The organism is Desulfococcus sp., from assembly GCF_041737845.1.
Lineage (GTDB): Bacteria > Desulfobacterota > Desulfobacteria > Desulfobacterales > Desulfococcaceae > Desulfococcus.
Window position 1 is genome coordinate 1 of the sequence record NZ_JBGSQX010000152.1, and the last position, 111,883, is coordinate 111,883.

94 protein-coding genes and 2 tRNA genes are annotated in these 111,883 nt (G+C 60.5%); 46 read left to right on the forward strand and 50 right to left on the reverse strand.

What is annotated here, in order from left to right; genetic code table 11:
- Window positions 1-697: GntG family PLP-dependent aldolase (locus ACEW8N_RS18745; RefSeq protein ID WP_373501390.1), on the reverse strand; the 697-nt coding region annotated here is incomplete at its 3' end.
- 253 nt (window positions 698-950) lie between these two features.
- Here ACEW8N_RS18745 and ACEW8N_RS18750 point away from each other — a divergent pair.
- The 8 genes from ACEW8N_RS18750 to ACEW8N_RS18785 all read left to right on the forward strand — a co-directional run bounded on the left by ACEW8N_RS18750 (window position 951) and on the right by ACEW8N_RS18785 (window position 9,140).
- Window positions 951-1,838 (forward strand): TRAP transporter TatT component family protein, encoded by an 888-nt coding sequence (locus tag ACEW8N_RS18750; protein ID WP_373501391.1) that lies wholly within the window; start codon window positions 951-953, stop codon window positions 1,836-1,838.
- Window positions 1,839-1,879: 41 nt separating this feature from the next.
- A complete protein-coding gene (gene dctP, locus ACEW8N_RS18755) occupies window positions 1,880-2,881 on the forward strand; it encodes a TRAP transporter substrate-binding protein DctP (RefSeq protein WP_373501392.1) in 1,002 nt (333 codons plus the stop codon).
- 9 nt (window positions 2,882-2,890) lie between these two features.
- On the forward strand, window positions 2,891-3,403 hold the full coding sequence (locus ACEW8N_RS18760; protein WP_373501393.1) for a TRAP transporter small permease: 513 nt from the start codon (window positions 2,891-2,893) through the stop codon (window positions 3,401-3,403).
- Window positions 3,404-3,416: 13 nt separating this feature from the next.
- Complete coding sequence (locus tag ACEW8N_RS18765; protein ID WP_373501394.1) at window positions 3,417-4,703, forward strand: TRAP transporter large permease; 1,287 nt, start codon at window positions 3,417-3,419, stop codon at window positions 4,701-4,703.
- Between the two features lie 175 nt (window positions 4,704-4,878).
- A complete protein-coding gene (mqnE, locus tag ACEW8N_RS18770) occupies window positions 4,879-5,997 on the forward strand; it encodes an aminofutalosine synthase MqnE (RefSeq protein ID WP_373501395.1) in 1,119 nt (372 codons plus the stop codon).
- Window positions 5,994-7,064 (forward strand): cyclic dehypoxanthinyl futalosine synthase, encoded by a 1,071-nt coding sequence (mqnC, locus tag ACEW8N_RS18775; protein WP_373501396.1) that lies wholly within the window; start codon window positions 5,994-5,996, stop codon window positions 7,062-7,064. Before mqnE ends, mqnC begins: the two co-directional genes overlap by 4 nt.
- Window positions 7,061-8,248 (forward strand): amidohydrolase family protein, encoded by a 1,188-nt coding sequence (locus ACEW8N_RS18780; protein ID WP_373501397.1) that lies wholly within the window; start codon window positions 7,061-7,063, stop codon window positions 8,246-8,248. The genes mqnC and ACEW8N_RS18780 overlap by 4 nt, the downstream gene beginning before the upstream one ends.
- Window positions 8,232-9,140, forward strand: coding sequence for a menaquinone biosynthetic enzyme MqnA/MqnD family protein (locus ACEW8N_RS18785; RefSeq protein ID WP_373501398.1), 909 nt, complete (start codon window positions 8,232-8,234; stop codon window positions 9,138-9,140). Before ACEW8N_RS18780 ends, ACEW8N_RS18785 begins: the two co-directional genes overlap by 17 nt.
- Before the next feature lie 4 nt (window positions 9,141-9,144).
- Here the strand turns inward: ACEW8N_RS18785 and ACEW8N_RS18790 are convergent, their stop codons facing one another.
- Both ACEW8N_RS18790 and ACEW8N_RS18795 read right to left on the reverse strand, forming a co-directional pair.
- Window positions 9,145-11,919 carry a nitric oxide reductase activation protein NorD gene (locus tag ACEW8N_RS18790; RefSeq protein ID WP_373501399.1) on the reverse strand — a complete coding sequence of 925 codons (2,775 nt, stop codon included), beginning with the start codon at window positions 11,917-11,919 and terminating at the stop codon, window positions 9,145-9,147.
- Window positions 11,906-12,724: a CbbQ/NirQ/NorQ/GpvN family protein gene (locus ACEW8N_RS18795; RefSeq protein ID WP_373501400.1), complete on the reverse strand. Its 819-nt coding sequence runs from the start codon at window positions 12,722-12,724 to the stop codon at window positions 11,906-11,908. The genes ACEW8N_RS18790 and ACEW8N_RS18795 overlap by 14 nt, the downstream gene beginning before the upstream one ends.
- A gap of 157 nt (window positions 12,725-12,881) precedes the next feature.
- Between ACEW8N_RS18795 and ACEW8N_RS18800 the strand changes: the two genes are divergently transcribed.
- A complete protein-coding gene (locus ACEW8N_RS18800; protein WP_373501401.1) occupies window positions 12,882-14,051 on the forward strand; it encodes a TraB/GumN family protein in 1,170 nt (389 codons plus the stop codon).
- Window positions 14,052-14,079: 28 nt separating this feature from the next.
- Here the strand turns inward: ACEW8N_RS18800 and ACEW8N_RS18805 are convergent, their stop codons facing one another.
- The 7 genes from ACEW8N_RS18805 to ACEW8N_RS18835 all read right to left on the reverse strand — a co-directional run bounded on the left by ACEW8N_RS18805 (window position 14,080) and on the right by ACEW8N_RS18835 (window position 20,747).
- On the reverse strand, window positions 14,080-15,651 hold the full coding sequence (locus tag ACEW8N_RS18805; protein WP_373501402.1) for an ASKHA domain-containing protein: 1,572 nt from the start codon (window positions 15,649-15,651) through the stop codon (window positions 14,080-14,082).
- Window positions 15,648-16,394 carry an NAD-dependent deacetylase gene (locus ACEW8N_RS18810; RefSeq protein ID WP_373501403.1) on the reverse strand — a complete coding sequence of 249 codons (747 nt, stop codon included), beginning with the start codon at window positions 16,392-16,394 and terminating at the stop codon, window positions 15,648-15,650. The genes ACEW8N_RS18805 and ACEW8N_RS18810 overlap by 4 nt, the downstream gene beginning before the upstream one ends.
- Window positions 16,391-17,233: an MBL fold metallo-hydrolase gene (locus ACEW8N_RS18815; protein ID WP_373501404.1), complete on the reverse strand. Its 843-nt coding sequence runs from the start codon at window positions 17,231-17,233 to the stop codon at window positions 16,391-16,393. Before ACEW8N_RS18815 ends, ACEW8N_RS18810 begins: the two co-directional genes overlap by 4 nt.
- 222 nt (window positions 17,234-17,455) lie before the next feature.
- Complete coding sequence (locus ACEW8N_RS18820) at window positions 17,456-18,301, reverse strand: 50S ribosomal protein L11 methyltransferase (RefSeq protein WP_373501405.1); 846 nt, start codon at window positions 18,299-18,301, stop codon at window positions 17,456-17,458.
- Window positions 18,294-18,971, reverse strand: a complete 678-nt coding sequence (locus ACEW8N_RS18825; protein WP_373501406.1) for a CBS domain-containing protein — start codon at window positions 18,969-18,971, stop codon at window positions 18,294-18,296. The genes ACEW8N_RS18820 and ACEW8N_RS18825 overlap by 8 nt, the downstream gene beginning before the upstream one ends.
- Window positions 18,972-19,021: 50 nt before the next feature.
- Window positions 19,022-19,972 carry a histone deacetylase gene (locus ACEW8N_RS18830; RefSeq protein ID WP_373501407.1) on the reverse strand — a complete coding sequence of 317 codons (951 nt, stop codon included), beginning with the start codon at window positions 19,970-19,972 and terminating at the stop codon, window positions 19,022-19,024.
- Window positions 19,973-19,997: 25 nt separating this feature from the next.
- Window positions 19,998-20,747 (reverse strand): AAA family ATPase, encoded by a 750-nt coding sequence (locus ACEW8N_RS18835; protein ID WP_373501408.1) that lies wholly within the window; start codon window positions 20,745-20,747, stop codon window positions 19,998-20,000.
- Window positions 20,748-21,307: 560 nt separating this feature from the next.
- Between ACEW8N_RS18835 and ACEW8N_RS18840 the strand changes: the two genes are divergently transcribed.
- Complete coding sequence (locus ACEW8N_RS18840; RefSeq protein ID WP_373501409.1) at window positions 21,308-22,462, forward strand: acyl-CoA dehydrogenase family protein; 1,155 nt, start codon at window positions 21,308-21,310, stop codon at window positions 22,460-22,462.
- 269 nt (window positions 22,463-22,731) lie between these two features.
- A complete protein-coding gene (locus tag ACEW8N_RS18845) occupies window positions 22,732-24,435 on the forward strand; it encodes an ABC1 kinase family protein (protein WP_373501410.1) in 1,704 nt (567 codons plus the stop codon).
- Window positions 24,436-24,444: 9 nt separating this feature from the next.
- On the opposite strand, the gene ACEW8N_RS18850 is transcribed toward ACEW8N_RS18845, so the two are convergent.
- Complete coding sequence (locus ACEW8N_RS18850; protein WP_373501483.1) at window positions 24,445-25,962, reverse strand: sigma-54 interaction domain-containing protein; 1,518 nt, start codon at window positions 25,960-25,962, stop codon at window positions 24,445-24,447.
- 341 nt (window positions 25,963-26,303) lie between these two features.
- On the opposite strand from ACEW8N_RS18850, the gene ACEW8N_RS18855 reads away from it, so the two are divergent.
- From ACEW8N_RS18855 to ptsP, 5 genes are all read left to right on the forward strand, one after another.
- Entirely contained in the window at window positions 26,304-27,518 is a 1,215-nt protein-coding gene (locus tag ACEW8N_RS18855; RefSeq protein WP_373501411.1) for a sugar kinase, read from the forward strand.
- A 7-nt stretch (window positions 27,519-27,525) separates the two neighbouring features.
- Window positions 27,526-28,227, forward strand: coding sequence for a phosphoribosylanthranilate isomerase (locus ACEW8N_RS18860; protein ID WP_373501412.1), 702 nt, complete (start codon window positions 27,526-27,528; stop codon window positions 28,225-28,227).
- A gap of 16 nt (window positions 28,228-28,243) precedes the next feature.
- The gene (locus tag ACEW8N_RS18865) at window positions 28,244-29,275 is read left to right on the forward strand and encodes a zinc-dependent dehydrogenase (RefSeq protein WP_373501413.1); all 1,032 of its coding nucleotides are present in this window, start codon (window positions 28,244-28,246) and stop codon (window positions 29,273-29,275) included.
- Between the two features lie 63 nt (window positions 29,276-29,338).
- Window positions 29,339-30,142: a class I fructose-bisphosphate aldolase gene (locus tag ACEW8N_RS18870; RefSeq protein WP_373501414.1), complete on the forward strand. Its 804-nt coding sequence runs from the start codon at window positions 29,339-29,341 to the stop codon at window positions 30,140-30,142.
- Between the two features lie 240 nt (window positions 30,143-30,382).
- A complete protein-coding gene (ptsP, locus tag ACEW8N_RS18875) occupies window positions 30,383-32,677 on the forward strand; it encodes a phosphoenolpyruvate--protein phosphotransferase (protein ID WP_373501415.1) in 2,295 nt (764 codons plus the stop codon).
- Window positions 32,678-32,812: 135 nt separating this feature from the next.
- On the opposite strand, the gene ACEW8N_RS18880 is transcribed toward ptsP, so the two are convergent.
- Both ACEW8N_RS18880 and ACEW8N_RS18885 read right to left on the reverse strand, forming a co-directional pair.
- On the reverse strand, window positions 32,813-33,847 hold the full coding sequence (locus ACEW8N_RS18880) for an HD-GYP domain-containing protein (RefSeq protein ID WP_373501416.1): 1,035 nt from the start codon (window positions 33,845-33,847) through the stop codon (window positions 32,813-32,815).
- 381 nt (window positions 33,848-34,228) lie between these two features.
- Window positions 34,229-34,633, reverse strand: coding sequence for a universal stress protein (locus ACEW8N_RS18885; protein ID WP_373501417.1), 405 nt, complete (start codon window positions 34,631-34,633; stop codon window positions 34,229-34,231).
- Window positions 34,634-34,913: 280 nt separating this feature from the next.
- Here ACEW8N_RS18885 and ACEW8N_RS18890 point away from each other — a divergent pair, with 280 nt between their 5' ends.
- The 10 genes from ACEW8N_RS18890 (at window position 34,914) to ACEW8N_RS18935 (ending at window position 43,466) form a co-directional block, all read left to right on the forward strand.
- The gene (locus ACEW8N_RS18890) at window positions 34,914-35,642 is read left to right on the forward strand and encodes a UDP-2,3-diacylglucosamine diphosphatase (protein WP_373501418.1); all 729 of its coding nucleotides are present in this window, start codon (window positions 34,914-34,916) and stop codon (window positions 35,640-35,642) included.
- A gap of 103 nt (window positions 35,643-35,745) precedes the next feature.
- A complete protein-coding gene (locus ACEW8N_RS18895) occupies window positions 35,746-36,705 on the forward strand; it encodes a biotin--[acetyl-CoA-carboxylase] ligase (RefSeq protein ID WP_373501419.1) in 960 nt (319 codons plus the stop codon).
- Window positions 36,702-37,283, forward strand: a complete 582-nt coding sequence (locus ACEW8N_RS18900) for a biotin transporter BioY (RefSeq protein WP_373501420.1) — start codon at window positions 36,702-36,704, stop codon at window positions 37,281-37,283. Before ACEW8N_RS18895 ends, ACEW8N_RS18900 begins: the two co-directional genes overlap by 4 nt.
- Entirely contained in the window at window positions 37,264-38,013 is a 750-nt protein-coding gene (locus ACEW8N_RS18905) for an energy-coupling factor ABC transporter ATP-binding protein (RefSeq protein ID WP_373501421.1), read from the forward strand. The genes ACEW8N_RS18900 and ACEW8N_RS18905 overlap by 20 nt, the downstream gene beginning before the upstream one ends.
- 4 nt (window positions 38,014-38,017) lie before the next feature.
- Window positions 38,018-38,779 carry an energy-coupling factor transporter transmembrane protein EcfT gene (locus tag ACEW8N_RS18910; protein WP_373501422.1) on the forward strand — a complete coding sequence of 254 codons (762 nt, stop codon included), beginning with the start codon at window positions 38,018-38,020 and terminating at the stop codon, window positions 38,777-38,779.
- Between the two features lie 222 nt (window positions 38,780-39,001).
- On the forward strand, window positions 39,002-40,366 hold the full coding sequence (gene trkA / locus ACEW8N_RS18915) for a Trk system potassium transporter TrkA (protein WP_373501423.1): 1,365 nt from the start codon (window positions 39,002-39,004) through the stop codon (window positions 40,364-40,366).
- The gene (locus ACEW8N_RS18920; RefSeq protein WP_373501424.1) at window positions 40,367-41,821 is read left to right on the forward strand and encodes a TrkH family potassium uptake protein; all 1,455 of its coding nucleotides are present in this window, start codon (window positions 40,367-40,369) and stop codon (window positions 41,819-41,821) included.
- 128 nt (window positions 41,822-41,949) lie between these two features.
- Window positions 41,950-42,022: transfer RNA gene (locus tag ACEW8N_RS18925), tRNA-Lys, on the forward strand.
- A 35-nt stretch (window positions 42,023-42,057) separates the two neighbouring features.
- A tRNA-Glu gene (locus ACEW8N_RS18930) sits at window positions 42,058-42,135 on the forward strand.
- A 488-nt stretch (window positions 42,136-42,623) separates the two neighbouring features.
- Window positions 42,624-43,466, forward strand: a complete 843-nt coding sequence (locus ACEW8N_RS18935) for a type II CAAX prenyl endopeptidase Rce1 family protein (protein ID WP_373501425.1) — start codon at window positions 42,624-42,626, stop codon at window positions 43,464-43,466.
- Window positions 43,467-43,572: 106 nt separating this feature from the next.
- Here ACEW8N_RS18935 and ACEW8N_RS18940 read toward each other — a convergent pair whose 3' ends face one another.
- Window positions 43,573-43,704 (reverse strand): hypothetical protein, encoded by a 132-nt coding sequence (locus tag ACEW8N_RS18940; RefSeq protein WP_373501426.1) that lies wholly within the window; start codon window positions 43,702-43,704, stop codon window positions 43,573-43,575.
- 458 nt (window positions 43,705-44,162) lie between these two features.
- On the opposite strand from ACEW8N_RS18940, the gene ACEW8N_RS18945 reads away from it, so the two are divergent.
- From ACEW8N_RS18945 to ACEW8N_RS18990, 10 genes are all read left to right on the forward strand, one after another.
- Window positions 44,163-46,289, forward strand: a complete 2,127-nt coding sequence (locus ACEW8N_RS18945; protein ID WP_373501427.1) for a vWA domain-containing protein — start codon at window positions 44,163-44,165, stop codon at window positions 46,287-46,289.
- 13 nt (window positions 46,290-46,302) lie between these two features.
- Window positions 46,303-47,058: an ABC transporter ATP-binding protein gene (locus ACEW8N_RS18950; protein ID WP_373501428.1), complete on the forward strand. Its 756-nt coding sequence runs from the start codon at window positions 46,303-46,305 to the stop codon at window positions 47,056-47,058.
- Entirely contained in the window at window positions 47,055-48,899 is a 1,845-nt protein-coding gene (locus tag ACEW8N_RS18955; protein WP_373501429.1) for an ABC transporter permease, read from the forward strand. Before ACEW8N_RS18950 ends, ACEW8N_RS18955 begins: the two co-directional genes overlap by 4 nt.
- 28 nt (window positions 48,900-48,927) lie before the next feature.
- Window positions 48,928-50,571, forward strand: a complete 1,644-nt coding sequence (locus tag ACEW8N_RS18960) for an SUMF1/EgtB/PvdO family nonheme iron enzyme (protein WP_373501430.1) — start codon at window positions 48,928-48,930, stop codon at window positions 50,569-50,571.
- Window positions 50,572-50,591: 20 nt separating this feature from the next.
- Window positions 50,592-51,236 carry a YMGG-like glycine zipper-containing protein gene (locus ACEW8N_RS18965; RefSeq protein WP_373501431.1) on the forward strand — a complete coding sequence of 215 codons (645 nt, stop codon included), beginning with the start codon at window positions 50,592-50,594 and terminating at the stop codon, window positions 51,234-51,236.
- Window positions 51,233-51,778: a hypothetical protein gene (locus tag ACEW8N_RS18970; RefSeq protein ID WP_373501432.1), complete on the forward strand. Its 546-nt coding sequence runs from the start codon at window positions 51,233-51,235 to the stop codon at window positions 51,776-51,778. Before ACEW8N_RS18965 ends, ACEW8N_RS18970 begins: the two co-directional genes overlap by 4 nt.
- Window positions 51,775-52,866, forward strand: a complete 1,092-nt coding sequence (locus tag ACEW8N_RS18975; protein WP_373501433.1) for a S41 family peptidase — start codon at window positions 51,775-51,777, stop codon at window positions 52,864-52,866. The genes ACEW8N_RS18970 and ACEW8N_RS18975 overlap by 4 nt, the downstream gene beginning before the upstream one ends.
- Before the next feature lie 179 nt (window positions 52,867-53,045).
- A complete protein-coding gene (locus ACEW8N_RS18980; protein ID WP_373501434.1) occupies window positions 53,046-59,570 on the forward strand; it encodes a PspA/IM30 family protein in 6,525 nt (2,174 codons plus the stop codon).
- 120 nt (window positions 59,571-59,690) lie between these two features.
- Entirely contained in the window at window positions 59,691-60,974 is a 1,284-nt protein-coding gene (locus tag ACEW8N_RS18985; RefSeq protein ID WP_373501435.1) for a hypothetical protein, read from the forward strand.
- Window positions 60,975-61,070: 96 nt separating this feature from the next.
- A complete protein-coding gene (locus tag ACEW8N_RS18990) occupies window positions 61,071-62,126 on the forward strand; it encodes a hypothetical protein (protein ID WP_373501436.1) in 1,056 nt (351 codons plus the stop codon).
- Between the two features lie 94 nt (window positions 62,127-62,220).
- Here the strand turns inward: ACEW8N_RS18990 and ACEW8N_RS18995 are convergent, their stop codons facing one another.
- A complete protein-coding gene (locus tag ACEW8N_RS18995) occupies window positions 62,221-63,090 on the reverse strand; it encodes a L,D-transpeptidase family protein (RefSeq protein ID WP_373501437.1) in 870 nt (289 codons plus the stop codon).
- Window positions 63,091-63,251: 161 nt separating this feature from the next.
- Here ACEW8N_RS18995 and ACEW8N_RS19000 point away from each other — a divergent pair, with 161 nt between their 5' ends.
- The gene (locus tag ACEW8N_RS19000; protein WP_373501438.1) at window positions 63,252-63,554 is read left to right on the forward strand and encodes a hypothetical protein; all 303 of its coding nucleotides are present in this window, start codon (window positions 63,252-63,254) and stop codon (window positions 63,552-63,554) included.
- 11 nt (window positions 63,555-63,565) lie between these two features.
- Here the strand turns inward: ACEW8N_RS19000 and ACEW8N_RS19005 are convergent, their stop codons facing one another.
- Window positions 63,566-64,519: a L,D-transpeptidase family protein gene (locus ACEW8N_RS19005; RefSeq protein WP_373501439.1), complete on the reverse strand. Its 954-nt coding sequence runs from the start codon at window positions 64,517-64,519 to the stop codon at window positions 63,566-63,568.
- Between the two features lie 450 nt (window positions 64,520-64,969).
- Between ACEW8N_RS19005 and ACEW8N_RS19010 the strand changes: the two genes are divergently transcribed.
- Window positions 64,970-66,193, forward strand: a complete 1,224-nt coding sequence (locus tag ACEW8N_RS19010) for a patatin-like phospholipase family protein (protein WP_373501440.1) — start codon at window positions 64,970-64,972, stop codon at window positions 66,191-66,193.
- An 11-nt stretch (window positions 66,194-66,204) separates the two neighbouring features.
- Here the strand turns inward: ACEW8N_RS19010 and ACEW8N_RS19015 are convergent, their stop codons facing one another.
- The 22 genes from ACEW8N_RS19015 to ACEW8N_RS19120 form a co-directional block, all read right to left on the reverse strand.
- On the reverse strand, window positions 66,205-66,474 hold the full coding sequence (locus ACEW8N_RS19015) for a YMGG-like glycine zipper-containing protein (protein ID WP_373501441.1): 270 nt from the start codon (window positions 66,472-66,474) through the stop codon (window positions 66,205-66,207).
- A 97-nt stretch (window positions 66,475-66,571) separates the two neighbouring features.
- Window positions 66,572-66,958, reverse strand: coding sequence for a Rap1a/Tai family immunity protein (locus tag ACEW8N_RS19020; RefSeq protein ID WP_373501442.1), 387 nt, complete (start codon window positions 66,956-66,958; stop codon window positions 66,572-66,574).
- Window positions 66,959-67,165: 207 nt separating this feature from the next.
- Window positions 67,166-67,975 (reverse strand): DUF3313 domain-containing protein, encoded by an 810-nt coding sequence (locus ACEW8N_RS19025; protein WP_373501443.1) that lies wholly within the window; start codon window positions 67,973-67,975, stop codon window positions 67,166-67,168.
- 201 nt (window positions 67,976-68,176) lie between these two features.
- Window positions 68,177-68,725: an outer membrane beta-barrel protein gene (locus tag ACEW8N_RS19030; protein WP_373501444.1), complete on the reverse strand. Its 549-nt coding sequence runs from the start codon at window positions 68,723-68,725 to the stop codon at window positions 68,177-68,179.
- A 66-nt stretch (window positions 68,726-68,791) separates the two neighbouring features.
- Window positions 68,792-69,886, reverse strand: coding sequence for a calcium/proton exchanger (gene cax, locus ACEW8N_RS19035; RefSeq protein WP_373501445.1), 1,095 nt, complete (start codon window positions 69,884-69,886; stop codon window positions 68,792-68,794).
- Between the two features lie 72 nt (window positions 69,887-69,958).
- Window positions 69,959-70,390 carry a potassium channel family protein gene (locus ACEW8N_RS19040; RefSeq protein ID WP_373501446.1) on the reverse strand — a complete coding sequence of 144 codons (432 nt, stop codon included), beginning with the start codon at window positions 70,388-70,390 and terminating at the stop codon, window positions 69,959-69,961.
- 28 nt (window positions 70,391-70,418) lie between these two features.
- Window positions 70,419-71,861, reverse strand: coding sequence for an efflux transporter outer membrane subunit (locus ACEW8N_RS19045; protein WP_373501447.1), 1,443 nt, complete (start codon window positions 71,859-71,861; stop codon window positions 70,419-70,421).
- Entirely contained in the window at window positions 71,854-75,036 is a 3,183-nt protein-coding gene (locus ACEW8N_RS19050) for an efflux RND transporter permease subunit (protein ID WP_373501448.1), read from the reverse strand. Before ACEW8N_RS19050 ends, ACEW8N_RS19045 begins: the two co-directional genes overlap by 8 nt.
- A gap of 45 nt (window positions 75,037-75,081) precedes the next feature.
- Window positions 75,082-76,227: an efflux RND transporter periplasmic adaptor subunit gene (locus tag ACEW8N_RS19055; protein ID WP_373501449.1), complete on the reverse strand. Its 1,146-nt coding sequence runs from the start codon at window positions 76,225-76,227 to the stop codon at window positions 75,082-75,084.
- A 193-nt stretch (window positions 76,228-76,420) separates the two neighbouring features.
- Window positions 76,421-77,404: a hypothetical protein gene (locus tag ACEW8N_RS19060; RefSeq protein ID WP_373501450.1), complete on the reverse strand. Its 984-nt coding sequence runs from the start codon at window positions 77,402-77,404 to the stop codon at window positions 76,421-76,423.
- 97 nt (window positions 77,405-77,501) lie between these two features.
- Window positions 77,502-78,584: an AI-2E family transporter YdiK gene (ydiK, locus tag ACEW8N_RS19065; RefSeq protein WP_373501451.1), complete on the reverse strand. Its 1,083-nt coding sequence runs from the start codon at window positions 78,582-78,584 to the stop codon at window positions 77,502-77,504.
- A gap of 27 nt (window positions 78,585-78,611) precedes the next feature.
- Entirely contained in the window at window positions 78,612-80,021 is a 1,410-nt protein-coding gene (locus tag ACEW8N_RS19070) for a bifunctional enoyl-CoA hydratase/phosphate acetyltransferase (protein ID WP_373501452.1), read from the reverse strand.
- Window positions 80,022-80,049: 28 nt separating this feature from the next.
- Entirely contained in the window at window positions 80,050-82,233 is a 2,184-nt protein-coding gene (locus ACEW8N_RS19075) for a DUF3141 domain-containing protein (RefSeq protein ID WP_373501453.1), read from the reverse strand.
- An 80-nt stretch (window positions 82,234-82,313) separates the two neighbouring features.
- Window positions 82,314-83,096 carry an enoyl-ACP reductase FabI gene (fabI, locus tag ACEW8N_RS19080; protein WP_373501454.1) on the reverse strand — a complete coding sequence of 261 codons (783 nt, stop codon included), beginning with the start codon at window positions 83,094-83,096 and terminating at the stop codon, window positions 82,314-82,316.
- Window positions 83,093-84,292 carry an acetate/propionate family kinase gene (locus tag ACEW8N_RS19085; RefSeq protein ID WP_373501455.1) on the reverse strand — a complete coding sequence of 400 codons (1,200 nt, stop codon included), beginning with the start codon at window positions 84,290-84,292 and terminating at the stop codon, window positions 83,093-83,095. Before ACEW8N_RS19085 ends, fabI begins: the two co-directional genes overlap by 4 nt.
- A gap of 38 nt (window positions 84,293-84,330) precedes the next feature.
- The gene (locus ACEW8N_RS19090) at window positions 84,331-84,876 is read right to left on the reverse strand and encodes an N-acetyltransferase family protein (protein ID WP_373501456.1); all 546 of its coding nucleotides are present in this window, start codon (window positions 84,874-84,876) and stop codon (window positions 84,331-84,333) included.
- Window positions 84,877-84,980: 104 nt separating this feature from the next.
- On the reverse strand, window positions 84,981-85,391 hold the full coding sequence (locus ACEW8N_RS19095; RefSeq protein WP_373501457.1) for a cysteine rich repeat-containing protein: 411 nt from the start codon (window positions 85,389-85,391) through the stop codon (window positions 84,981-84,983).
- Between the two features lie 65 nt (window positions 85,392-85,456).
- On the reverse strand, window positions 85,457-85,891 hold the full coding sequence (locus ACEW8N_RS19100) for a response regulator transcription factor (RefSeq protein ID WP_373501458.1): 435 nt from the start codon (window positions 85,889-85,891) through the stop codon (window positions 85,457-85,459).
- 74 nt (window positions 85,892-85,965) lie between these two features.
- The gene (locus ACEW8N_RS19105; RefSeq protein WP_373501459.1) at window positions 85,966-86,289 is read right to left on the reverse strand and encodes a hypothetical protein; all 324 of its coding nucleotides are present in this window, start codon (window positions 86,287-86,289) and stop codon (window positions 85,966-85,968) included.
- Window positions 86,286-87,155 (reverse strand): DUF2092 domain-containing protein, encoded by an 870-nt coding sequence (locus ACEW8N_RS19110; protein ID WP_373501460.1) that lies wholly within the window; start codon window positions 87,153-87,155, stop codon window positions 86,286-86,288. The genes ACEW8N_RS19105 and ACEW8N_RS19110 overlap by 4 nt, the downstream gene beginning before the upstream one ends.
- Window positions 87,156-87,310: 155 nt before the next feature.
- On the reverse strand, window positions 87,311-87,946 hold the full coding sequence (locus ACEW8N_RS19115) for a response regulator transcription factor (RefSeq protein WP_373501461.1): 636 nt from the start codon (window positions 87,944-87,946) through the stop codon (window positions 87,311-87,313).
- Window positions 87,943-89,322, reverse strand: a complete 1,380-nt coding sequence (locus ACEW8N_RS19120; RefSeq protein WP_373501462.1) for a sensor histidine kinase — start codon at window positions 89,320-89,322, stop codon at window positions 87,943-87,945. Before ACEW8N_RS19120 ends, ACEW8N_RS19115 begins: the two co-directional genes overlap by 4 nt.
- 1,342 nt (window positions 89,323-90,664) lie before the next feature.
- On the opposite strand from ACEW8N_RS19120, the gene ACEW8N_RS19125 reads away from it, so the two are divergent.
- The 4 genes from ACEW8N_RS19125 to ACEW8N_RS19140 all read left to right on the forward strand — a co-directional run bounded on the left by ACEW8N_RS19125 (window position 90,665) and on the right by ACEW8N_RS19140 (window position 94,248).
- Window positions 90,665-91,663 carry a TRAP transporter substrate-binding protein gene (locus tag ACEW8N_RS19125; RefSeq protein WP_373501463.1) on the forward strand — a complete coding sequence of 333 codons (999 nt, stop codon included), beginning with the start codon at window positions 90,665-90,667 and terminating at the stop codon, window positions 91,661-91,663.
- Between the two features lie 103 nt (window positions 91,664-91,766).
- Window positions 91,767-92,426 (forward strand): TRAP transporter small permease, encoded by a 660-nt coding sequence (locus ACEW8N_RS19130; protein ID WP_373501464.1) that lies wholly within the window; start codon window positions 91,767-91,769, stop codon window positions 92,424-92,426.
- Complete coding sequence (locus ACEW8N_RS19135; protein ID WP_373501465.1) at window positions 92,423-93,703, forward strand: TRAP transporter large permease; 1,281 nt, start codon at window positions 92,423-92,425, stop codon at window positions 93,701-93,703. The genes ACEW8N_RS19130 and ACEW8N_RS19135 overlap by 4 nt, the downstream gene beginning before the upstream one ends.
- 11 nt (window positions 93,704-93,714) lie before the next feature.
- Window positions 93,715-94,248, forward strand: coding sequence for a universal stress protein (locus tag ACEW8N_RS19140; protein ID WP_373501466.1), 534 nt, complete (start codon window positions 93,715-93,717; stop codon window positions 94,246-94,248).
- 78 nt (window positions 94,249-94,326) lie between these two features.
- Here ACEW8N_RS19140 and ACEW8N_RS19145 read toward each other — a convergent pair whose 3' ends face one another.
- Both ACEW8N_RS19145 and ACEW8N_RS19150 read right to left on the reverse strand, forming a co-directional pair.
- Window positions 94,327-94,965, reverse strand: coding sequence for a response regulator (locus ACEW8N_RS19145; RefSeq protein ID WP_373501467.1), 639 nt, complete (start codon window positions 94,963-94,965; stop codon window positions 94,327-94,329).
- Window positions 94,962-97,445, reverse strand: a complete 2,484-nt coding sequence (locus ACEW8N_RS19150; protein ID WP_373501468.1) for a PAS domain S-box protein — start codon at window positions 97,443-97,445, stop codon at window positions 94,962-94,964. The genes ACEW8N_RS19145 and ACEW8N_RS19150 overlap by 4 nt, the downstream gene beginning before the upstream one ends.
- 371 nt (window positions 97,446-97,816) lie before the next feature.
- Between ACEW8N_RS19150 and ACEW8N_RS19155 the strand changes: the two genes are divergently transcribed.
- The 4 genes from ACEW8N_RS19155 to ACEW8N_RS19170 all read left to right on the forward strand — a co-directional run bounded on the left by ACEW8N_RS19155 (window position 97,817) and on the right by ACEW8N_RS19170 (window position 102,071).
- The gene (locus ACEW8N_RS19155; protein WP_373501469.1) at window positions 97,817-99,154 is read left to right on the forward strand and encodes a VWA domain-containing protein; all 1,338 of its coding nucleotides are present in this window, start codon (window positions 97,817-97,819) and stop codon (window positions 99,152-99,154) included.
- A gap of 185 nt (window positions 99,155-99,339) precedes the next feature.
- Complete coding sequence (locus tag ACEW8N_RS19160; protein ID WP_373501470.1) at window positions 99,340-100,449, forward strand: SPFH domain-containing protein; 1,110 nt, start codon at window positions 99,340-99,342, stop codon at window positions 100,447-100,449.
- Complete coding sequence (locus ACEW8N_RS19165) at window positions 100,446-101,690, forward strand: hypothetical protein (protein WP_373501471.1); 1,245 nt, start codon at window positions 100,446-100,448, stop codon at window positions 101,688-101,690. The genes ACEW8N_RS19160 and ACEW8N_RS19165 overlap by 4 nt, the downstream gene beginning before the upstream one ends.
- 84 nt (window positions 101,691-101,774) lie before the next feature.
- Window positions 101,775-102,071 carry a hypothetical protein gene (locus ACEW8N_RS19170; RefSeq protein WP_373501472.1) on the forward strand — a complete coding sequence of 99 codons (297 nt, stop codon included), beginning with the start codon at window positions 101,775-101,777 and terminating at the stop codon, window positions 102,069-102,071.
- A gap of 42 nt (window positions 102,072-102,113) precedes the next feature.
- Here ACEW8N_RS19170 and ACEW8N_RS19175 read toward each other — a convergent pair whose 3' ends face one another.
- The 10 genes from ACEW8N_RS19175 to ACEW8N_RS19220 form a co-directional block, all read right to left on the reverse strand.
- Entirely contained in the window at window positions 102,114-102,902 is a 789-nt protein-coding gene (locus tag ACEW8N_RS19175; protein ID WP_373501473.1) for a dihydropteroate synthase, read from the reverse strand.
- On the reverse strand, window positions 102,899-103,750 hold the full coding sequence (gene cbiR, locus ACEW8N_RS19180; protein ID WP_373501474.1) for a cobamide remodeling phosphodiesterase CbiR: 852 nt from the start codon (window positions 103,748-103,750) through the stop codon (window positions 102,899-102,901). Before cbiR ends, ACEW8N_RS19175 begins: the two co-directional genes overlap by 4 nt.
- A 7-nt stretch (window positions 103,751-103,757) precedes the next feature.
- Window positions 103,758-104,723, reverse strand: a complete 966-nt coding sequence (gene cbiB / locus ACEW8N_RS19185; RefSeq protein ID WP_373501475.1) for an adenosylcobinamide-phosphate synthase CbiB — start codon at window positions 104,721-104,723, stop codon at window positions 103,758-103,760.
- A 305-nt stretch (window positions 104,724-105,028) separates the two neighbouring features.
- Entirely contained in the window at window positions 105,029-107,224 is a 2,196-nt protein-coding gene (locus tag ACEW8N_RS19190) for a hypothetical protein (RefSeq protein WP_373501476.1), read from the reverse strand.
- 163 nt (window positions 107,225-107,387) lie between these two features.
- A complete protein-coding gene (locus tag ACEW8N_RS19195; protein WP_373501477.1) occupies window positions 107,388-108,239 on the reverse strand; it encodes a fibronectin type III domain-containing protein in 852 nt (283 codons plus the stop codon).
- Window positions 108,240-108,633: 394 nt separating this feature from the next.
- Entirely contained in the window at window positions 108,634-109,602 is a 969-nt protein-coding gene (locus ACEW8N_RS19200) for a glycosyltransferase family 2 protein (protein ID WP_373501478.1), read from the reverse strand.
- Between the two features lie 12 nt (window positions 109,603-109,614).
- Window positions 109,615-110,064: a GtrA family protein gene (locus tag ACEW8N_RS19205; RefSeq protein WP_373501479.1), complete on the reverse strand. Its 450-nt coding sequence runs from the start codon at window positions 110,062-110,064 to the stop codon at window positions 109,615-109,617.
- A 28-nt stretch (window positions 110,065-110,092) separates the two neighbouring features.
- On the reverse strand, window positions 110,093-111,187 hold the full coding sequence (locus ACEW8N_RS19210; protein ID WP_373501480.1) for a hypothetical protein: 1,095 nt from the start codon (window positions 111,185-111,187) through the stop codon (window positions 110,093-110,095).
- A 149-nt stretch (window positions 111,188-111,336) separates the two neighbouring features.
- On the reverse strand, window positions 111,337-111,495 hold the full coding sequence (locus ACEW8N_RS19215; RefSeq protein ID WP_373501481.1) for a DUF5989 family protein: 159 nt from the start codon (window positions 111,493-111,495) through the stop codon (window positions 111,337-111,339).
- 14 nt (window positions 111,496-111,509) lie between these two features.
- Window positions 111,510-111,749, reverse strand: a complete 240-nt coding sequence (locus ACEW8N_RS19220; RefSeq protein ID WP_373501482.1) for a hypothetical protein — start codon at window positions 111,747-111,749, stop codon at window positions 111,510-111,512.
- Window positions 111,750-111,883 lie beyond the last annotated feature (134 nt).

The following is a 111,883-nucleotide window of genomic DNA, read 5'->3' on the forward strand; positions in this document are numbered from 1 at the left end:
TGCCGCCGCCCAGGACCTTTCGGTTTCGCTGGGCCTCGGCGATGAAGTCCTTGCCGCCGCACAGCACCGATCCCACCGGCGCCCCAAGCCCCTTGCTGAGACAGAAGGAGACCGAATCCGCCGGCGCCGTCAGTTCCCGGACGTCCACCCCGAGGGCTGCGGCTGCGTTGAAAATCCTCGCGCCGTCCACATGGAGCGAAAGCCCGCGGTCCCGGGCCAGCCGCCCCACCGCCGCCGTGTATGCAGGGGTCAGGGGCGCGCCGCCGCACCGGTTGTGGGTGTTTTCCAACAGGATCAGGCGCGACCTTGGAAAATGGTTGTCGTCGGGCCGAACGGCTGCCGCGATCTCCTCAACGGCCAGGGTCCCGTCGGGCCGGTTGGGGATTGTCCGGGGGTGGATCCCGCCCAGGGCCGCGGCCCCGCCCTGTTCGTAGTAAAACACGTGGGATTCGTCACCCAGGATGGTTTCGCTCCCCCGGCCGCAGTGGGTCAACTGGGCCACCAGGTTTCCCATGGTCCCGCTGGCCACGAAAAGCGCCGCGGCCTTCCCCACGCGCGCCGCCGCCATCTCCTCCAGGCGGTTGACCGTGGGGTCCTCGCCGAACACGTCGTCCCCCACCCGGGCCTCCGCCATGGCCTTCCGCATGGCGTCCGTCGGACGCGTGAGGGTATCGGATCTCAATTCGATGACCTGCATTCCGTTTCCTTCCCCGTTGTTAAAGATGATCGCCGCAAGACTTGCCTGCAGCATGTTTACCGCCCCTGTAAAGGCAGGTCAAGCCGCATATGAACCGGCAACCGATTTCCCATGGGGCGGCGCCGGGAGAACCGGATGGAAAAACGAAATATTGACACGTCAGTTGGTTTTTCCTATTGTTCCGAATAGAATTTCCCGCGGCCCACCCAAGGGCATTCATCGGCACGACTATTTCACCCCATGGAGGTTCAGGATGACCCCACATCCCCCCCGGCACCGCCTGTTCCCGCACCCGCTTCGGACGCTCCGACGGATGATGCCGATCCTCCTTGCCCTGGCCTTTACGGGGTGTGTTTCCACCGTCACCGGCCGGTTCGCCGACAGCCTCTCAGCGGCCATCCTCAACAACAATGATCTGGAGACCGTGGAAGCGGGGGGGCCGGCCTACCTTCTCATGGTCGACGGGCTTCTCCGGGAGGATCCGAAGAATGCACCCCTCCTGCGGTCGGCCGCGAACCTGTACACCGCCTATGCCGGCTTCTATGTGACGGATGCGGCGCGGAAGCGGAAGCTGACGGAAAAGGCCCGGGACTATGCCTTGCAGGCCGTCTGCGCCCATAACCGGCGCGGGTGCGGGCTTCGGAAGGCAAATTTCGACGCCTTCCAGAAAACCGTCGGAGATATGGGGGCCGCCGAGGTTTCCTCCCTGTATACCCTCGGAACGGCCTGGGCCGGCTGGATCGAAGCCCACCAGGACGACTGGAACGCCGTTGCCGACATCTCCCGCGTCGAAGCCCTCATGACCCGGGTGGCCGTGCTGAACGAGGGGTATCAGGACGGCGGCGCCCATCTGTACCTGGGCATCCTGGCCACGCTGCTGCCGCCGGCATTGGGCGGCAGGCCGGAAATCGCCCGCCGCCACTTCGAGCGGGCCATCGCCTTGAGTCACGGCAGGAACCTGATGGTCAACGTGACCTATGCCCGCCGGTATGCCCGGCTGGTTTTTGACAGAACGCTCCATGACCGGCTCCTGATCGGGGTGGTGGCGGCCGATCCCGACAGGGAGGGGTACACCCTCATGAACACCCTGGCCCAGAAGGAAGCCCGCGCGCTGCTCGACAGCGCAGACGACTATTTCTGATTTACCATCGCCGCAGGCTCCGGCGTGATAAGGAGAGATATATGAAAATTCATCGCATGGTGTTACCGATACTGGCCCTCTGGGTCGCCCTGGCCGCGCTGCCGGCCCATGCCGCCCGGCTGAAGATCGCCACCCTCTCGCCGGACGGATCCCCCTGGATGGAACGGATGCGGCAGGGCGCGGCCGAGGTGGAGGAAAAAACCGGCGGACGGGTCCAGATCAAATATTACCCCGGCGGCGTCATGGGAAACGACACCGCCGTGCTTCAGAAGATGCGCATCGGCCAGCTTCAGGGGGGAACCCTGATGGCCGGCAGCCTGACGGGCTTTTATCCGGACATCGAGATTTACAGCCTCCCCATGAAGTTCCGCTCCCTCGATGAAGTGGACCACATCCGGAAAAAAATGGACCCCTTCCTGCTGGCGTCACTGGAAAAGAAGGGGGTAACGGCTTTCGGCATCGCTGAAGGGGGGTTTGCCTATATCCTGTCCAAGCACCCGGTTCGAAACCTCGCCGATCTCCGGCAGCGGAAAATGTGGATTCCCGATGACGACCCCAACATTCTGGAGGGGGTGAAGGCCTTTGATCTCAAGCCGATACCGCTGGCCATCTCCGACGTGCTCGCCGGGCTTCAGACGGGCCTCATCGATACGGTCACCACCTCCCCCATCGGCGCGGTGGCGCTCCAGTGGCACACCCAGGTCAAACATCTCATGAACGTGCCGTTCATGTACATCAACGCGCTCCTGGTGGCGGATCAGAAGGCCTTCTCCCGGCTGTCCGCCGAGGATCAGCCCGTCGTCCGGGAGGTCCTGAGCCGCATGTTCGCGGATATCGACCGGCAGAACCGGGAAGACAACATCAAGGCCATGGAGGCCCTCCGGAATCAGGGGATCAATTTCATCGCGCCGACCGGCGAAGCGCTCGCGGAACTCCGCGAACGTTCGGAAAAGGTGCCCCTGCGCCTGGTGGAGTCGGGACGGATCTCCGAGGCGATTGTGCGGTCCCTTGAAGACGGCCTCGACGCTTACCGGAAGCAATAGAAGCATTCCATGCCCCCGGATAAACCCGTATCGAGGACGGACAGGCTCCTCAATCTGCTCCACCGGCTGGAAGACGGACTCCTGGTGGGCCTGCTGCTCGCCATGATCCTCATGGCCGCGCTCCAGATTGTCATGAGGAACCTGTTGGGCGTCAGCATCCCGTGGGGGGACATGCTGGTCCGGATCATGGTGCTCTGGATCGGGCTCCTGGGCGCCATGATCGCCAGCCGGAACGGAGAGCACATCCGCATCGACATCCTGTCCCGCCTGATGCCCGGGCGGTTTCAGACCAGAGCCGACGCCGCGGTGCAGTTGATCACCGCGGTTCTCTGCGCGATCACGGCCGTCCATGCCTTCCGGTTTGTCAGGTCCGAAGCCGAATTCGGCGGAATGGCCTTCGTCCGGGTCCCCGCATGGCTCTGCGAGGCCATCATTCCGGTGGCCTTCTCGGTGATCGCCCTCCGCTACCTGGTTCTTTCCGTTCGGAATTTTCGACAAAAACAGCCGCCGAACACCCCCTGACCCCGGGAATGCCATGACCACCTATATTCTAGCCACAGGCCTTCTGCTCCTTGCGCTTTTCGGCACCCCCCTCTTCGCCATCATCCTTGCGGTGGCCATGGCCGGGTTCTACACCCTGGAGGTCGACCTCTCGGTCATCGCCATCGAACTCTACCGGATCGCCGGCACGCCCGTTCTGGTGGCCCTTCCGCTCTTCACCTTCGCCGGGTACGTCCTGGGGGAGAGCAACACCTCCCGGCGCCTGGTACGGCTGACCCGGGCCTTCATCGGATGGATTCCGGGCGGGCTCGCCATCGTGGCCTTCGTGGCCTGCGCGCTGTTCACGGCCTTTACGGGTGCGTCCGGGGTCACCATCGTAGCCCTGGGCGCCCTCCTCCTGCCCGCCCTGGGCGAGACCGGCTACAGCGAAAAATTCAGCATGGGGCTGGTCACCTCCTCCGGCAGCCTGGGGCTTCTTTTGCCCCCCTCCCTGCCGCTCATCCTATACGGCGTCGTGGCCCAGCAGCTCGATGTGGGTCAGGCGGTGACCTTTGAAGACCTGTTCCTGGCGGGGATGCTGCCGGCCCTCCTGATGGTGGTGCTCCTCTCCCTGTACAGCCTGTGGGCCAACCGAAAATCCCACATGCCCCTCACGCGGTTTTCCGTCCGGGAGGCCCTGGCGGCCGTCCGGGAGACGGCCTGGGAGCTGCCCCTGCCCGTGTTCGTTCTGGGCGGGATCTATTCCGGATACTTCGCCGTATCCGAGGCCGCCGCCGTAACGGCCCTGTATGTCCTCGTCGTGGAGGTGTTCGTCTACAAGGAAATCCACGTATCGGCCCTTGCTGGCATCATGCGGGATGCCATGGTGATGGTCGGCGGCATCCTCCTGATCCTGGGCGTCTCCCTGGCCTTCACCAATTTCCTGATCGACGCGGAGGTCCCGGCCCGCCTTTTCGAGATGATCCAGGCCCGGGTCACCGACCCGACGGTCTTTCTCGCGCTCCTCAACCTGCTTCTTCTGGTTTTGGGCATGCTTCTCGATATTTTCTCGGCCATCATCATCATGGTGCCCCTCATCCTTCCGGTGGCCGTAAGCTACGGCATCGACCCGGTCCACCTGGGCATCATCTTTCTGGCCAACATGCAGATCGGCTATTTCACCCCGCCCGTCGGCATGAACCTCTTCATCGCCAGCTACCGCTTCAAGAAGCCGGTGACGGACCTCTACCGGGCCGCCGTGCCGTTCATGCTGGTCCTTCTCGCAGCCGTTCTGATCATCACCTATCTGCCGCAACTGAGCCTCGTGTTCATCCGAAAATAGCCCCGCAACCCTCAAGGAACAGTGATTTTTTTGCCCGGTCCGCGCCGAAAAAAGACTTGCCAGGGAAATCCATTTCGTTCTATGAGTGTGACCGCATGGTCATTTTTGATGCACCGACGCGCCGACCCTGCCAAGGTGCGGCCCCGCCGGGCTGTAAGCGTTCTCAGGAGATTCCATGGAAATCGGGTTCTTAGATCCATCCCTTGCCCCCATTCTCGAAAAGGTCGAGGCCGGACGCCGCCTCGATTTCGAGGACGGCATGGCCCTCTACCACAGCCATGATTTGATCGGCGTGGGGAGGCTGGCCGACCGGGTCCGCCGGGGGCGCCACGGGCGCACGGCCTACTATGTCTACAACCAGCATATCAACTACACCAACGTCTGCCGGAACCGCTGCCGGTTCTGCGCCTTTGCCCGGGACAAGGCCGAGACCGGGGCCTATACCTACACCCTGGACGACGTGCGGGAGCGCCTCTTTTCCCGCATCCACGAGCCCATCCGCGAGGTGCACATGGTGGGCGGCGTCAACCCGTCCCTGCCGTTTTCGTATTATATCGATCTCCTGAAAACCGTCCGGGAAATCCGCCCCCATGCCGTCATCAAGGCCTTCACGGCCGTCGAGATCGATCATCTCGCCGGGATCTCCGGCCTTGGCCTGGATGCCGTCCTTGCGGCCCTCAAGGCGGCAGGTCTCGGCATGATCCCCGGCGGGGGCGCCGAGGTCCTGAACGACCGGGTCTGGTCGACGCTCTTCCCCAAAAAAATCAACAGCGAGCGCTGGCTCGCGGTCATGGGGGCCGTTCACCGGGCCGGCCTGACCGCCAATGCCACCCTGCTCTACGGGCATATCGAAACCCTGGAGGAGCGGGTCCGCCACTTCATCCGGCTGCGGGAGCTCCAGGACCGGACGGGCGGGTTCTCCGCCTTCATCCCCCTGGCCTTTCATGCCGAAAACACCCAACTGAGCGACCTCCCCCCCACCACGGGGTTCGACGACCTCAAAACCGTTGCCGTCGCCCGGCTCATGCTCGACAATTTCGATCACATCAAGGCCTACTGGGTCATGATCGGCGAAAAACTGGCCCAGGTCGCCCTCTCCTTCGGGGCCGACGACCTGGACGGCACCATCGTGGAGGAGAAGATCACCCACATGGCCGGCGCCACCTCCCCCAAGGGACTGGCCCGGGAGGAGATGGCGCGCCTCATCGCCTGTGCCGGCTTCACCCCGGTGGAGCGGGACTCCTTTTACCGGCCGGTCGCCGCAGCCCCCATCGAGACGGGAGGCGGCTCATGAGGGATCTTGCGCAGGCCCTTGAAAAAGCCCATGCCGGGGAGCGCCTGAGCCCCGAGGACGCCCTTCTTCTGCTCGCGGAGGCCGACCTGCTGGTGCTGGGCCATTTGGCCCACCGGGCACGACTCGCGCGCCACCCCGAGCCCCGGGTCACCTTTGTCATCGACCGGAACATCAACTACACCAACATCTGCGCCTCGGGCTGCCGGTTCTGCGCCTTCTACAGGCCTCCCGGGCATCCGGAAGGCTACCTGATCTCGCGGGAGGCCCTGCGGGAAAAGATCCGGGAGACCCTCGACCTGGGCGGCACCCAGATCCTCCTCCAGGGGGGCATGCACCCGGAGCTCGGAATCGATTACTACACAGATCTGCTCGGTTTCATCCGCGGGGAGTTCGACATCCACGTCCACGGGTTCTCGCCGCCGGAGATCGCCTTCATGGCGAAAACCTCCGGGCTCACCCTGGAAGAGACCCTGATCCGGCTCATCGACGCGGGCCTGGGCTCCATCCCCGGGGGCGGGGCCGAGATCCTCGTGGACGAGGTCCGGGAACAGATCTCCCCCCGAAAGTGCCCCGCTGGGGAATGGCTTGCGGTGATGGAGACCGCGCACCATATGGGCCTCCGGACCACGGCGACCATGATGTTCGGCCACGTGGAGACGCCCGGGCAGCTCATCCGGCACCTGGACGAGATCCGGAACCTCCAGGACCGGACCGGCGGCTTCACCGCCTTCATCCCCTGGACCTTCCAGCCCGCCAACACGCAACTCTCCGTCACGCCCAAAACCGCCGCCGAGTACCTGAAGGTGCTGGCCCTCTCCAGGCTCTACCTCGACAATATCCCCAATCTCCAGGCCTCCTGGGTGACCCAGGGGGCCAAGATCGCCCAGGTGTCCCTGGCCTTCGGCGCCAACGACCTGGGAAGCACCATGATCGAGGAGAACGTGGTGGCCGCCGCCGGGGTCTCCTTCCGGCTGCCCAAATCCGAGATGGTCCGCCTGATCCAGGCGGCGGGGTTCCGGGCAGTCCAGCGGGACTGTTTCTACACCCATCTGAAGGCCTTTGCATGACCCCGAAAATCGTCCATGCCTCCCCCGGAACAGCCGTCCACCGGGCCGGATGGGTGATCGCAGCCCCCGACCGGATCCTCCGGGACGGGTATGTCGCCGTGGACTCCGGCCGGATCACCGACGCGGGCGCCGGGGCCGACTTCCCCCGCAATCTTCCCGTCACGGACCACGGCCCCGGCGCCATCCTCCCCCTGCTGGTCAACGCCCACACCCACCTGGAGCTTTCGGCCCTCGCGGGGAAGGTGCCTTTCGACCGGGGATTCCGGGAATGGGTCCGAAGGCTGCTGGCAGAACGTGCGGCCGCAGGCCCCGAAGCCCTTGCCGCCGGGGTGGAAAAAGGGATAGATGCCCTTGCGGCCGGCGGATGCGGCGCGGTGGGCGAGGTCTCCACCCTGGGCATCACCTGGGCACCCCTGCGCGCTTCGGGCCTTTGCGGCGTCTGGTTCCGGGAATTTCTGGGGAGCCCCGGGGACGGGGCCGACACGGCCATGCCCCCATCGGAGCCGCTCCTGACGTCCGCCGTGGCGGGACACGCCCCCCACACGACCGACCCGGCATGGCTTCAGCGCCTGAAGGACGTATCCCGGCACAGCCGCCGGCCCTTCTCCATCCACCTGGACGAATCGGACGACGAACTGGCCTTCCTCACCACCGGCCGCGGGCCGTGGGCCGACTTCCTGAGGGAGCGCGGGATCGATTTTTCCGGGTGGGCCATCCCCGACGTGGGACCGGTGCAGTATGCGGACCGGCTGGGGATCCTGGACGAAAAAACCCTGGCCGTCCACCTGATCCATGCCGGCCGCAAGGAGTTCGACATCCTCCGAAGGCGCGGCGCCCGGGTCTGCCTCTGCCCCCGGAGCAACCAAAATCTCCACGGCAGGCTCCCGGACCTTCCGGGAATGATCGACGCAGGCCTGGCCCCCTGCCTGGGGACCGACAGCCTGGCCGGCACCGAATCCCTTTCGATGTTCGATGAGATGGCCTTCTGCGCACGGGCCTACCCCGGCATCTCCCCGGAAACGATCCTGGCCCTGGCCACCCGAAACGGCGCCGCCGCGCTGCACCTGGGCGACCATTTCGGGAGCCTCGCCCCGGGAAAATCGGCCGGCCTGTGCTACCTGCCCGTCACCGCATCCACCCCTTCCGCCCTGCTGGAGCGAATCGTCCATGACCTTTCCAATTGATGAATACCCGGCTGAAGCCGCATTCCGTCCAGCCGCACCGGTCCGGGTCGGCCGGATCAGCTACATGAACGTCGCCCCCGTCTATTACGGGCTCAACAACGGGCGAAAACCCGACTGGATCGACATCATCAGCGCCCCGCCGGCCGCCCTGAACGCCATGATGGACGAGGGCCGGATCGACATCAGCCCGGTGTCGTCCGCCGCCTACGCCCGCCACCAGGACGACTGGCTCGTACTGCCGGACCTCTCCATCGCCTGCCTCGGGCCGGTCATGAGCGTCCTTCTCGTAAGCCGCCACCCCTTTGAAGACCTGAACGGGAAGAAGGTCATTTTGACGCGGGACTCGGCCACGGCAGCGGCCCTCACCCGGTGCCTCCTGTCCTCGGCGGGCGTCCATGCGCGCCTGGCCACCGGGCGCGTCCGCACCGCGGCCGATCTGCCGGAGGACACCGGCGCCGCCCTGGTCATCGGCGATGCCGCCCTGCGGGAAGCATGGTCCGCCCGCTTCGATCATGTCTGGGACCTGGGGGAACTGTGGCGGGACCGCACCGGCCTGCCCTTCGTCTTCGCCCTCTGGGCCGTGCGGAGATCCTTTGCCGAGGCCCATCCGGCATGCGTGTCGGCCGTGCTTACGGCGCTCCACCGTTCCAGAAGGGAGGGGATGCGGAACATCGGCCGGATCCTGCCCCAGGCGTCGGACCGCCTGGGCATCCCCGAGGCCAGGTGCCGGGAATACTACAGCCGGCTGCGCTACTCTCTCGATCCCGCCGAAATCGAGGGCCTGTCGGCCTTCTTTCGCGGGCTCTGTCGGGAAAAGATCCTCTCCCGGCCGGTGCGCCTCTCGTTCTTCCGCCGCCCCGACGCGGCCTGCGCCGGGAGCCACGCGGCCTGAAGGCCTATCGCGTCAGCGCACCGTAGATCCTGAGCAGCTTGTCCGGAAGCTCCCGGACGTCTGAGATGACGTTGTGATGGAAGCTACCGTAGAGATCGTCGAGGGCTTCGCCGCCGACGATGTTGACGGTGATGGCCCGGGCGTGGATCCGCTTGGCCCGGGCCTCGGCGATGGCCTTCCGGGTGTCGGCGATGGCGTACTCCCGCTTGTACCCGGTGTCGTTGGGGAAACCGTCCCCCAGCACGATGAGGAGCCGCACCCGGGCCGCCGCCGTCATGAGCTGGGCTGTGGCGTGGCGGATGGCCGCTCCCATCCGGGTGCTGCGCTGGGGGGCCATGGCGCCGATCCGTCCCCGGACGGCATCGTCCACCGGCCGGTCGAAATCCTTGATCCGGTAGTAATCCACCCCCAGACGCCCCGTTCCGGAGAACCCCGCCACGGCGAAATTGTCCCCCACCACCGTCAGTGCCTCCGAGAAGAGCACGATGGCCTCCTTTTCAAGATCGAGCACCGTGGCCTTCGACCCGAAGACCCGGTTGGCGGTGGAGCGGGAAAGGTCCACCAGGAGCAGTACCGCAACGTCCCGCTGCTGCTTGACGCGCTTGGTGTAGAGCCGGTCCGAGGGCATGATGCCCGCCTTCCGGTCGACGGCGTAATCGATGAGCGCGCGGTAATCGAAGTCGTCCCCCTCGGTCCAGCGGCGGAGCAGGGTCAGTTCCCTGGGCCTCAGCAGCTCGAAGGCCCTCCGGATGTTCTGAATCAGCCCGTAGCGGGACCGGAGGACCCTGTCGTAAAAATCGACGGCAGCGCCTCCAAGGGGCCGGTCCGAGACCCGGACATGGTCGTGGAGATAGTCCCCCAGTCCGTGATCCCATTCGCGGTACCAGAAGACCGGATAGGGCGAGGACTCCGCCGCCCGGGCGTCCGCGGCTTTTTCTCCTAGAACCTCCGCCAGCACCTCCACCGTCAGCTCGGCCATGGCGGAAACCCCATCGGTGCTGCCGGACTCCCCGGCCTCGGGGGAGGCGACGATCTCCCGGAGGTCCTCCCGGGACAGGGCTCCCCGCTGCCGGATAAGACGCTTGCGGAGGTCCTGCCGGTAGACCTTGACCCCTTTCGCCTTCAAAAGGGCCTGGATCCGTCCGGCCATCCGCTCGAAACCAAGCTGGGTCGAAAACCGGAGGTCCGGCCGCAGGCGCCGGCCAAAGGGCGGCGACAGGGGTCTCAGGGGGCCGTCGCCGCCGGCAAGGCCCCGAACGATGGGATAGACCTCGTGCACCAGCATGCCCACGGCGTTCACGCCGGTTTCGGCGGTGATCCGGTCATAGAACCGCTCCTCGACCGCGCTCAGGGACCGGCGGAATTCCCTCGACCGGACCGTGAGGTCCTCTCCCAGGGCCACCCGCCGGTAGAGCCACGGCAGGAATTCCCGCCCCCTTTCCCCGGTGGCTGCAGGCCCCGCAGCAGCGATCAGGAAGGGAAAGGCGCTTCGCACCACGCCCGGATACACCTTCTTGAGGATCATGCGGATCCGGCCGTGCTCGAAGAGGGTAAAGAGGTCCCGGGCCAGGTCGGGATCGGGGAAGATCCGGAAAAACCGCTCGAGATCCGACCGGTCTGCCGCTTCCGGGTCCGCCTGCGGCAGCCCCAGGGCCTCCAGGGTCCTTTCCAGATCGAAATCGAAGGTGCCGAATTCGGTATACGCCGATTCGAGCCGCACCAGGCATTTATACAGATCCCGGTTGTCTTCCCTGCGCGGGAACAGGCTGATCTCGTCGGCAAGGTAAATCCACCGGCCGTCCGAGACGACCAGTGGCGGCTCCAAAAGCCCGGCTGTTGGGCTTCCGGGCATGGATGACAGGGGCCGGACGGAGACCCCCGTGCCGGTTCGGGCCTGGAGATATCGGTTGAGCTGCCCCCGGATCTCCGGGAGGGCCACGGCGACCAGGAGCTCCTGGCAGGCGTCGCGGCCCTGCTGGGAGGCCAGAGAGAGGAAGTTGACCCCCTGGTCCTCGCGGCGCTCGAAGGCTTCGATCCCCGCCGTGACGAACCGCCGCAAGCCGTCTTCCGAAAGGCGGCAGAGCGTTTCCGCAAGCGCGGCCATGAACGGGTGGGCGAGGCGGACATCCGCCCGCACCACCCGCCGGAACTGGGAAATCTGCCCGTTCCGTTTCAGCTCGGGAAGTCCGGCGACGGTTTCGGGCACGGCCCGGGCAAGAAAGAGGCACTCCTTGTAGGGCAGGTCCCGGGAAAAGATATCGTGGAGCAGACCCAGAAAGGCGGCTGCGGTGGCATGGCACCCCTCCCCCAGAAGCAGCGAGAGATAGTCGAAGGGCTTTTTGAGGGTGTATTCCCCCTTCTTCCGCATCACCCCGACCACCCGGGAGAAGCGTTCGACCAGGTCGTCGTCGCCGTGTTTCAAAACCGGCACCCAGTAGCGGGCGAGCATCCGCCCGAGATTGACGCCCTTTTCCCCGACATCGCGGACCATCTCCCGGTAGCCGGCAAGGCGGTCCGCGGAGACCTCCCCCAGCAGGCCGGCAACCCCCTCGGCCACCAGATAGCCAAGCTCGATGTCTTTCACCATGGCCCGGAGGGTCTCCTCCTCCAGCATCTCAGTCATCTCCCGGGGGATGCGGCGGTGCTTGGCCGCGAGGATGGCCGTCACCTTCCCGCTCAGTTCGGGATCGATGATTTCCAGGCGATCGAGACGGGGAATGTCGGCCATGGCGCGGGGGACGGTCGCGGGTGGATTTCCGGGGTCTTCAGAAAAGGTCATCGATCAGGTCCCCCAGGGTCTCCTGGAGGCGTTCGTCGTCCGTGAGGGGGAGACAGACGGCCGACCGGCAGGCCTCGCGGACGGGCACCCCCCGGCGGATGAGCTGGGCCGCGTAGATGAGCAGCCGCGTTCCGGCGCCCTCTGTCAGGCCGTGCTCCCGGATGTTCCGGATCTTCCCCGCAAGGGTCACCAGCTTCAGGGCGGTATCCAGGTCGATCCCGCCCTCGTGGGAGACGATCTCGGCCTCCCTTTCCGGCGCGGGGTAGTCGAAGGTCATGGAGACGAAGCGCTGGCGGGTGCTCTGCTTGAGGTCCTTCAAGACCGACTGGTAGCCCGGGTTATAGGAGATGACCAGGACGAAATCGGGATGGGCCGCAAGCACCTCCCCTTTTTTGTCGATGGCCAGGGTCCTCCGGTTGTCCGTGAGGGGATGGATGACCACCGTGGTATCCTTCCTGGCCTCCACGACCTCGTCCAGGTAGCAGATGGCGCCCATCCGGACGGCCCGGGTGAGGGGGCCGTCCTCCCAGACGGTCTCGTCGTTCTTGAGGAGGTACCGGCCGATGAGGTCGGAGGCGAAGAGGTCCTCGTGGCAGGCGACGGTGACGAGGGGGCGGCCCAGCCGAAAGGCCATGTGCTCCACGAAACGCGTCTTTCCGCAGCCGGTGGGCCCTTTCAGCATGACCGGCAGCCGCGCTGCATAGGCGGCCTCGAAGAGGGCGATCTCACGGCCCGTTTCCAGATAGTAGGGGGCGCTCCGGATCCGATATTTCTCCCTTTCCGCCGCAACCGCCGCGTCCGTCATTCCGTCCTCCCCGATGGGCTTTGATTGATCTTGCGTTGCACCGGCAAACATGTCTATATGACTCTCTTCCGGATGACTCTCTTCCGGGCCATGCCTGGCATTCCGGAGGATACGACCGCGTCATATTCATTACGAACGAATGAGGAATTATAGCATAATGGAAGTAAACCTCAACAGGAATGTCGATCGCATCTTCACCGCCGACAAGGAAATCCTCCTGGTGGGAACGGCCCACGTCTCCAAGGAGAGCGCCGCCCTGGTCCGGGAGGTCATCGAGGCCGAACAGCCCGACACGGTCTGCGTGGAACTCTGCGCATCCCGATACCAGGCCATCCGAAACCAGGACCAGTGGCGGGAGATGGACATCGTCAAGGTCATTCGGGAGAAAAAGGCCTTCCTCCTCCTGTCGAACCTGATGCTGGCCGCCTTTCAAAAGCGGATCGCCCAGAAGCTCGACGTCACCCCCGGCCAGGAGATGCTGACGGCCATGGAAACGGCCGACGCCATCGGGGCAAAAACCCACCTGGCCGACCGGGACATCCGCGTGACTCTCTCCCGGACCTGGCGCATCATGGGCTTCCGGGACAAGGTGAAGGTCCTGTTCCACCTCATCCTGTCCATGGGGGATCTGGGGGAGATCAGCGAGGCGGACGTGGAGCGGATGAAAGACCAGGACATCCTGGAAAGCCTGCTGGCGGAGGTCGGCAAATCCCTGCCCGTCCTGAAAACCATTCTCATCGACGAGCGGGACCTCTACCTGGCCCAGAAAATCCGGACCGCCCCCGGAACCAAGATCGTCGCGGTGGTCGGCGCGGGCCATGTGCCCGGCATTCGCGCGAACTGGGAGAAAGAGATCGATATCGCGGACCTGGAGAAGATTCCTCCCAAAGGCCGGTTTTCCGGGGTGCTCAAATGGCTGCTGCCCCTTGCGATCGCGGCCATCTTCGCTTTCGGATTCTATTACGGCGGCGCCGAGGCGGGCACCCACATGGCCCTCTCGTGGGTCGTCGCACACGGTATTTTCGCGGGAGGCGGCGCCCTCATCGCCCTGGGTCACCCGGCGACCATCGCCTCGGCCGTGCTGGCCTCGCCCCTCACCTCCCTCAACCCCATGGTGGCGGCGGGCTGGGTTTCGGGCCTGGTCGAAGCCCTTATGAAAAAGCCCAAGGTGATGGACTTCGAGGACCTGTCCAAAGACATCCTCTCCGTCCGGGGTTTCTGGCGCAATAAGGTGACGCGGGTCCTGCTCGTGGTGGTCTTCACCAACCTGGGAAGCTCCATCGGCACCTTCGTGGCCATTCCGCTCATGGTCAAGGTGCTGGGGTGACGCCGGGAGCATTCTCGGGAACGCGATATCAGCCCCAGACCTGGACGGACGGGAATAGCGACGGCTCGGTGTGGGGCAGGAACCTGGCCGCGCTGAAGCGGTTCATGAGCTCCTGGTTGACGTTGAGTTCGATGTAGGTGATCCGGTCCCGGATGCGGTCCATCTCGGCCGTACAGTCGTCGAGGGTCAGGGCCAGGGCCGCCCCGCCCAGGGAGCTGTTGCCCAGGGGCCGGTAGCATTCCATGGGAAGGTCCGGGATCATGCCGATGGTGATGGCCGAGCGGGGTTTGATGAACGAACCGAAGGTGCCGGCCACGTAGAAGCGGGTGAGGTCCCGGGGGGTCATCCCCACCGAGAGGGTGATGGTCTCCAGGATGGTGTACATGGCCGCCTTGGAGCGGATCAGGCTGTCGATGTCGGCCTGGCTCATCATGAGGGCCCGGCCGGTGGCCGAATCCGCCGCCGGGACCACGATGATATGGTTCATCCCGTCGATGACGGCAAGGTTTTTCCCGCACTTTTCCGGCACCAGCTTCCCCCGGATATCGAGCATCCCCGACAAGAAGAGATGGGCCGCCAGGTCGATGATGCCCGAGCCGCAGATGCCCCGGGGCGGGAGGCCCCCGATGGTTTCCCAGCGGAACCGCCGGGTTTGGCGGTCGACGGTCACCGTATCGATCACCCCCGGGGCCGCCATCATGCCCATCCGGGCCACGCCGCTCTCCAGGGCCGGTCCGGCCGCGCCGGCGCAGGCGATGAGCCAGTCCCGGTTGCCCAGGATCACCTCGGCGTTGGTGCCCACGTCCACCAGGATGGCCGTCTCCTCGATCTCGTTCATCCCGGAAAAGAGAATCCCGGCGATGAGGTCGCCGCCGAAGTAGCTCCCGACATTGGGAAACACCAGGACCCGGGCCCGGGGATGGATCTCGAGGCCCAGCTCCGAAGCCGGGATCGGATCGGGGGTGTTGACGGCGGGGATGTAGGGCTCCCGGATGATCCACCGGGGCGGGATGCCCAGGAAGAGGTGGCTCATGGCCGTGTTGCCGGCGACGGTCGCGAGGTATACGTCCGCGGGCGAGAAGCCCGCGCGGGCGCACAGGGCCGCGATGGCCCGGTTCAGCCCGCCGATGACCATGGCCTGCATCCCGGCCAGCCCCTCGGCCGCATCCGCATGATGGATCCGCGCAAGGACATCCGGACCCACGGCGATCTGGGGGTTGTCGAAGGCATCCTCTTCCAGGGTCCGGCCGGAGGCCAGGTCCACCAGACGGAGGACGATGCGCGTGGTTCCGAGGTCCACCGCGAGGCCGGCCATGACCCGGGGGGCCGCCGGGTCGGCCATGCCCAGGAGCTGGTGGCCGTACCGGTCCTTGAAGAGCAGGCAGCGGGCAGAATAGCCCCAGCTTCTGAGGGCCTCGGGGATCTCTCTCAGGAGGGGGAGGTCGATCCGGACCCGGTCCGAATCGAGCCGCCGCATCAGGGCCCGCTGCAGGCGGTCGGCGTCGGCCGTATTGTCTTTTAGGCTGGGGGGCGTGAGGCGGACCGTCACCACCCGGCGGTTCTCCCCCGCCGAGGGGGGTGCCGGCGCAGGTTCGGTCATCCCATGCTTTCCAGTTCCGACACCAGGGCGTTCATGACATCGCCGGCACCGCCCCGGATCAGGTAGTCGCTGACATATCCGGTGAGGGGGGTCCGCTCCGGGTTGATCTCGATGATTCTTGCCCCGGTCTCCCGGGCGATGACGGGCATGGTTGCCGCGGGATGGACCATGGCCGAGGTGCCCACCACCATCATGACATCGCACCTCATGGCGAGCTGCCGGGAGCGCTGGAGCGCCGCGGGGGGGATCTCCTCCCCGAAGAAGACCCAGTCCGGCCGCAGGACCCCGCCGCATGCGCAGACCGGAGGAAGACTGGAGATGTCCACATCCCGGGTCCGCTTCTTCCCCCCGCAGTCCATGCACCGCTGCCAGGCGCAGTTGCCGTGAAACTCCAGAACGTCCGTGCTGCCCGCCATCTGGTGAAGCCCGTCGACATTCTGGGTGATGACCGAGGCAAGGAGCCCCATGGCCTCCAGGCGCGCCAGCCCCTTGTGCCCGTCATTGGGCGCGGCGCGGTCGATGATCTCCTTGAGGTCCCGGATCAGGACGCGCCAGACCTTGCCCGGATCCTTCTCAAAGGTGTCGATATGCCCGAATTCCATGGGATCTACCCGTTCCCAGATGCCGCCCTTTCCGCGAAACGGCGGGATGCCGCTCTCCACGGAGATGCCGGCGCCCGTCAAGGCGACGGCGCATTTCGAGGCCAGGAGATCCTCCGCGGCCCGTCGAATCAAATCCATCATAACGTAAACTCCATATCCGTGCCCACGGCGAAGCATTCGAGGGATTTGCCGCGGGCGTCGATGACTTCCCGGCATGCCGCGACGATGCCGTCGACCTCCGGGTCCGTGCGGTCCTGGTTGAGGTGAAACAGGCCCAGGCGCTTCACCCCGCCCTCAAGCGCCAGCTCCAGGGCGTCTATATAGGTGGAGTGCCCCCATTTGCGCCGTTCGAGGTACTCCTCGGGGGTGTACTCCGCGTCGTGCATGAGCAGGTCGGCGCCTGCGACGAAATCGAGGTATCTGTCGTAGGTCACCCCGCCGACGTGCGGGTATCGCAGCTCGTTGTCCGTCAGGAACACAAAGGTCCTGCCGTTTTCGGTGAACTTGTATCCCATCCCCGTATTGGGGTGGCTCAAGGGGATCGCCTGGACAGACAGGGGGCCGATATTGAAGGCGACGCTGCACTGGATATCCTCGGCATAGGAGACCCTGGCACTGGTTTCGCCGTAGGGCACGGGAAAGTAGGGCGGCGCCATGACCTTGGAAAGCATCGTTTCCACGAATTTGGAATAGGGGCACCGATACATGCGGAGCTGCGTCCGGGAAATGTAAATGGGCTTGAAAAAGGGAAACCCCATCACGTGGTCCCAGTGGGCGTGGGTGAAGATCATATGGTATTCGTAGCGGCCTTCGGCCACCAGATGGCGGCCCAGCCGACGGATGCCGGTTCCCGCATCGACGATGATGATGTCCCCCGCCTGGTTGCGGATCTCGATACATGTGGTATCGCCGCCGTACCGAATGTACTCCTTCCCGGATACGGGAACGGATCCCCTTGAGCCCCAGCATCTGATAAACATAATCACCCTTGACGGTTCCGTAAAAAGGCCGATATCTGTGTTACGCTTCATCCCTCGTCACTGCGGCGTACTGCAGGTACTTCTTCATTCCTCGGGATTCGCAAGACTTGATCTCGGCTTTTTTACGGAACCGTCTGAAAATCGACTTGTTACGGGGGTATCTCCCTTTGCTTCGGAAACGCGGCAGCCCCGTCGTCCCCTGGAGATGCCGCGCCGCCCTTTTCAGCGGCGAACCCTTCCCAAATAGGTATGCCAGATCCCGTCGTGCCGGCGATGCTCCACGATCTCGACGGGGCCTCCGGAAAGCAGGCGCCCCACATCGGCGGACTGGCTCCGCAGGAGGCCCGACAGAATGACCCACCGCTTGTTGAGAATGGCGCCGGATGCGAGCAGGCGGACCATCACATCGTAATGGATGTTGGCGATCATCAGGTCCGCCGGGACATCCGCCATCTCAACGGCATTCCCCTGAAACGCGAGAATCCGGTCTTCCAGGCGGTTCAAGGCGATGTTCCGCCGTGCGGTCCGGACCGCCAGAAGGTTCAAATCAAAGGCGAGCACCCGCCCGCACCCGGCCTGGGCCGCGGCCAGGGCAAGCAGCCCGGTCCCGGTCCCGACATCGACGGCCGTTGAAATCGGGGCTTCCCGGCAGACCCGCTCGATAAGCTCCAGGCAATCGCGGGTGGTGGGGTGGGTCCCCGTGCCGAAGACGACCCCGGGATCCAGGATGAGCCGTTCCCGGGACCGGTCTCCCGCCGACGGATCCCAGGGGGGAACGATGTGAAACCGCCCCGCGGAAAAACCCGTGAACCGCTCTCCCAGCCAGTCTTCATACCGCATCTGGTAGGAATCCAGGAGCGTCAGCCCGGGCTGCCTTGCGAGCATCCGGACCACGGCGTCCCGTGCCGGCCGGGAGAAGAACAGAAAAGAATACCCCTCCTCCACCCAGTTGCCGATGTAAGGCTCGCCGGACATGCAGGCATCATCGACGACGCCGCCCTCGATGTAGTAAATGTGAAGATCCCGGCAGGGATGCGCTTTCGGGCCGACGTCCAATCGTTCACTCACTTTTCGGCAAACGGTCGAGATGCCAGTCCATGGGATCGATCAGGGAAAATCCCATTTCGACAAATTTCTTCTTGATTCGCCCCACGTTGTTGGTCAGGAGGTACGGAAACACGGCCCGTTTGGTTTCATCCCAGTGCCGGGCCACCAGCACGCTGCCGCACGAGATGTTCTCCTCGGCGATGGCATCCACGATCTTTTTGAGCTGACCGACCTTCTCCTCGACGAGGATCCCCAGGAGCGTGCCGGGCTCTCCGATCCCCAGCACATTGATGAAGGCGCGCATCAGGTCCCGGACGGAGAGGATCCCCTTGAGCTTGTTGTTTTCATCCACCACCGGCAGGGCCCCCACCTTCTTCTGCTGAATGATCAGGAGCGCGTCCTGGATGGTGTGCATCGGCTTCAAGGTCACGGGATTTTTGCTCATGATGTCCCGGGCCGTTATCTTGGCCTGCCGCTCCCGCTCCTTGGCGCTGTCGAAATCGTCCAGCAGGATGGACGGCGTGGCGCTTCGAACATCCCGGTCGGTTACGATCCCCACCAGGGTGTTCTCTTCGTCGGTCACCGGCAGATGGCGAATCTGGTGCTTGTTCAGGAGCGCCCTCGCTTCGAGGAGGCTCGTCTCCGGCCGGATGGTAATCACACCTTTGGTCATCGATTTATCGACAAACATTCATCTCCTCCCATACTTGGAAAATGTTTAATAAGCCTGCCTGAGATCGTCTATCCTTTCAGCAGGATCTCGACATGATTTTTCACGAGTTCGGGGAGCCGCTCGATGTTGTAGCCGCCCTCCAGAACCGACACGATCCTGCCGCCTGCGTATTTGTTCGCGAGATCCATCAGGGTCTCCATGATCCATGAAAAGCATTCCGTGGAGAGATTGATGCCCGACATGTCATCATCTTTATGGGCGTCGAATCCCGTGGAAACCAGGATGAAATCCGGCTCAAAGCGGGAAAAGGCGGGCAGGAGGTCCCGCTCGATCAATGCCATGTATTCCGCATCCCCCTGTCCCGGCAGAACCGGCGTGTTCAGGGTGTATCCCCGGCCGGCGTCCATCCCCTCTTCAAACTCCCGGCCCGTGCCGGGATAGGCAAAAGAGGGGTGTTCGTGGATGGAGTAGTAGAAAACCGTTGGATCGTACTCAAAAATGTGCTGCGTGCCGTTTCCGTGGTGGACGTCAAAGTCGACGATGCCCACGCGGCCCACCCGACACTCATCCTGAAGATACCTTGCCGCGATGGCCACGTTGTTGAAATAGCAGAAACCCATGGCCTTGCTGATTTCCGCATGATGCCCGGGAGGCCTGACCGCACAGAAGGCGTTGTCGATCTCCCCCGCCATGACGCGCCTCACCGTATCGATGACGCCGCCCACGGCAAGGACGGCGATATCATAGGTTTCCCGGCACATCTGGTTGTCTGGATAGTCGAACTCGCACATCCCCATGAGACAGGCTTCCTCGAGCCGCATGATGTAGTTGACGTGATGAACCTGCTCGATATACTTCTGGCTCATGCGCTTTCCCTCGATGAGGGTCAGCTTGGGGAGAAGACCGGCCTCTTCAAGTCCTCTGTAGGCCGCACGAAGCCGATCGGACGACTCCGGGTGCATGCGGCCGGTGTCATGGAGCAGAAACCTTTCATCGTAGAGAAAGCCTGTTCTTTTCATAATCCCCCCATCGTCAAAAGAAGTATTAATCGATGATCTTTTCAAAAATCTCGAAGGCGGCGCGAACGGCCGGATTGTCTTCGGGAATCGTCACGGTCGGCTTTCCCTTGAGGTCGTATTCGTAAACCGTTTCGTCCTCCTGAATGACGCCGGCCAACTGGATGCCGGCGTCGCGGATGATTTCAAGCGCGCCCGGATCGGGCTCCCCCTTGGCCTGGTTCATGATCAGGCAGCACTTTCCCGCGACGATATTCAGATCCTTGGCCAGTTCATTGATCCGCACGGCGGCCTGGATCCCTCTGCGGGAGGCGTCGGTCACCAGCAGGAGCACGTCCACGTTCCGCGTGGTGAGGCGGCTGATGTGCTCCATTCCCGCCTCGTTGTCCATGACGACATAAGGGTAGTTGACCGAAAGCTTTTCCAGGAACCCCGTGAGGATGCTGTTGGCTGCGCAGTAGCACCCCGCCCCTTCCGGCTGGCCCATGACGAGGAGATCGTATCCGTCCTCCTCGGCGATGGCCTCCTCCAGCCGCATGGACATGAAGACATCCTTGGTCATGCCCTCCGGCACACGGCCCTTTTTCATGTCCTCCCGCGCATTGCCCACGGTATCGCGGACCCTGAGCCCCAGCACCTCATTCAAATTCGCGTTGGCGTCCGCGTCGACGGCGAGGACGGGTGTTTTGTGTTTTTCGACAAGATATTTGACGAGCAATCCGGCGACGGTGGTTTTGCCCGTGCCGCCCTTTCCGGCGAGTGCAATTGAATAACTCATGTGCGTTACTTCCTCATTAACGGTTCCGTGAAACGTCCGCTGTCGGGATCAGGCAGATTCCCCGCCGCGACGGCAATGCGCCAGCCCGCCGTATTCGGGGGGGAATGGCAAGCCTTGATCCCGATCTTTTTCAAAACCGGCTTTACTGCAGATTTTTACGAACTTATCCTTTATCGGTGCGTGAATACATTCATGCAATTATGAATAGCATATCATTTTCAACCAATTAAGTCAGGTAAAATTAACAGTCAAGGAACTTTTCCGACAACGGCCGGTTCACGCCCCGCAGGCTGGTTTTTTTGCCGGGGTCGGGAAGCATTCTATTCAGGATCCCGTTTCCTAACGAGCGCTCGAACTTTTTTACGGTGCTCCCGGAAATTCCTTGCATCGGCAGTTCCCATATGCTATTTCTCCAATATTACTGTTAAAATTCAACAGACTAAATAAACGCCGCCAAATCACTGGGGGTCGATTCCGATCCTGAATATCGTTTAACCCTCGGGGCGGGATGAACTGTAATCCCAATCGCGAACATCCAACATCAACCAGGGGGAGGCAACATGGAATTTGAATTGACCAGAGAGCAAATGCGCATTCAGCAGTCGGTCAGGGAGTTTGTCAAAAAGGAATTTCAGAAAGACCTGATCGCGGAGATGGACGAAAAACACGAATATCCCGTGGATATCTGGAAGAAAGCCGCCGAACTCGGGTTTATCGGCATCCATTTCCCGGAAAAATACTCGGGCATGGGATACGGCGTCATGGAAAACATTCTGGTTGCCGAGGAGTTGTGCCGCGGCGATTCCTCCGTCGGCGCATGCCTCATTCTGGCCGATTTCGCCTCTGAGATCCTCCTGCACTTCGGATCGGAGGAGCAGAAATCCAACTGGCTCCCCAAGGTTGCCGAGGGCAAGGTCCTTTCCTGCGGCGCCTTCACGGAGCCGGACCATGGTTCGGACATCACCCGGATGGATACCACAGCCGTCAGGGACGGCGACGACTGGTTGATCAACGGCACCAAGATTTTCATCACCAACGGAGGCCCCCTTGCCGGGTTCTACAGCGTCCTCTGCCAGACGGACCCCGATGCATCGCCCCCCCATCGCGGCCAGAGCCTGATCCTGGTCGAGGCGGACCGGCCCGGCGTTTCGGCCGCCAGCGTGGGGACCAAGATGGGCATCCGCTCCATGTACACGGCGGAGGTCGTCTTCAAGGATGTCCGGGTGCCCGCGGCCAACCTGATCGGCAAGGAAAACAAGGGCTTTTACCAGGTCCTCGAATTCTTTGACGAAAGCCGCATCCTCATCGCCGCCCAAGGACTGGGAACGGCCCAGGGCGCCTTTGACCGGGCACTCGCCTACGTCAAGTCCCGGGAGCAGTTCGGCAAAAAGATCGCCCACTTCCAGATCACCCAGCACAAGATCGCGGATATCGCCACCAAGATCGAGCAGGTCCGCCTTCTGGTCCACAAGGCGGCATGGAACTTCGATCAGGGACGCATCGATCCCAAACTGACCTCCATGGCCAAGATGGCCGCCGGCCGCTGCGCGGTGGAGGTCTGCGACGAAGCCATCCAGCTTCTGGGCGGATACGGCTACATGCTGGATTACGAGGTGGAGCGGTTTGCCCGGGACGCGAAGATCTGCGAACTCTACGAGGGCACCAAGGAGATCCAGAAAAACACCATCGCAAGCGCCATCCTGGGAAAACTGTAATCACGCAGGCCTCCCGACGGGCGCGCGCCCATGTCCCGGGAAGACCCTCCCGGGACATCCGTCGTTTTTTTCCGCCTTGCCTGTAGACTTGGCCATCTTTATGTTATGCTGGTTACGGCTTCGGGAATGACGGTTCCGGAACATCCGATATCCACGCCGCCTGTTTCGCCGCGGGGGACTCTGCCTGCCCATCATGCCCCGGGATTTGAAGCCTTGTTCTCGAACCCTTGACGAAACCGTCTGCCAATCGACCGGTTGTGAGCTTGTCCATGCTGAGTATTCGAAAAATCGGGGCCTTCGGCCGGACCTACCGCCATCTCAACCGGTATCGCCAGATTTTGGGCATCCTCATCAAATACGGGTTCGGGGACGTCATCGAGCGCCTCAACATCGATCAGTATATCGAAATCGGCCTTCAGATGCTTTCCGCCAGCAAGCGGCCCATCCTCCAGACCCATAAGCTCACCCGGGCCGAGCGGGTCCGGATGGCCATCGAGGAACTGGGTCCGACCTACATCAAGCTGGGCCAGCTTCTCTCCACGCGGTCCGACCTCGTTTCGCCCGCCCTCATCGAGGAACTGTCCAAGCTCCAGGACGAGGTGCCGCCGTTCCCCTTTGACGACGTCAGGAACGTTTTTGAGTCCGAATTCCAGCGCATGCCGGAGGAGATGTTCGAGATGTTCGTCCCCGAACCCTTTGCCTCCGCCTCCATCGGCCAGGTGCACAAGGCCACGACCCGCGAGGGGGACATCGTCGCCGTAAAGGTGCAGCGCCCGGGCATCAAACAGCTGATCGAGGTCGACGTCGAAATCATGCTCCACCTGGCCACGCTGATCGAGCACAACATCGAGGAGATGGCGTTCCAGCGGCCGGTCAAGATCGTCGAGGAATTCGCCCGGAGCATCGAGAAGGAGATCGACTACAACATCGAGGCCGCCCACATCGAGCGGTTCGCCCGCCAGTTCCTGAGCATCCCCTCCATCTACGTCCCCAAGGTCTATCGGGAGATCACCACCGAGCGGATCCTGACCATGGAATTCGTGAAGGGAATCAAGGTGTCGCGGACGGAGAAGCTGGCGGAGGCCGGCCTTGATACGCGGCGGGTCGTGGACCTCGGGGCGGACCTCCTCCTCCAGCAGGTGTTCGACCACGGATTCTTCCACGCCGACCCCCACCCCGGGAACATCCTCGTGCTGCCGGGGCACGTCATCTGCCTCCTTGATTTCGGAATGATGGGATCCATCGACCGGTACACCAAGCAGGCCTTCGTAGACCTGATTTACGGGGCCGCCCGTCGGGACGAATTTCGCACGACCCAGGTCCTTCTCCGGATCACCAGCCGGGAGGGGGAGCCGGACGTCCGCATGCTGGAGCGGGATGTGGCGGACATCATGGGCCAGTATCTTTACAGGCCTCTCAAGGACATTAAGGCGAACAAGCTCCTCCACGACCTTCTGGCGCTGACCTCGCGACATCATCTGCGCATCCCGCCCGACCTCTTCCTGATGCTGAAGGCCTTCAGCACCGTCGAGGGCGTCGCCCGTCTTCTCAACCCGGAATTTGACATGGTCGCCAGGGCGCTTCCGTTCATCAAGCGGGAAAAGGCCGCCCGCATGCGCCCCGAACGGATCACCGAGGAGATCCTGGCCATTTCCCTCGACCTGATCGCCTTCCTTCAGCAGTTTCCCAAGGATGCGCTCGAGGTGGTCCGCCTCGTGAAACGCCAGCGGCTCGCGGTGCAGTTCGAGCACCACGGCCTGGAAAAAATGATCGAAACCCACGACCGGATCAGCAACAAGCTCTCCTTTGCCATCATCACCGCCGCCCTGATCATCGGGTCTTCCATCATCGTCATCGCCCGGATTCCGCCGTTGATCTACGGCATATCGCTCATCGGGATCATCATCTTCATCGCCGCCGCCATCCTGGGCCTGTATCTCATCTTCTCCATCATGAGCAAAAAACGCCTGTGAGCGTATCCGCTATCGATAGAGCGCATAGTCGACGCCGTACTTTTTCGCCTTGTACGCCACCTTCCGCACGGTCGTCTTGAGGAGGTCCGCAGACTGGGTGACGTTGCCCCGGGTATTCTTGAAGGCATCGATGATCATCTCCCGCTCCACGCTGGCGATGGCGTCTTCGAGAGAGAGGTCCGGCAGGGTGTCGGACTCCTTTCCGGTCTGGAGGGTCGGCGGCAGGTGGTAGCTGTGGACCACGCCCTCGTCGCAGACCAGGATCGCCCGCTCGATGCAGTTTTCCAGCTCCCGGACGTTTCCGGGCCAGTGGTAGGCCATGAGCATGTCGATGGCCGGCGTGGAAAAGCGGCGGATGTCCTTGCCGTTCTCCGCGCTGTATTTCTCGAGAAAATGATCGGCCAGGAGCAGGATATCGGTCTTGCGCTCCCGGAGGGGCGGCATGTAGATGGGAAAAACGTTCAGGCGGTAGTAGAGATCTCCCCGGAAAGAGCCCTCCTCGACCGCCAGCTCCAGGTTTTTGTTCGTGGCGGCCATCACCCGGACGTCGGTCTTGATGGTCTTCTGACCCCCGATCCGATCGAACTCCTTCTCCTGGAGGACCCGCAGAAGGTTCACCTGTACGTCCGGGGTGATCGACCCGATTTCATCCAGGAAAATGGTCCCTTTGTGGGCCAGCTCGAATTTCCCGAGCTTCTGGCGGATGGCGCCGGTGAACGCCCCCTTTTCATGGCCGAAGAGTTCGCTCTCGATCAGGTTGGCCGGCAGGGCCGCGCAGTTCATCTTGACGAACGGGCTCTTGGCCCGCCGGCTGTTGTAGTGGATGGAATTGGCGACGAGTTCCTTGCCGGTTCCGCTCTCCCCGCGGATCAGCACCGTGGCGTTGCTCTTGGAGACCTGGGAGATCATCTGGAACACCTCCCGCATCTTGTTGCTGTTGCCGATGATGTTGTTGATGCGGTATTTGTTTTCGAGTTCGTTCTTGAGGCGGCGGTTTTCCTCCCGGAGCTGCTCTTTTTCAAGATGGATCTTTTCGAGGTTGATCACGTGCTGGGCGATCATCATGGCGACAACGCTCAACAGCTCCGTTCCGTTGTTGAGGGAATAGGCGGGGTCGTAGGGGCGGTCCACGCTGAGGGCGCCGATGACGATGTTGCCTCTGGTGATGGGCACGCAGAAATAGGAAAATTCCTCCTTGGCCTTCCGGGAGTCGGTGCGGTCCAGGAAGAGGGGCTCTTCGCTGATCTTGGGAATGGCGACGGGCTTGCCGCTTTCGATCACCCGGCCGGTGATCCCCTCTCCCAGCTTGTATTTTCCCCGGGCGATGGCGGTCTGGGAGAGCCCGTGCGCCACCTCGATGCTGATTTCGTTACGGAGCGGATTCAGGATGGTGACCGTCCCCCGGATCATGTCCATGGAACCGGAGAGTATGCCCAGGACTTTGTAGAGGGATTTTCTCAGCTCCAGGTGCTCGTTGAGGGTCTTGCTGATTTCGTAAAGCAGGGTGACTTCCTCGATCTTCTTCATCATGTGTGCGCCAATCCAATCACGTTGCATATTTTCAGGCGGCAACCGGCCGCCGAACAGGTTTTCAAGAGCCTCCCGCAGGCAGGGACAACTGCGCCCATATTTTAGTACAGCAAAACAATTTTGCAATAAATAATTACAAATTTGGCCGGCTTTTCCGGGATCAAGGCGACGCGGCAGAGCATTTTTAAGGACAAGTCCTTGATGATTTCTGTAGCGAAACGGGCGCTATAATGATATTCAGAATATTTTAAATGTTCACCCTCAGCGGCATTGCCCACGCTGGGGTATGGAAGCGTTGATGAAAATGACCGTTAACCGCTAACCAAAAAGGACGCAGGATGGACGTTCAGAAAACTGAAATCAAAAAGAACAAGATCGAAGTCGGCATCATCGGAGGACGTTTCGACAAGGTATCGACGATCCTCGAGGAATTTGAGCCCGGAGACAGACGGTTCATTCATTCTTATGAAAAAATCGGCGTGGCGCCCCGGAAATTGGGCGAGGTCGGGGAACGGGAGGTCAAGGTCAAAGTCCCCGCCAGGCTTCACCCCACGGTTCTGGACATGAACTGTTTCAACCTCAACCGGCCGGGCGGCGGCGGTATCGGGATCAGCATCGCGGTCTATTTCCATGCCAGCGTGAAGGCCATCCAGAAGCCGGTCATCCGGACCTCGGGGGAACGCTCCCTGATCGTCCGGCATTTTGCCCACATCTTCAAGGAACTCCTCGGGTACGAGGGCGGATTCGAGATCGAACTCCAGGACCACAAGCGCCGGCATGTCGGTCTCGGATCGTCCATCGGTTCCATGTGTTCGGTGTGCATCGGCATGAACGAGGTCCTGGGAAGGCCTTTTGCCGGATGGGAACTCCGTAGGATCATGGGCTACCACTCCTGCGAGGAGAGCCCCATGAACGAGGGCTGCCTCCTGCCGGCCTTCGAAACCGGCATCGGCGCCATGGTCGGGATCAACGGCGGATGGGTCGTGGCCAGCGACGATCTTGTCATGGTCCACCGGGTCGAACTGCCCAACACCAAGGTGATCGTCTTCATCCCCGAGGTCAAGAGCCTGGAGGACGAATTCATGGGAAAGGAGACCTCCGCCGAATCCGAGGTGGAACTCCTGCTCCGGCGCGCAAGAAGCCTGGACGCCATGCAGGCCGGCGCCAAGGCCCAGATCGTTCTGTTCGACATGCTCCCGGCCATGATCATGGGCAACCTCAAAAAAATGGGCGACGCGCTCTTTGATCTCTCCTACCTGGGCTCCAAGCGGGCCGAATGCGAGCAGCACGGCGCCTTTGGAACGCCGATCTACAAATATATCAATGCATTCCGCGGAATCGGCGTCGAGATTGCCGGAATGAGCTCCGTGGGGCCGACCATTTTCGCCCTGACCCAGAAACAGGATGTCTACGACCGGGCCATGGCCTATCTGGATTCCCTCAACGTCTCGAAGACCCGGATCATTGAAACCGAGGTGGACAACACCGGCGGGACGGTCACCGAAAACGGGGTTGAACGCTCCTTCATCAACGACAACTGGCTGAAAGGGTAAAGCGCAGATGAAAGACGGCTACAAAGCCAAAATCTGCGGAACGACCAGCATGGCGGATGCCGCCCTGGCAGCCGATGCGGGCGCCGATTTTTTCGGCGTGGTCGTGGAGGTGGATTTTTCACCCAGGTCCCTGTCCGTCGACGACGCCGCGCCCCTCTTCGCGAATCCGCCGATCCCGGGCGTGGCCCTCGTCTTCAGGATGACGGCGGAACGGATCGAGACCCTCATCCAAGCACTCCGCCCCTTCGCGGTCCAGTTCCTGGACCCGGCGGCCGTCCCCTTGATGAAACGCCTGAAAAGCGCCCATCCGGCCGTTGAACTCTGGCAGTCCATCCACCTGCCCCAGGCCGGGGAGGCGGCGGATATGGCCCCCTTCAGGAAAACGGTCGAAAGCTATCTTGAGGCCGGCGTCGACGCCCTCCTGTTTGACACGGTCGCGGTGATGCAGGGAAAAACGAAGTTCGGCGGGACGGGCCGGGTCTCCGACTGGGGCCTCGTTAAAAAACTGATGGATGCCGTCGAGAGCCCTGTGCCCGTCTGGCTGGCCGGGGGCATCCATCCCGGAAATGTGGCCGATGCCCTCGATGCCGTGAACCCCCACGGCATTGATCTCTGTTCGGGAGTGGAGGCCCGGCCCGGAAAAAAAGACCCTGCGAAGGTCATGGCGCTCATGACGGCCATCCGGGAGAAATCAAAGATGAATAAATGATTGGGAGATATGCGACATGAAAGCAGCAGTAGTTCACGGAAAGGGCGACATCCGCATCGAGGAATACCCGACGCCCGCGGCGGGCGACGGCGAGGTGGTTGTCCGGACCAGGGTGTCGGGGATCTGCGCAACCGACATCAAGACCCTCCTCGGCCAGGGCTTGCCGAAGGACCTCCCGACGATTCTGGGGCACGAGGTCGTCGGAGAGATATCCGAGATCGGGAGGGGCGTCGAGGGCCTCCGGATCGGCGACCGGGTGGCGGTGTATCCCATCGCGGTCTGCGGGAACTGTTATTTCTGTAAAAGAGGCCGGCACAACCTCTGCGAACACGAGTTCGGCCTGGCCCACGGCATCGACGGCGGCTTTGCCGAGTATGTGAGGCTCCCGAAGGAGATCGTCAACATCGGCGGCGTCGTGAAGATCCCGGACAGCCTCTCCTTTGAAAAGGCCGTCCTGGCCGAGCCCTTGTCATGCGTGTATGCGTCCCTCAAAACATGTAAGGTGGAACCGGGAAGCGTCGTGGTGATCCTGGGGGCCGGCCCCATGGGACTGATGCATCTGAAAATGGCCAAATGGGCCGGCGCCAGGGTGATTTCCGTCGACCTGCGCGACGACCGGCTGAAAACCGCCAAAAACATGGGGGCGGAAGTCTGCCTGAACGCAAGCGCCGTCGACCACATCGATGAAATCCGAAAGATCACCGGCGGCCGCGGCGCTGAAACCGTCATCGCCTCCCTGGGGATCCCCGGGGTCATCGAGCAGAACCTGAAACTGACGCGAAACGGCGGCACCTTCAATATTTTCGGCGGCCCGCCCGCAGGGCAGACGATCTCCGTGGACCCGAGGTGGCTTCATTACGGTGAAATCAATCTTACCGGAACCTTTGCCGCATCACCGGTACAGTTCACGGCGTGCCTCGATCTCATCGCGCGCAACGAGATGGCGGTGGAAGACCTGATCTCCGACCGGTTCGGCCTCGACAATTTTCTCGATGCCGTCGAACGGGCCAAGAACCAGACCATGATTCGCGGCATCGTCGTTTTCTGACATCCGGGCGGACTGCCTCCAATGCCGCGCACGGCAAAACCCTACAAAAAAGAAGGAACGTCAATGAACGGAAAAGAACGGCGCCTCAGGAATATCCTCAACCGGAAAACCGGCCGCAGCCTTGTGATTGCGGTGGACCACGGCATGGCCCTGGGCGCCATGTCCGGCATCGTCGACATCGCGGGGACCATCAGGGCCCTCGACGCCACCGGAAAAATCGACTGCTGGCTCATGACCAAGGGGATCTACACCCATGCGTTCGACCCGGAGGGCGACCCCGGCGTCATCCTCCGGGCCAGCGGCGGGGCCACCATCGCAGGGCCCGACCTGACCCGCGAGGGCCGGACGGCCAGCGTCGAAGAGGCGCTCTTTCTGGGGGCGGACGCCATGGCGACAACAGCCTTCGTGGGCTCGAACTACGAACACGAGACCCTCATCGGCATGGCGGCCATGGCAACGGAATGCAGGCGTTGGGATATCCCCCTCCTGGGCGTCATCGGCCTCGGAAAAACCAACGAGGAGAAGAAAAAAGACCCCAAATTCATCGCCCTCGGCGCGCGCGTCGGCGCGGAGCACGGGGCGGACATCATCAAGACCTACTACACTGAAACGGATTTCGACAAGGTCACGGCCGGATGCCCCGTGCCGGTCATGATCGCCGGGGGGCCCAAATGCGAGACGGACCGGGACACCCTCGCCATGATCCACGGTGCCCTCCAGGGCGGGGCCAGGGGTATCGTCATGGGCCGGAACGTCTGGCAGAGCCCTCATCCCGCCGCCCTGCTTTCGGCGGTCTACGGATTGATCCACGAGAACATGACCGTCACGGAGGCGGCGGAGCTGCTGGCGCATCTGACCACCGGATAACGCCCAGGCAGGACATCGACCTCCGGGGGCTGCTGATGCCGTCCCTCCTGCAGCTCCCGGAGGATCGCTTTCCGCACGGGGTCCGGCGCGAGGCCGTCCGGCAATCCGCCGGGGAGGCGGCCGCCTGATTTCTGTAAAGTTTGCTTTGACAGCCGAAACTTCATGACTTAGTGTATCTGGTCACGCTGTTTTCCGCCGTTCTTGGCGAATGCTTCAGAATCGCTTTGGAAGGTCCTCTTTATGGCCCGAAAAGATCGAGATCATCTCAACCTGCTGTGCGACATCGGCGACCTTGCGGCGCTGGTCACCGGAAGCCACAACATCGAAACCTTCCTCGACAGCACGGTCAAACTGGTATCCCGGCACCTCGCGGCGGACGTCTGCTCCATCTACCTCTACGATGAAACCTCGGAAGAGCTGGTTCTCAAGGCAACGGTCGGACTCAACCCCAGGGCGGTGGGGCGGGTCCGGATGAAGCCCGGTGAAGGCCTCGTCGGGACGAGCTTCGAGCACCTCAGCCCCATACGGGAAGCGCATGCCAGATGCAATCCCCTGTTCAAATATTTCGAGGAAACCGACGAAGACCGATTTGAATCCTTTCTGTCCGTTCCGATCCAGCGGGGCGCTCAGAGGATCGGCGTGCTGGTGGTCCAGCACGAGGAGGCAGACTATTTCTCCGAACGGGATGTCATGGCTCTGAGGGCCTCCGCGTCCCAGCTCGCCGGCGCTGTTGAGAACGCGCGCCTGCTCATGGACCTTTACGAAGCGACCGGGACGCCTGTGGAAACCCAGGACCATGCCCAGGCCGCCCTGAAATTCATCCGGGGCCAGTCGGCCTCCGAGGGCGTCGCCCATGGCCCCATCTCCTTTTTCAAGAAAAGCCATGTCGCCTTCCTGTCGGGAAACGCCAACCTCTGCAGTCGGTATACGGTGGAGGATTTTCACCAGGCCGTGAACCAGACCTCCCGTCAGCTGGCCGACCTTCAGGCCCGGCTCTCCGAGAGACTGCCTGAAAGCGCATCCCTCATCTTCACGGCCCATTTCATGATCCTGAAGGACCCCAAGTTCATCGACCGGATCGTCCATCAGATATCGGAGGGCGCTTCCCCCCCGGATGCCGTGAGAAACGTTGCGCGGCACTACATCAGTGTCTTTTCGTCAAGCAGCCATGCCTATATCCGTGAAAAGGTCAGCGATATCGAGGACCTGGCGGGCCGCATCCTGAAAAACCTCTTCCGCCAGGGTTCTTCGGAGAGGCAGGAGAATGAAAAAGGGAAGATCGTCGTCGCGGGGGAGCTTTATCCGTCCGAAATCCTGAAGCTGGCGTCGGAGGATGTCCAGGGCATCATCCTGGTCAAGGGCGGCATCACCTCGCATGTCTCCATCCTCGCCCGTTCCCTGAAAATCCCCCTGGTGATCGCCGACCACCCCAATCTCATGGACCTCCCGGAAGAGACCCCGGTCCTTCTCGACGCCAATGTCGGAAACATCTACGTCCGTCCGGACAAGGAGATCCTTTTGCAGTTCGCCGGGCACAAGGCTGCGGGCCGGGTTCTGCCGAAATCGCCCCCCACGGCATGCCCCATCACCTGCACCCTTGACGGGACGCGCATCCGGCTGCTGGCCAACATCAACCTCCTGAGCGAACTGTCCATCGCAAAGGAGCTGAACGCCGAAGGCATCGGCCTCTACCGGACCGAATTCCCCTTCATCGTGCGTCCGACCTTTCCATCGGAAGAAGAGCAGTATCTCGTCTACAAGCACCTCTTCGATGAAATGGCCGGTCGGGAGATCACCATACGGACCCTGGACATCAGCGGCGACAAGGCCCTGGTTTATTCCAACGCCACCAGCGGGAAAAACCCCGATCTGGGCCTGAGATCCATCCGGTTCTCCCTCAGCAACCGCCCCCTGTTCGAGCAGCAGCTCCGGGCCATCCTGCGCGCCGGCGCCGAAGCCGGCCGCCTCCGCATCATGTTCCCCATGATCTCGTCCCTGGACGAATTCCGGGAGGCGCGGCGGATCGTCGATGACTGTCTGACGGACCTCGCCCGGGAAGACCTGCCCCATCACCCCAAGCCGTTCATCGGGATGATGGTGGAGGTCCCGTCGGTGGTGGAGATCATGCCGGCCCTGGGCCGGGAAGCCGATTTCTTCTCCATCGGCACCAACGATTTCATCCAGTACACCCTGGCCGTCGACCGGACCAACGAAAAGGTGGCCGGGTATTACAGGGCCTATCATCCGGCGGTGCTGCGGGGGCTGGCCCGGATCGTCCGGGCCGCGACGGCTGCGGGGCGGGAGATCGCCGTATGCGGCGAGATGGGGCATGAGGCGGAGTACATCCCATTCCTTCTGGGGATCGGCATCCGCACCCTGAGCGTCGGTCCGCAGTTTTTACCCGCGGTTCATGACCGCATCTCGGGCATGCGCCTTCGGGATGCCGAGCGGATCGCCGAAGCTCTGCTGTCCGAGGATACCCTGGCCGGGGCTTTCAGCGTGCTTGAAGCGCAGTCAAAATTGATGGATTCGTAAAAAGTCGATTTTCAGACGGTTTTGTAAAAAGGTCGAGATCAAGGCCTGCGAATCCCGAGGAATGAGGCATGCTGTTGGTGCGCTGCAGTGGCGAAGGATACGCGTAACGCAGATATCGGCCTGTTGACGGAACCGTCAAAATTCGTCGGCGCGATTCCCGCTCTCCCGAAAACGCTCCCTGATGGCCTGCCATTCAAACTCCTGACGCACAAACCCCTCGACAATCCGGGGATCGAACTGGGTTCCGCTCTTTTCCAGGATGATCCTCCTGGCGGTTTCGTGGCTGAATTCATCTTTGTAGGACCGCCGGCTGGTGAGGGCGTCATAGACATCCGCCAGGGCCATGATGCGGGAGGAGAGGGGGATGTCCTCCCCCGAGAGACCGCAGGGGTATCCCGAGCCGTCCCACCATTCATGATGAAACTTGGCGATTTCATAGGCAAACCGGAGGTACGGGGTCCCGTTCTTCTCGTAGAGTTCCTCGAGCAGATCGCCGCCGATGGTCGTATGCATCTGCATCTTTGCCCATTCTTCGGCGTCGAGCTTCCCGGGTTTGTGCAGGATGCAGTCGGGGACGGCGATCTTGCCGATATCGTGGAGGGGACTCACGAGGGCGATTTCATCGGCGACGCTCAGGTTCAGACGGTATTCGGGATGAGAGATCGCAAAATCCCGCGCCGCGATGCGGGTGAACCGCCGGACCCGTTCCAGGTGATACCCGGTCTCCTCACTGCGAAACTCCATCATTTTGGCCATGGAAAAGATCAGGGCGTCCTGACCTTCCAGGCGAAGCAGACGGGCGGCGCCCTCCAGGCGGAGCCTGACCTCGTCCAGGAAGATCGGCTTGGTCATGTAATCGTCGGCCCCGTTGGACAGTGCGTGGATGAGGGATTTCCGGTCGATCATCTGGCTCAGGACGATGATGTAGATATATCGCCCGTCTTCGCTCCGAATCCTGGAAATCAGATCAAACCCGCTCATCCGGGGCATCAGAAGGTCGGTGATGACGATGCGGATTTCGTGGTCGCCGGCCAGTTTTTCCAATGCCTGAATACCGTTTTCGGCTTCTTCCACGGCGTATCCGTCGCCTTCGAGCCGGGTGCGAAGCAGGATACGCACCATGGGGTCGTCGTCAACGACCAGTACCTTGTAAAGTTTGTTTGGCTCCATCAGGTATCCACCGGATTCTCAGATTCCAGACGCCAAAAAGGGTCCGTTCATTTCCCCCCGGGAAATCGCCCTGCAAGCATCGATCGATGTCGATCCGCCCGATTAATGCATATCTAAGGCATATTTCGCGCCATGCTTCCGGGCATGCGGCGCATCACGGTCATTACTATAGTAATATCCTTTTGATGTCCATAGGTAGAAATACCTATTTTGTGTCATGAAGGGATCTTCGGGATGTGACAGACTCGGCCATGTTATATTTATCTTATTGTTTTTAATAAAATTTATTGTCAAGAAGGGAAATCCATCGCAAATTCAAAATAAATGTCGCACCGGACGGCCTTCCGGCCGATGCCGATGCGCCACGGAACTACAATCGGGTTATTTCACCGTAACCACCGGACAATGGGCTTCCAGGATCACATGCCGGGCATTGGACCCGAACACCATCTTGCTGACCCGCGAGCGCCGCCTCACGCCCATGATGATTTCATCCGCGCGGCATTCCTCGGCGAACCGGACAATGTCTTCTCCGGGACTGCACCCGCGGACGAGCAGGTGCGTCTCGAACGGAACGGACCGCTCCCGGCAGAATTGCTCCGCATAAGCCAGGTCCTGCTCCGCCGTCTGGATATCCTCGCTGTCGATGTCCGCTCCGCCCTTGAGGGACCGAACCAGCACCACCTTGCCTTTGAAGGCTTCCGCATGTTTCACGGCCAGGCTGAGCGCTTCATTTGCGGCTTTTGAGCCGTCAAAGGCCACCAGAACGATCATTTTCTCCTCCATTGTTCTCCCTTTTCCTGCGGTTTCCCTGTCGGCCGTCATAATATCGGCATCAGGGAATCCATTGGCCCATGAAATATTTTTGTTAACAGATGTCGTTTCACGCGGTATACTGCAACAATTCTACCGTACTGTTATGAAATAATCAAGATAACCCCCGATGAGATCATATGGACGTATCGAGGCTTCACGCCGCCTGCACCCTGCCCGTCCAGCAGGCCGCCGCGGCACGGCCCGGTGACGGCGGCCCCGCAACAATCCGACATGCCGGAATCCAATCCCCATGATGCTGATCACCGACGCCCATGTCAACACTGCCGCGGGCACCCACCGCCCCTTTTTCCGGATGCTGGACGCCCTCGGTAAAACCTCGGAAGACATCGTTTTCATGGGCGATATCTTCGACCTGTGGATCGCCCTCCCCGGCTACGAGGAGGCTGCCCACACCCGTTTTCTCTCTTGGTGCCGGGAGCAGAAAGCCGGCCGGAAGATCGGATACATCGAAGGCAACCACGAGTTCTTCCTCGCCGAGGAGAAAGCGGACGCCTTCTCCTGGGCGACCGCCCGGGCCGTTCTGGCCGACGGCAGGGGCAATCTCTTCTGCCACGGGGACTGCATCAACCGCCGGGACCGGAACTACCTCCGGTTCCGGGAACTCACCAAAAACCGCGCCGTGAAGCAGATCCTCCGCATCCTGCCGTCAGGACCCTTCTGGGCCGAAACCATCAAGAAAAAACTGAGGCATACCAATCAGGCCTTCCGGTCGGCCCTGCCCCGGGAGGAGATTCTTCGCTTCCTGTCGGCGGCGCGGGCTTTGGGCCTGAAAAGAATTTTCGTCGGCCATTTTCACCAGGAGGTTTTTTTCCGCTGCGGCGACACCCACCTCCATATCCTGCCGGACTGGATGACCACCCGAAGGATCACCCGGTTCAACCGGCGGACCGGCCAGGTTTCCCATTTCCGCTGGGAGGCCCTGGACCGGCATCCTCCTCTTCCCCGGAAAATGGGTTGACTTCCCGAAGAATTTTCGTTACCCTATCCTCGGAATTGCACTAACCAACTGCCGAATATCATGCGCGTGCACGGATCCGAACGCACCGCCCAGGAGAGATGCCGTGAAAGCCGCCATCCTCGACACGCTCCGCAGCAGCCGAACCGTTGTATCCGGCGAGCGTCTCAGAACCGACCTGGGCATATCCCGGGTCTCCGTCTGGAAGCACATCCAGAAACTCCAGGAACTGGGATACGACATCGAGGCCACCCCCAAAGGCTACCGGTTTCTGGGGGCTCCGGACACGCCGTTTCCCTGGGAATTTTCCGGAAGAAAAGACCTCATCCATTACCATGACCGCGTGGATTCGACCATGACCATTGCCCGGAACCTGGCCCGGGACGGCGCCCCGAATCTGACGACCGTCATCGCCGGAAGCCAGGACCGGGGCCGGGGAAGGCTTGCGCGGCAGTGGCTTTCCGATGAAGGCGGCGTGTACATGACCGTTGTCGTCCGGCCGGAGATCCCGCTCCTTCTGGGCTCACGGATCAATTTTGTCGCCTCCCTCGCCATGATCCATGTCCTCAGAGACCGATACGGGGTCGACGCCCTGGGCAAATGGCCCAACGACATCCTGGTGGGCGACAAAAAAATCCTCGGCATGCTTTCGGAGATGGAGGTCAGCGCCGACATGGTGGCCTTCATCAACATCGGCATGGGCCTCAACGTCAACAACGACCCGACGCCGGATGAACCCGGGGCCGTTTCCCTGTCGGGCCTGCTGGGAAAACAGGTTTCAAGGTGCGCGCTCATCGCCGCCTTTCTCGACGAATTTGAACACCGCATGGCCCGCGTCGATTACGACACGGTCGTGGCGGAGTGGAAAGCTTTCACCATGACCCTGGGCCGGCAGGTCCGGATCGCCACCACCGGCCAAACCCTGGAAGGGCGGGCCGCAGACGTGGAAGCGGACGGCGCCCTGATCCTGGCGCTTCCCTGCGGCACCCGAAGGCGGGTGATCTACGGGGACTGCTTTTTCCCGCCGCCCCATCCCGATACCGAAGGAGGAACAGCTCAACCATGAACCCCACCCCACTCTCCGCTGCCTGCTTGCATCAGACCGTCTACGCGTCCCTTTTTGCCGCACTGATCGCCGCGGGCGCTTTTCTGGCCATTCCCATCGGGCCGGTTCCCATCGTTCTCCAGAACCTGTTTGTCCTCCTGACCGGACTTCTTCTGGGGCCCCGGTGGGGCCTTGCGAGTGTGGGCATCTACCTCCTGGCCGGCGCCATCGGGCTTCCCGTCTTCGCCGGCGGGACCGGCGGCATCGGCCGCATCCTGGGCCCCACGGGCGGATACCTCGTCGCCTATCTCCCGGCGGTCTGGGTGGTCGGCATCGTCAGCGCACGCACCAAAGGCCGGGTCATGGGAGACATTGCCGCCATGGCGCTGGGCGCCCTGATCGTTTACGGGATGGGCGTCCCTCATCTCAAGGCGGTGACCGGGATGCCCTGGTCCAAGGCCGTTGCCGCGGGCATGCTGCCGTTTTTGATCGGCGACGCCCTCAAGATCGCGGCGGCCGTCCCCATCGCCCGCACCCTCCGGCCGGTGATGGCCGGGAGAGTCCAGGCATTCCGCTCCGATGAATATTCTCGAGGTTAGCGGCCTCACCCACCGGTTCGCCGACGGGACGACGGCCCTCTCCGGGATCGACCTGTCGGTCCGGCCGGGGGAGTTCGTCGTGGTGGCCGGCGCCAACGGCTCGGGGAAAACCACCTTTCTCAGGCACCTGAACGCCCTCCTCCTCCCCCACGCCGGCCGGGTCGTCGTGGACGGCGTGTCCACGATCGATAACGCCATCCACGCCCGCCGGGCGGTGGGGATGGTGTTCCAGGACGCCGACAGCCAGATCGTGGGGGAGACCGTCTACGACGACGTCGCCTTCGGGCCTGAAAACCTGGGCCTCGCGCGGGGGGAAATCCACCGGCGCGTCACGGCGGCGATTTCGGCCGTGGGGCTGGACGGATTTGCGGACCAGCGGCCCCATTTTCTCTCCGGGGGGGAAAAACGCAGGGTCGCCATCGCGGGCATCCTGGCCATGCAGTCCAGGGTCCTGGTATTCGACGAACCCTTTTCCAACCTGGACTACCCCGGGGTCCGCCAGGTGCTCCAACAGCTGATCACCCTCCACCGGGACGGCCACACCATCCTGCTGACCACCCACGACCTGGAAAAGGTCCTGGCCCATGCCGACCGCCTCGTGGTGATCCGAGCCGGCGCCGTCGTCCGGGACGGGGCGCCGGCGGACGCGGTGAAAGGTATCGATGCCTTCGGGGTGAGGGAGCCCGAGGCCTCCCGGAGAGGCATGGCCCTCTCTTCATGGCTCGGCTGATCCGATGGCCGAACCCGCAACCCTGGGCTTCCGGCCCGGCAGATCCATCCCCCACCGCCTGGATGCGCGGTTCAAGCTCGTCTCCCTGGCCATGATCAACATCGCGCTGCTCCGGGCCGATTTTTCGAGCCTTGCCGCCCTCACCGCGCTCCTGCTCGCGGCCATCGGGCACATGGGTGTCCCCTTCCGGTCCATGGCGCGGGAGATGCGGTATTTCGCCTTCCTGCTCCTGCTGGTTTTTGCAGCCCGGACGATCTCAACCCCGGGGGCGACCCTGATATCCGCCGCCGGCATGGCCGTCACCCAGGAGGGCGTCGCCGCCGGCGTGCTGGTCTGCTGGCGACTCGCCTGCGTCGTTTTCGCCGGCATCATCTTCATCGCCGCGACCCGGCCGTCGGAGGTCCGCGGCGCCGTTATCTGGATTCTCGCCCCGATCCCCGGGGTTCCCGAACGGCGGGCCGGAACCATGCTGAGCCTCCTGGTCCGCTTCGTCCCCATGATCCTGGACCAGGCCCGGGAGACGATGGACGCCCAGCGGGCCCGGTGCATCGAATGCCGAAAAAACCCGGTGTTCCGGCTGACGGCGCTTGCCGTCGCCCTCCTCAGGCGCATTTTCGAGGATGCGGACCGGCTGATCGTCGCCATGGAGGCGCGTTGCTACAACGAAGAACGGACCGGACCGGCATACCGGGCGACGCGGCTGGACTGGGCTGCCCTTTTCGGGACGGCGGCCGTCTGCGGCGGCGTCGTTCTGCGCTCGTGGTAGAAAAAGGCCCCGAACCCGATTCCTTCACGCCATCGCCTTTCCCGCCGGCCGCCATCGCTTCCGCGAAGTGGCCAGATCCTGCCGCCGAGGGAATTGACACCTTCCGCCGGCTATAGTAAAGCCTGAACGGTTCGTTTTCCTAAAACCACGGTCGCCTCTCCGGCTATTCCAATCCATGCAGGGCGACATCGACGCGCCGTTCCAGCAAAGGAGTGTCATCTTTTGAAAATCCTGATTGTAGGGGCCGGCGAGGTGGGGTTCCATATTGCCAGCCATCTCGCCCGGGAAAACAAGGATGTGGTGGTCATCGATCACAATATGGATGCCATACGCCGGGTTTCCGACCATATCGACGTTCAGACGATGATCGGGCTCGGGAGCAGCCCTGAAATCCTTGATCAGGCCGGGATTCAGGAGGCGGAAATCATGCTCGCCGTCACCAACAGCGACGAAACCAATCTGGTGGCCTGCATGGTGACCGACATCCTGTCGCCGTCCACCAAGAAACTGGCCCGGGTCCGCAGCGCCGATTATGACCACTACAGCGAGCTGTTCTGCAGCAACCCGCCCCATATCGACACCGTCATCAATCCGGAGATGGAACTGGTCAAGACCATCGAGCGCCTGATGAGCGTGCCCAATGCGACGGATGTGGGGGAATTTGCCGGCGGACGCGTCAAGTTCATCGGCATCCGGCTTGACGACAGCTCGCCTCTTGCGGGCGCCCGCCTCCTGGATCTGCCCGAACGGATCAAAGGCCACCGCCCCCTGATATTCGCCATCATCCGGGAGGAGGTGCTCATCGTCCCGTCCGGGAAAGACCGGCTTCTGCCCGGCGACCTGATCTATTTCATCACCGACGACGATCACCTGGCGGAATCGCTCAGGCACTTCAACATGTACGCCGACCCCATCCGAAGGGTCATGATCGTGGGTGGCGGCCGCATCGCCCTCAGGCTGGCCAAACGGCTCGAGAATAAATCGATCCACACGAAGATTATCGAGAAACGAAACGACCGATGCTCCCTCATCGCCGGAAAACTGAACCGCACCGTCGTGCTCTGCGGAGACGGTTCCGACCAGGCGCTCCTGAAAGAGGAGAATATCCAGGATACCGACATGGTGGTCACCCTGACCGACGAGGATGAAACCAACATTCTGGTATCGCTCCTAGCCAAGCGTCTCGGCGCCCGGAAAACCATCACCAAGATATCGAAATTCAGCTATTTTCCCCTGATGCATGCCATCGGCATCGACCAGGTGGTGGACCCGCGCCTCTCGGCCGTCAACTCGATCCTCCAGCACATCCGCCGGGGCAAGGTGCTGAGTTCCGTCTCCATCCGGGGGGAGGACGCCGAGATCATGGAGGCGGTGGCGCTGGAAACGACCGACATCGTGGGCAAGCCGCTGATGGAGGTCGCTTTCCCGAAGGGCGTCCTCGTCACGACCATCCTGCGGGGCGAAAAGGTGATTATCCCCACGGGCCGGAGCGTGGTGGAGCCCAACGACCGGATCATCATCTTCGCCCGCCGCGAAGCCATCCCGAAAATCGAAAAGATCCTGGCGGTCAAACTGGAGTATTTCTAGATGCGCTGGCACTATGTGCTCTACGTCATTGCGATTTTGATCGTCTTCCTCGGGCTGTTCATGCTGCTTCCGCTTGGGGTGAGCCTGATTTACGCGGAGGCGGGCCTCCTTCCCTATCTGAAATCCATGGTCATTTCACTCGGCGTCGGCGGGGTTCTCTTTCTTTCTCTTCGGAAAAAGAGCGCCCGGACCGATTTTGTCAGCCAGCGCGAAGGCATGGGGATCGTCGCCCTGGGCTGGATGGCCGTTGCGGGGTTTGGTGCGCTCCCCTTCTACTTCAGCGGGCAGTTCGGCGGGTTTACCGACTGCCTTTTCGAGTCGGTGTCCGGGTTCACCACGACCGGGGCATCCATATTGAGAGAAATCGAACCGATTCCCAAAGGGATGCTCTTCTGGCGGAGTTTCATCCAGTGGCTGGGCGGCATGGGCATCATCGTGCTCTCCCTGGCCATCCTGCCCATCCTGGGCGTGGGGGGGATGCAGCTATACAAGGCAGAGGTGCCGAGTCCGGTGCCGGATAAGCTCAAACCCCGCATCCGCGAAACGGCCATGATCCTCTGGAAGGTCTATGCCCTCATCACAGGCCTCCAAATCGTGCTTCTCATGCTCGGCGGAATGGACCTTTACGATGCTCTGAACCATGCCTTCGCCACCCTGCCCACCGGCGGGTTTTCCACCAAAAACGCCTCGGTTGCCCACTACAACAGCGTCTACATCGACATGGTCATCGCCCTGTTTATGATTCTGGCCGGCATCAACTTCACCCTTCACTACCAGTTTCTCAAGGGGGAGACACTGGCGTTCTGGCGGGATTCCGAGTGCCGTTTCTTTCTGGGGACGACGCTGCTCCTCACCCTCGTGGTCGCCTTCGACATCTTCGGAAGCGTCTACGACAGCGCGGCCGAAGCCTTCCGGTACAGCCTCTTCCAGATCGCCTCCATTCTGACGACAACGGGATTCGCGACGGCCGACTACGAGCAATGGCCCGCCATGTCCCAGGTCATCCTGCTCCTGTGCATGTTCATCGGCGGCTCCGCCGGATCGACAGGCGGCGGCATGAAATGCCTCCGGGTCATGGTCTGCTTCAAATACTGCTACAAGGAGCTTTTTTCTCTCATCCATCCCCATGCGGTCACCCATGTCAAGATCGCCGGAAAGACGGTTCCCGAGGACGTGGTGCGGAGCGTCTTGGGCTTCCTGGCCCTCTACATGATCCTCTTCGCCGCAGCCGTCGTGCTCCTGGCCGGGACCGGGGTCGACCTGTTGACCGCCTTCGGGGCCGTCGCCGGCACCATCGGGAACATCGGCCCGGGGTTCGGCATGGTGGGGCCCGTGGAGAATTACGCCGACATCCCCATCCTGGGGAAATGGCTGCTCATCTGGTGCATGCTCCTTGGGCGGCTTGAGATCTACACGGTAATCATTCTTCTGGTGCCGGAGTTCTGGCGGAAATAAGGGGTTTTTCCAAGACAGACTGCCGGTTGGCAAGGACACTCAAGGGGATCTTGGAAATACGCTTCCGATGATCTTTTTTTATTGACAACCTATATGTATCCATATATAGAAGCGGGGTCTTTTTTTGAGGGCCGTTAACTCAGTCGGTAGAGTATCTGCCTTTTAAGCAGAGAGTCGCTGGTTCGAGTCCAGCACGGCCCATAAGCCATCACGGCCCGATGAAAAGGATACACCACGTCCCCATCGTCTAGCCAGGTCCAGGACACCGGCCTTTCACGCCGGCAACAGGGGTTCGAATCCCCTTGGGGACGCCACTGGACAACCACATGATTTCCTTTGTCATAACCGCCTGAAGGGTGAACTCTTCAGGCGGCTTTTTTGTTGTGGACACAAAATCTGGACACAAATCCTTCCTGGGCTCTTCCGGATGAACGCAACATCCATCCGGCTTATACCGATTGTCTTTTCAGTGGGATGATCTTAGCCGGTTGGGTCAACCCCTCCTCCAACGCCTCCCGCGTTTCCTTCAACCCTATACTTCGGAGGTACCGTGTTGTGGTGTTCGGGTTTTTATGGGGCAAAATGGACTGGATCACTGATACCGACTTTCCCTTTCTGTAAAGAATCGACGCGTCAGGTGGGCACTGGTTCAGTTGAATAGGCAATGAGATAATGGCTTGTTGAATATGCTATTCAAAACAATGAGTTATACCCAATATGGCCATCCCCTATATTCGCTGTAACTTGTTGTAATAATTAGATCACCTATTGAACTGAACCAGTGCCTTGAAAGAACAAAAACATGCTCCCAAACACCTCAGTGCGTGAAGCATACCGAGTGCCCTTCCGTTCATTTACCCCATTTCTACTGATCTCGTTTGGATTGGCTTGGGGAATTCTTGGGTTGTACATCTTTCTTCCGGAACGAATGGGTGAGGTGTTCGGCCAGCTCACCGGCAACCATCCGCTCTTTTTCCTGGCCGTGTATGCGCCTGCAATCGCGGCGTTCACTCTTGTTGCCCGCACCGGTGGCCTCACAGGCCTGCGGCGCTTCCTCGGACGGGTGTTGCTCTGGCGCTGCGGCGCGGCCTGGTATGCCTTTCTGATCATTGGCATTCCATTGATCTTCATTAGCGGTTCTGCGCTTAGAGGGAACCTTCTCACGGAACCGTTCCCATTGGCGTCCTTTCAGGCTCTACTCGTGGCGTTGGTCCTTGCCGCCATCAAAGGCCCGATCGAAGAGTTCGGCTGGCGGGGTCTCGCGCTTCCTCTTCTGCAAAGGAAGTTCGCTCCGATTTGGGCCGGGCTGATTCTTGGTGTCATATGGGGGTTGTGGCATCTGCCAGCCTTTCTGTTGAGTGGAACACAGCAGAGCGCGTGGTCATTCAGGGCGTTCTTTGCTGGGTGCCTGGCGATAAGCGTCATCGCAACTGCACTGTTTAATAGGTCGCGTGGCAGCATTCTGCTGTCGGCGTTCTTCCACTTCGCGCTTATGAATCCAATCTTTCCGGACGCACAGCCCTACGACACGTACCTGCTGATCATTGTTGCGGCCCTGGTCCTCTGGTGGAACCGCAAGGATATGTTTACAAAGGAAGCTTCTGTCACAGAAGTCATTCCGCGGCGAGAAGCCGCCGATGGCTAATCGGGTAGTCGGAAGTTTCTCTCCGCCAGCCCCCACACCACCTGGCCATCAGGTCCGCACCAGGCGGTTCACAAAACCTACCGGGCCGCAGCCGGGTAATGAATTTTCACCAATAGTTCGTCGGCTTATAGCGTTGCACTCGGGGTTGGCCGCTCAGCGCACCCAGATATTTCTTTTCACCCACCACGACCACCTTGTCGAGCTCTGTCACCGGACTTTGCGTGAGGATAGTTTCCATCTTCACCGCCTTAACACTTGCACCAGCGAAAAAGGCGATTTTCACTGAACCGTCAAGTTTGATGCCGATTCCACCCCCGGCCCCCTCCTGAAGTTGATATAAATTTTGTTATATTAATTGCAAATAAATGAAATGTACCCCTTCAAAACATCAACAGGCTTCTCAGACGATCCACATTCCCGCCGAAAATAAAGTTTAACGATATTCGCTTACTATTGGCATTCACCCATCCCTGGCGGGCCTATTCCATCTTTTGGAACGCAACTTGCTTTGGCCTTTAGAGTGTGGATGCAGGCTCTGGAACCTCAACGGCATCCGGACGATGACGGTTACAGAATCGATCATGGATATATGGGGTTTTATCCCCGCTATATTCTTCAATATATTGTGGCAAACCGAAGCGGTTTCGCCTTTCTACAATTGCATCGTGTTTTCACCCTTGATTGCCAGGAGGCTGCATGTTGAGTCATTTCGGATTGGCCCGAAGAATCATCCATACCGGCGTGGTCGCCACCCTGGTTCTGATGGTTTCTGCGGCAACAAGTCTGGCCGCGCCATCAGATCTCGAAGGAACGCAGGGGCATGAAAGTTCCGGCGGGTTATCGACGCTGGAAGGGACGATGGGGCATCGTCCGGCCGTGCAAACCGGTCAGGCCGCCCCGCCGCTTGACGACGGCATTGCATGCCGGGGAGAAGGGCCCTGTGTGGAGACGGCCACGAAGCTTCCCTTGCGCGCTCTCCCCCGACCCTTCTCCAACATGTATCGGGAGGCAGCGGTCAGCGAGGCTGATGTGGTTCTATCCAATATGCCTGCTTTCCGTCCTTTTTACGTTTTTGAACGTCAAGGTCTTGACAGCAGCCAACCGTCCGAACCTCAAGGATGGTATCAGGTCGGCCGTTCCCGCACCAACCCGGAAGGGTGGATGCAGGCCAAGGACCTTATCGAATGGCGACAAGCGCTGCTCGTCTCCTATACCCATCCGGGGAATCCCATCGAAGGGCGGAATCCGGTGCTGATGTTTCGCGACCGCTTATCCCTGGAAAATATCGTCAACGACCTGGACATGGCCGGCAAGGCCAAGGCGCTTTTCGAGGAGATTGGCAAGGGAACCTATCCGGAAAGCCTGGTCAGCATGGAACCGAAACGATTTGTTGACATCACCCGTCAATTTTATGTCCTCCCCATACTGCAGTGGTCTCAGACCCAGATCAACGGCGACGACGTCCGGCTGCTGCAGGTGGCGGCCGCGGTGCCTCGCAGCCGTGGCGCCGATACCCTGGAGAACAGTGAATACCGGGAACAGGCCCAGGTTGACCGGTCCGCGGGAGGGGGTGCTTTGCAGGACGTGAAGACGGACATCGTTTTTGTCGTCGACACCACCCGCAGCATGCAGCCTTTCATTGACATGACGCGTGAAGCGGTGGCGCAAATGACCAAAAAGTTCAGCGCCGAAACCGCCGACCGTTTCCGCTTCGGCCTGGTGGTCTACCGGGACGACCTGAAGGTCGCACCCAATTTGGAGTACCTGACCCGCAACCTCACCCCTGAACTGGTGAGCGGTGAACAATTGGTGCAGCTTTTGGAAAAGGATGCCGGTGCCACGGCTGTCGGCAGTCTCGATTACACCGAAGAGGTCTTTGCCGGGGTGGATGTCGCCCTGCACTCCAAATGGAGAGAAGGGGCACTGCGTTTTGTCATCCTGATAGGGGACGCCGGCTCCCATCCCAAGGGGCATCCCCAGAACAAAACGGGTAAGGACGAAACCGATCTGCGGCGCGAATACGACGACGCCCAGGTACATCTGTTCGCCATCCATCTGCAGGACCCCCGCGCCGAGGAGGACCATCCCGTCGCTCTGGCCCAGTTCCGGAACCTGGCCAGGGTGCGAGGTGACGAATCCAGTTCGGCTATCCGTGAGGTCAAGGCATTCGACGAGAACGAATACCGCGCGCTGGCCGATCACCTCACGGCCCGCATCGACACCCTGCTTAACCGGACCATGGGAGGGAAGGCAACCGAAGAGGCCGCTCCGCTGAAGGAGTTTGACAAACTCTGGGAGGCCGCTCTCATCGAATACATCGGCAAGGAGGCCAGTCCGCCCAAGGACATCGTGGCCTGGACGCTTGACCGGGATCTGATCAATCCCGCCGACCGTGCCCTGGACGTGAGGATTCTGGTCACCCGCGAGGAGTTGTCGTCCCTTGCCCAGACGCTGGATCAGGTCGTTCAGGCCCTGATGAGGGCCGAAGTCACCCAATCCCAGTTCTTCGAAGCCCTGCAAAGCGTCTCCGGACAGGCGATGAAACGGCCCGAGGATCTCGGCAAGGGGGCACGGCTGGCCGATACGGGGCTGCTGCCGGCCTATATCCAGAGTCTGCCCTACAAGAGCGACATTCTCTCCCTGACGGATGAGATGTTTGCCAGCATGACTGCCGTACAGCGCTCCCAACTGGAATGGAGCATCCTGGCAAAGCTGGATCAGTACCGGGCCATCAACGAACAGGTCGACGCCTGGTTCCGTCTGAACGACACCGATCCCGATCAGGATATGGTCTATCCCCTCCACCTGGACTACCTTCCCTGAGCAGGATCGGAAGATGCCGGAGATAAATCCCTGCATGGTCTGCGTGGAGGGGCTGGTCAAGACCCGCCGCCAAAGCGAGAGCGCTTTCGAACTGGAGGTTCCCCGCTTTACCGTTCTGCGGGGGCAGATGGCGGCCGTCGTGGGAGACAGCGGCTGTGGCAAGAGCACGCTGCTCGATATGCTCGCCCTGGTCATGGCCCCGACCAGGGTGGCACGCTTCCGGATCAACCCCGATGCCGGGCCCCCCTGTGATGTTGCCGCCCTGTGGGAGCGCGGCGACGAGGGGGCTCTCGCCAGGCTCCGCCGCAGCACCTTGGGGTATGTTCTGCAAACAGGGGGGCTGCTCCCCTTCCTGAACGTGCGCGGCAACATCTGTCTGCCGGGTCGCATCAAGGGAGATGGCGTCTCCCCCGAGCGCCTCAAGGCCTTGGCCCGGCGCATGGGGGTCGGCAACTGTCTGGAGCGGATGCCCCTCACCCTTTCCATCGGCCAACGGCAGCGGGTAGCCATTCTCCGGGCTTTGGCCCATCGCCCCCGCCTGCTGCTGGCCGACGAACCGACGGCGTCGGTGGACAAGAGTCGCGCCAGGGCGATCATGGACGACATGCAGCGCCTGGCCCGCGACGAGGGTGTGGCCGTGGTGGTGGTGACCCATGACCTTGATCTGGTCATGGACCGGGCCGATCTGGCATACACCTTCGATACGGTCCAGGTTTCCGACCAAACCACCCGATCCGTGTGCCGCAGACTTCGGGAAAAGATCTCATGACCTCCCGTCCCCGTCCCCTGCGGGAAGTTCCCGGCCTGGCGGCTTTCCACCTGTTCCATGAATGGATCCTGACCCTTTGCCTGGTCATGGCCCTTGCCGCCGTCATCTCTCCCCTTCTCGTCCTTCTCGGCCTCAAGTACGGCACCATTCAGACCCTCCGGGAACGGCTGGTGGAGGACCCCGTATTCCGCGAGATCCGGCCAACCCAAACCCGCGAATTGGCTTCCAATTGGTTTGGCGAGGTCTCCTCCTGGCCGGGGGTAGCCTTTCTGACCCCGACGATTCTCCCCCTCTCCTCAATGATCCATGTCGTTTCAAACGAAGGAGGAAAAAGCGAACTCTTCGACCTGATCCCGACAGCCCCGGGGGATCCCCTGCTGATCGAAAACGGCGCCCTGGTTCCCAAGGAAGGCGAGGCGGTGGTTACCGCCGAGGCCGCCACGCGCTGCGGGCTGAGGGCGGGGGGGAAGATGGCGGCCCGTGTCAGCCGTTTTCGGGGTGGGAAAACCGAGCAGGTGGAGGTGCACCTCAGGGTCATCGATGTGCTCGATCCACGGGCCGGCTCCCTGCCGCGGGTCTACGCCCCATTGTCCTTCGTCCTTGATGTGGAATCCTACAAGGAGGGGTATGGGGCGCCCGAGCGAGGATGGGCGGGTCAAACCCCGGACCCTTACCCCAGCTTTGACGGGGCGGTGCTGCTGCTTCAGGAATCCCTTTTTCCCATTGATCGGACCGGCCTCATCATCCATACGGGCTTTGGCCGCATTCACGATCTGAATGGGAAAAAAGCCTCTGAACTGCTTGGCTTTTCCCCGCCTTCCGGGCTTGCGGCTTACGACCTGGCGGCGCCCGGCGCCTCCGTCACCGCATCGAACCTTCAGACCCTTGATCAGAAATTGAGGGGGCGGGAAAAGCTGCTCCTGCCTTACGCCGGTGGAATTCATCTGGTGAGCGAAGCGGAGGTGCTGCGTCCCATCGGGCTCTCCATGGACGATGAAAAAGCGGCGATGCTGGGACTGGGACCTCTCCCCTGGGGGAGATACGCGGGAGGGGATTTGCTCCAGGATGGCCGACTGCTGCAGGTATTGTGGCCGGAAAACAAATCACCGGGAAAGGGGGATGCCCTCGCCGTCTCCTTTTCGGGAATGGATGGGGAGCTGTCCTTTCGCCTGAAAATTGTCGGATCGACCCCATTGCCCCGGCCGGTCGTGCCCGCGGAACTGCTGGGGGTGCTGCGCACCGCCACTCAGAGAAAGGTCGTCTTCGAACGGAAAACGGGGCGCTTTCATATGGCCCGCGGCGGATACCGGGGGTTTCGCCTCTATGCCCAAAGCATCGATGACGTGCCGCCCCTTTACGAAAGGCTCAAGGCACAGGGGATAGAGGCGGCGGCCGAGGTGGAGACCATTGGGCGTATCCGGGTGCTGGACCGGGGATTAACCCGCCTCTTCCGGCTCATCTCCCTTTTAAGCCTTGTCGGCGGCACCTCGGTCCTGGTGGCCAGCCTCTATGCTGCCGTGGAGCGCCGGCGCCGGGATCTCGGCGTCCTTCGTCTGCTCGGTTTCGCCCGCGGGCATGTCTTTTTCTTCCCCGTTTTCCAGGGGCTGATCATCGCGGCGCTGGGGCTGCTGACAGGCTTTGGCAGCTATGCCGGCCTGGCCTGCGCCATCAACCGGACTTTCTCCACTGAGCTTGCCCCGGATGAGGCGTTCTGCGTCCTGCCGTTTTCTTATATTATCCTTTTCTGTTCGGTCACGCTTTTCCTGGCGGCTTTGGCTTCCATGGTCGCCGCCTGGCGGGCCACGTGCATCGATCCTGCGGAGGTCATTCGTGAGCAATAACGGTTTTTCTGCCCGGTGTTTCATGTTGATGAGCCTTTTACTGGCGTCTGCGATGGGGACCCTGTCGGCTTTGGCCGAAGCCCCGCCGCCGACCGTCTGCAACCCCAAGCCGGCCGAGGGGGACCTGATCCTGCCAATGCCCGGGGACGCGGAAATGGTCTTCCGCAGGGTCAGGGTGCCCGGTAGCGGTTTTTGGGGGGATCAGAGCCGTATCATCCAGATCGGCGATGCCGGGGGGGGAATTTTCGAGGGTCTGCAGCGCACCCAGATCAGCGGCTCTTTTCCCGTCGAGAAGGAAGACGCCTGGGAGGTAATGGTGGCCAAATACGAGTTGACCCGCGGGCAGTATGTCGCGGTCATGGGCATGGACGCCCTGATGGCGGCCAGCGGCGATCCCGAAGACCAGAAACTCCCGACTCTCGAAGGGCGCGTGCTGCGGGATGCATTCATGAGGCCGTTGACCTTTGTCAGCCATCAGGAGGTGTTGGAATTCATCCGCCGCTACAACCAGTGGCTCTTCGACCCGGCCCACCCGGAAAGGCTCACAGCCATGCCTCGCGTGGACGGCGCACCCGGATTCCTTCGCTTGCCCGCCGAGGATGAATGGGAGTACTGCGCTCGCGGCGGGACAAGCGCCGTCCAGGCGGGCACTTTCAATGACAGGATTCCATTCAGCGCGGAGGAGATCAACGAATACGCATGGCATTTGGGCAACGCCAAACACCAGATACGTCCGGTGGGGCTCAGAAAGGCCGATGCTCACGGCATCCACGACATCATAGGCAATGCCCAGGAAATGACATCAGGTCTGTTCAGACCCGAAATCTGGCAGGGTAAGCCAGGCGGCGTGGCTGTGCGCGGGGGGAGCGTTTCCACCCCGCCGGGCGATCTTCGCAGTTCGCTGCGCGCTGAACTTGACGTCTACGCATGGAATGCGGATGAAAAAAAAGTCGAAGAGCGAAGGTCTTTCAACAGCGGGGCCCGGCTGGCTATCGGGGCCAACGTGGTGGTCAACACCGCCCAGCGCGCCCGAATCGAAAAGGAGTACGAGGATTACAAGGCCTTGCTTCGCCGCAGCATGCCCGTGGGGCGCACCTTGGACAACCTGGTGGCCCAGGCGTCCGTGCAGTTGGGTTCGGTCGATCCTATTCTCGATCGGTTGATGAAGGAGAATGAAACGCTGCGTGAGCCCCTCAAGGCGGTTCAGGCGACATTGGACAAAGCCCGGGAACAGTTGGACCTGGCCCAGCGGGAAAACGCCCGCAGTCTGGCGCAGGATGCAACTCGCAACGGCGTCAATCTTTCCGCGTATCTCTCCCGCCTGGAGCGTCTCGCCGAGACGCTAAAAACGGCGAAAGATCTGGCCGCGGTCTCCACCCGCTACCAGGAACAGTTGGCGGCCGTGGAAAAATCGGTGCACGAACTGGAGATCGCCCTGAATGAACAACTTCAGGGCTATACGGACAAGATCGGCACGCTCGGGGAATACGAGCAAACCTATATTGAACATGCATTCCAACAGCTTGAGGGCAAGGAGATGACCCGGCGGGAGCGCCTGGTTTTGGAATTGGTCAAACTCCACGCCGCGTCCTTTGCCGAGAAGCGCCGCACGGATGGGGAGACCTGGCTAACGGAGTATCGTCAAAAATTTACCGGTTTTTCCGATTTATGAGCAACAGAAAAGGAGGGCGTATGAAAGTCATGAAATCAATGGTGGCAGTCCTGGTCATCTGTGCCGTGCTGTCGGGGTGCGCCGGTATGTCCGACCAGACCCGCACCCGGACGGAAGGGACGGCCGTTGGCGCGGTGATCGGCGGCTTGGTGGGCCTGGCTATCGGAGATGGGGAGGGGGCGGCCATCGGCGCCCTTGCCGGCGCCGGTATCGGTTATCTGGCCGGCAACGAGATTGCCAAGCGCAAGAAGAATTATGCCAGCACCGAGAAATTTCTGGATGCCGAAATTGCGAATATTCAAGAATACAATACGACAGCCGTAGCCTACAACAAGAAAACATACCAGGAGATCGCCTCCCTCGAAAAGGAGTCCGCATCGTTGCGGGCCAAGTACGACAAGGGGGCGGTGAATAAAAAAACCCTTGCCGCCAAACGCGATGGCCTCCAGAAACGCATCGAAGAGAACACGGAGCTGGAAAAGACCCTGTCCGAGGAACTGGAGGTCCAGACCGCCATTCTCAAGCAGGAGCGCAAGGGACGGCCCGAGGACGACCAGCGCATCGCCCGGATGGAAAAGGAGGTCAATGCTCTCCAGAAGAACCTGGAGACCCTGCGTGAGGGGAGCACGCAACTTGCCAAAATCGACCAGAGGCTGTCCGTATGAAGGCCCAGGCAATCATCGTCCTCGTTGTATCCACGATCCTTTTCGGCGGATGTGCGGGAAAGGATTACGATCCCGGTCAAGGGGGGTTTTTTGGCGGTTTGGCAGGCTTGAGCAGCGGCAGGTACGAGAACCGGGTGCAGGAGCGGGAAACCCGTCTGGCGGAGCTGCGCGCCACCCGGGACCATCTGAATGACGAGAACGCCCGGCTGGATGCCAGAAAGTCGCAGGCCCGGGTCCGGCTCGCAGAAGACCAGACCCGGGTCAAAACCATGCAGGCTGAGATTGCCGATTTAGAAAAGAAGACCAAGGCGCTGGCTGCCAAGCAGGGAGCGGATCAGAAGCGCGTGGCGGAATTGCGGAAAGGCACGGCAGCGCTCAAGAAACAGACGGGAAAGCAGTCCTCCACCCTGGATGCCTTGGAAGGCAGCGGACTGGGCGACGAGGAAGTGGACCTGCGGCGCAAGCAGATGGAGCAGCAGCGCGATGCATTGCGCAAAGAATACGACTTGTTGATGAAGATGCAGATGGAGCTGGCCCAGTGAAGAGGCCCTTGGCCTGGGCCATTGCCGCGACGCTGGTTCTGGCGGCGCAGTGGGTGGTGGCCGCCCCGCTGGAGGAAATCCGCCAGATCCTGCGCCAGCAGGCCCTTGACCCGCCTCCGGAAGCGGCCCTGACGGCGTTGAGGGAAGAACATCTGGCAGAATCGTTGAAGGAAATCGACCCGTATGCCCGGCACTTCAACGCCCATAATTATCGGTCCCCCATGCTTGGGCGCGATGCGTGGATCGGTATCGGGGCGGAGCTCGTCCCCCGCGGCGGCGACGTGCTCCTTTCCGTGTATATGGGCGGTGCGGCGGACAGGGCGGGCGTGGCCGATCGGTCCGTGCTGCTGGAAGTCGATGGGAAGAAAATCCCGGGACTGGACATGATTTCCGTGGCGGACCGGCTTCGGGGCGATGCGGGAACACCGGTCAAATTGACCGTGAGAGGGGCTGACGGCAAACGAGTGACAAAGACCGTCGTGCGTGAAGCTTTCCGGCCCCTGGATGTGGAGCCCGTCCAGCCGGGAGACGATCAGGTGCTGCGAATACGCGAGTTCGTCGGTGGAAAAACGCGGGCCGCTCTGCTCGCCACCATCGATTTTTTGCGAGTCACCGAGGAGGCCGCCCCCCTTTTCATCGACCTGCGCGACGCATCCGGCGGGGACCTCTACGAAGCCCTTGATATTGCAGGCCTCTTTCTGCCGACCGGGACGCTTCTCGGGATCCTGCGGAGCCCGGGCGGGGAGCGGCGTCTATTTCATGCCCCGGGTGGGCAAAAGATTTTAAGATCGGTATTCCTGTTCGTTGGGCCCGAAACAGCCAGTGCGGCCGAAATACTGGCCGGAATACTGCAACAGCACGGACGGGCCAGGCTCATCGGCCGGCGAACGTTCGGAAAGTGCTGTTCCCAGACAGACGCGCGTCTTTCGGACGGTTCAGTCCTGCGTTACACGAACAGCGAAATGCTTTTTCCCGATGGGGGGTCTTGTACCGGCGCGGGGCTTGTTCCTGATAAAACCATCAGCGACAAGGACTTGAATCATCTCTCCAGGATTGTGGAGCGGGCCCTCAGTCCGTCCACGAAATGAAATGAAGGGTCTTCGATTCCCCGCAGGGACGTGACCCTTTCCAGGAAAGCGTTCATATACAATGTCGCTGTCCATTTCTATTTTTTTGCTGCCCCGATATGGGGGGCAGATAACGCCTTGAGGCAACACGGGGGAACTTTTTCAGGGAGAACCTCACGAAGCCCCGTTGTGGAGGATCCATGTTTCGCAGACTCTTCTCATCCATCGTTTTCCTCGTCTCTGTTTCCCTGTCGGTGTTTTCGCATGCCGACGATCTCGGCCGGCACATCCTCGATGCGATCCGGGCCGAAAAAACGCCCACGGATGCATCGCTGCTGCTGATGACCCGTGATTTGAAATGGTATGAGCAGAACATGAAGCATCTCCCTGAACGATACCGGGTGAGGGTCGAGAAGCTGCGTATCGAGATGGCGGGGCGATCGGCCAGGTCCGCAGCCGCGCGCATGGGGGAACCCGAGGCCGTCTTCGGCGCGACAGGCTCATGGAAGCCCGGGCGGGATATGGACATGGTGTACTTCGGCAAACGCATCGAGGAAGCTCGGGGCAAGGTGAACCAAGCCTTCGAAGAGGCCACGTCGGCGATCATCGCCAAGAATATCGCAGGCGATGAAATTCTGGCAGGCGCCCGCAATCTGCAGGTTCCCCGCAAGCTGTCCATCGATACCCTGTCCCTGGTGGTCTCGGACGTTCCGGATTTTGGCTACAAGGATCTCGAAAGGATGTATCTCGGTATCCGGGATGCCTTGGCGCAAGGAGAGAGTCCGGCCTCCGTGCAAAAGAAACTTCATGAGGATCTTTGGACAGCCCTTGGCAAAAATTACGAAGCTCACATCGCGTCCACTTCCCCCGACATGTACCGCGGCGCGGCGGGACAAGAATGGTGGAGCCGCATGTACCTCGAGAATCCCGAGAAAATGCGGATTTTTATGTTCGACCCCGAGCAGGGCGCCTGGATCCTTAAATCCGGGGGGCTTGCGGCTGTACCCCGGGAAATCGCCGAGCGCGTCGGATTCAACGCCTTCAGAGGGAAGGGGAATCTGATTTTTTCAAAAACCGCCTCGGATTTCGCCATGTTCTTCAAGCACGAGAAGGGCGGCCTGTCCGATACGGCCAAATACATGCATCGCATCTATCAGGACCTGGATCCCGCCATCATCGCCAAATCCTTGAACAAGGAGAATCTCAGCCCCTTCCTCGTCGCCAACGCCATCGCCAAGGATCCAGAGAAGCTCAAGCAGCTTTTGCAGGAGACGGGGTTGACCGAGGAGGCCATCCGAAAGAGCCTTTCGGAACTTCTCTATCACTGGACTGAAACACAGATGGTTCTGGATGCCGAGAAATTGGTGAATGAATTGTCGTCGCACCTTCTCTCCTCTCCGCCAGACAATGCGGACGATGTCATCGGCGACCTCGTGGCCAAGGCGCGGCTGAAATTCGATCTCAACGAGATGTCGAGCGGACTCGATATCCTCCGGGATGTGCCCGACGAGGCGCAAAAGCGCTTTATCGCTACGCTTGAGGCCAAATTCGGGGAGTCGGATGCCGGCAAGATCACCATCAGGTACATCAAGAAACAGATGCGCCTGCTGGCCGACGAGGGTGGCGAAATCACCCTGCGTGTTCTGAAGATACTCAAAGATCTGCGACGGATTGATGATGAACAGTACAAAGCGGCCCTGGCCCTGTTCGAGAAGGAGGGAAAGCTTCCGGCGGATGTCGCGGCCAGTGTCAAGAAGGCCAGAAAGGAGATCATGCTCATCTCCAGCGCCGGCATGTTCGACGTGGTGGATGATCCCCAGGCTCTGGACAGCCTCATGGAGGCCTGGAGGCAAAAGACCTCGGGGGCGCTCATCCAATCCCCCAGCACGGATTTGGCGTTATTTCGCAAAGAGTTCAGGGACCTGCCGGAGTCCGATCTTTTGCACCGCGGATGGTCGCCCGATGAGTTGCGCGTTCACAGAAGCGTCCGTCAAAAGCTTCCCGGAGGGGCCAGGCAGCTTGCGCAACTGGAAAGCAGGCTCGGGGCGCAGTTGGCCAAGTCCGGACTCAGCGTCAGGCAGTTTCAGTCGAAACTTCACGAATTCATCTTCAGCAGAGACTGGGCGCAACTGGGGGACGCGGGTTCGGATATAGGGGCACTGGATGCCTTTGTGGGTGTCGCCACCGGCCTGTATATGACCTATGACATCATGTTCAACCGCAGCCTTTCCCCCGAGGAGGAAAATCTTGAACTCGGCAATGCCTGGGTCACGGCCCTTCCCGTGGTGGGCGATTTCGCTCAGGGTCTCATCACCGGAGGACAGGCCTGGTACGAGGGCGACAAGGGCAAAGCACTCGAAGCGGGGCTGTGGATTTCCATCGGCATCATGGGATGCGTTCCGGGCGGGCAATTGCCTGCGGTGATCATTGGCATCTCCTTGGCGGCCAAGCCTCTTGCGGCCGGCGTGTACGACGCGCGTCAGGCCCAGAACCTGATCCAGGCCTGGGTGGAATCAGGCGATTGGGCCATGGACCGGAAGCCGCGAGAACTCAAAGGCCTTCTCGACCGGGAGGGCAGTCTCCACGCCCTGACCTACGACGACCTGCTGACGTCCAAAGGAGACAAACCCTACAAGTCCGCAAAGGCCGACGGGCTCTTGGGAAAAGGGGCGACCATCAACGATTCCATCAGGGGCTACGCCGAAAAGTACGTCATGCCTCAATACAAGGCCATGGCAGATCTGCGGGATGCCCTGAAGTCTCTTTACCCGAATTTCAGCGACAAGGAATGGGAGGACGAGTTTACCGCCAAGTACAAGATTGAAGCTCGGGGGGGGAAAGGCGGGCTCGCCCTTTTCCGGGCCTATGCCCTGGTCAGGACCAGGGCCCTCGACCAGACCGTTATGCAGCTCAAAAGCTGGGCTGAGGACGAGATGCGGGCGGCCAGGGATTATGACGCAGAAGTGGAGCGGATGAAGATGGAACTCCAGGCGCTCCAGGACGAACTCAAGTGCCCGGTTCTGATTCGCCATGCCGAAGCATCCGTCGAAGCCTACTCGCGGATCATTAAAAACGTTTGGGAGCAAGAGAGTTTGCCGCTCTCGAAACTCAGGATCTACGAGCACTACCTCAAGGCGTATCAGAACATGGCGGGCAAACTTCGCCGCGTCGGGGATCTCTTCCGGGAGAGTTCCGTGCCGTATATTCCCTCGAGTTGGCATCTGACGGGTTTTCCCGAATTGGATGCAGATCGTGTCAACACCCTGTTCGCGAACATGGAAAATGGGCGAAAGGGCGCTATCATCCACCTCGAGAAGCTGCTGGATGATTTTGAGCAGCCGGTGACAAAGTTCGATCCCGGCAACGAGTGCCACAAGAAGTGTTTCGATATTCTGGCCCCTTTGCGTTACAAGGTCTCGTTTATTGAGAATCTATCCATCTATTATAAGCAATTGGCAGAAGGGGAGTCCGTCTGGGCCGGCGCCTACGATTCGGCGGTGCAGCGTTACACGCAGCAACGCGACAGCCTGACGGCATTGGGTGGGCCGTCTCTTTTAGGGGAAGCAGAGTCTGCAGCGTTTCAAGATGCACTCATGACCTTCGTCGCAGCGATCCCCTATGCCCTGGCCTCGTCCGAAGCGGATCTCTACCGAGAAACAGGTAAAGATTACGAAATCCGTCTGATCTCTGCGCAAAACGAATTCGAGAGGGCAACAGAGATGGCGGGCTCCGGGGGGAAGGCCCTGGAAAGCTGTCTTTTGGCCGCCTTGAAGATCGAGCTGATCCTGTCCGACGAGACGCCCGAGGAAGGAACGGAGATCACGGCCAAGGTGAAACTTGCGGGCGGCACCCCGCCCAGGGATAATTATTGGTTTTGGAAGGCAACGGGAGGACTTATCCCTTCAAGCAGAAGCGGCGAGGAAATATCCCTCAAGGCGGATTCCAAGGGAATCGTGACCGTTGCATTGTTGGATCATTTGGATCCAAGTCGGGCCAAGGTATTGGTCAACGCTATCGCGACGGTGAGCCCGGTCAAGAAGAGCGATGAAAAGGACAAGGCTGGAGAAAAAAAGGACGGCCAACAGGACGGGGGAGAAACCACCAATGGAAGCACCTCCCCGAATAAAGCGACTCCCGAAAACAAAGAACGGACGGAAAAAAATGAAGAATCTGTTTCTGAATCCGTTCCCGCCCCTGTGGCGCAGCGCGTTGACACGCAATCCGAATGGTTCGGTTCGGGCCTGGCCGGCGGATGGAAGGTCGGACACAACGAGGCGCGGTACTGGTCGGCCAAGATGATGCGCGAGATCTCGGCGAAGTCGGAAAACTGCCGGGCGCAAACCGTGCACGGCACGGTCAGCGCCAAGCTCGAAAGCAGCTTTCTCCCGCGTCCCGAAGAAATCGATGCAAAGCTTCGCGGCCTTGTCAAAAACAGCGGTTGGTACCCTGAAGAGGAGTCCCTGGGGCCGTTTTCCATCGGCAGCTACAAGGGCAAACTGATCACGACCACGCTCAAGTACAAGAACGGTTTCGGCAATCCCATGGCCGGATACAAGGATGGGACTGCGCATGTTCATGGCCATGCCATCGTTCTGCATGAAAGCGACCGGCGGATGATCAGCATCGATTTCAGCGTCTACGGTGGAAGCTGCTGGGATAATTCCGGTAAGGCCAACGCCATGGCCCAGGCCAAGGCGGGCAAGGCCGAGGCCATGGCCATTATCCAGGGGCTGACCCTGCATGAGAAGCAGCAGGAGAGTTCCGTCACCACAGGCACGCCCGTCGTGGAATCCGGTTCGGAAACGGAAAAGAAAGAAAAGAAATACCAGGTCACCCTGACCCGCGTGTCTCCCCAGACCGGTCCGGTCACCGTCGGGACGCCCGTGACATTCAAGGCGGCATTGACCGGCGACAAGCCGGAGGGCGACCTGCGATTCCATTTTGATCCCCACCCGGAAGTCGCCTTCACGCCTTATGATACGGCTATCGGTTCGACCACGGCCGTGTTTTCCAATCCCGGCACCACGGGGGTCTGGGTCAGCGCCGTCGACGCCACCGGCACCATCGCCAAGTCGGACCCACTGGAAATAGAAATCGTCAAGCCTCGGCTGGACCTTGCCTTTGAACCCCGCGCGCCCATGGTGGGGCAGGAGGTCAAGGCCAGGCTCACGGTGCAGCCCGAGGTCAAAGAGATCGACTTCCGCTGGATGCCCGTACCCGGAAACGCCAAACATACCATGACGTCAAAGGACAACCGCGAGATCACCTTTTACCTCAAGGATGACAAGCCGGCCGAAATTCAGGTCAACGCCCGCGTGCCTTTCAGCGGCGAGGACCTGGGAGAGGCCAGGGCGGCCATCGCGGCCAGGAAATACGCGGTGAAGGTTTCGGCCCCAAAGGCCATGGGGCCGCCGCCGCAGGTTTGGAAGGAAGGTGTTGGGCTGGTAACCGTGGAAAAGGCCATTTCCGTAGACCAGATTGTGGAATTTTCAGCCGGCGTGGAACCGGCCGTGCTGAGCGGCCCGGTAAAGTACCAGTGGTCAGCCGCAAACGGTCCTTGCCGGGTGAACAATCCCTCATCCAGCGTTGCTCGGGTCATCGCCAATGCTCCTGGAACCTGCGAATTGGTCGTGACCGTGCGTGATCGCAATGACGTCGAGCTGGGCGAGGGCTCCGGGAGTTTTTCGGCCAGCGTACCCCAGGAAGCCGTCGGACAGGGGCGGCAGAAGGTCCCGGTTGCCGTCGACGCGAAAAAGTTGGTTCAGCGTGCGAAGGACAAGGTTCGTAAAGGCGATTACGATGGTGCCGTCAAGGATGCTCAAGATGCGGCGCGACTGGATCCAAAGGACACGGAAGCGACGGCTTTGGCGGAAAAGCTGCGCGGGGACAAGGGGCGGATTGACGCGCAACTCGCCGGGAAAAAGGCTCTTATGGCAGAGAATCGCTTAGCCGAGGCCCAGAAGGGAGCGTCATCCGCTCCTTCCGGCCAGTCTTCCTTGACGCCGCTGCAGGCGGCGGAGTCCTTGTGGAATGAGGCCAAACAGCTGCAAAAAGAACAAAACTACGAAGCGGCTCTGGAAAAATACAGGGAAGGGCTCAGACTTTCGCCTGATGCGGCAGTAGCGGACCGGGTAAAGAAACTGGAAAAATATGTGGCGTTGATCAAAGGGCAAGCCCGGCAGAAATCAGGGGCGGCCGGCCAAACAACCGGAAGGCAGGACGCTTCCGGTACGCAGCAGAAAACGAGCGAGAATCTATCAGCAGTTCTCCCACAACCCGGAATAAAAGCCGGAGAAGCGTCAACGGTTCCCAAAGGTTGGACGCCCGTGACCATCGGCAATGTCCATTTCGCGGTTCCGTCTTCCTGGCAGCATATCACCAGAGAAGAATCGGATGTGGAGAAACTCGATCTGTATTGGGACGGGAGTTTCGATGCCCCGCTGCATGGCGTGTCCGGCGGAATCTCCATGGATTATGCCCTGGCCAAAAAGGATCTGACCGATGCTCGCTCCATCCGTCTTGGCGGAGTTGACGTCCTGCGGGCCGACGACGGTCCGACCATCAACCTGCTCTTCCCCTCCTTGGGCGGAAATCGCGGCGTGGCCTTGCTCCTGTTCCGCGGCGAAAAGGGCAGCCAGGCCACCATAGACGCCGTGCTCCAGACCTTTTCCGTTGGCCCGGGCGACAAAGATTCAGAGGCTTCGGACGTTCCCGACGCCTCATAGACACAGGGCCGGACATGGCAGAGCGTCACTGTCGCGGAGGAGTGAGCCCACGGGCGATGTTGGGTGGACATGCGGGGCCCGGGAGGCCCCAACAACGGCACGGGGGAAATGATGCGCCTGATGTTGCGACAGATTCTTGCCACTTTCGTCATCCTGGCCGCGGCCGCGGCCTGGTGGTTCCCAGCGCCGCTCTTGCTGCGGACGGAACTGATCCATTGGGAAAAGCTGTATGAGGCACGTTATGCGCCGTCCGGTTTCCGGGGGGCACGCAAGCCCTTCTTTCAGTCCGTGAGCAAGCCCCAGCCGCTGACGCAGTTCATCGCTTCACGAACCGCCGGCCAGGTCGTGACAGGGACAGACCCGGCCTGGGGTGGAATTTTCAGCAGGCTTGAGGCGAATCTTGCCCAAAAGGGCGCAGCCGTGTCCTTTGTCGATCCGAAGGTTTATCCTTTTTCGGTCCTGCCCGGGACAAGCCGCTATCTGGAGTGGCGGGACGCGGAAGGCATACGATACCTGGAATACCAGGTCATCCCGGCCAAGGATTTCGAGTCGCATCACATTCCCCCGGAAATCGAATTTCCCTATCGGCAGCACTGGGCCTTGCTGTTGGCCGGAGGAGCCGGGGCCATGCTTTTTGGTTTTGTCCGCGGCGGAACGGCCGGCCTGGTGGCAGGCAGTTCTGCCGGGAAAGGCATGCGCTGGTCGGCTGTACTTGCTCTCCTTTTCGCCGGAGCAATTCTTTGGCCCTTCCTCTATCAGAATGTCGGTTCCGGGTTCAGTTATGCCTCGATCCTGATGGGCGGCCTTTTTCTCATTGGCGCCCTGCTCGGGGTGTGGCTTTTCGGTCTCCAGGCAGCCTTGCTGCGCCGCATGATCGGCGGCGGATGCCTGGCGCATTTCACCTACGCCCCGGAAGAATGGACACGTTTCGTGGAGTGGAATTTCGGGGAGGAAGCCTCGGAGAAGATGGCGCTGTGGTGGCTCATCTTCGCCATCAGCCTGGTCATCGGGTTGGGGTTCATGGCCGTCATGCGTGACGGGGCTTCGGTTTGGGTCTTCGGCGTACTGATGGGGCTCATGGCGTTTTTGTGGATTCTGGCCGTGCTCATGCCCCGGCTGGCCTGCCGTCGCCACCTCCGCCGGACCGGAGAGGTCTATATCGCGAAGGATGGGATATATTTGAACGGCTCCGTGCACAGTTGGGGCACCTTGGGGGCCAGGCTCGATTCGGTCGAATTCAACACCAAACCGTTGCCTCATCTGCACGTGGTCTACTCCTATTGGATGGTGGCCGGGCGATCGCTCCATGTTACCCGTAACTGCGTCAACGTCCGGGTTCCCGTGCCCGCCGGACAGGAATCCGCCGGGCGCGATGTCGCCAAACAGTTGCAGGAACCTGCCTGATTGTTTGGTTTTCTGAGGATCCTAACAATGGCCGAACAAGCCAAGGGCCTGGAACGGGGACATGCTCGTCCCGGAAGAGGCAGATATTGAGGAGGAATGATGAAATCGTGGTTTTTCTGTGTACTCGTCGCGATGGTCATGACCCAGCCGCTGCATGCGTCCGAACCCGCCTGCGATTCCCTGCCCCCCGAGTTGGTCAGGCTTCACAGCGAAGGGCGGCTCACGGTCCGAGCGTTGTGGGCCTGGCGGATGGTACCCGGGTCCACGGCTGCCATGGCCGTGCAGCTTCGAGATCTTGGGCACGATCTTTTGGATGCGGACAAAAACCGCATTGCGCAGTGGCTGGGCGAAGCCGGCGAAGGGAAACTCGACCTGACCCGGGAGCAGCGTGAGTTTCTGCTTGACTTGCGCGATCGCATGGCGCCTTCGGCCGACGAGGAGACGATGCCGGACGAAAAAGGGGAGGATTTTGAGCCCTCGTCCGCTGTGCAGGATGCTCCGGCTTCCGCGGCCGAAAAAGCCGATTCCGTCTCATCCCCCCCCCATGGGACACCGGCCGTGATGACCAAGGACGTTCCGGCGGCAGGCGGAGCACCCCTTCCCGATTCTGGAGTGAAGCCTCCAGGCCCGGCCTGGGTCCTCCTTCGATCCTGGTCCGAGACGTCGCGCGACGCCTACATCGAAAGCCTGGGGTATGAGCCCGAACCGCATTTTCTGGAGGAGACATTCCTGACCAAAATCGAGGAGACGTCGGCATCCACTGCCTGGCCGTCCCGCGTGAAAGGCGAGGTAAGACATTTTTGGGATGAACCGCCCAAGTGGATGCTTTCCGATCAGCCCTTCACCCTGGTCACCCGGACGGAGCCCGAATCCAGCGACAAGGGGGATAATGGGACCCACTTCCAGTGGATATATGGTGACAGCCGGTTGCGGAACTTCGATTACTGGAAGTCATCGACTGGAGATTATGACTGGATCCCTCAAATCACCACCGGCATGTACCGCAAGTTTCAGGACGCGCCGGTCGAGTTGACCCCGCGGCAGGGAAAGCCCGGCGAATATTTGGTGGTCCGGGTCCTGCTCGGCGCGATCAACGGGCAAATCTCCGGGGCATGCAACTACGAGTACCAATGGGTGGACCAAGCCCAATAAATTTCGTCTTCATAATGCTTTTGGTTTGAAGGAGGAAGGCTCATGCGCATGTTTCCCATTGTCCTGATCAGTCAACAACACGCCCAGCGGATGTTCACGGGAAGCCGGGGATCTGTCGCCCGGGGCCCGCTGCCGATATGTCCCCCCTGGAAAGGGCGGCAATCACCGCCTCTCTCACCATTCTATAGATTGCATCGGGCCGGGCTTTATCCGCAACAGGGCCGCGGATACTGTCCAGGGCAGACAGAAACCCGTCGGCATTCCGATCGACAAGGACCAGGAGCGGCTTCTCCCGGGCATCGGCGTTATCCACCAACACCTGAAGGGAGCGACCATAGCCTTTTCCCTCCCGGATGGTGAAGCTCGTCCGGCCCAGGGAGGTCGGGAGCTCGGCCTGATAGGTGCAGACTCCGCCCGGGCAGATGGGCACTCCTCTCCCGTCAATCTTTCGGACGCGGGTAAACGGCCGGATGATGCCGTAGAGGTTCCTGCGGCTGTTATAGATGACCACCGGGTCACCTGGCCTGGATACATCGAAGAGCGTTTCGATGTCCGGGTTATTCAGTGCGATGCACCCCTCGGTCCAGTCTCTCTCCCTGGCCTTGTCGAAATATCGGAAAACCCCTCCCCCATGGATGGCGATACCGCCTCCCAAACCGGTATTGTGGGGCGCCGGTCTCGATTTCCGGACAGCCTCGTATATCCGTTTGTATTCCCCCGGGGATATCACCCCCGCAGCCAGGCCTTTTCCTGCATTGGCAAGCGTCGGGTAGGACAGGCCCAACGCCCGGTGAAAGCGGCTTTTGTTTTTTTTATAGGCAATATGATAGAGCCCCTCGGGGGTTGCGCAATCCAATGCCTTGGATTTGTCGGAACTCGGGTCGACTCCGAAGGAGGCCGGAAATTGGACACTCGGCTTCCCGTCCGTGACCAGGACCAAATGCTGTTTGGCCTTGTCAATCACGAGGATTTTCCTGGTCAGGGGCGGCGGTTCTGCCGCCAGGGCAGTTACAGTGGAAAGAGCCAGGATCAACAATATTAGGAATTGACTTTTTAAAACGGGATAAGTTAACATAAATTCAGATGAATCTCACCTTTTACACTTACAAGAAAGAAGGATGAAAGATGTTCACGTCAAAAATGAAACGCAGGCTGTCCACGATGATCCTTGTTGCGCTTCTGTGCCTTGCAGGGTTTGGGGGCTGCGCAACCCTCAGCCAAGAAGACAGGGCTCTTTTAGAGAGCACAAGGCAATCTGCCGAGGAGGCCAAGGCCGCAGCCGCCAAGGCAGAGGAGATGGTTTCACGCCTTGAAACCACTGCCGGAAATGCGGAGCAGGCGGCAACCAGCGCCCAGATGGCCGCCGAGCGCGCAGAAGCCGCGGCCCTGAAGGCGGAGCGCATCTTCGACAAATCCCTGAGGAAGTAGCCCTCCCCTGTTCAGGGGCTTTTCAGGCGCGCGACCGCCGTGGGCACCCCGGTTTTTTCCTTCAAGGCCCAGAAAAGGGCCTTGAAATCGACCTCCAGCGGACCCACGGCGGATTCAAAATCCGCGAGCTGCTCCCGCACCTTCGAAAGCGGATTGTCGATCCGATTGTCAAAGTCGTCAAAGATCTGTACCCAACACCTCCCGTCTCCCCATCCAAATTTGATCGGTTCATAAATGACCTCGACCGTCGTCTGCACGGGCACCACGGGATAAAGCGCCGCCACGTCCTCCGGGTACATGCGGATGCAGCCGTGGCTCACCCTTCTGCCAACACCCCAGGGTTTGTTGGTGCCATGGATGGCGTATAGCAATCGGGAAAGGCGGAATACGTAGTCGCCCAGCGGGTTGTCCGGCCCCGGCGGCACCTCGGCCGGGAGGTCGGGCTCCGCCTTCCGGATGGATTCCGGCACCACCCAGGCGGGGTTGGGGGTCTTGCTTTTGATCTGGTAGGTGCCCAATTCGGTGAGAAAGCCCTCCGCGCCGACGCCGATGGGGGCGGTGAAGAAATAGTCGTGGCCCCCGTTCGAGAAGAAATAGTACAGCCGCATCTCCGCCAGATTTACGACGATGCCGGAAGGGATACGCTTTTGAGGGAGAACGAAGGCCATTGGGGCAAGCACCACGCTCCCCTTGGGCGGCACCCAGGGGTCGATGCCCGGGTTGGCCGCAGTGATCTGATTGTATCCAAGGCCCAGGTCCCGGGCGATATCGAGAAGCGTATCTTTTTCGTTCACCTTCACCCAGCGCGCGGTACCGTATAAGCCCGTGTCAGGCGACACCATGAAGCATTTCAACCCCCATGAAGAGAGGGGATAGAGCCATATCAGCAGAAAGGCCGCCGCCGTTGTCAGGTTTAAGCGCATGGATTGAAATGCCTCCATTTCCCTGAAGGTTATTGAGCGCATCACGGATTCCTCAGACCAAAACGGGCTGATGTTCACTTCATACAGGGTCGTCCAAGTTTCCAGTCTCTCAGATCGTGGCGGTGGGTGTCAAGCTCGTTGCGGCCGGAGCGATCCATCTCATCACTGTTCAATGGACTGGTTAAAAAGGGATCGTTGTGCTACAGTCTTCCTGCATATTTTGGCTCTCCCTTCGATCAGGGCTATTTGATAATATATTGATTTTAAAGTCAATACAGTATCATCCCCCACAAAGAACCGGAAGCCGACAGGCGCTTACCTTCATATTTTCAAAGGTTTTTTTCAGTTTCTACAGAAGCTGGTTCGACAGGACGTGGACGCGGGGTGAGATCGAACTCGTGATATGACCAAATCCATCAAAAGACACCGGTTATTGAAGCGTCGTCCGGCAAGCCGCGCCCAGTCGACATCCCATCAAAAAGGAAATGATTGATGATGAAATCCACTTATCTCATGGCGGCCTTGTTGTTGCTGGTGCAGGGCTGCGCGATGGCGCCCCCGCGCCTGCCGGCGGTTCCGTCCCCGTTGACATCAAAAGCGGAAATCCCGGGAATGCCCGGGGTACGGTATGTCGCAGGCGGCGACATGACCGCGCTCACCCGGGTTGCGATGGCGGCGCTGCGGCGGGAGCAGGATGATCTCCTGAAACAAGGGCACAAAGGGCCGATACCTCCGGCGGTTTTTCTGGCGATTTCGGGTGGGGGTGACAATGGCGCCTTCACCGCGGGGGTGCTGAATGCCTGGACAGCGACCGGAACGCGCCCTGAGTTCAAACTCGTTACCGGCATCAGCACGGGCGCGCTGATTGCACCTTTCGCCTTCCTCGGGCCGGATTACGACGCGACGCTGAAAAAGGTCTATACCACGATCTCCCCGAAAGACGTCATCGCGCCGCGCATTTTCATCTCCGGCGTCTTGAGCGACGCAATGGCGGACAATGCACCACTGATGAACCTGACGCGAAAAACCGTGAACGAGGAATTGCTTCAGAAGGTCGCTGCGGAGTATGCGAAGGGCCGCTTTCTCTTGATTGCCACTGCCGACCTCGATGCACGCCGCCCGATCATCTGGGACATGGGGAAAATCGCGACCTACGGCGGCCCTAAGGCTCTGGATCTTTTTGTTAAAATCATGATTGCATCCGCCTCGATTCCAGGCGGTTTTCCACCGACCATGTTTGATGTGGAAGTCGACGGCAAGCCTTATCAGGAAATGCACGTGGACGGAGGCATCATGGCGCAGGTATTCGCATATCCGGCAGGAATCCGCATTAAAGACGGAGCGGCGGCCATCGGCGTGAATCGCGAGCGCAAGCTTTACGTGATCCGCAACGCTCGGCTCGACCCGGACTGGGCCGAGGTCGAACGCAGAACGCTCAGCATCGCCGGGCGTGCGGTCGTTTCGTTGATCCACAGTCAGGGCATTGGCGACCTCTACCGGATCTATGCCGTCGCCGAGCGCGACGAAGTGGATTTCAACCTCGGGTTCATACCGGCAAGTTTCAAAGCGCCCCATAAGGAGGAATTCGACACCGAGTACATGCGCGCGCTTTACAACACCGGTTATGACATGATGTTGAAGGGTTTCCCGTGGCTCAAGGTACCGCCGGGATTCGCTCAGGCGGACGCTGCGTCAGCGGTTAAAACGGCGCCGTAGCGGGCTCGTTGCTATTTCTGCTTGCCCTGTTCGTAACCCTGCCGATAGGCATCTTCCTTGGCTTTTTGATTCCTGTCATAGAGGTATCCGCCGCCGGCGCCCGCGGCGGCCCCTATTGCTGCGCCCCAGCCCGCATTGCCCGACATCGCTCCGATCGCGGTCCCTGCCACGGTGCCCACTGCCGCCCCGCTCAGGGTTCGCTGCTGCGTATCTGTCATGCCGGCGCACCCCGCAAACGCCAGGCTGATCACCAGGACAAGGACAGTTGCTAGTTTTTTCATGGGTCTCTCCTTTCACAATCCGATCACATTCAAAATCATTCTATTCCATCAAATCCTTCTGCGCCCGAAACCACGTCTTCATCCGACGCGATTCCTCCTATTTGGCGCAGGGCCAAATTTCCGTCAAAAACCGGAATTCGGTCTCAACCGGCAATTCGTTCCAGTACTGCGGGTGGGCTTTGGCCCATTCCACGAACTTCTGAATGGTTTCATCCCGAGAGGGCCGTTTTTCGGGCGGGCAGACAATCGGCGATGCGTTGGGGCCCGCCGTGCTTGCCTCATAATAATGGTATGCCCCCACCAGATACCCGTGGCAGAAGTGAATGGCTTTGGGATAGAGCGGGTCATCGAGGGGGGCGGTGCAAAGGTCGATGAGATCCCTGGTGGTCTTGACCTCGAAATCTTCGATACTCAGGTCGCCCGCCAGGACCGGGTTGATCATCAATCCTGCCAGAATCAAAGCGCCGGCAATCCATTTCATCATACAAACCTCCTTCTTTTGTGGTTTCAATAGGACGGTTTCGCAAAAGGACCGATATCTGCGTTACCCGTATCCTTCGTCACTGCGGCTTACTGTAAAGTACGCATCATACCTCGGGATTCGCAAGCCGTATCCCGGCCTTTTTTGCGAAACCGTCCGGAAATCGACTTTTTTGCGGACGCATCCAATAGGATTCTCCAGGAAACCCGGCTACTGCGCCGGCGCCGTGCCGCGCAGCTCGGCCAGGCGCCTAGCTGTCAGCACGGACCACTTGTCGAAGGCATTTTTGGCGTACGCCCAGCTCTGGAAGGAGTTCACATACCCGTTCGCCCAGGTCTGGGCCGCGCCTGCAGTCCCTGAATTCAGGTCAGCCGCATACTTTCGGCCGATCTGGGTGTCGCGGCACTCGGCGACAACGGTCCCGGAAACGCCGTCGATGAACTGCATCTCCATGCCGGCCTCGCCGAGATAGGGCGTGGACCCGGCAGGCCGGCCCGTAGCCACGCCGGAACCCGCTTCGGCAACGAACCCGTAAGGCACCAGCGTTCCTGTCAGGCTTCTGGACACCTCGGTGGGAACGAGATTGGTCAGCGCGATGCGAATGCCGAGCACTCCCGGCCCAGCTTTCTCGACCACCGGCATCTGGGGTTCGAGCGCCTTTACCATGGCGTTGTGGAAATAGTCCGTCAGCGTCTTGAGGTCGGTCGGATCGATACCCTTCTGCTGGTCCGGTTTCAGCGTGACGGTCATTCGCGAGATCAACACCTTGTCGAACTTTTTCGCGTCGAGGTTTGCCTGCCGCCAGCACTGGATGCCCTCTGTCCAGGTTACCGGGGCCAGGCGCGCATAGTCCGACAGGAACCCGCTTTGGGTCAGGCGGCTCGGATCCGTGACGGTAACGCCGGTGCCGCTGCCGAAGGTGTTGGCGCCCGAGGATGCGCAGCCGCCTGCGAGAATCGCCGCGGCCAGGGCAAGGCAGCAAATCCAAGTCGTCGCATGGGTATTGTTGTTGTCGGTCATGATTTTGTCTCCTTTGTAAAATTCTTCACAGGTTGGGCGGCATTACTCAAAGCCCGGGGTCCGGATGAGCGAGTCGATGACCCGATATACAACCGGTACCCCTTTTTATGCTCGGCGGCAACAGCCTCCATGACCTGGTTGTTGATGTATCCGGCGAGCATTTTCCTCATTCCGTGATTGTTCCGCCTCGACAGAAAACATTCAAAACCGATATCCGATATTGCCGGTCACCGTGTAGCCGTTCAGATCCACGTCAACGTCATTGTAATCCGGATTTACCCAGATATATCGGGCCTCAATCCCCAGGATCAACTGCTGCAGACGCACTTCGGCGCCCGCACCGGCGTGGGCGCCGAAGTTGGTTTCGTTTTCGGATTCAAGTCCCCTGGGCTCCATGTCCGTAAAATAGAGGCCGATCCCGCCTAAAAGATACGGGCAGAATATATCAATGGGAAACTGAAGTCTGCCGGTCAGCAGGATCGGTATGGATGTCACATCGATCAAATCGTTTTCCGTCGTCATGTATCCGGTGCCGATCTCCACTCCGAACATTCCCAGGTCCGTTCCCAGCGCCAGCTCCCAGTAAGCCTTGCCGTCCAGGTCTTCATTCTGAAAATCTTGTGAAGGACCGAAATATCCGCCTTTGAAAACCATGTATCCCACATATTCATCCGCCGCATCGGACATCGGCATGTAAGACAGAAAAATCATCACCGCTCCAACGATGGTAAATACCGCTTTCTTCATCATCCATTTCCTTTCATCCAGGTTTTCCCAAGCTTCTGATAATGTCGTTCTTGATGCAGCCGCATCTTCTCAATTCCCTTGGGGCGGCAGCAGGTAAAGCGTCATGGCGAAGACCAGGTAGACCATCAGCAGCAGCACTCCGACGAACCACGCCGATCGCCCGCTGTTTGTGACAAAGGCCACGCTGAAGGTCGCGATGAGGATCATCACCACCGCGCCGGGCCAAAATTGCAGGCCCATCGGCGTCGGCCCGATAACATAGCTCGCAAGCACCAGCAGCGGGGCAACAAAGAGCGCGATCTGCGACGCGCTGCCCAGTGCGATGCCCACGCTCAGGTCCAGACGATTCTTGCGCGCGCCGGAAAACGCGGAGGCCATCTCCGCTGCACCGCCGACCAGCGCCACGACGATGAACCCCACGAAAGCGGGGCTCATCCCGAAGACCTCCGCCGCCTTCTGCACCGATTCGACGAACACCTCGCTCACCAGCGCCACCAGGACCGTGACGCCGGCCAGCGCAGCCATGGCCACACCCACAGGCCACGGCGCTTCTCCGGCCTCCCCGGACTCCGCAGCGACAAACAGCTCCCGGTGCGTTTTAAGCGAAAACAGCATGCTCAATCCATAGGCTGCGATGAGCAGCACCGCGAGCCCCACGCTCAGCTTCTGACTGAAGGCTGCGCCCCCGACGGCGTCGGCCCTTGAGACGGCCGAAGGAATCGACAGCGCGACCGTGGCCAGGACGAGCAGGCCGGCTTGCATTCGGGCGCTGATCCGGTTGTATTCCTGGACGTGGTGCTTTAGCCCGCCAAGGAGAAACGATGCGCCGAGCATGAAGAGCGTATTGGTGACAATCGCGCCGGCGATGGACGCCTTCACCAGCATGTATTCCCCGGCACGCAATGCCGTAAGGGCGATGACCAGTTCGGTCAGGTTTCCCAGCGTGGCGTTGAGCAAGCCGCCCACCGCATCGCCCGTCTTGGCCGCAACGGATTCAGTAGCGTGACTCAGCAACGCCGCCAGGGGCACGATGGCGCACACCGAGAGCACGAAGAGCAGCGTGTGCGCTTCGGGTTTGAGCTTCTCTACCGCCAGAACCACCGGCACAAAGGCCAGGAGCCAGAGGAGCGGGTTGTGACGGATTTCGTTGAGCACGTGTTTCATTCGCCGATCCTCTTCATTTCTTCGCAAACGGATCCGTTGTGTCAGGATTCCCCCTTGCCTCGCCCATGTCGATCATAATTTAATGGTTTTCTGGCGGGAATAGGCGTCCTGCACGGCCGCAATGACGATCGCGGTCGACCAGCCGAACATGATGATGCCGTTGATGGCTTCAAAGGAAGACAGCAGGCGCCGGCTGCCGTCGAGGACCACGTCCCCGTATCCCAGCGTGGTAAAGGTGACAGCCGAGAAATAAACTGCCTTTTCGAATCCGTCAACGGCATCGAAGGCCAGATAAGCGAAGCCCCAGATCAGCACCTCCACGATTCCGACGAGATACATGATCATCACGACCCTCGCCACGCTGAACACCCGTTGAATCTGCGATGGCGACCTTTCGGCGGCGGAAGGGTCTCGGATGGGCCGCAAGGCCAGAAACATTCCCCCTGCGTGAACAATGGTTGTCATGAAAATCAGTATGGCGCCGATGGCGATGTTGCGAAGCATTCAGTCCCCCGCCAGGTGGTTTCTGCGGTCAGGGAATAAAGCCCGCCGCCTTCACCGGTTGCGATGTCACGCCGGCCTCCGCGGTCTCCACCCAGCCGCCGCCCATGGCCTTGTAAATGTTGATCAATGCCCGAAACAGGGCGTTCTGGCCGGCGGCTTTCGACAGTTCGACGTTGAACAGGCTGCGTTCGGCGTCGAGCACCTCGAGGTAGCTCGTGAAGCCTTCGTCATACCGCATGTTGGCCAGCCGGGCATAGTTCTCCAGCGCCTTGGCCTGTCTGCTCAGCGCCTGGAGTTTCTGCGCCGACTTGGCGCGGTCGACCAGGGCGTCGTCCACTTCGCGGAAGGCGTTCTGCACCGTTTGAAGGTAGCTGTAGAGTGCCTGCTGCTGGAAGGCCTCGGCGCCCTTGACCTCGCCGCCGATGCGGCCCGCCGAGAAAATCGGCACGGTCAGGGGAACGCCCAGGCTCCAGATCTTGGACTCGCCGGTGAAGAGATCCGACAGATCGGTGCTCACCGTACCGAGCGAACCGGTCAGGGAAATGGTCGGGAAATAGAGCGATCTGGCGACGCCGATCCGGGCGTTGGCGGCGACCAGGTCCTGCTCGGCGGCCCGGATGTCGGGACGTTTCTCCAGCAGGTCGGAGGGAAGTCCGGACGGGACCTCCGGCAGGATCAATTGGTCGATAGTGAGTCCCCGGGAAATCGGGCCGGGGTTGCGGCCAAGCAGAACACTGAGCGCATTCTCCGCCCGTGCGATGGCAAGCTCGATTTCGGGGAGGCGCGCCAGGGCATCCTCGTACTCGGCTTCCGCCTGGCTCAGGTCGATCTCCGGGATGATCCCCTTGTCCAAACGGAGCTGAAACAGGCCCCGAGTCTGTCTCCGGGTCTCCACCGTGCGATGGGTGATCTCGAGCTGCTTGTCCAGGGCCCGGATCTCCACGTAAGTGGTTGCCACCGCGCTGACCAGGGTCAGGACCACCGTCCGCCGGGCCTCCTCCGTGCTGAAGAGTTCGGCGCGGGCGGCCTCGGAAGCACGGCGGTATTTGCCCCAGAAATCGATCTCCCAACTGCCGCTCAGGAACGCCTCGTAGTAATCAAAGGTCGAGTCCACGCCCGAGGGGATGGGGGTCGGCCCCGCTTCGGTCACGCGCTCCCGGGATGCGCCGGCACCGGCACCGATAAAGGGGTACTGATCGCCGTGGGTGGAAAAATATCGGCCGAAGAACTCCTCGACCCGGGCCGTGGCGATCATCAGGTCCTTGTTCTCCGCCAGGGCGGTGCGGACCAGGCCGTTCAGGACAGGGTCGTTGAACTGCTCCCACCAGGCCGTGTTGGCGAGGTCCCGGGCTTCTTTCTCCTCAAACCGCCAGGAGGCGGGCGTATCGACGACGGGGCGCTTGTAGTCCGGCCCCATTGCGCAGCCCGTCACCATGATCAACAGTATGCAGCACAGAACTCCGTTACGCATGCTCCTCTCCCTTTCTCGCTTTCGGTTCCAGATCTTGAGGCCCGGTCGCAGCGTGTGCGTCGTCAGACTTGCCCCGGTGGGCCAGTTTTTCCACCACGTAGAAGGTCATGGGGATCAGGAAAATGGCGATAAAGCTTGCCGCCAGCATGCCGCCGATGACCCCGGTGCCCATGACCTGCCGGGATACGGCTCCCGACCCCGTGGCGACGGCCAGGGGCACGCATCCCAGGATGAAGGCAAAGCTTGTCATCAGGATCGGCCGCAGGCGCAGGCGCGCCCCTTCCAGGGCCGCATCCGCAATGGACCTCCCCTTTTCATACTCCACCTTGGCGAACTCGACGATCAGAATCGCGTTCTTGGCGGCAAGCCCGATCAGCATGATGAGCCCGATCTGGGCGTAGAGGTTGAACTCCATGTTGCGGATGAACAGGCCGGCAAACGCGCCCAGGACCGCGATGGGCGTGCCCAGAAGAACGCTGAAGGGCAGGGACCAGCTCTCGTACTGGGCGGCCAGAATCAGGAAAACGAACACCATCGACAGCCCGAAGATGACCGACACCGGAACCCCCTCGAGTGCCTTTTTCTCCTGGAAGCTCATGCCGAGATAGTCGTAGCCCATCTCGGAAGGCATGCTGGCTTCGAACACCTCCTCCAGCGCCTTCATGGCCTGTGCCGAGCTGAACCCCGGATTGGAGACGACGTTGAGCTGGGCTGCGCGGTAGAGGTTGTACCGCATGGTGAACTCCGGTCCGGAGCGCTCTTCGATGGTGGTCAAGGCGGAGAGCGGCACGGTGTTTCCGGCGGAATTTCTGACATGGAACTGGCCGAGCTGCTCCGCCTGGGTGCGGTATTCGCCCTCGGCCTGGATATAGACCTGCCACTGTCGGCCGAACCGGTTGAAGTAATTTACAAAATAGCCGCCCATGAAGGCCTGGAGGGTGCGGTAGACCTGGTCCAGTTCGATCCCCTGCTTGAGCACCCTGTCCCGGTCGACGTTTACGAAGATTTGAGGCACCGTGGGCAGGAAGGTGGTGGTCACCCGCGCGATCTCCGGCCGCTTCTTGGCCGCTTCCATGAATTTCTGAACGTTTTCCCAGAGAAAGGCGATGTCCTTGCCGGCCCGATCCTCGAGGATGAAGGTCACCCCGCCCGAGGTGCCGATGCCCGGGATGGCCGGCGGCGAGAAGGCAAAGGCGACCCCCTGGGAGATCCGGCCCATGCGCTGGTTGAGGCTTGCCATGATGGCCCCGTATTGCTCCTCCGGGCTTTTTCGCTCGTCCCAGGGCTTGAGCGTGATGAAGAAAAAACTGCTGTAGGTGTTCGTTACCCCGGACAGCAGGCTGAAGCCCACCACCGTGGTGCAGTACTCGACCCCGGGGGTCTCCATGATGATCTTCTCCAGCTCCCGGGTGGCTTCGTCCGTCCGCTGCAGGGAAGCGGCATTCGGAAGCTGCGCCCCGGCGTAGAGATACCCCTGGTCCTCCTCGGGCAGAAATCCGCCGGGGACCCGCTTGCCGATCACGCCGATGGCACCGGTCATGATCACCAGCAGGATCAGGCTGATCACGAACTTGCGAATGAACCACCCGGAGAGCTTCACGTAGCCGTTCGTGGCTTTGCCAAAGAGATTGTTGAACCCGCGGTAGAACGCCCCCAGGGGGCCGCGGGCCTGTTTCTTGGGCTTCAGGATCAGGGACGCCAGGGCCGGGCTCAGGGTCAGGGCGTTGAAGGCCGAGATGATGACCGAGATGGCGATGGTGACCGCAAACTGCTGGTAGAGCTTGCCCGTGATGCCGGGAATGAAAATGGTGGGGAGAAAGACAGCGGAGAGCACCAGGGCGATGGCGATCACCGGCCCGGAGACCTCCTCCATGGCCTTGAAGGTCGCCTCCTTGGGAGAGAGGCCGTGCTCGATGTGGTGCTCCACCGCCTCCACCACCACGATGGCGTCGTCCACCACGAGTCCGATGGCGAGCACCAGGCCCATGAGGGCGATCGTGTTGATGGAAAACCCCAGCAGGGGAAACATGGCGAAGGTCCCGATCAGCGAAACCGGCACCGCCAGCGCCGGGATCAGGGTCGCCCGCCAGCCCTGCAGGAAGATGAACACCACGATGATGACGAGCACGAGGGCCTCGACCAGGGTATGCAGGATCTCCTCGATGCCCGCGCGCACCGACTGGGTGGTGTCGAGGGGGATGCTGTACTCGAGGTCCTCCGGGAAATTCTTCTTCACCTCCTCCATGAGACGGTTGACCCCGTCCACGGCAGCGATCGCATTTGAGCCGGGAAGCTGGTAGAGGGCGAGCACGGCGGCCGATTTTCCGTTCAGCCGGCCGGACATGGCATAGGTCTGAGAGCCCAGCTCGACGCGGGCGACATCGCTCAGCCGCACCACCGAACCGTCCGGGTTGGCCCGCACCACGATCCGGTCGAACTCCTCCGGGCTCTCCAGTCGGCCCTGGGCGCGGATGGCGTAGGTGTACTCCTGGCCCGGCGGCACGGGTTCGCCGCCCACCTGGCCGGCCGGGTTTACCGTGTTCTGCTTCTTGATGGCATCCACGATCTCCGGCACGGTGAGGTTCAGCTTGGCGAGCTGGTCGGGTTTCACCCACAGGCGCATGGCATACTGCCCGGCGCCGAAAACGGTGACACTCGCGATCCCCGGAACGCGCGTAAGCTGGTCGTTCAGGTTGATGTAGGCATAGTTGGCCAGGAAGGTCGCGTCATAGGTGCCCTTCGGCGAGGAGAGCGCGACCAGCATGAGCGGCGAAGAGGTGGATTTCTTGACCGTGACCCCGTAATCGCGAACCTCGGCGGGCATTTTGGAATCCGCCTGGGCCTTGCGCATCTGGGTCAGCACCTGGTCGATGTTGGGGTCGGTCTTGACGTCGAAGTTGACGTAGAGCTTCAGCTCGCCGTTGTTGGCGTTGAGGGAATACATGTAGTTCATGTTGTCCACCCCGCTCATCTCCTGCTCGATGGGGGTGGCCACCGACTGCTCCACGGTCTGGGCGTCGGCCCCGACATAGGTCGTATTGACGACGATCTCCGGCGGGACGATGTCGGGGTACTGGGCGATTGGCAGGCCCAGAATCGCCACGATCCCCACGATGACGAAGATGATGGAGATCACGATCGCCACGATCGGCCGGTTGATGAAAAATTTTGCCATGGAAGATCAACCTTTCTTCTGAAATTGGAGTGTCGCGGCGTGCGCCTAAGGTTTTGCCGAATAGGGCACGGGGCTCACCTTGACGCCTTCGCGTACCTTCTGGATGCCTTCGACAACAACCCGCTCCCCGGGGCGCAGCCCTTCCTGAATGACCCAGAACGCCTCGAACCGCTCACCGACCTTTACGGATCGGAGCCTTACCGTGTTGTCGGCATCCACCACCGCCACCCGGTAGGTCCCCTGGAGCTCGGCCACGGCACGCTGGGGCACCATCAGGGCCCCCTTCTCGGTTGCCATGAGGGCTTTCACCCGGGCATACTGCCCGGGCCGCAGGGCGTTGTCCGGGTTGGGGAAGAGGATCGCCACCCGGATGGTCCCCGTCTGCGGGTCCACCTCCCGGTCGGCAAAACCCAATGTCCCCTTGTGGGGCCAGATGGTGCCGTCGGTCAGGATCAGATCGAACTGGGTTTTCGTGTACTCCGCCGTGCGGGTTTTGATGCGTTCCACCGCCTGCAGATATTCGCGCTCGCTGATGGGCACATAGACCTTGATGGGGTCCACCGTGGACACCGTGGTCAGCGCCTGCGACTGGGAGGTGCCGACCAGGTCTCCGATCTGGGCACTGGCGGCGCCCGCGATGCCGTCGATGGGGGATATGATTTTCGTGAAGCCGAGATCCAGCTCGGCCTTGCGGACCTCCGCCCGGGCGGCCAATACCTCGGCTTCCGATGCCTGAACCCGCCCCACGGCCTCGTCTTTATCCTTTTGGCTCACCGCTCGGGCTGCGGCCAGCGGCAGGATGCGCCTGAGCGTGGATTGCGCCGTGTTGAGCACGGCCTGATGCCTGGCAAGAATCGCGTTGGCCACGTCCAGGGACGCCTGGAACGGCCTCGGGTCGATCTCGAAGAGCAGATCGCCCTTTTTGACGAGACTGCCTTCCTTGTAGTTCTGCGCGATCAGATACCCCTGGACCTGGGCCAGGATCGTCGCGTTCATCATTCCGTCCGTGGTGGCCACATACTCCTTGTAAACGGGAACCGATTTTTCAATCACATCGGCCACCGCCACCTCCGGCGGCGCTGCCGCCGGGGTCATGGGCGCTTCCGTTTTTTTCTTCTCGGCGTGGCCGACCCCGCTGATCACCGCCACGAAAGCCATGAGAACCAGAATCAAAACATGCTTTCTCTTCACGCTGCCTCCTCTTTCTTGCTCGCAATTTTTAATATTATCTCATTTTAACCATAACGATTTTTTGAGATGACGATCTTTCACCGGCGCCTGTGGGCGCCGTGGTAACGCTGTGATAGCCGAGTTTATAGCCATCCGGCGATAAAAAACAGATGGATTTCCGGAATGACGGCATCGGGCGCTCTTGACACGCCCTTCATGAACCCAGGCATTCGCCGGCGGAAACCGTTGCCAGCACGGCCACCCGTTTTACCCGGTTGGGAATTTCCAGTTCGGTCATCGTAATGGCCTGGCCGTTTCCGGTTGCGTCCCCGCCTTGTTTCACACCCATCCAGTTGAGGCGCATCTCCTGGGTCTTCTCCGTCAGGACCGTGTCGGCGCCGCTTAAAACGTTATCCAGCTTCCGCAGATAGTCTCGGGGCGTTCCCGACCCGGGTCCGAGGGCCGTGAGCTGCTGGTCGATTTCCGCCAGGAACTGTTCCCATTTTTCGACTTCCGTCCCGGATCGGCTGCTGCCGGCCAGCAGGTACCCCACGCCGCGGTCCCGGGTCTGCTGAATCTTGATTTTGAACACGGCACTGTTCCGCTGGGCGGTCAGCTCCTCCCTGAGGGCCTGAACCTGCATGACCTCTTCGAGAGCGTAGGTCGCCAGAAGATACAATCCGCGGGGAATCAATTCCCGTCGGCTCTCCTCCTCCGTCGCCCCCGGAGCAATGACGCGGTGATCGTAGAATTCGACAACCGTCTGGGCGACGTCGCGCCTCAGGATTTCACCCTCCAGGGCCGTTCCGAAAACCGTCCGCTCCACCTTCGTTGCCGTTAGAAGGGCAACGGCGGTCTTCACGCCGCTTTTCTGAAAAAAGGATTTGAGATCAGCGCAGCTTTGAAGCAGGGATTGAATGTCGCCGGGGTTGACAAACAGCGCGTGCATCAGCGGGTCCGTGTCCCAGCGATCGGCTGTAAGGCGGAAAGGTCCGGGGATGGCGGAGATCACGCCGTCGACGTGCCTCAGGGCGTTTTCGACGGGCGTCCGGAGCTGTTTCCGGTATCCCTCGACCTTTCGAATCGAAGGATCGGTCTCCTGCACCATGCGCTCGATCCATTCGGCCGCGGCCGCCTCCTTTTCGCCCTGCCTCCTTTTCAGCTCCCGATACTGGTTCCACCTGTCCATGATTCCCATGTGTTCGGTACTCCTTGTCCAAAATGTCCTGCCGGAACATGTTAACCGACCGCAGGCGAGCTGCACCGATGCAGCCTCGCGCCAACCGGCCTCCCGCTCACCTCTCCCGATGTCCGGACTCCTCGACCCCGGCGATCTCCTCATCGACCCAGGCCGACAGGAGGGTGTGGGCCACGGCGAGCACCACCGGCCCGACGAAAATGCCGATGAGGCCGAAGGCGATCAGGCCGCCGACGACACCGGTAAAGATGAGCAGAAAGGGAAGATCGGCGCCTTTCTTGATGAGAAAGGGGCGCAGAAAATTATCCATGGTGCCGACCACCAGGGTCCACAGGAGCAGAAAGGTTCCCCACCCGGTGCCGCCGGTCCAGTAGAGCCAGGCCACCGAAGGCCCGAGCACGAGGAGCGGTCCGATCTGGGCGATGGCAAGCATGAACATCACCGCCGTGAGAACCGCCACAAAAGGAACGCCCGCGATGGCGAGGCCCAGGCCGCCCAGGACCGACTGGGCCAGCGCGGTCACCACCACGCCGAGGGCGACGCCGCGCACGGCCTGTCCGGCCAGCCGGATCGAATGTTCTCCGCGCACGCCGCCCAAACGGCGTCCAAAACGTCTGATCCAGGAGCCCGCTTGCTCTCCCCTGGCATACAGCAGGGAGGCCAGCACCACCGTAAGCAGAAACTGCAGGACCAGGGCGCCGAAGCCGCCCACCTCCGAGGCGAACCATCGGAGGGCCGTGCCCCCGTATGGGGCAAGTTTTTTGATGAAAACCTGAAGCTCCGTAAGCAGAACCTTCTCCCATGCCGCCGCCAGATCGGGGCCGAAAAGCGGCAGATGCGCAAGCCATGCCGGCGGCGGCGGTATCTCGAAGGCGGTAAGGGCACCCATCCAGCCGGAAATTCGGTCGGCATTCGACACGATGGTGCCGATGGCCAGCCAGAGCGGCAGCACCAGGACGCAGAGCAGGATCAGGGTCATCACCGCCACCGCCAGCGACCGACGGCCCCAGAGCCGGTTCTGAATGGAAATCATCAACGACCATGTCGCCGTCACGATCGTCACCGCCCAGATCGCGGCCCCGATAAAGGGTTTCAGGATCCATATCGCGGTGCCCATCATCGCACCGATGAAGAGCACCGCAAGAACGGTTTGGGTGATATCGCTTTTGATTCTTGTCACTTATATCCCCTCATGCTTTTCCCGTCCTCACCCCTGAAGGCTTCTCTTCACCTGCTGATCTTGACGCAGGTGATGGGCAAACGCCGCCGCAACGGCGCAGGACGCCAGCCTGGCTTCGGCCGAATCCGCCCGGCTGGTCAGAATAATGGGGACCCGTGCCCCGAGAACGATGCCGGCCGAATCGGCCCTGCCAAGATAGGCCAGCTGTTTGGCCAGCATGTTGCCGGCCTCCAGGTCCGGTGCCAGAAGGATGTCCGCCTCACCGGCCACCGGCGAATGGATCCCCTTGATCAGGGCGGCCTCTTTGCTGATGGCGTTGTCAAATGCCAGGGGGCCGTCGAGGAGCGCTCCTTCAATTTGACCGCGATCCGCCATTTTGCACAAGGCGGCGGCTTCGACGGTGGAGGGAATCTTCGGGTTCACCGTTTCCACGGCCGAGAGAATGGCCACCTTGGGCTGGGGAATGTGGAGCGCGTGGGCAAGCTGGATGGCATTCTTGAGAATATGGATCTTGTCCTCCAGGGTCGGGTAGATGTTGATGGCCGCGTCGGTGATGAACAGGGGCCGTGGATAGGTGGGCACATCCATAACGAAAACATGGCTGATCCGCCGCTCGGTGCGCAGCCCCGTAGCCGACGGGACCACGGCGCTCATCAACTCGTCGGTATGCAGGCTGCCCTTCATGAGCGCTTCCGCCTCGCCCGATCGGCACAGCGCCACGGCTTTTACGGCCGCGTCATGACTGTGGAGCGCGTCCATGACGCGGTAAGGGCTGATGTCCAGCTTCAGGCTCTCGGCCAGGGCGCGGATTTTGGCTTCTGGCCCCACCAGGATGGGATCGATCACGTTGGCCCTGGCGGAATCGACGGCGCCTTCCAGGGCCTCCTTGCTGCAGGGATGACATACGGCGACAGGAATCGGATCCCAGTCATCGACGTAGTCGATCAGTCTTTTGAAAGCGGTTTTGTGGTGCAGTTGCATTGTGGCGTAGGGGGATCCGGCATCGGTGGGCTTATTTGTCGGGGCCTTGACCCTGGCGATGCCGGTGATGACATCCTCACCCCGCTGATTGACCGCCCGGCAGTCGAACACCACCGTCCCGTCCACGGCGTTCTTGGATCTGGCGGTCACGGTGATGATGAGCGTGTCGTCCAACTCCACCGCATTGTGGAAATCGAAATGTTGAGACTGGTAGACCGTGCCGGGACCCGGCAGGTCGTTTCCCAGCAGGCTCGATATCAGCGCCCCGCCCCACATGCTGTGGCCGACCAGCTTGTGACGCGACAAAAGCATCTGCGCGTACTCGTCGCTGAAATGCGTCGGGTTCATGTCGCCCGACAGCAGCCCGAACCCGTCGATATCCTGCTTGGTCAACATCCGTTCCATTCGGGCGGTGTCACCGATCTGGATTTCATCGAACGTCTTGTTGGTGATCATTGGCGCGAACCTCCTGTGCTGAAGCGTTTCAAGAATGGTCCTCGGGACCCCCGGCCGGCGGCGGGGAGGTGAACAGTCTCTCCATCTCGGCAAGGCGCCTTTGTGCCTCGTCTTGCAATGGTCCGCCGGCGGTGACGACCTTGCGCACAACCTCCAGCAGCTTCCGGGCCTCGTCCTCACGGCCCGTGAGCAGGGAGGGGATGGCCGCCACGGCCCGGCGTTCGTCCAGTCGGAGCATATAGTACTGTTCGCGAAGGTCCTGCTTGAATTCGGTCAGGGGTTTTCCCGCGCCATGTTCGGCGCGGATCCGGCGAAGCATCTCAAATCCCCGTTCGTCGGCTGCGTTTTCGGGCAAGCGTATGTAGATCAGGGCACGGATCGCCGCCTCACGCGGTCCCCCCTGGTCCATTTTGGCCTTCAATTCCTCGATCCGGCGCTGAACGAAGGCCGCATGTTCCGGGTCCTCGCCGGGACGATTTCTGGGCGGCCCGTCCGACGCCCGCAGACCCAGCAGGGCCTGGAGCCAGGACTGGCTGTAGACGCCGAAGAAAACCTGCTCCACCATCATGTCCCGCCAGTCCCCATAGGCCTTGAGGCCCCGGGTCATCCAGTCGGAGAATCCCTTTTCCCACTGCAGGAAGGGGTTGTCGCCCGCGGCCGGCTGACGGTTCTCCTTGACGGTTTCCGCCGCCGAAGCCAGGGGCTGCATGGCCGGGTTGCGGTCGGAGAAAAGCTCGTACCCCAGCCGCAGCGGGTGCATGCGGCGCAGCCCTTCGGCGCTCTGTTCAGTGGACAGGGCGCGGATCATGGGCTGCATCGTGGTGCGGTAGAGGCCCTGGGTAACTTCAGACAACCGGGCCACGGCCGCAAAACAGCGCTCATCTTCGGGGGTGTTCCCGCCCATGGCGCGGATGTCCGCCAGGGTTCGCCGCTCGAAACGGGAGATATAGCCTCCGGTGACCAGATCGACATTTGCGACATCCGCCGCTTTCGTCTGGAAGACGGCTTCATAGAGGCCGGGGGGCAGACAATCGATAAGATCGATGTTTTCGGCGAACTCCTGATGCTCTTTTTTGGCGACGCTGCCCGACACGAAGATCCCCAGGTGCCCGATGGTCTCATGCACCGCGTAGACAATCGTCTGGCCCGCGGCCAGAATGTCCTCATCGCTGCCGTACAGGTCCAGGATCCAGCCGAGGGCCTGTTGGGGCGGCGTGATGTCGTCGCCCTTGGAGCACAGGCAAACGATGGGGGAGCGGATCTTTCTGAAATCCAGCTTCACGCCGTCTTCGGTCACCATCTCCGCATTGCTGAGCTTGTTGCCGACGAAGAGGTTGTCGACGATATACTGCATTTCATCGCCGGTCAATATCACGTGCCTGCCCCACCATCGTTCGAAGCCCAGATAGCGGGGCGCCTCCTTGTCGATGTTGGCGTAGAGGTTGTACTGCTTTGACCAGAGGGTGTTGGCCGGGTTGAGACTCTCGAAGTTCTGCACCAGCCAGGCGCCGTCGAAATTCCCATGCCCCAGGTCGCTCATCATGGACGTCAGCCAGCTCCCCCCCAGCAGGCCGCCGGTATACCGCATGGGGTTGACACCGCGCACCCCCGCCCAGTAGGAAATGGGCGATCCGGCCACGATGATCGGGCCGCAGAGCCCCGGGCGCTTTGCCGCCAGCATCATGAGCGCCCACCCCGCCTGGCAGTTGCCGATCACCACCGGTTTGCCCTCTGCCGCCGGGTGCAGCTCCGCGACCCGTTCGAGGAAGACCGCCCACGCCTCGATTACGGCCTCGATGGTCTGCCCCGGTTCAGGCACCGGCGTAAACCCGATAAAGTAACAGGCATGTCCCGCGCCCAGGGCTTCGCCGATCTCGCTGTCGGCCTTGAAGCCGCCGATGCCCGGGCCGTGGCCCGCACGCGGATCGATCACCACGAAGGGCCGCTTTCGGTCGTCGATGACCGTCCCTTCGGGCGGATCTATTTTGATGATCCCGTAATTCACGGGCCGGGGAAGGGTCCGACCGTCCAGGATCAGGTGATGGTTGAACTGCAGCACGTGGGGGACCTTCTCCGCCATGCGCGCCAGGTACTGATTGCCGCGCTGCCGCATCACGTCCCAGTACAGCACCGTCCGCTGTCCGGCGTCGACAAGGTATTCCATCAGGTCCTTGGATCCAAGGATTGGATTGACCTTCTTTGTCTCTGTCATGTAACTTTCCTTATTGTTTAGATTATTTTGTAATCCGCGAAAATGCGAATGTCATCCGGTGCCGGGCGGAGACATCCGGCTCAGGCCATGATGCCGGCGCCGCCGTCGACATACACGGTCTGGCCGGTGAGGCGCCGCGCGAACGGCGTCGCCAGGAAGGCGCAGGTGAACCCCACATCCATGATGTCCACCAGTTCGCCGACCGGAGAGCGCTCGACGGCGTCATTCAGCATCCGGTCGAAGTCCTTGAGCCCCGAGGCGGCCCGCGTCTTGAGCGGACCCGGCGAGATCGCGTGCACACGGATCTTCCGGGAGCCGAGTTCGTAGGCCAGGTAGCGGCAGACCGCCTCCAGGGCCGCCTTGACCGGCCCCATCACGTTGTAGTTGGGCACCACCTTCTGGGCCCCGTGGTAGCTCATGGCAAAGAGGGTCCCGCCGTCCTTCATCAGCGGCGCCGCCAGAAGCGCCATGCGGATAAAGGAGTGGCAGGAGATGTCCATCGCGGCCGAGAACCCCTCGGCGGAGCAGTTCAACAGGCCGCCCTGCAGGTCCGCTTTGGGAGCGAACGCGATGGAATGCACGAGGATGTCGAGACGCCCCCACTCCCGCCCGATGCGATCGAACACGGCTTCCAGTTCGCCGGGTTTGGAAACATCCAACGGCAGGAGCATCGCCGCCTCCAGCTCCTGGGCCAGGGGCTCGACATGGGGTTTTGCCTTGTCGTTGAGATAGGTGACCGCCACGTCGGCGCCAACTTCACGGAAGGCCTTGGCGCAGCCGTAGGCGATGGAGTGTTCGTTGGCGATGCCGACCACCAGGGCCTTTTTGTCTTTCAGAATCGGTCGCGGCAGGTCTGTTTTCATTGGAATCCTCCTTGGCTTGCTTCAAGCAGGCGCCGGGTGTGGCGCGCGATCATCAATTCCTCGTCCGTCGGGATGACATGGACCTCGACGCGGCTTACGCCGGTGCTGATGCGTCCCCGGCCGCCATCGTTGGCCCCTTCGTCGGTTGCGACGCCCAGCCATGCGGCGTTTTGGCAGACGCGGCTGCGGATGATCGGGGCGTTTTCCCCGATACCCCCGGTAAACACGATGGCATCCAGTCCTCCCAGCGCCGCCGCCAATGAGCCGAGCTCGCGGCGGATGCGATACAGAAAAAGATCGACGGCAAGCCTGGCCGGCGGCTCCCCGCTCGCAAGCAGCGTGCGCATGTCGCTGGATATGCCGGAAACGCCCAGCAGTCCCGATTGGGTGTAAAGGAGTTTTTCGATGGCGCGGGCATCCATCCCGCGCTGGTCCATGAGATAGAGGATCACGCCGGGATCGAGCGTGCCGCTGCGCGTGCCCATCGGCAGGCCTTCGACCGCCGTGAACCCCATGGTGCTGGCAATGCTCCGCCCCGCCTCCAGGGCGCACATGCTCGCCCCGTTGCCCAGGTGAAGCACGACGCACCTTCCCTTGGCCGCCTTCGGCGAGATGTCGGGCAGGACCGAGGCGATGTACTCGTAGGACAAGCCGTGGAACCCGTACCGCATGACCCCCGCCTCCCGCAGTTCGGCCGGCAGGGCGAACATCTGGGCCACCTCGGGCTGGCTTCGGTGAAAAGCGGTGTCGAAGCAGGCCACCTGCGGCAGATCGGGAGCTTGCTCCAGCGCCCGGCGGATCGGCGCGAGATTGTGGGGCTGATGCAGGGGGGCCAGCGGAACGAAGGTTTCCAGGACCTTCAGCACCTCCGCATCCACCCGGACCGGCTGCGTGTAGGCCAATCCGCCGTGCACCACCCGGTGCCCGATGCCGATGAGCCGGTCGTCCGAAATCTCCGACCGCAGGTGGGCGATCAGGTGGTCGAGCGCCCCGTCATGCCCCAGCGCGACGCCGTCGGGCCAGGAATTTTCGGCTTTCACCGCACCATCCGGCGTCTTCGAAACAAATCGTGCGCCGGTGTAAATGCCTTCGATCTGACCCCGGATGTCCAGTTCCAGGTTTCCGTCTTTTTCCAGAAACAGTGAAAATTTGATGCTCGACGAACCCGCGTTGAGCACGACAATGGCGTTGGACATGGTCATCCCCTTTCTTTAAGACGCGACGGCTTCCTGGATCAGGCGGCAGCCTCCGCGAGCGACATCGTTACATGCAGCGTTCCGCCTTCAAACTTCCGTTTCACGGGGAGGCCGCTGCGCTCGAATACGCGGATCATGGCCTTGTTTTCCGCAAGCACCTCCGCCTCGAGCTGGGAAAGCCCCTTTTCCCGGGCAATGCCGGCAAGGTACCGCATCAGACGGCCGGCGATCCCCTGGCCGTGATAATCCTCCTCCACGGCAAAGGCCACCTCGGCGCTTCGGATCGGACCTTCGGCGGGGAGGACCGCATAGCGCCCTGCGCCGATGATCACCTCGCCTTCCCCCTCCCCGACCGTGACCACCAGGGCGACCACGTTTTCGAAATCAACCTCGGTGGCGGTCTTGAGTTCGGCATCGGTCAAGGCTTTTTTGTGGTGAAAAAACCGCGTGTAGATCGATTCGGCTTCAAGGTTCCGGAAAGCCTCGGCAAGCCGGTTCTTGTCGTCGGCCCGGATGGACCGGATTCTCGCCACGGTGCCGTTCTTGAGCGTCTCGATTTTTTCAAATTTTGCTGCGTCTGCCATTTCTGTTCCCCCTGCTGGAAAAAAAGTTCGCCGGCTTCAATCGCCCGGGGTTCAGTCGCACCTGCAGGCAGGTCCGCCTGACCGCAGGCGTTTCCCATTTGGCTTTATTTCAGCCCGACTTCCTTGAGCGCGCCCTTGCACCGCTTGCTCACCTTGGCGTCGTTTTTTTTCAGGCACTCCAGCACGCGCCCCTCGCCCACCTGAACATCAGCGCAGTAAGTCATCAAATCCGCTTCGCACTCATTGGCGACATACCCCAGGGCCGCCACCGCCCTTTCGAGCCTTGAAGCCGCATCGTACAGCGCATAATCGCATTTTCCGGAGAGCTTATCCTGATGGGCATAGAGGCATGCAAGGACCCGCCCCTCGCCGGGCGTCACATCCTTGCAGTAGGTTTCGATCTCGGATTTGCAGCCGTTGGAGACGGTCTCGATGATATTCTCCTCCGCGGACAGGCTTCCGGCAACGCCAAAGGACATCATCACCACGCAGGCGATCAGAAAAACATGTTTCATGGACTTCTCCTTTCTTGACTCCGGTTTAGTATATTGATGATAGCCATCCAATCAACCCTCCTCACTTACGACTGATTCCCGGTTTTCTCTCCGCTGTTCCCCCCGGCTCCTTCAGGCGACTTCCGTCGTTGGCCCAACACCTTCCGGATCAGGCCCACCAGCGCTTCCTCCGTAAAGGGTTTTCGCAGAAAACCGGCTGCGCCGGCCTTCAAGGCATCCTCTTCGATCCCATCGTCTCCGTGGGCGGTGATAAAAATAACCGGCACATCCATTCCTGCCCGGTTCATGCGTTCCTGAACCTCACGGCCGGTCATTCCCGGCATCTGAACATCGATCACCAGGCAATCCACATCCTGGCGATTTCCCAGGGCCGAAAGAAACGCACCGCCGGATTCAAATGTCCGTACCCGCATTCCCCAGGCGTGCAGCAATCGCTTCAACGCCCTGGCCACTGAAGGGTCGTCGTCGACAACATGAACGAATGGCGCGATGACAGGCAATCGATTCTTCCGTTTCCTTGGTTCAGACCCTCAGCCTGCTGCAGCGGTCAAAGATGATGATCCGCCGGGCCGGCTCAATCGACGTATACGACGACGTACTGATTGTTGTGGGCCTGGTAATAGGTGCCGCCGCACTGCCAGAGTGTTGCGCCGTTTACGATGACGGTCCGGCATCCCGAGGGGAGGGACGCGGCATAGATGGTCGACCGGCGGATTACCCTGCGGGTCGTGCGCCGGGCGACGCCGGCCACGCTGCCCGGGGTTAACGGCCTGCCGATGACGGCCTGGGCGTTGCCGACCCCCCACCCTTCCGGGAGCCCGCCGTCCGATAAAAGGCCCCCGGCGATGAGACCGACTGCCATTGCCATTGCCTTGAATGCGGTTTTCCTCGTCATCATTGCGCCTCCTCCGTCAACATCGCTTCACCGACCGGGTTTACCCGGACGGACTCGATTTTTTTGGCCCCGCCGGGGAGATTGAAGTTGAAGCGCCCGGACGGAATCGCCGGCGTCGCATTCCAGTTGTAGAACCGGACCGCGTACTGGGGGGCGCCGGTGACCCACTTCGTGGTGATCACGTACTTGACCGGAAAGGGCGCGTCGCCGGCCTGGACCCAGAGCTGCCAGTCTACCTCGGCCTCCCGAAAGGCCAGGTAATGGCATTCGAGGCCGTTGACATAGACCATGCCGAAATAGGTGGCGCTCTGCACGCCGTCGATCAGTCCGGAATAGGGATCGGCATAGAGCAGGTCCGCTCCCGGTGCGTCGAGTCCGATCTCGCTGCGGACGGTTTCTATGGCGTCATCGATGCTTCCGGGGCTGTCGATCTGGAGATAGGCGTTGCGGTCCTTGCCATAGAGGGTCAGGACCTTGCCGTTAAAAATGAACTCCGTGTCGGCGAAGACCCCCCACCGATACATGTACAGCTTTCCGGGGCGCTCGGCCACAAGCGACGCGAAGCTGCTGAGCTGAAGCTTTTGCCCGTTCGTATCGATGTGTTCGTTGTCGATATCGACATCCACGCTGAAGGCGCGCAGCCCCCCCAGATAGGCCGACATCGACCGCAGGACCTTGTCCGCTTCCGGATCGATGCCCTCGGCGCTTGAGGCGGACACCGACATCCATCCAAGCACCAGGCAGATGCCCGCCGCCAGGACGGTTCGCCGGATGAGATGCCCCGCACCGCCCCTTCGGCCGGGCGCAGGCACCGCTCCGGGAACGGCGTCACCTGCGGGGCTCCCGCAGGGATTGCTTTCCCTCTTCATACGACTTCCTTTCTCTTTGTTGGACAGCGTCAAATAAAGTGGCTCTCTTGATCGACGGCAGGGAATAAGAAGGGCTCCAGACAAAAAGCGGCGCCCTTGTCATGGGTTCCATATCAGCCATCACAGCGCCGTGGATATAGGACCTTGGTCCTATGTCAGGCAGGGCCGCCGCTCGGACCGAGTTTTTGTGCGATGCGAACGAGATCCGCGAGGGACTGGGCATTCATTTTTTCCATCACGCGGCCCCGGTGGATTTTAATGGTTTTCTCGCTGGTCCCGAGTTCAAAGGCGATCTGCTTGTTCAGCATGCCGCGGACCACCAGCACCATCACCTCGCGTTCCCGCGGGGTCAGCACCGCATAGCGCTTCTCGACGGCTTCATGTTCCGCGCGCTGGGCGCGCCGCTCTTCATCGTATTGGAGCGCCTGCCGCACGGCGTTGAAAAGATCGTCGTCACGGATGGGCTTGGGCAGAAAATCCACCGCACCCGCTTTCATGGCCTTGACGGACATCGGGATGTCGCCTTGACCGGTGATGAAGATGATGGGGATCGAGGCACCCGAAGCCTGCATCTTCTGCTGGAGCTGGAATCCATCCAGGCCGGGCATCAGGATGTCGAGCAACAGGCAGCCGGGTGCGGGGTCCTGTCGCCAGTGATCCAGGAATTCATCCGCCGAAGCGAAGCTTTCCGTCTGGTAGCCGGCCGACCGGATCTGGCGCACCAGGCTCCTCCGAAATGAGGGATCATCATCCACCACAAAAACAGTGGGAAGGCATTCTGTGATGTTCATCCTGAGATCTGTCCATCGGTTGCCACAGGAAGGCTGACATAAAACGTCGCCCCCCCGTCGGAATTGTTTTCAAACCAGATGCTTCCCTTATGCCGGTGAATAATGGAACGGCTGATGGACAGCCCCATGCCCAGCCCCTGCGGTTTGGATGTGTAATAAGAATTGAAGATCCTTTCAGATTCTTCCGTCGGGATGCCTGTTCCGCTGTCCGCAACAGCCGCCAGGACCTGCGGCGCTTCCAGGCGGGTCCAAATCCGCAGCCGCCGCACTTCCCGCGATCCATTGTCCATGGCATCGAAGGCGTTCAGCAACAGGTTCAGGGCGACCTGCTGGAGCTGAATCCGGTCACCCGGCACCGGAGGAAGACGGGCGTCGAGTTCAAAGGAAACCCTGACATTGCGCATTACGGCATCGGTGTGAAGAAGCCCGACCACCTCGCGGAAAATCACATTGAGGTCCACCGGTTCAAAAACCGGTTTTGTCTTTTTTAGCAGTGTCCGAAGGCCGTTGATGACTTCACCGGCCCGGGCGTCGTCCTTTACGATATCGTCCAGGATCTCATTCACCTCCTCGATGTCCGGCGTCGGGGCGTTGAGGTACCTTTTGGCCGCCTGGGCATTGCTCATGATGGCGCTGAGCGGCTGGTTGATCTCATGGGCGAGCGATCCGGCCAGCTCACCCATGGTGGAGATGCGGCCGGCGTGGAGCAGTTCATCCTGCAGGCGCCTGGATTCCTGCCGGGCGAGATGCTGTTCCGTGACGTCTATCGCCAGAACATAGAACCCGTTCACAACCCCGCGATCATCCACGTCCGGCACATAAACGGCATCCATGTAAATGAGGCGTCCATCACCCAGATCGATATCCTGGACGTATCGAACGCGTTCACCCGACAGCGCCCTCTCGATATACGGAAGAACGCTTCTGTAGAATCGCTCCCCGGCCACTTCCCGGATGGTCCGCCCCAATGCCTCTTCCGGACTGACACCGAACCACGCCTTGTATGCGTCATTATTGAACCGGTAGCGATGGTCCGCGTCCACATAGGCGATCAGCACCGGCAGGGCATTCGTGATCATGCGAAGCCTCTCTTCGCTTTTCGCGAGCTCCCGTTCGGCAGCATCCCGGCGGCGCTTCTGAAAAAGAAGTCTTGCAATCAACACCGCCTGAAAGACCAGCAACCCGGCTCCCCCGACGATATGCCAATGGTACAGCGCCCATAGGGACGGCTGACGGAAATAGACCTGGCTGCCCCTGGGCAGTCGGCGCTCATCGATCCGCCACCGCTGGAGCGCCCGCCAGTCAAACGCCGCAGCATCGGATGGCGGCTTCGGCATGGATATGCCGGTTGCCGGCTCTCCGTCAAGGATACGCAAAGCGGCCTCCGCCGCCCATAATCCGTGGCCGCGTTCGTGCGTGTGTCGACCCCCGACGGTCCCGGATCCCAAGAAACTTTCGAACAGAGCGAATACGGGTGCGTTTGCGTCCGCGATGATCACTTTCAGTGCCTCACGCGGGTCGAACGACGTTCCAGCCGCGTCAACGATCATGATAGCGAAAAATATCGCGGAATTCTCCGGCAGCGCGGCGACGCGACGTTTTATGTTTTTTACCGACAGATGGTCCAGGTATGAAAAATTCAATCGGTCGGAAAAAGCGGAAAATTCGCGCCGGCATTGGTCACCCCAGAACCTTTCACGGGCGGAAGCGCCCAAAACAACGTAGACGTTCCTTGTATCGGGGAGGACCTGCAGAATGTCTTCCATCACCCCTCGCAGATTGATCTGCAAGGGAAGTACGGCGGCATTCCCGAGAACCGGTCCCGCATCCAGAACCTGTTCCGCCGCGCCGACAATCAATACCGGTATGGATGGAAAAAGATACTCCCGATGACGCGCCAGAAAAGAAAACGCCGACCCGCCGAAGGAGACCACCAGATCAGGAGCGTATCCCGAAAAACGCTCCTTGAGAAAATTGACAAAAGGCGCCTCCTGTTCAGGTTGAGTGAACCAGGCCATTCCAAGATTGACTTCTTGCAGGTCGATCGCCTCAGGCGATCGTGAGGAGAGCTCCGTCCGGAAGATTGAAATGACATCACTGAGGGGGCTGACATCGCGACCGAATGAGTCGAGAAGGAGGACGCGCTTGGGCGACTCCGCCGCCCGGGACCCTGGGCTGGAAAAAAGCAACATCGTCAACGCAATGAACAGCGGCAAGGCCGCCCGCATGCGCCACGATGGATGATATGGAACCGTTGATTGTAAATATTTCTTCATATTATTAGGTTATTTCAGCGGATTGCGCCGTCAAATCCTTGGAGGGCGATCGCAGGGGCATCCGGGCCGTCGTCGCTTCAGAAGGAGATATTCGCGTTCATTGCTCGATTTTGTACATGGAGCTTGTCATTTTGTCCAATATGATAATATTTATCATATAAGCATACGTCAATCCCGCAAACTCAACAAGCCTGATTCAATTCCGCATGTGAAAAACGAATTGACTTCCGGGTTTGGACCGGGCAACAGGGTTTCGCCCGCCGCCTCATCAGGCCCCGCGCCCGGAAGCCCCCTCAAGACCCACCGGTAAGAAAAAATCCGACATAAGATTCAGAACCCTTCTGATTGACGCTCTCGCTGCAATTCTATAGTGTTAGGCAACTTTTCATGCAAGCCCCGCTTGTGAAACCCACACTCAAAACATGAAACAAAGGAGAAGCATATGAAAAAAGGCATCGTATTTGCAGCAGTCGCCGCCATGGTGATCGCGGCTGCGTCAACGGCCATGGCCGAACCGATCGTCATCAAATTCAGCCATGTCGTGGCCACGGACACCCCGAAGGGGATGGCCGCCGATTATTTCAAGAAGCTGGCGGAAGAACGCACCAACGGCGCCGTGAAGGTCGAGGTCTACCCGAACAGCCAGCTTTACAAGGACAAGGAAGAGATGGAAGCGCTTCAGATGGGCTCGGTTCAGATGCTGGCGCCGTCCCTGGCCAAATTCGCACCGCTGGGGGTCAAGGAATTCGAGATGTTCGACCTTCCCTATATCTTCACCAACTATGAAGACCTGCACAAGGTGACCACCGGCCCCATCGGCAAGAAGCTGCTCACCATGCTGGAGCCCAAGGGCCTTCTCGGGCTGTCTTACTGGGACAACGGCTTCAAGGTCATGAGCGCCAACAAGCCGCTCCGGGTGCCCGCCGATTTCAAAGGCATAAAGATGCGCATCCAGTCCTCCAAGATCCTGGATGCCCAGATGCGTGCGTTGGGCGCCATTCCCCAGGTACTGGCATTCTCCGAGGTCTATCAGGCGCTGCAGACGGGCGTCGTTGATGGTTGCGAGAACCCGCCGTCGAACCTCTACACCCAGAAAATGTTTGAAGTCCAGAAATATGTCACCCTCTCCGATCACGGCTACCTGGGGTACGCCGTCATCGTCAACAAGAAGTTCTGGGAAGGACTGCCCGCGGATATCCGGACCCAGCTTGACAGCGCCATGGCGGACGCCACCATCTTCGCCAACAACATCGCCAAGGAACAAAACGAAAAGGACATGGCGTCCGTGAAGGCATCCGGAAAGTCCGAACTGATCTCCCTCACGCCGGAGCAGCTCGCGGAATGGAAGGCCAAACTCCTGCCGGTTCACGACAAGATGGCTGGTCGCATCGGCAAGGATCTGATTCAGGAAGTCTACCAGGCAACCGGCTTCAAGAAATAGGCCGCACACCCGACACGCAGGCGGATGCCGAAGCACAATGGTGCGTCGGCATCCGCGGCATGCACGCCGCTGTCATCACCATTCATTCGGAGGGCCCAGGGATATGTCCAACTTCCTGCAAATGTTTGTAAAATTTCTCGATCATCTTGAGGAATGGCTGGTTGCCACCCTGATCGGCGCCGCAACCATCATTATTTTTATTGCCGTATTGCACCGTTACGCCAGCGGCTGGCCCATTCCCGGGGTTCAGGACTGGCTGCTCACCCTCAACACGAGCTGGGCCCAGGAACTGTGCATTTATATGTTCGTCTGGATGGCGAAATTCGGCGCCGCCTATGGGGTGCGCACCGGGATCCATGTGGGCGTCGACGTCTTCATCAACAGCCTCCGGGACAAAACCCGCGCCAAGTTCGTCGTCATCGGCCTGAGCGGCGGGGCGCTGTTCACCGCCATCATCGGCACCCTGGGCTGGCAATTCGTCTGGGAGGTGGGCATGCGCTACGCCGTGGCCTCGACCTTCGGCTTCGACTGGCCCGATCTGACGGAAGGCCCGGTCTCCCCCGACCTGGAATGGCCGGTGTGGATCTTCTATCTGGCCGTCCCGCTCGGCTCCTATCTCATGTGCTTCCGCTTCCTCCAGGTCATCCGGAATTTCATCCGCTCGGGCGAGCTGCCCCATCACGACGCAGGCCATGTCGAGGGTCTCGACGATACCGACGGAAACGGTTTTCAGCCGCTTGGCGCACAAGGAGGCAAATCATGACCGCACTCATTATCTTCGGGTTGCTGACCGTGCTGATGCTGACCGGCATGCCCATATCCATCTCCCTTGGACTGACGGTTCTCACCTTTCTCTTCACCATGACCCAGGTGCCGATCGAGGCGGTCGCCATGAAGCTCTTCACCGGGATTGAAAAATTCGAGATCATGGCCATTCCCTTCTTTATCCTCGCCGGCAATTTTCTCACCCACGGCGGCGTGGCCCGGCGCATGATCAATTTCGCGACGGCCTTGGTGGGCCACCTTCGCGGCGGCCTCGCCCTGGGCGGCGTGCTGGCCTGCGCCCTGTTTGCCGCGGTCTCCGGTTCGAGCCCCGCAACCGTGGTCGCCATCGGCTCCATTCTCCTTCCCGCCATGGTCAAGCAGGGATACCCGATGAAGTTCGGCGTCGGCGTCATCGGCACCTCGGGCGGGCTGGGGATATTGATTCCCCCGTCCATCGTCATGGTCATCTACGCGGTCTCCACCAACGCCTCCATCGGCGAACTCTTCATCGCAGGAATCATCCCCGGCCTTCTTCTGGCGGCGCTCCTGATGTTCGTGACCTGGTTCGTGGCCAAGAAGCGCGACTACCCGCGCCTGCCCAAGGCGAGTTTCACAACGATGGTGAAGGCCTTTCGCGAGAGCGTCTGGGGACTCGCCCTCATCATCGTGGTCATCGGCGGGATCTACACCGGCATCTTCACGCCCACCGAGGCAGCGGCCATGAGCGCGGTCTATGCTTTTATCGTGGCGGTCTATATCTATCGCGACATGACCCTCAAGGAGGTGCCGAAAACCCTCCTGGCCGCCGCCAACATGTCGGCCATGATCCTCTACATCATCACCAACGCCGTTCTCTTCTCCTTCCTGCTGACCTCCGAGCAGATCCCGCAGCAGCTCAGCGCATGGATCAGCGGCATGGGCCTGGGATCGGTCGGCTTTCTGATCATGGTCAACCTCCTGCTCCTGGCGGCGGGCAACTTCATGGAGCCCTCCTCGATTCTCCTGATCACGGCGCCGCTCCTTTTCCCCATGGCCATGCACCTCAAGATCGACCCTATTCACCTTGGCATTCTCATGACGGTGAACATGGAAATCGGCATGATCACGCCGCCGGTCGGCCTCAACCTGTACGTGGCGTCGGGCATCTCCCACCTGGGGCTCACCGAGACGACCAAGGCCTGCGCGCCCTGGATCCTGGTGATGATGCTCTACCTGATCCTGATCACCTACGTGCCGGCCATTTCCCTGTGGCTGCCCACCCTGCTCTTTAGATAAGGAGAACAGTTATGATTCTTCCCAAGATTTCAATCAAAAAAATACTCTACGCCACGGACCTGTCCGACAGCGCCCGCCAGGCCCTGGCCTTTGCGGTCAGCCTCTCGCACACCTACGGCGCGGGCATCACCATCGTTCACGCCATCGACGAATCCCCGGGCATGGATGCCGCGGTCCGGTACCATGTCGGACCCCAGGAATGGGAACGGATCAAAAAGCGGACCGAGGACGAGGCCAGAAACATGATCATCGCCAAGCAGCATGAAGACAATCCGGCCATGACGGAGGCGCTGAAGCACCTGTTCCGGAATGTGGCGGAAAATTTTGAAAACCAGTCCTTCATTCTGGATGACGTGGTGGTGAAAAGAGGGCAGCCCGTTGACCTGATCATCGAAACAGCGGAGCGGTTGAACTGCGACCTGATCGTCATGGGCACCCAGGGTCACGGCCGGCTGGCGCAGATGTTCCTCGGAAGCACGGCCCGCAAGGTGATGCAGCAGTCGAAGATCCCCGTGCTGGTGGTAAGGCTTCCCGAAAGCGACTGAAAGCGGCGGGGGCGCTGGATGTAAGAAGCGGATTTTCTCAAATTCCTCCCGCCCCCCGGCCGGGACGCAACCGAAAAACTACAGCTCCACCAGCTTGTTCTGGATGGCGAACCGGGAGAGGTCGGCGTTGTTGCGCAGGTCGAGCTTCTTGAGCAGGCGGTGCCGATAGGTGTCCACCGTCTTGATGCTCACCCCGTAGGCCTCGGCGATCTCCCGGTTGGTCTGGCCCATGGCCAGCCGCCGGAGGACCTGGAGTTCGCGCATGGAGAGGGACTCGACGGTCGACTTCTGCCGGTCGCCCCGGAGCACCCGAAGGGCCAGAGCCTCCGCCGCATCCTCGGAGAGGTAGCGGTGGCCGGCGATGATCCTCCGGATGGCGCACACCAGCTTTTCCGGCGCGGACTGCTTGGTGATATACCCCATGGCTCCGGCCTCGATGGCCCGGACCACATACTGCCGCTCTTCATGCATCGTCAGCACCAGGACCGGCAGGCCCGGGTCCGTCTCGCGGAGGCGGCCCAGCACCTCGAGGCCGTCGATATCCGGCATGGAGATATCGACGACGGCGATGTCCGGCTTGTGCAGGGCCGCCTCCCGAAGGGCGATCCGCCCGTTTTCGGCCTCGGCCACCACCGTCATGTCGCCGCTCTCCTCGATGATCCGCCTCAGCCCCGCGCGGACGATACTGTGGTCATCCGCCAGCAGCACCCTGATCATGTTTCTTTCTCCATTTCCCTGTCTGAATTTATTGCGGAGACCGGCACGAGAAAGCGCACCCGGGTCCCCGCGCCCGGCCGGGAGTTGACCTCCAGGGTGCCGCCCACCAGGGATGCCCGTTCCCGCATGCCGGCCACGCCCAGCGCCCCCGAGGCATCCAGGGCCGACGTCAGGAAGCCCTTCCCGTCGTCTTCCACCGACAGCGCCAGGCTGCCGTTGCTCCCCTGGAGCCGGACCTCCACCTTGGCGGCCCCGGCATGGCGGGCCACGTTGGTGAGCGCCTCCTGGGCGATGCGGTAGGCGGCGGTGGCGACGGTGGTATCCATCTCCGGAACCCCCTCGGCGTCGAAAAGGCAGGTGATCCCCGTCCGCCTTTCGAAATCGGAGGTGTACAGCTCCAGGGCGTCCACCAGCCCCAGGTCGTCCAGGATCCCCGGCCGGAGCCGGAAGGCCAGGCTCCGCACATCCTGGATGGTCCCGTCGATGAGCCGGCACATGTCCCGGGCCCGGTCGGCGGCCCGGGTGTCCGCCGTCTTCAGCCGCTCCAGTACCCATACCGCGTCCATGCGGAGGGCCGTCAGCACCTGCCCCAGCTCGTCGTGAAGCTCCCGGGAAATGGCCGCCCGCTCCTTTTCCTGGTTGGTGAGGATGGCTGCCGACAGGAGGCGGAGCTGGTCCTGGGCCTTCTTGGCCTCGGTGATGTCCGTTGCGATCCCGCAGAGCCTGCGGACCTTCCCGGTTTCGTCGAAGAGCGGGAATTTGACCGTCAGATAGGTGTGGACCCCGTCTTTCTGGACGATCCGCTTCTCGACCTGGACGGGTGCGGCATTCTCCAGGACGTCGCTGTCCCCGGCCCGGAACTGGGAGGCCACGGCGGCCGGCAGGATCTCCTCGTCCACCTTTCCCCTTACCGCCTCGTTGCGAACGCCGAAAAGCTCCTCGAACCGGGAGTTGACGAGCATGTACCGGCCGGACAGGTCCTTGATATAGATGACCGCCGGGGTGTACCTCAGGATATCGCCGGTCTCCTTGGTCCGGAGCTGGACCTTGCGCTCCAGCTCCTTGGAATAGCGGCTCAGTTCCTCCTTGGCCAGCCGGAGTTCCTTCTCGGCCTCCTTCCGCTCGGTAACATCCACGGATACCGCAAGGGACCTCACGATCCTGCCGTCGGGGTCCCGTTCGGCGATGGCCGACAGGAGGATATCGATGATCTCCCCGGTTTTCCGGACATACTGGTAGGGGATCTCCTTGCAGATCCCCCTGCGGAAGAAGGTCGGAATGACATCGTCTTCGGCGAAGCGGCGGGAGCTTGCGGTCATGAAGTCGGTAAGCGGGCGGCCGATTACCTCGTCGTAGCGGTATCCCAGGGCCGTAAGCCAGTAATCGCTGACGCTCAGCAGGCGCCCCTGGGGGTCGATGGAGTGGAGCATCGCCGGCGTGTTATGGTAGAGGGAGCGGTAGCGCTCCTCGTTTTCCCGAAGGGCGATCTCCATCTGTCTGCGCTGCTTGATATCCTCGCTGGCCTTGTGATAGAGCACCATCACGCTCGCCCCGATGAGCAGGCAGAGCGCCAGGACGATGGAGCCGGTCATGCGGATCAGGGAGGCCTCGACCGGCCGGGAGATGACGTCCGCCGGCGAAAGATAATAGACCTTCCAGCCGGGGAAATACCGGATCTCCGTCTCATTGAACAGATACTTCTGCCCGTCGAGGACGGCCATGTCGGACTGGGCGGGATGGGTGAGGCCGATCCACCGCCCTTCGACGTCGCCGAATTGCCGGCCATGGTGAATCTGTTCGCGCTGCGCGCCTGTGGGCTCCCAGGCCAGTTGAAAGAGCCACCCGATCCGGTTGGTGATGAAGATCACCCCCTCGGGGGAGGTGACCAGCAGGATGTCCCTTCCCGGAAGGCCCAACCGGTCCTCGATCTCCTCGATGGAGGACTTGATGACCACAACGCCCAGGGGGTGCTGTTCAGACTCGGAAAAAACCGGGCGGCCGTTGTAGACCCCCCGCCTGCCCGAGGTGACGCCCACGGCCAGATACGCATGGGGACTGCCCGCCATGCCGTTGGTGAAATAGGGCCGGAAGGAAAAATTCTGACCCACGAAGCTGTCCGGACCGTTGCGATTGCTCGATGCCACGGTCACGCCCCGGCTGTTCATGAGATAACAGACATCCGCATGGAGGGTCTCCTGAAACCGGTCCAGCACCTCGTGGGCTCCCGCCCGGGCCTCCTCGGACGGCCGGTGGAGCAGGCGGATGAGGGCGGGTGCGGCCGCCAGGGTTTCCGTGACGCGCATATTTTCCGTCAGGTACTTTTCCAGGCTGTTGGCGATCAATATCAGGCGGGTCCTGGACTGCCGCCGCGACTCCATGACGGCCGCATCCTGAACCGCCTCAAAATAGAAAACCCCGCCGGTGGACGCGGACACCACGGCAAGGATGGACAGCACCAGCAGGATCAGGCGAAGGCGCATGCGGGTTGCTCCGGGTTCGGGCCGCCCCGCGGGGACGCGGGACCGGGAATGGAGGTGGATGCCTCATTTGTAAGCCGATCCGGGGAATTAGTCAATACGGGGGTTGCATGACGCCGGTTTTCCAAGAGGCCTGAAGGTGTCGTTTCCTGTTTTTAAGCCGCCCTTTCCAGACGAAGATGCCCCCGAATAAAATACATAGAATTTTTGTGATAGATTAACAAAAATTACTACCTTTTTTATTGATTTTCGTGTACATCATCCATCTCAAGATCCAGAAACTTATAATTTCGATTATAATCAGTATAGAGCCCCCCTTGTCAAAACCACCTGGCTTGAGGCTTCCCAGGCCAGGTCACGAGGAGAGATGGAATATGAACAACTGCAAAACCGTGACCTTCGGCCGCATGGCTGTCCTGATGGCCTGCATCGTGTTGATCGCCTGTTCGGGAGGCGGAGGTGGATCGGGAGCCCCCGATTCCGCCGCCCCTCCGGGATTGAACACCTCGCCCGGACCGGGGATGCTTCAGGTGGATCCGCCGGCCCATGATTTCGGAGTCGTCACGGATGGGAATGTACCCGCTCCCCTCAGGCTCAAGATCACCAATGTCGGGGGAGCGACGCTTCCCGTCCGCGATCTCGTGCTTTCGGATGTCGTGAATTTCAGGCTGAATCCGGGCGCCGAGACGAATTCCTGCGGCACCGGGTCACCCACGCTGGGCCCGGGAGCGACCTGCACCCTGGAGGTGGCATTTCAACCGACGAATTTTGGCAGCTATGAATCGGTGTTGACCGTCACCCCCGGCGAACCCGTGACGCCCGTCGCAACCGTTCAAATTAGCGGCACATTCGAGGCGGAAGCGGAGCTGAAAGTTCGCATCAATCAGGTCGAAACCGATTCCAAGTGCCCGGGGGCGGAGGTTACTGCCTATGTTTCCGTGACCGACCAGGGCGGATATCCGGTAATAGGTCTGTCGGAAGCGAATTTTTCCATCTTCGAGAACATGTCGCAGGTAGACTTTTCCAGGCCGCCGGTCTTTGTTTCGCAGGTGCATGCCCCCATATCCGTCGCCCTGGCCCTGGACTACAGCAAAAGCATCACCGACACGCCGGAATATGTGGCCGACATGGAAGCGGCGGCAGCCGATTTCATCCACCACCTGGGCGCGGGAGATGAGGCGGAAATCATCAAGTTCGGGACGGAGGTCGAGGTTTTCCAGGAATTCACCTCCGATAAGGCACTCTTGCTGACCGCCCTCCAGACCCCGTGGGTGAAGGAGGGCAAAACAAACCTTTATGACGCCGTCCAACGGGCCGTTCAGGACACCGCCCCCAGAAAGAATTCCCGGAAAGCCGTGATTGTCATCACCGACGGAGAAAACAGGGGCGATCAGACGAGATACAGCCTCAAAACCGTCATCCAATATGCCGGCAAGAAGGGAATCCCGGTCTTCACCGTTGGGCTCGGCCTCTTCGACAGCGGTATTCTTGAAACACTTGCCGACGGAACCGGCGGCCAATTTTACCGCGCAGCGACCTCCGACAATCTTGAAAACACCTACCTGCAGTTGGTCGATACACTTCTGCAATATCAATATGTCCTGTCCTATGTCTCACATATAACGGATGGAGCTTCCGCCGATCTGAGGGTCAAGACGGTATCCCAGACGATCGCAGGGGAGGATACCCGAAGGATCACGCCGTGTCCATGACAGTCTCTCCGACGGCGCCGTGAGGCCAGTTTTTACCTGGAAACGGGAAAATGTCGATTCCATGCCTCAGTGAATATGGTACCACGAGAGCTGCGCGCAGAGCGCAAGGCGGCAGGGCGGTACCTGCGCACCGCAAGCGGCCGGGGGCACCCCGGCTGAAGGCCGTCTCATAAAAGGAGTTTCCCATGGGCACAAACAACCTCTTCTTTCTGGAAAATATCGAGTGGTTTGATGAAACGGGCCGGGAACTGGTCCACCGGATCCCCGAAAGCGGGTCGGGAGAGATCAAGTACGGGGCACAGCTCACGGTGCGGGAAAGCCAGGCCGGGGTCTTCGTCTACCAGGGCAAGGCCGTGGGGGTTTTCGGCGCAGGCCGCCACACCCTCAAGACCGCCAACATCCCCCTGCTCACCAAGATCGCGGCCCTCCCCTGGGGCCTGTCGAGCCCCCTTCGGGCCGAGGTCTGGTTCGTCAACATGAAGGTGTTCACCAACCTGAAATGGGGGACCCGGGACCCGGTGGCCTTCAAGGACGCGGAGCTGGGCCTGATCCGGCTCAGGGCCTTCGGCGTCTTCAACCTCCAGGTCGTCCAGCCCGTCCTCTTCATCAACCGGCTGGTGGGCACCCAGGGGGTTTACACCACCGAGGCGGTGGAGGATTACCTGAGCCAGGTCATCGTCTCCCGCTTCAACGACACCATCGGCGAAAGCCTGGGCACCCTGGCCCGGCTCCCGGCCCGGTACGAAGAGATCTCCCGGAGCCTTTCCGATCGCCTCCAGGCGGACCTCGGCCATTTCGGCCTGCACCTGACCCATCTCTATATCAATTCCATCACGCCGCCCGCCGAGGTCCAGCAGGCCATCGACGACCAGAGCCGCATGGAGGTCATCGGGGACATGGACCGGCTCATGCGGATGAAGGCGGCCATGGCCCTGGAGAAGGCGGCCGGAAGCGGGGCGGGTGAGACCATGGGCGCAGGCCTCGGATTGATGATGCCCGCCATGTTCGCACGGTATTTGAATCCGGCGCCGACCGGGGCGGAAAAAACCTTCTCCTGCCCCGAATGCCGGAGCCCGGTTCCGGAGAATGCCCGGTTCTGCCCCCAGTGCGGCCACCAGCAGGTGATCTTTGCCCAGTGCGCGGGCTGCGGCAAGAACCTGACCCCCAACGCCCGCTTCTGCCCCCGCTGCGGCTGCGCCACGGCGGAAAAGCCGGCCGCCGGACCCTGCGCCAAATGCGGTGCGGAAAACCTCCCCGAATCCGTTTTCTGCAACCAGTGCGGGGAGCGGCTGTGACGACCCTCCGGGTCGAACACCAGTGCCCCCAATGCGGTGCGCCGGCCGTCCTGGAAGAGACGGACCGGATCTTTACCTGCGGATACTGCCGGGTGAGTTCCTATCTCCTCCAGGACGGATGCTTCCGCTACATGCTGCCCCACGCCGCCCCCGAGGGAAGGAATCTCCTCTATTTTCCCTACTGGCGGTGCCGGGGCATGCTCTTCTCGTGCGGGCCGGACACCATCCACCAGCGGGCCGTCGACCACAGCCTTCCGGCAGCCCCCGCCGCCTGTTTCCCCCAAAGCCTGGGGCTGAGGTCCCAGGCCATGACGCTCAGGCCGGCATCCGGCGGGAACGGAACCCGCTTCATCTCGCCGGCGGCCGCGGCCCCCGATGCGGTTCTGGATTTCAAGGCCCATTTCCGGAGGGTCCTGCCCGAACCGGTCCATGTCGATGCCCTCGTCGGGGAAACCCTCAGCATGATCTACGCGCCGTTTTATGTGGACAATGCCCTGATGGACGCGGTCCTGAACCGCCCGGTGGCCCAGGCGGGCCCGGCCGAAGAGGCCATTTCCGATCTTCCGTCGGCCGGAGCCGACTGGACCCTCCGGTTCGTCCCCACCCTCTGCCCCAACTGCGGCTGGGACATGGCGGCGGAAAAGGACGCCCTGTCCCTTGCCTGCCCCGGGTGCCGGACCCTCTGGCGGGCCGGAAAAGACGGCCTGAAACGGATGACCTGCCTGACGCTCCCCGATTTGGATGGGTTTACGGAAGGGCGGCTCTTCCTGCCCTTCTGGCGGATCACCGCGTCGGTTTCGGGCCTGCCGCTGGCCTCCTACGCCGACTTTGCGCGGCAGGCCAACCTGCCCAAGGTTCTCCGGGACGGCTGGGAGATCGTCCCCTTCCATTTCTGGACGCCCGCCCTGAGATTGTCGCCACAGGGGTTCCTGAAGGCTGCGTGCGCCATGACCCTTGCCCAGCCCGGGGATGCCCCGGCCGGGGAGCTCCCGGACGGCCGGTGCCACCCGGTCACCCTCGCGTTCACCGGGGCCGTGCCGGCCCTCAAGATCCTCATGGCGGCGCTGCTGCGCCCGAAGAACCGCATCCTCCCTCGATTGGCGGGCATGACCGTTTCGGTAAAAGACGGCCTCCTGGTCTACGTCCCGTTCCGGGAAACCCCCCATGAATACGTCCATTCCCGCTTCGGCCTCTGCATCGGCAGGAACATGCTGCGGCTGTCCCGTCAGCCCCGGGGATAGAGCGCCCACCACATTTATCTTGATCAAAGGCCGCGATTCAAGATATCCAGAAGACTGACTTCCACATACTTACAGGAGACCCCCATGAGCCACCATCACGACCACGGCGATCATCATCACCACGACCATGACAGTCATCACCACTCCCATGACCATCACCACCACCACGAACCGGAAGCCATGTCATTCGAGGAAAAAACCAGGAAGATCCTGGCCCACTGGCAGAAGCACAATTCCGATCATGCCAAAACCTACGGGGATTGGGCCGGGAAAGCCCGGGAACACGGCATGGACGAGGTGGCGGGCCTGATTGGCGAGGTCGAGGAGATGACGCTGGCCATCAACGTCAAACTCGAGGCGGCGCTGAAAAAACTGGGGTAATCGCCCGGGCCTGGGCGCCCCGGCGCCTCCCCGCTTTCGGAGCTACCAGCCGGCCCAGGTAAAGATCCGGTCGCCGGCCAGGGCGTTGAAGGCCCTGACCGTCATCACGCTTTCCGTGTGAAAGACGTTCATGAGGGCCATGGAAAGCCCTGCGGCGGCCAGCATGGGAAGGTAGGTTCGTTCGAGGCGCAGTTTCTTATCCAGCGGGCCATGCCCCGTCGTCAGGTTGGAGATCCCTGCGATGGTCCTCACGGGGAAGCCCAGCAGATCGGGCAGGGTCCGGATCACCGAGAGGATCTCCATGTCCTGGCGGTTCCCGTCCTCCCACATGACCGGCGCGACGATGGGGTCGATGATCAGCCGTTCCCGGTCCACCCCCGCCCGCTGAAACGCCCCGAACAATTCCACCGCGACGTTGAGACGTTCTGATTCATCGGCGGGGACGTGGCTGTTGGGGTAGAGAAGGTATCCGATGATGTCCGCGTCGTACTTTCCGGCCAGGGGCAGAATCCTCTCGAGCTTGGCCGGCTCCAGGGAAAACCCGTTGATGATGGTCCGGCTTTTCGAGACCTGAAGCCCGGCCTCCATGGCCTTGGGGTTGGTCGTGTCCAGCAGGACCGGCAGATCGGTGATGGATTGAACCGCCTCCACCAGAAAGGCCATCTTCTTTTCCGGGTCCCGGGAAAGGGGGCCGGAGTTGATGTCGACGGCATCGGCGCCTGCGGCGACGCATTGCCGGACCAGCTCCCGGATGGGCGCCGGGTCCATTTCCTTGACCGCGCGGTCAACGGCCCCATGGGTGATCTGCAGATTATCCGAAACCACGATCATTTCCTGTTGCCCTCCCGACAGCGTTGCCATTGGTCTTCCAGAACCCGCAGGGACGGGACGAGGTGACGATAGGAAAAGACCTCCAGGGAGACCACGCCCTCAAATGCGCTCAATATCTCCATGATTGAAGGAAAATGGTTCGGGGCCATCTCGTCCAGCCCCACATGGTCCTGACCGGCGGACTTGTCCCCGCCTGCAAACCGGACGCCGTGAAGATGAATGAGGGAGATCTTTTTCCGAAAGCGCTCAAAAAACCCCAGGGGATCGACGCCGTAAAGGATCAGGTGCCCGATGTCCATGCAGACGGAGAGGCCGTAGTCTTCAATGAGGGGCGCGGCCCACACAAAGGGATAGTCGAGGGTCTCGACGGCGAGCCGGTCGCTCCGGACCCCTGTGCCGAGGAGGGCCTCAATCCCTCGGGCTGCGGCCTTCCGCCATTGGTCGACCCCTTCGGGATCCGCGGAATACCCTTCGTACGGCAGATGAAGGGCATAGGCCGAGGGAGAGAGGGGGGCGGTTGCCGCGATAAACCGTCCGAGGACATCGGCCGCCCAACCCCGCTCTTCGCCATCGGCAGCGGCGAGGGAGACGTCCGTGGGGAGATGCACATTGTAGCCGGTATCTGTTTCGGCGGAAAGCCGGCCAAGGGCCTCCACGGTCTCTTTGGACGGGAGACTGTCCGGCCGGCGGCTCTCGAACATCAGGAGTTCTATCTCATCAAAACAGGGGGCCAGGACCCGGACATTGGGGATATAGTCGTCCGGAAAGATGAAGGATGTCGTGCCCAGTCGGAATGGATAGACACCCTTGCAGGACGGTGGCGGCGGATAGGCCGGGGAGGCGGTCATCGTCTGGTCAGCCTCCCCACGCCCTTGAAAACATCCCGGCATACCAGATGATCACGAACCACAGAAACGCGGACAGCTCCAGGAGGTCGCAGGCCCTGGGAATATCCTTTGCGGTGACATCGCCGAACGCGCCGCCGATATAGGGCTTGTCCACCACCCTGCCGTGATAGACATTGGGGCCCCCCAGCTTCACCCGGAGTGCCCCGGCAAAGGCGGCCTCGGCCCAGCCGGCATTGGGGCTGCTGTGGCGGCGGCCTTCGTTTGCGGCCATGCGGAAGGCGGGGATGCCGCGGCGGTTGAGAAGCTGTGCGGCCAGCGCGATGACGGGCGCAGAGAGCCGGGCCGGAAGGTAGTTGGCCGCGTCGTCGATGCGGGCCGAGACCTTACCGAACTCCCGGTAGGCGTCATTCTTGTACCCCACCATGGAATCGAGGGTGTTCACCATCTTGTAGGCCGCAGCCAGCGGCACCCCGCCCAGGAGGAAGAAGAAGAGCGGGGCGATGAAGCCGTCCACGAGATTTTCCGCCACTGTCTCCACCGCGGCCCGGGCCACGCCGGCATCGGATAGCCGATCCGTCTCCCTTCCCACGATCATGGAAAGCGCGGACCGTGCCGCGGCCAGGTCCCCCTGCCTCAGGATACCATAGATCTCTCCTGCGGCGGCGGAAAGCCCCCGGGCGGCGATGCAGAAATAAAGAGCTATGATCTCAAGAAGAATCTGAAATTCAGGTGAAATGACGCAGGCCGCCCCGAACATTAGGGCGACAAGCGCCCACGTTCCCAGAATGAGGGAAAGGGCAAAAAGTCCGCCGGAAACCGTTGGCGGAACGGGGAGTTTCCGGAAGCGCGGCTCAAAAAATTCGATGGCCCGCCCCATGCAACGCACCGGATGGTGGGCGAATTGGGGATCGCCGATGAAAAAATCCAGCAAAAACGCGGCGGGAAGAACCAGCCACTCGGCGGATAGCGTCACCTCTTGCCTCCTCCCTTGGGGCATTGCCTGCATACGGCCGGTTTTCAGACCGGCATGCCCTGAAAACAAAAACGGGGGAGAAAACGATCCCTCGGTAGAAACCGAAGAACCGTTTTGCTCCCCCGCCGAAGTACCAGAAGATGCGGTAGGATGTCAATCCATACCATTTTAAAAAGCGCCGGCAAAACCATCCTGATGCCGGAACGGCCTGCCGGCCTTCACGGTAAGGCACGGCGGACGGACCTGATACGGCTGAGACCGGGCCGGGCAGGCGGGGTCTCAGCCGGGGTCGGGACCCTGTCAACTCATTGCGTAATCCCGATACCGTTGAACAGAACTTCCGTGACTTCATTGGGGCCGGTCTTTTTGTTGTTGAAGCCCCCGACAGTCAGCGTATGCCCCCCCGCCGTCAAATTGATGTTCAGGGTGACCTGCTGCCAAGCGGAATCTCCGATGCCGCAGATCTGTTCGAGATAATCCTTCCCGCCCAGCCCGACGAGCTTGCCGTCCACCGACACCAGGGCCTGACCGCACTCATCGGCGTCATACCGATTCGTGATCAGCCGGTACATCAGGTTGATCTGGGCGCTGCCGCTGACAGGGGCCGTGAACTTCGACGTCCAGCCGCCGGACATGCCGTTCGTGATGTCCTTTTCATCAATGCCACCGAGCATGACCTTCAGCGCGTCGCCTTCGGTGCTCCCTGAGGCATAGAGAGCGTTGTTGGTGCCTCGGAAGGTGTTGTCCGAATAGCCAAAGGCACCCAACACCGGCTGCGATCCGCCGCCATCCACCTGCGTGATGACGACATCATCGATGAACACCTCCGCCTGCTCCAGGGCCCCGGTCTTTTTGTTGTTGAAGGCCCCGATGGTCAAGGTGTGGGACCCTGATGCCAGGCTGATCTCAAAGGAGGCCTGTTTCCATCCGGAATCACTCCTCCCGCAGATCTGTTCGATGTAGTCGTTTCCATTCAACTGAAGCAGCTTGCCGTCGATCGCCGCAAGAACCTGTCCGCATTCATCGGCGTCGAACCGATTGGCGATCAGACGGTATTTCAGGGAAATGCCCACCATGCCCCCGGCATTCAAGTTAAACGTATCCGTCCATCCTCCGGACATGCCATTCGTAATGGCGACGGTATCGACCCCGCCCACGATCACCCGCAGCGCCCCTCCGGAATAACCGCCATTCGCCACAAAATCACCTTTAGCATACAGCGGGTTTTTGGTGCCGCGGAAGGTGTCGTCCTTATAAACAAACCCTTCAGCCCCTGTAGTGAAGCTCTCTGAAAACAGCGTTGAACCGCAGGCCCCCACGCTGACGCAGTCGGCGTCGGCGCAGTCTGTACGGCCGTCGCCGTCGTTATCGTAGGCATCGGCGCAGGAATCCTCCACCTGCTCGCACAAGCCCCCGCCGGGGCCTTTGAGCCCGCCACAATCCGCATCGGCGCAATCGGTGGCGCCGTCCTGGTCATTGTCGATGCCATCGCTGCAGTTGGTCTCCTTGCTCGGGGGCTTGCAGTTGGTGGCGCCGATGCAGTCCGAATCTGTACAGTCGGTGTTGCCGTCCTTGTCATTGTCAATACCGTCGCTGCAGTTGGTCTCGGTTTTCGGCACAACGCAATTTGAGGCGGTTGCGCAATCGCCGTCCGCGCAGTCGACCTTACCGTCCCCATCATTGTCGATCCCGTCGCTGCAGTTGGTCTCGGTTTTTGGCGCAACGCAATTCGAGGCGTTGGCGCAGTCGCTGTCCGCGCAGTCGATCCTGCCGTCCTTGTCATTGTCGATGCCGTCGCTGCAATTGGTCTCCGGCGATGGGGCGACGCCGCCGGTCACGATGAAGTTGGACGGATCCGGCCGATTGATTTCATCCGTATTCTGAGGGACACTCTGGTTTTTAGTTAGCCAGATCTGGTCAACATGCGACCCCTTGTCCCGCCTAAGGATGGCAAACGACCTCACACCGGGGGTCGGAACATTGAAGCTGACCTTGAGACCGCGCTTTTCCGCCCCACCGCCGTCGGTATACCACGACCAATTGCAGCAGGTATTGGGAACCCAGATGAAATATGCCATGGGATCACTCCCATAGCTTACCTCTTTCCCGTCGACGGTGGCAAAAAAACCGTTCTGGGTATGGTCAATGACATAGGTTCTAAAGTGAATATAGTAGGTTCCGGCGGTCTTAAAGTCGATATCATATTCCGCCCGTATGATACCGTCTTTGTAAACCAGCGTCGATGGGTCATTTTTAGTCGATTCGATATATCCGGTGCCTTTGAATCCAGATTTTGCTGTATTTACAAACCATTGTCCACCAATGGTTCCGCCAAGCCGGGTATATTGTTCGGCGTCGATCACGACCTCGTCATTGACGGTTTTGAATGTTGCCGCTGCTGCGGTGTCCAACGCACCGATCGCCAAAACCAGAAAACCGACCGACATCAGGCGGACTGCTGCATTGAATACAACCCTCCCGAAAGATATCTGTTTTTGCATGTTTTCCAATCTCCTTCTTCTCCTTGTAAGCTTTAAAGAAATTAAAATTCAATAGGTTATGCAAAAGAGGGTGGTTTTCGCTTTCACATCCTAAAAATGAACCGCCTTGTTCAGGGCCAACCCGTGCTTTTGCAAAAAAGTAGGTTATGACCGTAGGGCCTAGCTACGGCTGTTGTTTTATTTCTATCCCTTCGAAGAAGATCTCTCCATATTCATTGAGCCCGGTCTTTTTATTATTAAATCCGCCGACCGTCAACCTGTGGGACCCACCTGAAAGATAGACCTCAAGCGCAACCTGCTGCCACCCTGAATCGCCTATTCCGCAAATTTGGTCAACGTAATCTTCACCGTTGCAACCGGTAAGATTACCATCGACGGCAACCCAAACCTGGTTACATTCGTCAATGTCATACCGGCTGGTGATCAATCGATACATGAAGGATATGGTGGCATAACCGTTAGATTCCACATCAAATGCCCCGGACCATCCGCCTGAAATCCCATCTATAATGTTATTGATGTCAACCCCGCCGAGGGTCACTTTCAGCGCCTCCCCCTCGATGCTGCCCGAGGCATACAGGCCGTTTCGGGTATCGCCGAATGCTGAGTCCGCGTATTTGAAATCATTTGGATAAAAAATCTCGCTGCCGCTTCCCGGCTCCGCCGCTACTGCAGGAGTATACTGGATTTGGTTGGAATAAGGGCTTTCAACGCCGCCAGTGCTATAGGCGGTTGCGGCAAAATAGTAGGGTTTTCCCGGCGTAAGGCCGGAAATCACGCAACTTGTGGCATTGACCACATTGACACAGTAATCGTAGCTTTTGCTGGAAGCTCCATAATATATCTTATATCCTTTTAAGTCCGACGCTACAATTTTTCCCCAAGCCAATGTCACCTCGGCCGAATTCGCCTTTCCAATAAACAGAAGGAAGCCCGAAAGCAAGAACACCATGCATATCGAACGCGATAAACAGAATCGAAAACCATTTGGAAACGCTTGAAGTTTTTTTCTCATATCCCCTCTCCACAACCTGAAATCACATCGCCTGAAAATTACCAATATGATATTATTTTGTTATAATTACAAAACCTTAATATCTGTCCAGAAACAGCACAATTTCAAGTAATTTATATATTGGATTGGATTATTTCTGTTAATTTTTCACATTTCCCAACATGTAACGCCCACGACCCAGCTTTCTCCGGGCAAAAAAAAAGCCTCCCGATAGAGAGGCTTTTCGATGTAATTTCAAAAAGATGGGATTACAATGGCTTGGCTCAACCCTTCCCGTTGTATCGTTCTCAGGAGTAGATCAATTAGCCATTTTTATCAATTTTTGCAAGCTATTGTCACTTAAATCGAACCGATCCTGATTCTGCAAAAAAATATCCGATTGTTTTTTGCCGCATCAGCGGCCTTTGGAGGGAAATTCCGCCGCCATCCCTTTTTCGGAAAAACAAGATTTATAGACATCCACCAAATACAGCGGGCGCCGTTTGGTCTCATCGAACATTCTTCCAAGATACTCCCCGATCGCCCCCATGAACAGCAATTGGATCCCGCCAAGAAAAAGGACCACCGCCATGAGGGACGGATAGCCTCTTACCGGATCGCCGAAAAGAAGTGTTTTTGCTATGATGACCGCCCCGTAGCAAAAGGATCCGAGAGACAGCAGCACTCCCACATACGAGGCGATCTTCAGTGGAAGGGTCGTGAAGGACGTGATTCCGTCGAGTGCAAAATTCCACAATTTCCAATAATCGAATTTGGTCTTGCCGGCATAACGAGGATCACGGGAATAAGGCAAGGCGATCTGGCGGTAGCCTATCCAGGCAAAAAGACCTTTCATGAATCGGTTGGACTCCGGCAGGCTGCGCAATGCCAGGACCGCCCTTCGGCTCAATAATCGAAAATCTCCGGCATCCTTTGGAATGCTGAAGCGCCCAACCCTTGCCATCAACCTGTAAAAGTACTTCGCGGTGAATTTCTTGAAAAAGCCCTCCCCCAGACGCTCCATACGCTGCCCGTAGACGTTGTCGTACCCCTCCCTCCAAAGTCGAACCATCTCCGGGATCAGTTCAGGGGGGTCCTGAAGATCGGCATCAATGATCACCACCGCATCGCCGTCCGCGTGGTCGAGACCGGCCGATAGCGCCGCCTCCTTCCCGAAGTTTCGGCTCAGGGCGACATAGCTCACGCGTTGGTCTTTCTCACTCAGTTCCTGGATCACCGAAAGGGAACGGTCACTGCTCCCATCATTCACAAAGAGGATCTCCCCCCTCATATCGATTCGATCGAGCACCGCCCCAAGCCGCTCATGCAATTCAACCAAGCCATCCTCCTCATTAAAAACCGGAACGATCACGATAAGAAGCACATGAGACTCCTTTCAGGTTCTTGCAAACGTCCATATACGATTGAGCATGAAGGTGGAGAGAAACACGGCTCCAGTGGCGATGACTTGAGATATCAGATATTGCAGGCCGGCAATTTCTGAAAGCGTGTAAAAGACGCCAAGATTTAAAAAGAAGCCTCCCAATGCCACGCCATAGAACTGAAACGCCGTTTGCCGCAGCATTTGTTTCGACTTGAACACCCAGATATGGTTCAATATGTGGTTGATGACCGCCCCGACCACAAACCCCAGTGAAGTGGCTGCAGTTGGGGACATCAGGTCAAACTCAACGCCCATCGCCAGCACGGTGTAATGTGCCAGGGTACCCACCAGCCCTACCATGCCGTATCCGATGATCTGCCTTGCAATTTTTTTTACCTGAGCTTCCATCATCCATATTTTAGGCAAAATAGCGTATTGAGTTCTCCGATCGTGATCGGTCATCGTTCCTGTGCGCGGCCAACCCTGTGAACTAAAGCCGCTGAAACCGCTCTGCGATTTCCGGAACCAACTGCATTTTTTCATACAGCTTACGGGCTATGTATGCGTTTCCTTTCTCCGAATAATGTCCGTCGAAGAGCTGGCCTACCTCTTGGGTGGAATATTTTCGAATCTCCTCAATCAGGTCAATCAGCACAAAACCCCTTTTTTCGGATTCGGCGTGCAGAAATTGGCGCCACTTTTCGGAATGTTTATCCTTGTAATCCGTCACTGTCGGCAAGTGAACCAGGACCAGAATACTGTTTTTGTCTTTATTGATCCGTTGGAGGTCCTCAATGATCTTTTCAACCACTGCCTGCGTCTCGCGATCCTTTTGATCCTGTTTTCCCAGTTCCAGCGAAGCATCTTTTTTGAACAGTTTCTTTTTCAAGATTCCGATCATTTTGATGGAATTCAACTGGCTCAATTCCTGCAGATACAGCGGCAATCTGGGGAAGAGATAAGACTGCTTCGGAACCGGATCGTTCACGTTCACAAGCCTGTTATCTTTCAGTACCAAAAGCGGTTTGCCATACCCAAGAAAGGTGCCGCTTTGCATCCGGGTAAAATCCGGGGTAATAAAGGCAAAGAGATGAACATCATGCCCCAGCTTGGGGCTGTTTCGCTTATACCAGAGATATGCCTGGTCGAAGCCGTATCCCCCCTGCCCCAGGTTGACGCTTTCAATCCGGTTGTTCATGGATTCAAGGAGGCTGCACCACACCTCTTCATTGCCGACGCCATAACCCATCGTAAAGGAGTCGCCCGAGCAGATCACCCTCACCTTCTTGTCGGGCACATCCACTCCGAATTCTTTATCATTACGAAACGACATGGAATTGGTGATGAACGTTTTCCCTCTATACATATTCCTGATGTTAAGGTTGGGCAGATTGATCCAGCCGATCTCCGAATCGTATTGGGTGTGTTTCCTCTCGGATACCAGCCCCTGGTGGCGTGCGCTGCGAACCAGGAGCAGGATGCTGGTCATCCCCTCAAACAGCAGGAAAAGGATCAGCACGCCGAACAGATTCACCAGTATGATGATGGATACTTCCCGAATTGACCAAATGATTTTGTTCGCCATATTCCCCCTTGCCGCACTGAAGTCATTTTGGATCGGGGATCAGAGCTGTCGGCCGATGCATTCCATGCTCCATCGCGCCGTCAGTGACCGCCCGATCCCACGAGAGCGGCTTCGACTGCCTCGTATTCCTTCGGATGGGATTTCTCTCCCTAAAACAAGGCGTAAATAAACGGAGCGATCGCGCTGCTCTGGGTGAAAACGATCAGGCCGCTGAACAGAAGGAGAAACAGGACAATCGGCAGGGGCCAGAAACGCTTTCTCTCCTTCATCATACCCCAAAACTCTTTGACTATACTTTGATTTGGCATCGTATTTTCCTTTGTTAGAATCTTTTCAAGAATTGTTCCTTGGATTGAGCGGCTTCCTTCCGGGGGACCCAATAAGAGGGCAGTTCCCTGTCCGGCTTCACGGGCAATGGACGCCCGCCGAAAATCCGTTTCATGAAAGCCGCCGGGGTAATCACGAGATAGTAGGCCAAGGTCAGGACCAGGGCCGTGACACATCTGCCGATGAAATGGGCAACCTTGAGCCATCCCAGAAAAACCGGCCGCAGTGCGTACATTCCGCACCCCAAAGGTGCAATTACTGATTAATTTATTTCGTAACGAAAACAAGCCCATGATGGCTTTAATATATTGATATCATTGTAAATAAAAAAATCTAGACATTTCAACTAGTTGCTGATATCCTTCCCTC

What these genes read in the sequence shown, in the direction of transcription:
- ACEW8N_RS19005 (WP_373501439.1), bottom strand. Translation starts at nt 64,519, where the DNA reads ATGCGCTCAATAACCTTCAGGGAAATGGAGGCATTTCAATCCATGCGC.
- ACEW8N_RS19025 (WP_373501443.1), bottom strand. Translation starts at nt 67,975, where the DNA reads ATGACCGACAACAACAATACCCATGCGACGACTTGGATTTGCTGCCTT.
- ACEW8N_RS18900 (WP_373501420.1), top strand. Translation starts at nt 36,702, where the DNA reads ATGAACCCCACCCCACTCTCCGCTGCCTGCTTGCATCAGACCGTCTAC.
- ACEW8N_RS18785 (WP_373501398.1), top strand. Translation starts at nt 8,232, where the DNA reads ATGACCTTTCCAATTGATGAATACCCGGCTGAAGCCGCATTCCGTCCA.
- ACEW8N_RS19115 (WP_373501461.1), bottom strand. Translation starts at nt 87,946, where the DNA reads ATGAACATCACAGAATGCCTTCCCACTGTTTTTGTGGTGGATGATGAT.
- mqnE (WP_373501395.1), top strand. Translation starts at nt 4,879, where the DNA reads ATGGAAATCGGGTTCTTAGATCCATCCCTTGCCCCCATTCTCGAAAAG.
- ACEW8N_RS19145 (WP_373501467.1), bottom strand. Translation starts at nt 94,965, where the DNA reads ATGATCAGGGTGCTGCTGGCGGATGACCACAGTATCGTCCGCGCGGGG.
- ACEW8N_RS18815 (WP_373501404.1), bottom strand. Translation starts at nt 17,233, where the DNA reads ATGTTTATCAGATGCTGGGGCTCAAGGGGATCCGTTCCCGTATCCGGG.
- ACEW8N_RS18865 (WP_373501413.1), top strand. Translation starts at nt 28,244, where the DNA reads ATGAAAGCAGCAGTAGTTCACGGAAAGGGCGACATCCGCATCGAGGAA.
- ACEW8N_RS18890 (WP_373501418.1), top strand. Translation starts at nt 34,914, where the DNA reads ATGATGCTGATCACCGACGCCCATGTCAACACTGCCGCGGGCACCCAC.
- cax (WP_373501445.1), bottom strand. Translation starts at nt 69,886, where the DNA reads ATGAAACACGTGCTCAACGAAATCCGTCACAACCCGCTCCTCTGGCTC.
- ACEW8N_RS19210 (WP_373501480.1), bottom strand. Translation starts at nt 111,187, where the DNA reads ATGGCGAACAAAATCATTTGGTCAATTCGGGAAGTATCCATCATCATA.
- ACEW8N_RS18870 (WP_373501414.1), top strand. Translation starts at nt 29,339, where the DNA reads ATGAACGGAAAAGAACGGCGCCTCAGGAATATCCTCAACCGGAAAACC.
- ACEW8N_RS19010 (WP_373501440.1), top strand. Translation starts at nt 64,970, where the DNA reads ATGATGAAATCCACTTATCTCATGGCGGCCTTGTTGTTGCTGGTGCAG.
- ACEW8N_RS18920 (WP_373501424.1), top strand. Translation starts at nt 40,367, where the DNA reads ATGCGCTGGCACTATGTGCTCTACGTCATTGCGATTTTGATCGTCTTC.
- ACEW8N_RS19110 (WP_373501460.1), bottom strand. Translation starts at nt 87,155, where the DNA reads ATGAAGAGGGAAAGCAATCCCTGCGGGAGCCCCGCAGGTGACGCCGTT.
- ACEW8N_RS19220 (WP_373501482.1), bottom strand. Translation starts at nt 111,749, where the DNA reads ATGTACGCACTGCGGCCGGTTTTTCTGGGATGGCTCAAGGTTGCCCAT.
- ACEW8N_RS19215 (WP_373501481.1), bottom strand. Translation starts at nt 111,495, where the DNA reads ATGCCAAATCAAAGTATAGTCAAAGAGTTTTGGGGTATGATGAAGGAG.
- ACEW8N_RS18970 (WP_373501432.1), top strand. Translation starts at nt 51,233, where the DNA reads ATGAAGGCCCAGGCAATCATCGTCCTCGTTGTATCCACGATCCTTTTC.
- ACEW8N_RS18830 (WP_373501407.1), bottom strand. Translation starts at nt 19,972, where the DNA reads ATGAAAAGAACAGGCTTTCTCTACGATGAAAGGTTTCTGCTCCATGAC.
- ACEW8N_RS18760 (WP_373501393.1), top strand. Translation starts at nt 2,891, where the DNA reads ATGCCCCCGGATAAACCCGTATCGAGGACGGACAGGCTCCTCAATCTG.
- ACEW8N_RS19040 (WP_373501446.1), bottom strand. Translation starts at nt 70,390, where the DNA reads ATGCTTCGCAACATCGCCATCGGCGCCATACTGATTTTCATGACAACC.
- ACEW8N_RS18800 (WP_373501401.1), top strand. Translation starts at nt 12,882, where the DNA reads ATGGAAGTAAACCTCAACAGGAATGTCGATCGCATCTTCACCGCCGAC.
- ACEW8N_RS19190 (WP_373501476.1), bottom strand. Translation starts at nt 107,224, where the DNA reads ATGCAAAAACAGATATCTTTCGGGAGGGTTGTATTCAATGCAGCAGTC.
- ACEW8N_RS18790 (WP_373501399.1), bottom strand. Translation starts at nt 11,919, where the DNA reads ATGACCTTTTCTGAAGACCCCGGAAATCCACCCGCGACCGTCCCCCGC.
- ACEW8N_RS18950 (WP_373501428.1), top strand. Translation starts at nt 46,303, where the DNA reads ATGCCGGAGATAAATCCCTGCATGGTCTGCGTGGAGGGGCTGGTCAAG.
- ACEW8N_RS19030 (WP_373501444.1), bottom strand. Translation starts at nt 68,725, where the DNA reads ATGATGAAGAAAGCGGTATTTACCATCGTTGGAGCGGTGATGATTTTT.
- ACEW8N_RS19095 (WP_373501457.1), bottom strand. Translation starts at nt 85,391, where the DNA reads ATGAAACATGTTTTTCTGATCGCCTGCGTGGTGATGATGTCCTTTGGC.
- ptsP (WP_373501415.1), top strand. Translation starts at nt 30,383, where the DNA reads ATGGCCCGAAAAGATCGAGATCATCTCAACCTGCTGTGCGACATCGGC.
- ACEW8N_RS18905 (WP_373501421.1), top strand. Translation starts at nt 37,264, where the DNA reads ATGAATATTCTCGAGGTTAGCGGCCTCACCCACCGGTTCGCCGACGGG.
- ACEW8N_RS18850 (WP_373501483.1), bottom strand. Translation starts at nt 25,962, where the DNA reads ATGAAGAAGATCGAGGAAGTCACCCTGCTTTACGAAATCAGCAAGACC.
- ACEW8N_RS18910 (WP_373501422.1), top strand. Translation starts at nt 38,018, where the DNA reads ATGGCCGAACCCGCAACCCTGGGCTTCCGGCCCGGCAGATCCATCCCC.
- ACEW8N_RS18860 (WP_373501412.1), top strand. Translation starts at nt 27,526, where the DNA reads ATGAAAGACGGCTACAAAGCCAAAATCTGCGGAACGACCAGCATGGCG.
- ACEW8N_RS19075 (WP_373501453.1), bottom strand. Translation starts at nt 82,233, where the DNA reads ATGACAGAGACAAAGAAGGTCAATCCAATCCTTGGATCCAAGGACCTG.
- ACEW8N_RS18765 (WP_373501394.1), top strand. Translation starts at nt 3,417, where the DNA reads ATGACCACCTATATTCTAGCCACAGGCCTTCTGCTCCTTGCGCTTTTC.
- ACEW8N_RS18840 (WP_373501409.1), top strand. Translation starts at nt 21,308, where the DNA reads ATGGAATTTGAATTGACCAGAGAGCAAATGCGCATTCAGCAGTCGGTC.
- fabI (WP_373501454.1), bottom strand. Translation starts at nt 83,096, where the DNA reads ATGAAAACAGACCTGCCGCGACCGATTCTGAAAGACAAAAAGGCCCTG.
- ACEW8N_RS19125 (WP_373501463.1), top strand. Translation starts at nt 90,665, where the DNA reads ATGAAAAAAGGCATCGTATTTGCAGCAGTCGCCGCCATGGTGATCGCG.
- ACEW8N_RS18795 (WP_373501400.1), bottom strand. Translation starts at nt 12,724, where the DNA reads ATGACGGACGCGGCGGTTGCGGCGGAAAGGGAGAAATATCGGATCCGG.
- ACEW8N_RS18965 (WP_373501431.1), top strand. Translation starts at nt 50,592, where the DNA reads ATGAAAGTCATGAAATCAATGGTGGCAGTCCTGGTCATCTGTGCCGTG.
- ACEW8N_RS18985 (WP_373501435.1), top strand. Translation starts at nt 59,691, where the DNA reads ATGTTGCGACAGATTCTTGCCACTTTCGTCATCCTGGCCGCGGCCGCG.
- ACEW8N_RS19160 (WP_373501470.1), top strand. Translation starts at nt 99,340, where the DNA reads ATGGGCACAAACAACCTCTTCTTTCTGGAAAATATCGAGTGGTTTGAT.
- ACEW8N_RS19070 (WP_373501452.1), bottom strand. Translation starts at nt 80,021, where the DNA reads ATGATCACCAACAAGACGTTCGATGAAATCCAGATCGGTGACACCGCC.
- ACEW8N_RS19175 (WP_373501473.1), bottom strand. Translation starts at nt 102,902, where the DNA reads ATGATCGTGGTTTCGGATAATCTGCAGATCACCCATGGGGCCGTTGAC.
- ACEW8N_RS19195 (WP_373501477.1), bottom strand. Translation starts at nt 108,239, where the DNA reads ATGAGAAAAAAACTTCAAGCGTTTCCAAATGGTTTTCGATTCTGTTTA.
- ACEW8N_RS19150 (WP_373501468.1), bottom strand. Translation starts at nt 97,445, where the DNA reads ATGCGCCTTCGCCTGATCCTGCTGGTGCTGTCCATCCTTGCCGTGGTG.
- ACEW8N_RS18750 (WP_373501391.1), top strand. Translation starts at nt 951, where the DNA reads ATGACCCCACATCCCCCCCGGCACCGCCTGTTCCCGCACCCGCTTCGG.
- ACEW8N_RS18955 (WP_373501429.1), top strand. Translation starts at nt 47,055, where the DNA reads ATGACCTCCCGTCCCCGTCCCCTGCGGGAAGTTCCCGGCCTGGCGGCT.
- ACEW8N_RS18880 (WP_373501416.1), bottom strand. Translation starts at nt 33,847, where the DNA reads ATGGAGCCAAACAAACTTTACAAGGTACTGGTCGTTGACGACGACCCC.
- ACEW8N_RS18810 (WP_373501403.1), bottom strand. Translation starts at nt 16,394, where the DNA reads ATGATGGATTTGATTCGACGGGCCGCGGAGGATCTCCTGGCCTCGAAA.
- ACEW8N_RS19085 (WP_373501455.1), bottom strand. Translation starts at nt 84,292, where the DNA reads ATGTCCAACGCCATTGTCGTGCTCAACGCGGGTTCGTCGAGCATCAAA.
- ACEW8N_RS18855 (WP_373501411.1), top strand. Translation starts at nt 26,304, where the DNA reads ATGGACGTTCAGAAAACTGAAATCAAAAAGAACAAGATCGAAGTCGGC.
- mqnC (WP_373501396.1), top strand. Translation starts at nt 5,994, where the DNA reads ATGAGGGATCTTGCGCAGGCCCTTGAAAAAGCCCATGCCGGGGAGCGC.
- ACEW8N_RS19155 (WP_373501469.1), top strand. Translation starts at nt 97,817, where the DNA reads ATGAACAACTGCAAAACCGTGACCTTCGGCCGCATGGCTGTCCTGATG.
- ACEW8N_RS18845 (WP_373501410.1), top strand. Translation starts at nt 22,732, where the DNA reads ATGCTGAGTATTCGAAAAATCGGGGCCTTCGGCCGGACCTACCGCCAT.
- ACEW8N_RS19020 (WP_373501442.1), bottom strand. Translation starts at nt 66,958, where the DNA reads ATGATGAAATGGATTGCCGGCGCTTTGATTCTGGCAGGATTGATGATC.
- ACEW8N_RS19140 (WP_373501466.1), top strand. Translation starts at nt 93,715, where the DNA reads ATGATTCTTCCCAAGATTTCAATCAAAAAAATACTCTACGCCACGGAC.
- ACEW8N_RS18940 (WP_373501426.1), bottom strand. Translation starts at nt 43,704, where the DNA reads ATGGAAACTATCCTCACGCAAAGTCCGGTGACAGAGCTCGACAAGGTG.
- ACEW8N_RS19090 (WP_373501456.1), bottom strand. Translation starts at nt 84,876, where the DNA reads ATGGCAGACGCAGCAAAATTTGAAAAAATCGAGACGCTCAAGAACGGC.
- ACEW8N_RS18805 (WP_373501402.1), bottom strand. Translation starts at nt 15,651, where the DNA reads ATGACCGAACCTGCGCCGGCACCCCCCTCGGCGGGGGAGAACCGCCGG.
- ACEW8N_RS19170 (WP_373501472.1), top strand. Translation starts at nt 101,775, where the DNA reads ATGAGCCACCATCACGACCACGGCGATCATCATCACCACGACCATGAC.
- ACEW8N_RS18990 (WP_373501436.1), top strand. Translation starts at nt 61,071, where the DNA reads ATGATGAAATCGTGGTTTTTCTGTGTACTCGTCGCGATGGTCATGACC.
- ACEW8N_RS18780 (WP_373501397.1), top strand. Translation starts at nt 7,061, where the DNA reads ATGACCCCGAAAATCGTCCATGCCTCCCCCGGAACAGCCGTCCACCGG.
- ACEW8N_RS18885 (WP_373501417.1), bottom strand. Translation starts at nt 34,633, where the DNA reads ATGGAGGAGAAAATGATCGTTCTGGTGGCCTTTGACGGCTCAAAAGCC.
- ACEW8N_RS19060 (WP_373501450.1), bottom strand. Translation starts at nt 77,404, where the DNA reads ATGGGAATCATGGACAGGTGGAACCAGTATCGGGAGCTGAAAAGGAGG.
- ACEW8N_RS19015 (WP_373501441.1), bottom strand. Translation starts at nt 66,474, where the DNA reads ATGAAAAAACTAGCAACTGTCCTTGTCCTGGTGATCAGCCTGGCGTTT.
- ACEW8N_RS18935 (WP_373501425.1), top strand. Translation starts at nt 42,624, where the DNA reads ATGCTCCCAAACACCTCAGTGCGTGAAGCATACCGAGTGCCCTTCCGT.
- ACEW8N_RS18835 (WP_373501408.1), bottom strand. Translation starts at nt 20,747, where the DNA reads ATGAGTTATTCAATTGCACTCGCCGGAAAGGGCGGCACGGGCAAAACC.
- ACEW8N_RS19045 (WP_373501447.1), bottom strand. Translation starts at nt 71,861, where the DNA reads ATGCGTAACGGAGTTCTGTGCTGCATACTGTTGATCATGGTGACGGGC.
- ACEW8N_RS19105 (WP_373501459.1), bottom strand. Translation starts at nt 86,289, where the DNA reads ATGATGACGAGGAAAACCGCATTCAAGGCAATGGCAATGGCAGTCGGT.
- ACEW8N_RS19130 (WP_373501464.1), top strand. Translation starts at nt 91,767, where the DNA reads ATGTCCAACTTCCTGCAAATGTTTGTAAAATTTCTCGATCATCTTGAG.
- ACEW8N_RS18960 (WP_373501430.1), top strand. Translation starts at nt 48,928, where the DNA reads ATGAGCCTTTTACTGGCGTCTGCGATGGGGACCCTGTCGGCTTTGGCC.
- ACEW8N_RS19205 (WP_373501479.1), bottom strand. Translation starts at nt 110,064, where the DNA reads ATGACCGATCACGATCGGAGAACTCAATACGCTATTTTGCCTAAAATA.
- dctP (WP_373501392.1), top strand. Translation starts at nt 1,880, where the DNA reads ATGAAAATTCATCGCATGGTGTTACCGATACTGGCCCTCTGGGTCGCC.
- ACEW8N_RS19135 (WP_373501465.1), top strand. Translation starts at nt 92,423, where the DNA reads ATGACCGCACTCATTATCTTCGGGTTGCTGACCGTGCTGATGCTGACC.
- ACEW8N_RS18980 (WP_373501434.1), top strand. Translation starts at nt 53,046, where the DNA reads ATGTTTCGCAGACTCTTCTCATCCATCGTTTTCCTCGTCTCTGTTTCC.
- ACEW8N_RS18825 (WP_373501406.1), bottom strand. Translation starts at nt 18,971, where the DNA reads ATGTTTGTCGATAAATCGATGACCAAAGGTGTGATTACCATCCGGCCG.
- ACEW8N_RS19050 (WP_373501448.1), bottom strand. Translation starts at nt 75,036, where the DNA reads ATGGCAAAATTTTTCATCAACCGGCCGATCGTGGCGATCGTGATCTCC.
- ACEW8N_RS18945 (WP_373501427.1), top strand. Translation starts at nt 44,163, where the DNA reads ATGTTGAGTCATTTCGGATTGGCCCGAAGAATCATCCATACCGGCGTG.
- ACEW8N_RS19000 (WP_373501438.1), top strand. Translation starts at nt 63,252, where the DNA reads ATGTTCACGTCAAAAATGAAACGCAGGCTGTCCACGATGATCCTTGTT.
- cbiR (WP_373501474.1), bottom strand. Translation starts at nt 103,750, where the DNA reads ATGACCGCCTCCCCGGCCTATCCGCCGCCACCGTCCTGCAAGGGTGTC.